At 69.9% G+C, this 87,355-nt stretch carries 77 protein-coding genes and 1 pseudogene; 36 read left to right on the plus strand and 42 right to left on the minus strand.

Annotated features, from left to right (window positions below; translation table 11 throughout):
• The first annotated feature begins 105 nt into the window (after positions 1-105).
• Positions 106-735, plus strand: a complete 630-nt coding sequence (locus Q0568_RS15925; protein WP_298868256.1) for a nucleoside/nucleotide kinase family protein — start codon at positions 106-108, stop codon at positions 733-735.
• Between the two features lie 116 nt (positions 736-851).
• Here the strand turns inward: Q0568_RS15925 and Q0568_RS15930 are convergent, their stop codons facing one another.
• A complete protein-coding gene (locus Q0568_RS15930) occupies positions 852-1,994 on the minus strand; it encodes a substrate-binding domain-containing protein (protein WP_298868258.1) in 1,143 nt (380 codons plus the stop codon).
• A gap of 117 nt (positions 1,995-2,111) precedes the next feature.
• On the opposite strand from Q0568_RS15930, the gene Q0568_RS15935 reads away from it, so the two are divergent.
• Together Q0568_RS15935 and Q0568_RS15940 are read left to right on the plus strand one after the other, a co-directional pair.
• Complete coding sequence (locus tag Q0568_RS15935) at positions 2,112-3,614, plus strand: GMC family oxidoreductase (protein ID WP_298868260.1); 1,503 nt, start codon at positions 2,112-2,114, stop codon at positions 3,612-3,614.
• A 37-nt stretch (positions 3,615-3,651) separates the two neighbouring features.
• Positions 3,652-4,527, plus strand: a complete 876-nt coding sequence (locus tag Q0568_RS15940; RefSeq protein WP_298868262.1) for a shikimate dehydrogenase — start codon at positions 3,652-3,654, stop codon at positions 4,525-4,527.
• 51 nt (positions 4,528-4,578) lie between these two features.
• Here Q0568_RS15940 and Q0568_RS15945 read toward each other — a convergent pair whose 3' ends face one another.
• Positions 4,579-5,598 (minus strand): LacI family DNA-binding transcriptional regulator, encoded by a 1,020-nt coding sequence (locus Q0568_RS15945; RefSeq protein ID WP_366941420.1) that lies wholly within the window; start codon positions 5,596-5,598, stop codon positions 4,579-4,581.
• A gap of 196 nt (positions 5,599-5,794) precedes the next feature.
• Between Q0568_RS15945 and Q0568_RS15950 the strand changes: the two genes are divergently transcribed.
• The 5 genes from Q0568_RS15950 to Q0568_RS15970 all read left to right on the plus strand — a co-directional run bounded on the left by Q0568_RS15950 (position 5,795) and on the right by Q0568_RS15970 (position 10,047).
• Positions 5,795-6,898: a substrate-binding domain-containing protein gene (locus Q0568_RS15950; RefSeq protein ID WP_298868264.1), complete on the plus strand. Its 1,104-nt coding sequence runs from the start codon at positions 5,795-5,797 to the stop codon at positions 6,896-6,898.
• 62 nt (positions 6,899-6,960) lie between these two features.
• A complete protein-coding gene (locus Q0568_RS15955; RefSeq protein ID WP_298868266.1) occupies positions 6,961-8,013 on the plus strand; it encodes an ABC transporter permease in 1,053 nt (350 codons plus the stop codon).
• Complete coding sequence (locus tag Q0568_RS15960; RefSeq protein ID WP_298868269.1) at positions 8,010-8,789, plus strand: ATP-binding cassette domain-containing protein; 780 nt, start codon at positions 8,010-8,012, stop codon at positions 8,787-8,789. The genes Q0568_RS15955 and Q0568_RS15960 overlap by 4 nt, the downstream gene beginning before the upstream one ends.
• Positions 8,786-9,121 carry a putative quinol monooxygenase gene (locus Q0568_RS15965; RefSeq protein ID WP_298868271.1) on the plus strand — a complete coding sequence of 112 codons (336 nt, stop codon included), beginning with the start codon at positions 8,786-8,788 and terminating at the stop codon, positions 9,119-9,121. Before Q0568_RS15960 ends, Q0568_RS15965 begins: the two co-directional genes overlap by 4 nt.
• A complete protein-coding gene (locus Q0568_RS15970; protein ID WP_298868273.1) occupies positions 9,118-10,047 on the plus strand; it encodes a carbohydrate kinase in 930 nt (309 codons plus the stop codon). Before Q0568_RS15965 ends, Q0568_RS15970 begins: the two co-directional genes overlap by 4 nt.
• 142 nt (positions 10,048-10,189) lie before the next feature.
• Here Q0568_RS15970 and pheA read toward each other — a convergent pair whose 3' ends face one another.
• Complete coding sequence (gene pheA, locus Q0568_RS15975; RefSeq protein ID WP_298868275.1) at positions 10,190-11,134, minus strand: prephenate dehydratase; 945 nt, start codon at positions 11,132-11,134, stop codon at positions 10,190-10,192.
• A gap of 197 nt (positions 11,135-11,331) precedes the next feature.
• On the opposite strand from pheA, the gene pgm reads away from it, so the two are divergent.
• Positions 11,332-12,981 carry a phosphoglucomutase (alpha-D-glucose-1,6-bisphosphate-dependent) gene (gene pgm / locus Q0568_RS15980; protein WP_298868277.1) on the plus strand — a complete coding sequence of 550 codons (1,650 nt, stop codon included), beginning with the start codon at positions 11,332-11,334 and terminating at the stop codon, positions 12,979-12,981.
• A gap of 109 nt (positions 12,982-13,090) precedes the next feature.
• On the opposite strand, the gene Q0568_RS15985 is transcribed toward pgm, so the two are convergent.
• Positions 13,091-13,630: a DUF4242 domain-containing protein gene (locus Q0568_RS15985; protein ID WP_298868279.1), complete on the minus strand. Its 540-nt coding sequence runs from the start codon at positions 13,628-13,630 to the stop codon at positions 13,091-13,093.
• Between the two features lie 87 nt (positions 13,631-13,717).
• Here Q0568_RS15985 and Q0568_RS15990 point away from each other — a divergent pair, with 87 nt between their 5' ends.
• The 4 genes from Q0568_RS15990 (at position 13,718) to Q0568_RS16005 (ending at position 18,280) form a co-directional block, all read left to right on the plus strand.
• Entirely contained in the window at positions 13,718-14,272 is a 555-nt protein-coding gene (locus Q0568_RS15990; RefSeq protein ID WP_298868281.1) for a TetR/AcrR family transcriptional regulator, read from the plus strand.
• A gap of 116 nt (positions 14,273-14,388) precedes the next feature.
• Positions 14,389-16,371 carry an ABC transporter substrate-binding protein gene (locus Q0568_RS15995; RefSeq protein ID WP_298868283.1) on the plus strand — a complete coding sequence of 661 codons (1,983 nt, stop codon included), beginning with the start codon at positions 14,389-14,391 and terminating at the stop codon, positions 16,369-16,371.
• The gene (locus Q0568_RS16000; protein WP_298868285.1) at positions 16,368-17,204 is read left to right on the plus strand and encodes an ABC transporter permease; all 837 of its coding nucleotides are present in this window, start codon (positions 16,368-16,370) and stop codon (positions 17,202-17,204) included. The genes Q0568_RS15995 and Q0568_RS16000 overlap by 4 nt, the downstream gene beginning before the upstream one ends.
• A complete protein-coding gene (locus tag Q0568_RS16005) occupies positions 17,201-18,280 on the plus strand; it encodes an acyl-CoA dehydrogenase family protein (RefSeq protein ID WP_298868287.1) in 1,080 nt (359 codons plus the stop codon). Before Q0568_RS16000 ends, Q0568_RS16005 begins: the two co-directional genes overlap by 4 nt.
• Before the next feature lie 34 nt (positions 18,281-18,314).
• Here Q0568_RS16005 and Q0568_RS16010 read toward each other — a convergent pair whose 3' ends face one another.
• The 13 genes from Q0568_RS16010 to Q0568_RS16070 form a co-directional block, all read right to left on the minus strand.
• Complete coding sequence (locus tag Q0568_RS16010) at positions 18,315-19,094, minus strand: ABC transporter ATP-binding protein (RefSeq protein ID WP_298868289.1); 780 nt, start codon at positions 19,092-19,094, stop codon at positions 18,315-18,317.
• A 53-nt stretch (positions 19,095-19,147) separates the two neighbouring features.
• The gene (locus tag Q0568_RS16015) at positions 19,148-20,188 is read right to left on the minus strand and encodes an ABC transporter substrate-binding protein (RefSeq protein ID WP_298868291.1); all 1,041 of its coding nucleotides are present in this window, start codon (positions 20,186-20,188) and stop codon (positions 19,148-19,150) included.
• 58 nt (positions 20,189-20,246) lie between these two features.
• Positions 20,247-21,098 (minus strand): ABC transporter permease, encoded by an 852-nt coding sequence (locus Q0568_RS16020; protein ID WP_298868294.1) that lies wholly within the window; start codon positions 21,096-21,098, stop codon positions 20,247-20,249.
• Between the two features lie 112 nt (positions 21,099-21,210).
• Complete coding sequence (locus tag Q0568_RS16025) at positions 21,211-22,311, minus strand: glycerate kinase (protein WP_298868295.1); 1,101 nt, start codon at positions 22,309-22,311, stop codon at positions 21,211-21,213.
• Between the two features lie 27 nt (positions 22,312-22,338).
• A complete protein-coding gene (locus Q0568_RS16030; RefSeq protein WP_298868297.1) occupies positions 22,339-23,319 on the minus strand; it encodes a D-glycerate dehydrogenase in 981 nt (326 codons plus the stop codon).
• Positions 23,316-24,008, minus strand: coding sequence for an RraA family protein (locus tag Q0568_RS16035; protein ID WP_298868299.1), 693 nt, complete (start codon positions 24,006-24,008; stop codon positions 23,316-23,318). The genes Q0568_RS16030 and Q0568_RS16035 overlap by 4 nt, the downstream gene beginning before the upstream one ends.
• A 2-nt stretch (positions 24,009-24,010) precedes the next feature.
• Positions 24,011-25,075, minus strand: a complete 1,065-nt coding sequence (locus tag Q0568_RS16040) for an Ldh family oxidoreductase (RefSeq protein WP_298868301.1) — start codon at positions 25,073-25,075, stop codon at positions 24,011-24,013.
• Positions 25,072-26,235: an iron-containing alcohol dehydrogenase gene (locus Q0568_RS16045; protein ID WP_298868303.1), complete on the minus strand. Its 1,164-nt coding sequence runs from the start codon at positions 26,233-26,235 to the stop codon at positions 25,072-25,074. Before Q0568_RS16045 ends, Q0568_RS16040 begins: the two co-directional genes overlap by 4 nt.
• 9 nt (positions 26,236-26,244) lie before the next feature.
• Entirely contained in the window at positions 26,245-27,690 is a 1,446-nt protein-coding gene (locus tag Q0568_RS16050; protein WP_298868305.1) for an aldehyde dehydrogenase family protein, read from the minus strand.
• A gap of 39 nt (positions 27,691-27,729) precedes the next feature.
• Complete coding sequence (locus tag Q0568_RS16055; RefSeq protein ID WP_298868308.1) at positions 27,730-29,025, minus strand: TRAP transporter large permease; 1,296 nt, start codon at positions 29,023-29,025, stop codon at positions 27,730-27,732.
• Entirely contained in the window at positions 29,022-29,588 is a 567-nt protein-coding gene (locus Q0568_RS16060; RefSeq protein ID WP_298868310.1) for a TRAP transporter small permease subunit, read from the minus strand. Before Q0568_RS16060 ends, Q0568_RS16055 begins: the two co-directional genes overlap by 4 nt.
• A 30-nt stretch (positions 29,589-29,618) precedes the next feature.
• Complete coding sequence (locus Q0568_RS16065; protein WP_298868311.1) at positions 29,619-30,635, minus strand: DctP family TRAP transporter solute-binding subunit; 1,017 nt, start codon at positions 30,633-30,635, stop codon at positions 29,619-29,621.
• A gap of 94 nt (positions 30,636-30,729) precedes the next feature.
• Positions 30,730-31,419 carry a GntR family transcriptional regulator gene (locus Q0568_RS16070; RefSeq protein WP_298868313.1) on the minus strand — a complete coding sequence of 230 codons (690 nt, stop codon included), beginning with the start codon at positions 31,417-31,419 and terminating at the stop codon, positions 30,730-30,732.
• 187 nt (positions 31,420-31,606) lie between these two features.
• Between Q0568_RS16070 and Q0568_RS16075 the strand changes: the two genes are divergently transcribed.
• From Q0568_RS16075 to Q0568_RS16090, 4 genes are read left to right on the plus strand one after another with little or no spacing between them, the layout of a single operon-like run.
• On the plus strand, positions 31,607-32,416 hold the full coding sequence (locus tag Q0568_RS16075; protein WP_298868315.1) for a DeoR/GlpR family DNA-binding transcription regulator: 810 nt from the start codon (positions 31,607-31,609) through the stop codon (positions 32,414-32,416).
• A 52-nt stretch (positions 32,417-32,468) separates the two neighbouring features.
• Positions 32,469-33,500, plus strand: coding sequence for an alcohol dehydrogenase catalytic domain-containing protein (locus Q0568_RS16080; protein ID WP_298868317.1), 1,032 nt, complete (start codon positions 32,469-32,471; stop codon positions 33,498-33,500).
• A gap of 41 nt (positions 33,501-33,541) precedes the next feature.
• Positions 33,542-34,375: a hypothetical protein gene (locus tag Q0568_RS16085; protein WP_298868319.1), complete on the plus strand. Its 834-nt coding sequence runs from the start codon at positions 33,542-33,544 to the stop codon at positions 34,373-34,375.
• 12 nt (positions 34,376-34,387) lie between these two features.
• On the plus strand, positions 34,388-35,842 hold the full coding sequence (locus Q0568_RS16090; protein WP_298868321.1) for an FGGY-family carbohydrate kinase: 1,455 nt from the start codon (positions 34,388-34,390) through the stop codon (positions 35,840-35,842).
• 163 nt (positions 35,843-36,005) lie between these two features.
• Here Q0568_RS16090 and Q0568_RS16095 read toward each other — a convergent pair whose 3' ends face one another.
• The 7 genes from Q0568_RS16095 to Q0568_RS16125 all read right to left on the minus strand — a co-directional run bounded on the left by Q0568_RS16095 (position 36,006) and on the right by Q0568_RS16125 (position 43,491).
• Positions 36,006-37,016, minus strand: a complete 1,011-nt coding sequence (locus Q0568_RS16095) for a LacI family DNA-binding transcriptional regulator (RefSeq protein ID WP_298868323.1) — start codon at positions 37,014-37,016, stop codon at positions 36,006-36,008.
• Between the two features lie 9 nt (positions 37,017-37,025).
• Complete coding sequence (locus Q0568_RS16100) at positions 37,026-37,784, minus strand: TIM barrel protein (RefSeq protein WP_298868325.1); 759 nt, start codon at positions 37,782-37,784, stop codon at positions 37,026-37,028.
• A 30-nt stretch (positions 37,785-37,814) separates the two neighbouring features.
• Positions 37,815-38,675, minus strand: a complete 861-nt coding sequence (locus Q0568_RS16105) for a sugar phosphate isomerase/epimerase (protein WP_298868327.1) — start codon at positions 38,673-38,675, stop codon at positions 37,815-37,817.
• Positions 38,672-39,937: a dihydrodipicolinate synthase family protein gene (locus Q0568_RS16110; RefSeq protein ID WP_298868329.1), complete on the minus strand. Its 1,266-nt coding sequence runs from the start codon at positions 39,935-39,937 to the stop codon at positions 38,672-38,674. Before Q0568_RS16110 ends, Q0568_RS16105 begins: the two co-directional genes overlap by 4 nt.
• Positions 39,934-41,088, minus strand: coding sequence for a Gfo/Idh/MocA family oxidoreductase (locus tag Q0568_RS16115; RefSeq protein WP_298868331.1), 1,155 nt, complete (start codon positions 41,086-41,088; stop codon positions 39,934-39,936). The genes Q0568_RS16110 and Q0568_RS16115 overlap by 4 nt, the downstream gene beginning before the upstream one ends.
• A gap of 251 nt (positions 41,089-41,339) precedes the next feature.
• Positions 41,340-41,780, minus strand: coding sequence for a MarR family transcriptional regulator (locus Q0568_RS16120; RefSeq protein WP_298868333.1), 441 nt, complete (start codon positions 41,778-41,780; stop codon positions 41,340-41,342).
• A gap of 1 nt (position 41,781) precedes the next feature.
• Positions 41,782-43,491 (minus strand): MDR family MFS transporter, encoded by a 1,710-nt coding sequence (locus Q0568_RS16125; RefSeq protein WP_298868407.1) that lies wholly within the window; start codon positions 43,489-43,491, stop codon positions 41,782-41,784.
• A gap of 160 nt (positions 43,492-43,651) precedes the next feature.
• Here Q0568_RS16125 and Q0568_RS16130 point away from each other — a divergent pair, with 160 nt between their 5' ends.
• Complete coding sequence (locus tag Q0568_RS16130) at positions 43,652-44,650, plus strand: hydroxyacid dehydrogenase (protein WP_298868335.1); 999 nt, start codon at positions 43,652-43,654, stop codon at positions 44,648-44,650.
• Positions 44,651-44,717: 67 nt separating this feature from the next.
• Positions 44,718-45,740, plus strand: coding sequence for a zinc-dependent alcohol dehydrogenase family protein (locus Q0568_RS16135; RefSeq protein WP_298868337.1), 1,023 nt, complete (start codon positions 44,718-44,720; stop codon positions 45,738-45,740).
• 13 nt (positions 45,741-45,753) lie between these two features.
• Here Q0568_RS16135 and Q0568_RS16140 read toward each other — a convergent pair whose 3' ends face one another.
• Complete coding sequence (locus tag Q0568_RS16140) at positions 45,754-46,722, minus strand: LacI family DNA-binding transcriptional regulator (RefSeq protein WP_298868340.1); 969 nt, start codon at positions 46,720-46,722, stop codon at positions 45,754-45,756.
• A 79-nt stretch (positions 46,723-46,801) separates the two neighbouring features.
• Between Q0568_RS16140 and galT the strand changes: the two genes are divergently transcribed.
• From galT to Q0568_RS16165, 5 genes are all read left to right on the plus strand, one after another.
• The gene (gene galT / locus Q0568_RS16145) at positions 46,802-47,974 is read left to right on the plus strand and encodes a galactose-1-phosphate uridylyltransferase (RefSeq protein ID WP_298868409.1); all 1,173 of its coding nucleotides are present in this window, start codon (positions 46,802-46,804) and stop codon (positions 47,972-47,974) included.
• A 24-nt stretch (positions 47,975-47,998) separates the two neighbouring features.
• Positions 47,999-49,198 (plus strand): galactokinase, encoded by a 1,200-nt coding sequence (gene galK / locus Q0568_RS16150; RefSeq protein WP_298868344.1) that lies wholly within the window; start codon positions 47,999-48,001, stop codon positions 49,196-49,198.
• A gap of 172 nt (positions 49,199-49,370) precedes the next feature.
• Positions 49,371-50,348 carry a UDP-glucose 4-epimerase GalE gene (gene galE, locus Q0568_RS16155; RefSeq protein ID WP_298868346.1) on the plus strand — a complete coding sequence of 326 codons (978 nt, stop codon included), beginning with the start codon at positions 49,371-49,373 and terminating at the stop codon, positions 50,346-50,348.
• Positions 50,348-50,869, plus strand: a complete 522-nt coding sequence (locus tag Q0568_RS16160) for a GNAT family N-acetyltransferase (protein ID WP_298868348.1) — start codon at positions 50,348-50,350, stop codon at positions 50,867-50,869. The genes galE and Q0568_RS16160 overlap by 1 nt, the downstream gene beginning before the upstream one ends.
• Before the next feature lie 188 nt (positions 50,870-51,057).
• Positions 51,058-52,491, plus strand: a complete 1,434-nt coding sequence (locus tag Q0568_RS16165; protein ID WP_298868351.1) for a carboxylesterase family protein — start codon at positions 51,058-51,060, stop codon at positions 52,489-52,491.
• 268 nt (positions 52,492-52,759) lie between these two features.
• On the opposite strand, the gene Q0568_RS16170 is transcribed toward Q0568_RS16165, so the two are convergent.
• Entirely contained in the window at positions 52,760-56,212 is a 3,453-nt protein-coding gene (locus tag Q0568_RS16170) for a bifunctional proline dehydrogenase/L-glutamate gamma-semialdehyde dehydrogenase (protein WP_298868353.1), read from the minus strand.
• Positions 56,213-56,303: 91 nt separating this feature from the next.
• Between Q0568_RS16170 and Q0568_RS16175 the strand changes: the two genes are divergently transcribed.
• On the plus strand, positions 56,304-57,197 hold the full coding sequence (locus Q0568_RS16175) for a LysR family transcriptional regulator (protein WP_298868355.1): 894 nt from the start codon (positions 56,304-56,306) through the stop codon (positions 57,195-57,197).
• Positions 57,198-57,276: 79 nt separating this feature from the next.
• On the opposite strand, the gene Q0568_RS16180 is transcribed toward Q0568_RS16175, so the two are convergent.
• The 5 genes from Q0568_RS16180 to Q0568_RS16200 all read right to left on the minus strand — a co-directional run bounded on the left by Q0568_RS16180 (position 57,277) and on the right by Q0568_RS16200 (position 61,585).
• Positions 57,277-58,245, minus strand: a complete 969-nt coding sequence (locus Q0568_RS16180) for a site-specific DNA-methyltransferase (RefSeq protein ID WP_298868357.1) — start codon at positions 58,243-58,245, stop codon at positions 57,277-57,279.
• Positions 58,224-59,273, minus strand: coding sequence for a biotin/lipoate A/B protein ligase family protein (locus tag Q0568_RS16185; RefSeq protein ID WP_298868359.1), 1,050 nt, complete (start codon positions 59,271-59,273; stop codon positions 58,224-58,226). The genes Q0568_RS16180 and Q0568_RS16185 overlap by 22 nt, the downstream gene beginning before the upstream one ends.
• Positions 59,274-59,320: 47 nt before the next feature.
• A complete protein-coding gene (locus tag Q0568_RS16190; RefSeq protein ID WP_298868361.1) occupies positions 59,321-60,199 on the minus strand; it encodes an alpha/beta hydrolase in 879 nt (292 codons plus the stop codon).
• Positions 60,200-60,314: 115 nt separating this feature from the next.
• Complete coding sequence (locus tag Q0568_RS16195; RefSeq protein ID WP_298868363.1) at positions 60,315-60,728, minus strand: PRC-barrel domain-containing protein; 414 nt, start codon at positions 60,726-60,728, stop codon at positions 60,315-60,317.
• A gap of 92 nt (positions 60,729-60,820) precedes the next feature.
• Positions 60,821-61,585 (minus strand): copper homeostasis protein CutC, encoded by a 765-nt coding sequence (locus tag Q0568_RS16200; protein WP_298868365.1) that lies wholly within the window; start codon positions 61,583-61,585, stop codon positions 60,821-60,823.
• A gap of 87 nt (positions 61,586-61,672) precedes the next feature.
• On the opposite strand from Q0568_RS16200, the gene Q0568_RS16205 reads away from it, so the two are divergent.
• The 4 genes from Q0568_RS16205 to Q0568_RS16220 are packed head-to-tail and all read left to right on the plus strand — an operon-like array spanning position 61,673 to position 66,246.
• Positions 61,673-62,104 carry a MarR family transcriptional regulator gene (locus Q0568_RS16205; RefSeq protein ID WP_298868367.1) on the plus strand — a complete coding sequence of 144 codons (432 nt, stop codon included), beginning with the start codon at positions 61,673-61,675 and terminating at the stop codon, positions 62,102-62,104.
• A gap of 29 nt (positions 62,105-62,133) precedes the next feature.
• Positions 62,134-63,474, plus strand: a complete 1,341-nt coding sequence (locus tag Q0568_RS16210) for an MFS transporter (RefSeq protein ID WP_298868411.1) — start codon at positions 62,134-62,136, stop codon at positions 63,472-63,474.
• Between the two features lie 3 nt (positions 63,475-63,477).
• Positions 63,478-64,668, plus strand: coding sequence for a multidrug effflux MFS transporter (locus Q0568_RS16215; RefSeq protein WP_298868369.1), 1,191 nt, complete (start codon positions 63,478-63,480; stop codon positions 64,666-64,668).
• A 9-nt stretch (positions 64,669-64,677) separates the two neighbouring features.
• A complete protein-coding gene (locus Q0568_RS16220) occupies positions 64,678-66,246 on the plus strand; it encodes a molybdopterin-dependent oxidoreductase (RefSeq protein ID WP_298868371.1) in 1,569 nt (522 codons plus the stop codon).
• Positions 66,247-66,297: 51 nt separating this feature from the next.
• On the opposite strand, the gene Q0568_RS16225 is transcribed toward Q0568_RS16220, so the two are convergent.
• Entirely contained in the window at positions 66,298-67,017 is a 720-nt protein-coding gene (locus Q0568_RS16225) for a type II CAAX endopeptidase family protein (protein ID WP_298868373.1), read from the minus strand.
• Between the two features lie 179 nt (positions 67,018-67,196).
• Between Q0568_RS16225 and Q0568_RS16230 the strand changes: the two genes are divergently transcribed.
• Both Q0568_RS16230 and Q0568_RS16235 read left to right on the plus strand, forming a co-directional pair.
• Positions 67,197-67,469 carry a hypothetical protein gene (locus tag Q0568_RS16230; protein ID WP_298868375.1) on the plus strand — a complete coding sequence of 91 codons (273 nt, stop codon included), beginning with the start codon at positions 67,197-67,199 and terminating at the stop codon, positions 67,467-67,469.
• Positions 67,470-68,248: 779 nt separating this feature from the next.
• Positions 68,249-68,791: pseudogene (locus Q0568_RS16235) on the plus strand (molybdopterin-dependent oxidoreductase); the annotation flags it as partial.
• On the opposite strand, the gene Q0568_RS16240 reads toward Q0568_RS16235, so the two are convergent.
• Positions 68,788-69,336, minus strand: a complete 549-nt coding sequence (locus Q0568_RS16240) for a hypothetical protein (protein ID WP_298868377.1) — start codon at positions 69,334-69,336, stop codon at positions 68,788-68,790. The pseudogene Q0568_RS16235 and the gene Q0568_RS16240 overlap by 4 nt on opposite strands.
• Positions 69,337-69,446: 110 nt before the next feature.
• On the opposite strand from Q0568_RS16240, the gene Q0568_RS16245 reads away from it, so the two are divergent.
• Genes Q0568_RS16245 through Q0568_RS16260 form a run of 4 tightly spaced genes read left to right on the plus strand, consistent with a single transcriptional unit; the run spans position 69,447 to position 74,489 of the window.
• Positions 69,447-70,445 (plus strand): ABC transporter ATP-binding protein, encoded by a 999-nt coding sequence (locus Q0568_RS16245; RefSeq protein WP_298868379.1) that lies wholly within the window; start codon positions 69,447-69,449, stop codon positions 70,443-70,445.
• Entirely contained in the window at positions 70,442-72,052 is a 1,611-nt protein-coding gene (locus tag Q0568_RS16250) for an ABC transporter permease subunit (protein WP_298868381.1), read from the plus strand. The genes Q0568_RS16245 and Q0568_RS16250 overlap by 4 nt, the downstream gene beginning before the upstream one ends.
• A gap of 24 nt (positions 72,053-72,076) precedes the next feature.
• Positions 72,077-72,553, plus strand: coding sequence for a helix-turn-helix domain-containing protein (locus Q0568_RS16255; RefSeq protein ID WP_298868383.1), 477 nt, complete (start codon positions 72,077-72,079; stop codon positions 72,551-72,553).
• A gap of 55 nt (positions 72,554-72,608) precedes the next feature.
• Positions 72,609-74,489, plus strand: coding sequence for a BCCT family transporter (locus tag Q0568_RS16260; protein WP_298868385.1), 1,881 nt, complete (start codon positions 72,609-72,611; stop codon positions 74,487-74,489).
• 24 nt (positions 74,490-74,513) lie between these two features.
• Here Q0568_RS16260 and ddaH read toward each other — a convergent pair whose 3' ends face one another.
• The 8 genes from ddaH to Q0568_RS16300 form a co-directional block, all read right to left on the minus strand.
• The gene (gene ddaH / locus Q0568_RS16265) at positions 74,514-75,377 is read right to left on the minus strand and encodes a dimethylargininase (protein ID WP_298868387.1); all 864 of its coding nucleotides are present in this window, start codon (positions 75,375-75,377) and stop codon (positions 74,514-74,516) included.
• 159 nt (positions 75,378-75,536) lie between these two features.
• Positions 75,537-76,028, minus strand: a complete 492-nt coding sequence (locus Q0568_RS16270; protein WP_366941421.1) for a type II toxin-antitoxin system VapC family toxin — start codon at positions 76,026-76,028, stop codon at positions 75,537-75,539.
• Entirely contained in the window at positions 75,971-76,246 is a 276-nt protein-coding gene (locus Q0568_RS16275; protein ID WP_298868389.1) for a hypothetical protein, read from the minus strand. Before Q0568_RS16275 ends, Q0568_RS16270 begins: the two co-directional genes overlap by 58 nt.
• A gap of 85 nt (positions 76,247-76,331) precedes the next feature.
• The gene (locus tag Q0568_RS16280; RefSeq protein ID WP_298868391.1) at positions 76,332-77,357 is read right to left on the minus strand and encodes a LacI family DNA-binding transcriptional regulator; all 1,026 of its coding nucleotides are present in this window, start codon (positions 77,355-77,357) and stop codon (positions 76,332-76,334) included.
• 42 nt (positions 77,358-77,399) lie between these two features.
• Positions 77,400-79,307 carry a cellulase family glycosylhydrolase gene (locus Q0568_RS16285; protein ID WP_298868393.1) on the minus strand — a complete coding sequence of 636 codons (1,908 nt, stop codon included), beginning with the start codon at positions 79,305-79,307 and terminating at the stop codon, positions 77,400-77,402.
• The gene (locus Q0568_RS16290) at positions 79,304-80,143 is read right to left on the minus strand and encodes a carbohydrate ABC transporter permease (RefSeq protein ID WP_298868394.1); all 840 of its coding nucleotides are present in this window, start codon (positions 80,141-80,143) and stop codon (positions 79,304-79,306) included. The genes Q0568_RS16285 and Q0568_RS16290 overlap by 4 nt, the downstream gene beginning before the upstream one ends.
• Positions 80,136-81,113: a carbohydrate ABC transporter permease gene (locus Q0568_RS16295; protein ID WP_298868396.1), complete on the minus strand. Its 978-nt coding sequence runs from the start codon at positions 81,111-81,113 to the stop codon at positions 80,136-80,138. Before Q0568_RS16295 ends, Q0568_RS16290 begins: the two co-directional genes overlap by 8 nt.
• A gap of 77 nt (positions 81,114-81,190) precedes the next feature.
• Positions 81,191-82,507 carry a sugar ABC transporter substrate-binding protein gene (locus Q0568_RS16300; protein WP_298868398.1) on the minus strand — a complete coding sequence of 439 codons (1,317 nt, stop codon included), beginning with the start codon at positions 82,505-82,507 and terminating at the stop codon, positions 81,191-81,193.
• 198 nt (positions 82,508-82,705) lie between these two features.
• Here Q0568_RS16300 and Q0568_RS16305 point away from each other — a divergent pair, with 198 nt between their 5' ends.
• Complete coding sequence (locus Q0568_RS16305) at positions 82,706-84,136, plus strand: GH1 family beta-glucosidase (protein ID WP_298868400.1); 1,431 nt, start codon at positions 82,706-82,708, stop codon at positions 84,134-84,136.
• Between the two features lie 6 nt (positions 84,137-84,142).
• On the opposite strand, the gene Q0568_RS16310 is transcribed toward Q0568_RS16305, so the two are convergent.
• The coding region (locus Q0568_RS16310) for a bifunctional proline dehydrogenase/L-glutamate gamma-semialdehyde dehydrogenase (protein ID WP_298868402.1) at positions 84,143-87,355 on the minus strand (3,213 nt) is incomplete at its 5' end.

Below are 87,355 nucleotides of genomic sequence, written 5' to 3' on the forward strand. Positions count from 1 at the left end.
GCACGGGAGCACGGGAGCACGGGAGCACGGGAGCACGGGAGCACGGGAGCACGGGGCGCGAAGGGCGCGGGGGCGCGGAGCACGGGGGCGCAGTAGAGTGCCAGCGTGCATGACCTGAGGACCGAACTCGTCGACCGCGCCATTGCGCTCGCCTCCCGCGCGGAGCGCGTCGTGCTTGGGATCGTGGGTGAGCCCGGTGCGGGCAAGACGACCCTCGCGACCGCACTGATCACTGCGCTGCAGGCACGCGGCGTGCCCGTCGCCTGGTTGCCCATGGACGGGTTCCACCTCGGCGACAGCTCCCTCGACGCAATGGGGCTGCGCGCGCGCAAGGGCGCCATCGAGACCTTCGACGGCTGGGGGTATCTCACCGCGCTGCGCCGCGTGCACGCGGAGGTCGACCATGCGGTCTACGTGCCCGGGTTCGAGCGCACGCTCGAGCAGCCGATCGCCGCCGACCGCGTCATCCCGGCGGGACCCGCGCTGATCGTCTCGGAGGGCAACTACCTGCTCGATGCCGACGAGCCCTGGTCACTGGCCCGCGCCGCGACGGCCGAGGTCTGGTACGCCGATGTCGATCCCGAGATCCGCATCGAGCGCCTCGTCGCACGGCACGTCGCCTTCGGCAAGTCCCGTGCCGAGGCTGAGGCCTGGGTCGCCGCCGTCGACGAACCCAACGCGCAACGGATCCGCGCGCGGCGCGACATGGCCGACCTGATCGTCCCGGTCGACTGACTCCCACTTCCCGACACCCGCCGACCTCACCTCCCGCTGCCCGCACGAGCCCCGTCTCACCTCCCGCGGCCCGCACGAGCCCCGGCTGACCTCCCGCTACCCGCGCGAGTCCCGGCTCACCCCCCGACCGGCACCGGCCCGGTCGACCTGCGCACGTGCAGCGTGGTGGGCAGCACCGTGGCCTGGGTCGGACCAGGACGGACTCCCGCCAGCCGCTCGTCGATGCGCGCCATGAGGATCCGTCCCGCCACGGCCCCTTTGGCCTGCAGCGGCTGCTCGACGGTCGTCAACCCCGCCGGCGCTGCGCGCTCGATGTCATCGACTCCGACGATACTCACCCTTCCCGGTACGTCCATGCCGAGCTCCTCGGCCCTGGTCAGCGCACCGAGGGCCAGTTCGTCCGACAGGCAGAACACGGCCGTCAGCTCCGGATGCCGCATCATGAGCGCCTCGAAGCCCTCCGCACCCGCGCGTTCGCTGGAGATCGTGCGCTCCTCGACGGCCAGATCGACGGCACCCTGCCCGGCCGCGCTCTCCAGACCCTCCCGCAGCCCGTCGATGCGTGCGCGCAGCACGGCGTAGCCGGAGACGACGCCCGGCAGCACCGGACCGTTGCGTCGGATGCTGCTCAGGCGAGGCGCCACCACGCCCACCCGCCGATGCCCCAGCCTCGCGAGATGCTCGCCGACGGCGAAGCCCACCGCCGCATCGTCGATGCCGACCCAGCCCCACCCCGCATCCGGATGCGGCTGATCCACCACTACGATCGGCAGGCGGCGTGCGCGCGCTGCATCCAGCAACGGCTCGTGATCGCCGACGGAGTACACGATCACGCCGTCGATCGCGACCGTGCCGAGTCCCGGCGCGGAGCCCGAAGCGGCATCCGCGGCAGTGCGGAGGGCACCCCCGAGCACCGAACTGCGCCCGGATCCCGACGGCAGCATCACCAGGCTCCGCCCGGTCTCCTCGCACGCCTGCGCGAGCCCCGCGAGGAAGCCCACGGCTGCGTGGTCCTCGAACGCGAAAGGCAGCTCATCGGTGAGGACCAGGCCGACGGCATCCGCTCGTCCGCGACGCAGCTGCCGCGCTGCCGGATCCGGCCCGCCGTAACCGATCCGCTCGGCCTCCGCGCGGATGCGCGCGAGCGTGGCTGCGGCCACGCGATCCGGCCGGTTGAAGGCGTTCGACACCGTCGCGGTCGACAGGTCGAGCGCTTTCGCGAGGGAGCGCAGCGACGCGTCCGCAGGCGGTCGACCCATGGCGGAACTCTCCGATCGTGTGAACCATTCACTTCGTGAAAACACTGTAAACCATTGTCATTCAACGCATCCCTGGATCAGCATTCATTCGTTACACTTCAGGAGAGGTTCACGAGAATGAACATCACAGCCGACTTCGTCGTGATCGGATCGGGCATGGGCGGTGGCATGACCGCGCTCGCACTGGCCCGCAGGGGGCTGGACGTGCTGTTGGTGGAGCGCGGCGAGCGCATTCCCCGCGAGCCCGAGAACTGGTCTCCCGATGCGGTGTTCCGCAGAAGCCGTTACAAGGCCGCGGAGACCTGGCTCGACGACCGCGGGCGCGAGTACCGACCCGGCGTGCACTACAACGTCGGCGGCAGCACAAAGGTGTACGGCGCCAGCCTGCCGCGATTCCGGGAGCGCGACTTCACCGCCACCGAGCACGAGGACGGCGTCTCGCCGGCCTGGCCGTTTCCGTACGCCGACCTGGAGCCGTACTACGCGGCGGCGGAGACGCAGCTGGGCGTGCACGGCACCACCGGCGAGGACCCGACCGAGCCGTGGCGCAGCAGCGACTACCCGTTCCCCGCCGTGCAGCACGAGCCCTACATCGCCGAGCTCGCCGACCGCCTCCGCGCGCAGGGCGTCTCACCGGCATCCAACGCCATGGGCATCGATCTGCGCCCGGGCGGTCTCTGCATCCGCTGCCACACATGCGATGGATTCCCCTGCCTGTTGGGTGCCAAGAGCGACGCGGAGACGCGCGCCGTGAATCCGGCCCTGGAGACCGGGCACGTGCGCCTGCTGACCGGCGTGCGGGTGGACCGCCTGGTGACGGATCCGTCGGGTGAGCGCGTCGTCGCCGCCGAGGGCGTCGGCCACGACGGCGCCGTGCGCATCGTCGGGGCGAAGTTCGTGGTCTCGGCCGGTGCGGTCAACTCCGCAGCGCTGCTGCTGCGGTCCGCGAGTTCCCGGCATCCTGACGGCCTGGCCAACTCCTCGGGACAGCTGGGGCGCAACTACATGATGCACAACAACGCGCACATCGCCGCGTTCGACGCGACGCGGCGCAACGACGCCGTGTTCCAGAAGACGCTGTCCGTGAACGACTGGTATCACGACGGCGGCGACGGCAGGCCGGGCGGCGTGATGCAGCTGGTGGGCAAGGTGCAGGGCTCGATGATGAAGCTCGAGGCCCCCTATGCACCGCAGTTCGCCCTGGACGAGTTCGCCAAGCGCAGCGTGGAGTGGCTGGTCATGAGCGAGGACCTGCCCTCGCCCGAGAACCGGGTGACTCTCGACGCGAGCGGACGCATCGTCACCCGCCGAGTCGCGCTGGGCACGGCCAATCACCGCCGGATGATGAAGAGGGCCAAGCGGCTGCTGCACCGCGTCGGCTACCAGGTCATCGGCACGCAGTGGTTCGGCATCGCGATGAACAGCCACATGTGCGGCACGGTCGTCGCGGGCGACGACCCCTCGGCATCCGTCCTGGACGGGTACTGCCGCACCCACGACGTCGACAACCTGTGGGTGATCGACGGCGGGTTCTTCCCGTCCAGCGCCGCAATGAATCCGGCGCTCACGATCGCCGCGCAGGCGCTGCGCGTGGTCGCCGAATCCGACCTCGCCGCGTGAGACCACCGCATCCGAGACCCCTGACACAGGAGCAGACATGACAGATCCCACCCCCCTTCGACCGGCCCTGACCGGATCCTTCTCCTCGCCCGCCGGCGGCAATCCGACCGGTGCCATGGTCGAGGCCGCATACCGCCATCACGGAGTGCTCGCGCGATTCGTGAACTGCGACGTACCCCCGGAGCGGCTGCCGGATGCCGTGCGCGGCGCCGTCGCGATGGGGTGGATCGGCTTCAACCTGTCGCTGCCGAACAAGCAGATCGTGATCGGGATGCTGGATGAGCTGGCTCCATCGGCGGCGCTGATCGGAGCCGTCAACTGCGTGCAGATCACCGGCCGCGGACTGATCGGCAACAACACCGACGGCCAGGGGTTCGTGCAGGCGCTGCGCGAGAAGCGCGACCCTCACGGCCTGCACGTGGTGCTGTTCGGCGCCGGCGGCGCGGCACGGGCCATCGCGGTGGAACTCGCGCTGGCGGGTGCTGCGCGGCTGACGATCGTCAACCGGCACGTGGAGCGGGCCGAGGAGATCGTCACCATCGTGAGCGAGCACACGGCCACCGCCGCCGCGGCCGTGGGGTGGGCGGAGTCGTTCCCGGTGCCCGCAGACACGGACGTGGTGGTGAACGCGACGTCCATCGGGCTCGCACCCGATACCGAGGCGCGCGTCGATCTGGTCGCAGACACCCTGCGCCCCGGGATGCTGGTCTGCGACGTGATCCCGAACCCGCCGGACACCGTGCTGCTGCGCGAGGCGCGTGCGCACGGCGCCGACACGCTGGACGGCCGCGCGATGCTGACCAACCAGGCCGCCGTCAACCTCGGCCTGTGGATGGGCCTGGAGCCGAACCGCGAGGTGATGAGCAGCGCCCTGGACGAGGCCATCGGCGACTGGCGGCACCCCACGTCCTGAGTCCGCCCGTCGGTGCGAGCCCGCCCGGCGCCGCTCAGCGGCTGCGCCCACTCAGCGGCCGTGCCTCCGCGGCGGCCTGATCTCGCCCGATCCGCGCGGGATCAGGTCGACCGGCACGACGACTCCCTCGGGCGCGAGCCGGCGCCCGGAGTCGAGCGACGCGAACAGCCGCTCCGCGGCGATGCGCCCCAGCTCGGCCGGTCGCTGCGCGACCACGCTGATCCCCGGCTCCATGAGATCGGCCAGCTCCACGTCGTCGAAGCCGATCAGCGCCACGTCATGGTGCCGGTCCAGCTTGCGCAGACCATGCACGGCGCCGACCGTGATGAGGTTCTGGCCGCTCACGATCGCGGTCGGGGCGTCGGGCGATCCCAGCATCGTCATCACGGCGCGCTCGGCGGCATCCTGATCCGACAGGCCGTCGATGACCGTCGCCGACTCCAGGGGGACCCCGAACTCCTCGAGCGCCAGGTGGAATCCGCGCTCGCGCTCGCGCGCCGTCCACAGCCCCCGGCGATCGATGAGCAGCGCGAGGCGGCGGTGCCCGAAACCCAGCACGTGCCGCGTCGCGAGCCGCGCGCCCTCGACGTTCGCGGAGTGCACCGAGTCCGCCGCGTACCCGGTGGGCTCCCGGTCGATGAAGACCACCGGCATCTCCGGTGGCACGAGGTCGGCGAGGTACGCCTGACTGTCGGCCACGCAGGTGAGGATGAGTCCGTCGACCTTGCGGCGCACGAAAGCCTCGACGGCGGCCACCTCGCGCTCGGGGTCGTCATCCAGGCTGGAGGCGAACACCGCCACGTCGCGGTGCACGGCGACGTCCTCGATGGCACGGTGCATCGTCGCCGAGAACGGGTTGCCCACGCTTCCCAGCAGCAGGCCCACCGATCGCGTGCGGGTCGTCGCGCGGCGCAGGTTCGCGGCATAGGCATCCGGTTCCCAGGCCAGGGCCTCGATCGACGCCCGCACTCTCGCGGCCGTCGCGGGCGCGACATTGGGCTCGTTGTTGACGACCCGCGAGACGGTCTTCGTCCCCACGCCGGCATGCTCGGCGACCTCGCGGATGGTCACCCGCTGCCGCTTCTTCCGCGCTCCGGCGGATACCGGGCTTGATAACGGTGTCATTAATCTTCCGTCCGACCGAATCTGACACTTGCGCACTTCACATCCGTGAGCTAAACATATCTCTGACACCGTTGTCAGGTCGTGAACGACCGAGAGTGTCTTCCACCGAAGTGACCGCCTGATCCCCGTTAGGACAGCAAAGATGCCTTTCACTCTGAACCGCCGCTCCAAGCTCCTCGCCGCAGCATCCCTGGCCGCCGTCGCCGTCACGGCGCTGGCCGGATGCAGCGCGGCCGATGGCCCGGGCTCCACCGTCGGCCCGAACGACAAGGTCGGCGTGACCCTGATCGTGAAGACCACCACCAACCCCTACTTCGTCTCGATGGAGGAGGCCGCGAAGGCCGACGCCGCCAAGGCCAACGTCTCGCTCACCCTCGCCGCAGGCAAGAAGGATGGCGACACCGACAGCCAGATCCAGGCCATCGAGAACGCCATCTCCCGCGGCGACAAGGGCATCCTGATCACCCCCAACGGCACCGCCGTCAACAACGAGATCGCGAAGGCACGCAAGGCCGGTCTGTACGTGATCGCGCTCGATACGGTGCCGGATCCCGCCAAGACCGTCGACATCACTTTCGCCACCGACAACTTCGCCGCCGGCGAGCTGATCGGCAAGTGGACCGCGGCCAAGCTCGACGGCAAGAAGGCGACCATCGCGATGCTCGATCTGTTCAGCGACCAGATCGTCTCGGTCGACACCAACCGCGACCAGGGCTTCCTCAAGGGCATGGGCATCACGGTGCCCGACAAGAGCAAGAACGGCACCGAGGCGAAGAACGGCACCTACACCGGCGGCAAGGGCGGCGAGTACACGGTCGTCGGCCACCAGCCCACGCAGGGCGCCGAGGACGGCGGCCGTGCCGCCATGGAGACCCTGCTCTCGAAGAACTCCGACATCAACGTCGTCTACACGATCAACGAGCCGGCCGCCTACGGCGCGTACCAGGCGCTGAAGGCCGCGGGCAAGGAGAAGGACGTCCTGATCGTGTCCATCGACGGCGGGTGCGCCGGCGTCGGCTACGTGAAGGACGGCATCATCGCCGCCACCTCGCAGCAGTTCCCCTCGAAGATGGCATCCCTCGGCATGGAGGCCATCGCCAAGATCGCACGCGGCGGCGAAGCGCCCAAGCCCAGCGACGGCCTGGACTTCTTCAGCACCGGTCAGACCCTGGTCACCGACCAGGCCCAGCCCGGCGTCGACAGCGTCAGCTCCTCCGAAGCCGCCGGCACCTGCTGGGGCAAGTGATCTCCCGGGCGCCGGCCGCGTCGCCGGCGCCCACACCCTTCCCTCCGACTTCAGGAGAACCCATGTCAGAATCCACCTCCACCGTCGACCCCGCGGGTCCGCCGACCTCGGCGCTGCATCTCGCGGACGAGTTCATCGCCCGGCAGACGCCCGCGCAGCGGGTGCGGTCGGTGCTCTACCGCTACCCCGCCCTGAGCCCGGCCCTCGTGCTGCTGGTCGCCGTCATCATCTTCGGCGTGATCAACCCGCGGTTCCTCGCACCGAACAACCTGTCCCTGATCACGCAGCAGGTCGCCGTGATCGGCATCCTGAGCCTCGCGCAGACGCTGGTCATCCTCACCGCCGGCATCGACCTCGCCGTCGGCGCGGCCATGGTGCTCAGCTCGATCGTGATCGGCAACGCCGCCGCGGGGATGGGCATGCCCGGCATCGTCGCCCTGCTCATCGGCCTGCTCGCCGGCATCCTCACCGGCGTGATCAACGGCTTCCTCGTCACGCGGCTGAACCTGCCGCCGTTCATCGTCACCCTCGGCACGCTGAGCATCTTCACCGCGCTCATGCTGCTGCTCTCCAACGGCGCGACCGTGCAGGGGCTGAACCTGCCCGACATCATCACCTGGACGGGGACGACGTTCCATCTCGGCGTCGACATCACCTACGGCGTGCTGCTGATGCTCCTGCTGTACATCATCACCGCCTTCGCGCTGGGCCGCACCGCGTGGGGACGTCACGTCTACGCGGTCGGCGACGATCCCGAGGCCGCGCGCCTGAGCGGCATCCGCGTCAACCGCGTGCTGCTGAGCGTGTACATCGTGGCGGGCGCGATCGTCGCGGTGGCCGCGTGGGTGCAGATCGGCCGCGACTTCGGGTCGAGCCCGAACGCCGCCGTCGACGCCAACCTGAACGCCATCACCGCCGTCGTCATCGGCGGCACCAGCCTCTTCGGCGGCCGCGGCAACGTGTGGGGCACCCTGCTCGGCGCCCTCATCGTCGGCGTGTTCCGCAACGGCCTCGCCCTCGCCGGCCTGGACGTGCTCTACCAGACCCTCGCCGTCGGCATCCTGGTCATCGTCGCGGTCTCCATCGATCAGTGGATTCGGAAGGTACGCAAGTGAACGCTGCAGCGCTCGACACCCGCACGCCGGTTCTCTCGGCCACGCGGCTCGTCAAGACCTACGGACACGTCGTCGGACTCGACGGAGTCAGCCTCGACCTGTACGCCGGCGAGGTGCTCGCCATCATCGGCGACAACGGCGCCGGCAAGACCACGCTCATCAAGTGCCTCACCGGCGCGGAGATCCCCGACGGGGGCGAGCTGAAGCTCGACGGCAGGCCCGTCCACTTCCGTCGTCCGCAGGATGCCCGGGATGCCGGTATCGAGACCGTCTACCAGTCGCTCGCGGTCTCCCCCGCGCTCGACGTCGCCGCCAACATGTACCTCGGTCGCGAGATGCGTCGCCCGGGCATCCTCGGCTCGACCTTCCGGATGCTGGACACCAAGGCCATGCGCAAGAACGCCAGGGACGAGCTCACCCGGCTGGGGATCTCCACGCTGCAGGACGTGACGGTGCCGATCGAGAACCTCTCGGGCGGGCAGCGGCAGGCCGTCGCCGTGGCACGGGCAGCGGCCTTCGGATCCAAGGTGGTCGTGCTCGACGAGCCGACCGCGGCCCTGGGCGTGCGCGAGGGCAACCAGGTGCTGGAGCTGATCAAGCGGCTGCGCGATACCGGCGTCCCGGTGATCCTGATCAGCCACAACATGCCGCACGTGTTCGAGGTCGCCGACCGCATCCACATCCAGCGCCTGGGCAAGCGCGCGGGCACCATCACGCCGCAGTCGCACACCATGAGCGAGGCCGTCGCCATCATGACGGGCGCGCAGACGCTGTGAACGGCAGGCACCTGTACGCCGAGTTCCAGGCGGTTCCCGGGGCGGGGGACGCCGTCGCGTCCCTCGTCGCCGGGTACCGGCGGGAGGTGCGGGCCGAACCGGGCAATGTGCGGTTCGACGCGCACCGGCTGCACGACGAGCAGGAGCGCTTCTTCGTCTACGAGGAGTACGCGGACGACGAGGCGTTCGCCAGCCATCTGAGCAGCGCGGCGAACGCCGCCTTCAACGCGGCGCTGAGTCCGCTGGTCGTGGGCGGCGGCTCGACACTGACCTGGCTGGACGGCATCGAGGATGCCGCGGCGAACGCCGGGTCGGCCGGATCCGCGGCATGACCGCGCTCCCCGGACGAGTCCTGGTGATCGGCGAGGCCCTCATCGACGTCGTCGACCACGGCGACGGCGTGACCAGGCACGTCGGCGGAAGCCCGCTGAACGTCGCCTTCGGCCTGGGGCGCCTCGGCACGGCGACGACGTTCGCCTCCGAGTTCGGCGACGACCCGGACGGCCTCGCGATCCGCGATCACCTGGCCTCGGGCGGGGTCTCGGTCGTGACCGTCGGTGACGGAAGTCTGCCCACGTCGACGGCCACGGCGTGGATCGGCGCGGACGGATCGGCCACCTACGACTTCGATCTGACCTGGAACTTCCGCACACCGCCCCAGGTCAACGGGGTCTCCGTGGTGCACGTCGGCTCCATCGGCGCCCTGCACCTGCCGGGCGGCAACCGCGTGCTGTCCTTCGTGGAGTCGCTGCCCCAGGATGTGCTGGTCGCCTTCGACCCGAACGTGCGCCCGACGCTCATGCCCTCGCGGGAGGTCGCCGTCGTCGCCGTGGAGAGGTACGCCTCCCGCGCGGCGGTCGTGAAGCTCAGCGACGAGGACGCCGACTGGTTGTACCCGGACGCGGCGGCGAGCGCGCCGCAGCGACTGCTGGATGCCGGTGCGAAGCTGGTCGCCGTCAGCCGCGGGTCCGCCGGAAGCGTGCTGCACACCGCCGATCTGCGCGTCGAGGTCCCGGTGCTGCAGGTGGACATCGTCGACACGATCGGCGCCGGGGACGCGTACATGTCCGGCCTGATCGCCGCGATCGCGGAGAAGGTCGGCATCGAGGGTGCACTCGCCGGCAGCTACTCGAACGCGCAGCTGACGGAGATCGGCCGCATGGCGGCGGTGTCCGCCGGACTCACCGTGGCGCGGGCCGGCGCGATGCCCCCGACCGCGGCAGAACTGCAGCGGGCGCTGCGCGAGCTGGAGCAATAGCGCCGCTCCCCCAGCATCCGCCCGAATCGGGCTGGATCGAAAACGCATCGGAAACACGCTCCGCGGATGCACAAGTGATCCAGACCGCGGACTGGATCGAAAACGCATCGGGGAACCACGAGCGCGGAAGTGGTGCGCGGGGCTACGCCTCGTCGGGCTCGCCGGCGATCAGGCCGCGCAGCCAGTCGCGGGCCTCGACGAACACATCGTCGGCGTAGCGGTCGGGGTACTGCACGATGCGGCGGTCGGCACGGGGGTACGAGCCGAGGAACACCACGCGGGGGCTGAACCGGCGGATGCCGAGCAGCGCGTCGGCCATGCGCTCGTCGTGGATGTGGCCGTCGGCATCCAGCACGAAGCGGTACCGACCCAGCTCGTCGCCGACGGGCCGCGACTCGATCAGCGACAGGTTGATGCCGCGAGTGGAGAACTGCTCCAGAAGATCCAGCAGCCCGCCGGGTCGGTCGTCGGGCAGCTCGACGATGAGCGAGGTCTTGTCGGCGCCGGTCGGCTCGCCGGCGGCCGTCGTGCGCGAGACCAGCACGAAGCGCGTCACGGCGTTGGCGTTGTCGCCGATCTGCTCGGCCAGCACCTCGACATCCTGGTGCGCCACGATTCCGGGCGCCGCGATGGCGGCCTGGGCGGGCAGCGACCCGTCGAGCACGCCGAGGATGGATGCCACGTTGCTGGCCGCCGGCACGTGCGCGTGCTCGGGAAGGTTCTTCCCCAGCCAGGCATGGCACTGCGCGTACGCCACCGGATGCGCAGCGACGACCTTCACGTCCTCCAGCTTGGTTCCGGGAGGCGCGACCAGCACGAAGTTCACCTTGACCAGGTACTCGCCGATGATCCGCAGGCCGGGGTTGGTGGCCAGCGCATCCTGCGTGGTGGAGACGCCGCCCTCGATGGAGTTCTCGATGGCGATCATCGCGGCATCCGACACGCCCGACAGCACGTCGGAGAGCGCCTCGCCCACGTTGTGCACCGGCCGCCATTCGTGGCCGCGGGCCTCGGGAACCTGATCCAGTGCCGCCTCGGTGAAGGTTCCGGCGGGGCCCAGGTAGCTGTACGTGCGGCGTTCGGTCACCCGGCAAGCCTAGCCCCGGGCATCCGCCGGTTCGGCCCGGCATCCGACTGCGGTACGGATGTCGGCGCGATTCACGGATGTCGGCAGAAAACCGGCATCCGGTCCGACAACCGTGGTCTGAGCCGACATGTGTACCGACAGACCCGAAGGATGACGCCGAAGATGCGCGACGGTCGCACGCGGGGCAGACTATGCACATGACGAGCCGTGCAGGCCTCCCCGCGGAGGAAAAGGATCTCATCGACGTCGACGAGCTGATCGCCGCGTACTACGACCGGCATCCGGATCCGGCGATCGCGACGCAGCGGGTGGTGTTCGGGACCAGTGGCCACCGCGGCTCCGCCCTGACCGGCAGCTTCAACGAGGACCACATCCTCGCCACCACGCAGGCCATCGTCGACTACCGCAACGGGCAGGGCATCTCCGGTCCGCTGTTCCTGGGGCGCGACACGCATGCGCTGTCCCGTCCCGCCGAGCGCAGCGCCGTCGAGGTGCTGCTGGCCAACGGCGTGGACGTGCGCGTCGACTCCCGCAACGCCTGGGTCCCGACGCCCGCGCTCAGCCACGCCATCCTCACCTACAACAAGGGGCGTGCGCTGGAGGACGCCGGCCGCTCCGACGGCATCGTCGTCACCCCCAGCCACAACCCGCCCCGCGACGGCGGCTTCAAGTACAACCCGCCGAACGGCGGTCCCGCCGACACGGATGCCACGGGCTGGATCGCGAAGCGCGCCAACGAGCTCATCGAGGCGAAGCTGGAGGGCGTGAAGCGCCTCAGCCCCGCCGACATCGACTGGGATGCGCTGGCCGCGAAGGGCTACGACTTCCGCGATGCGTACGTGCGCGACCTGCCCACGATCATCGACCTGGAGGCCATCAAGAACTCCGGCGTGCGCATCGGCGCCGACCCGCTGGGCGGGGCGTCGGTGGAGTACTGGCAGCTGATCGCCGAGATGCACGGCCTGAACCTCACCGTCGTCAACCCCGAGGTCGACCCGACCTGGCGCTTCATGACGCTGGACTGGGACGAGAAGATCCGCATGGATCCGTCCTCGCCGAACGCCATGGCCTCGCTGGTCGCCAAGCGCGGCGACTACGACGTGCTCACGGGCAACGACGCCGACTCCGACCGGCACGGCATCGTCACCCCGGATGCCGGACTGATGAACCCCAACCACTACCTGGCTGTCGCCATCGACTACCTGTTCTCGCACCGCGAGGGTTGGCCGGCGGATGCCGCGATCGGCAAGACCCTGGTGTCGTCGATGATCATCGACCGCGTGGCCGAGTCGCTGGGCCGCCGCCTGCTGGAGGTGCCCGTCGGATTCAAGTGGTTCGTGCCCGGCCTGCTGGACGGCTCGGTCGCGTTCGGCGGCGAGGAGTCCGCCGGCGCGTCGTTCCTGCGCAAGGACGGCTCGGTCTGGTCCACCGACAAGGACGGGATCATCCTGTGCCTGCTGGCCGCGGAGATCATCGCCGTGACCGGCAAGACCCCCTCGCAGCGGTACCGCGAGCTGGAGGCCGAGTTCGGGGCATCCGCGTACCAGCGCGTGGACGCCCCGGCCACTCCCGAGCAGAAGGCCACACTCGGCAAGCTGTCGCCGGATGCCGTGAGCGCGACGATCCTGGCCGGCGAGGAGATCACGGGCAAGCTCTCGCACGCCCCCGGCAACGGTGCGGCCATCGGCGGGCTGAAGGTGCAGACCGAGCACGCCTGGTTCGCCGCCCGACCGTCCGGCACGGAGGACGTCTACAAGCTGTACGCCGAGAGCCTGCTCGGGCCCGAGCACCTCGCGAAGGTGCAGGAGGAGGCGCGCGCCGTCGTCAGCGCCGCGCTCGCGGCCTGATCGCGGCATCCACAGGCGATTCACGGGGCCCGTCTATCTGCGCCAAACGCACGCGACACGCCGTCCCGGCGCTGCGTTTGACGCGAATAGACGGGCTTTAGCGGACGGGTCAGGAGGCGGTGACGGGCAGGGCGTCCAGCGCGTGCAGGCGGCTGATCGGGGTGGTGACGACCTCGCGGGCGTGGCGCACGGCCTCCTCGCTGTCGGCGTCGTAGAAGCACAGGCACTTCTGGGTGTCCTCGCGCACGTACGTGCGCAGGAACGCCACGTCGTCGAGCGTGTCGTACAGCGGCGTCTTGGCCTTCTTGGCCGCGAGGTACTTCTCCATGGTGATCTCGGCGGGGATGTCCCACTCCACCAGGTACCCGGCAGTGCCGCGCGCGCGGACCTCGTCGACCGTGGCGCCGATCAGGCGCACCGGCACGATGTCGGTGACGGATGCCGCGCCCAGGGTCTGCGCGTCGAGCACGACGCCCGCGCAGTCGTCGCCCTCGAGGATCAGGTACACGCGCTCGTGCCCGGCGGGCACCTGCGCCTCGACAAGCTCTCCCCCGGTGGCGGCGAACGCGGCGGCCACGCGGTCGATCACGGCGGATGCGGCCTCGCGGGTGGGATCGGACAGTTCGACCTCGACCAGGAACAGTGCCATCGGATTTCCTCTCGCTCAACGACAGACAGACCTGTCTGTATGCGACAGGATAGCCGACGCCGGACCGGGCATCCGTAACATGGAGTCATGCCCACGCTCACGCCCGCCGCCGACAGGCTGCTGCAGACCGCCAGCCGCCTGTTCTGCCAGGAGGGCATCCGGCCGGTGGGCATCGACCGGATCATCGCCGAGGCCGACGTCGCCAAGGCGACCCTGTACCAGGCGTTCGGCTCGAAGGAGTCGCTGGTGGTCGCTCATCTGGAGCGGACGGATGCCGGCGACCGGCAGGCCTATCGCGCGGCGATCAGCGGCATGCCGACTGGCCCGGAGCGCGTGCTGGCCTCGTTCGAGCTGGCCGCCAGGCGCAACGCATCAGACGGGTACACCGGATGCGTGTTCCTGAACGCGCTCGTCGAGTTCCCCGACCCCGCCGAGCCCATCGCCCGCGCCGTGCGCGAGCACCGCGCCTGGGTGCGCACGCAGTGGCTGGACGCACTGTCGGGCATCGCGGATGCCGAGCGCATCGCCTCCGAGGCGCAACTGGCCTACGACGGCGGGCTGCTGGGCGCGAAGGTCGCGCATGACGTGGCCCCGATCCACCTGGCGGCCGACATGGTCCGCGCCCGCATCGCGGCCGCCTGACCCGCACGCACCGGACCGCGTGCCGGCGCCGTGCGTGAAATGTGTCGACACACACCTACAGACAAGTCTGTCTGCTTGTTACGCTCGCCCCACATCCCCCGGCGTCTGGAGCACGCATGACCGAGCCTGAAACCGACCTCCCCGTCGTCGACGTGCGGGCCGCCGGCGTCGTGCGCGGCGGCAACCGCGTGCTGGACGACATCGACCTCACGTTGAACCGCGGCGAACTGCTGACCGTGGTCGGCCCGTCGGGTGCCGGCAAGTCCACGCTGCTCTCGCTGCTCTCGGGACTCATCGAGCCGGCATCCGGATCGGTGCGCAGGCCGGAGGATGCCGGCGGCTCCACCCGCACGGTGTTCCAGCAGCCGCACCTGCTGCCCTGGCGCACGGCCGCCGAGAACGTGCGGCTCGGGCTGGAGTACCGCGCGAACCGCAGATCGGATGCCGGCAACGCCGCCGCCGGCGCCGCGGGCGCCGACGAGAGCGTCGCCGCGCTGCTGCGGGATCTCGGCATCGGGGCCCTGGCCGAGCGCTACCCCGACCAGCTCTCCGGCGGCCAGGCGCAGCGCGTGGCCATCGCCCGGGCCGTGGCCGCGCATCCGACTCTGCTGCTGCTGGACGAGCCTTTCTCAGCACTGGATCCGCTGACCCGCGCCGACGCGCAGACCTGGCTGCGCCGCGTGCACGAGCATCGCGGGCTGACCACGGTGCTGGTCACGCACGACCTGGCCGAGGCCGCCCTGCTGGGCGACCGTGTGGCGGTGCTGCGCGCCGGGCGGCCGGGGCTGCAGATCCTCGATGCCGCGGGCGACCGCGTGGAGCTCGAGTCCGAGCTGCTGGCGCGCTTCGCCGACGACATCGATGACGCGCCCGAGCAGGCCGGGACTCCGGCATCCACTCGTCGTGACCGCACGCGACGCGAGTTCCTCACCCTCGCCGGCGCCGGCGCACTCGTGGCGCTGCCCGTCGTGGCGGGCGCGCTGAACCGTCCCGCCGACGCCACCGCCGCGCCCGATCAGGACGAGACGAAGAAGCAGAAGAAGTCCGACACGCTGCGCATCGGCTACCTGCCCATCACCGATGCCGCTCCGCTGCTGCTCGCACACGACGGCGGGGAGTTCGCGCAGCGCGGCATCCAGACGCCGAAGCCCACGCTGTTCCGCGGCTGGGCCCCGCTGGTGGAGGCGCTGCAGTCCGGCAGCGTCGACATCGTGCACCTGCTGATGCCGGCCGCCATGCAGCTGCGGTACGAGGCGAAGGTGCCCGTGAAGGTGCTGGCCTGGAACCACGTGAACGGCTCGGCGATCACCGTCGCACCGCATATCACCGAGGTCGCGCAGCTGGCGGGAACCACGGTCGCCGTGCCGGGCTGGTACTCGATCCACAACGTCGTTCTGCAGCAGCTGCTGCGCGACGCGGGCCTGACGGCCGTGATCAACCAGAAGCCGGATGCCGCAGCCGGCACCGTGCAGCTGGTGGTGCTGGCTCCCGCCGACATGCCCACGGCGCTGGGCGCGGGATCGGTGTCGGGCTACATCGTCGCCGAGCCGTTCTGCGCGGTGGCCGAGGTGCAGGGCATCGGACGCATCCTGCGGTTCACGGGCGATGTCTGGCGCGAGCACGCCTGCTGCGTGACGGTCGTGCGCGAGGATCTGGTGGAGAAGAATCCGGAACTCGCGCAGCGAGCGGCGGATGCCGTGGTGGCCGCGCAGCTGCGGATCCGCAAGGACCGGAAGGCGGCGGCCGAGCGGCTCTCCGCCGGCGGCTACCTGCCCCAGGCGCCCGCGGCCATCGCGAAGGTGCTCGTCGAGCACGACGACCACGAGTACGTCGACGACGGCGCCGTGCAGCATCCGGGCTGGGATCAGCCCCGGATCGGATTCCAGCCCTACGCCTACCCCAGTTACACCGAGGAGCTGGTGCGGCAGATGCGGCTGACCGCCATCGACGCCGACACCGCATGGCTCGGCCGCATCGAGCCCGCCGAGGTGCACGCCGACCTCGTCGCCACGCGCATCAACAGCAGAGCCATCGACGCCTCGGGCGGCCTCGCCGCCTTCGGTGCCACGGCGACCAGGAAGGAGCAGGTGCAGCCATGACCGTCATCGCAAAAGCGCCCGAGATCAGTGTGGCGGCACCGCCGCCGGCATCCGCTCCCCGCCCGACGCAGAACGCGGCCCGCCGAATTCTGCTGCGCCTGGCGGTGCTGGGCGTGACCGTCGTGCTGTGGTGGCTGCTGGCCGACGTCGTGCTGGCCGCCAACCCCGTCGTGTCGAAGATGGGACCGGTCGACACGCTGCGCGCGCTGGCAGGCCTGGTCGGCGACCCGTCGTTCCTCGACGCGATCACCGTGTCGCTGTGGCGGCTGCTGGCGGGGCTCGGCATCGCCGTCGTGATCGGCGTGCCGCTGGGCGTCCTGTTCGGCTCGCGTCGCACCGTGGAGGATGCCGTGAACCCCGTGGTGCAGTTCCTGCGGATGACCTCTCCGCTGGCGTGGGCGCCGTTGGCCATCGTGCTGCTGGGCGCCGGCACCGGAGCAGTCATCGCTCTGGTGGCGCTGGCGGCGGTGTGGCCGATCGTGCTGGGCGTGGCCGCCGGCGTGCGAGCACTGGATCCGGGTCTGCGCAAGGTGGCGCGTTCGCTGGGCGCCACGCGGTGGGAGGCGTTCCGCTCCACGGCGCTGCCGGCGCTGACCTCCCCCATCGTCGGCTCCAGCCGGGTGGCGCTGGGCATCTCGTGGGTGGTGCTGGTGCCGGCCGAGATGCTCGGCGTGCCGAACGGGCTGGGCTACGCCATCCTCAACGCACGCGACAACATCGACTACTCGGGACTGGCCGCGACCATGTTCGCGATCGGGGTGCTGGGCTTCCTGCTCGACCGCATCCTGCGCGGGCTGCACCGGCTGGTGGACGCGAGGGAGGCACAGGCATGAGCGGTTCCGTGATCGAGGCCGGTTCCGTGATCGAGGCCGCGTCGCGGCGGGCGGCGGATGCTGCCGCCGACGTCGACGGCGGCACCGCGCCGCCGCTGGCCGAGACCCTCGCCGGGTACGGTTCGCTGGGCGCCCTGGGGCTGGGCGTGCAGCGCGCGGACGACGATGTGTCGGATGCCGCCGAGCTGCTCGCCGCGGTTGCCGGGGAGTGCATGAGCACGGCGTTCTCGCTGTGGGCGCAGCGCATGGTGACCGAGTACGTGCGGGCGTCGTCCCTTCCCGGTCGCGACGAGCTGCTCGCCGAGCTGGTCTCCGGCCGGCTGGCGGGTTCGATCGCGATGGCCACCGCGCTGCAGGAGTCGGCCGGGCTCGGCACGGTGCCGACGGTCGCCGTGCCCGACGGCGAGGGCGGGTACCGGGTGTCCGGCCGCATCGCCTGGGCGTCGAACATCGCGCCGGGGACGCTGGTGATCCTGCCCGCGCGGGTGGACGACGAGCGGGTGCTGGTGGCCGTGCGGGTCGGCGCCGAGGGCTTCACCACTCGCCCGGTCGAGGGCCTGCTGGCGCTGGACGCCACGCGCTCGGCCATGCTGATGCTGGACGACGTGCACGTCGAATCGGATGCCGTTCTCGCGACCTCGCTGCAGGCCGCCGCCGACCAGCGCGCCACCCACTACCTGCTGCAGACCGCGCTGTGCCTGGGCCTCGCGCGGCGAGCGCTGGCCGAGGCGGCCGCACGGCTGGAGGGAGGCAACAGCGTGCTGGCGGGCTTCCAGCGCCGGCTGGAGGACGAGCACCGGCAGCTGTCCGGTGAGCTGCGCCTGGCGGCATCCGCTGTCTCCGCGACCGACGCGCATGCCGTCACGCGCCTGCGATTCGACGCCGCGCGGCTGGCGCAGGCGGCCACGGGTCAGGAGGCAGCGCTCACCGGCGGGCGCGGGTATCTCACGGCATCCGCCACCAACCGCCGTCTGCGCGAGGCCGCCTTCCTGCCGGTGCAGACGCCCAGCGAGGTGCAGCTGCTGCGCGAGCTCGAGCAGTTCGGCGATCACCCGGCCGACTACTACTCGATCTGAGCACCGCGGTGCGGCTCAGTCACCGCAGCGCGGCTCAGTCCCCGCCCGGCGAGCCCAGCAGCTCGCGCACGCGGGTGGAGATCCGGGTGAACTCCGGCGTCGCCAGCACCTCCGCGTAACCCCGCTCGGCGGGCAGGTCGACGGTGTGCTCCTCGAGGATGCGGCCCGGCCGCGGGCTCATCACGACCACCCGGCTGGCGAGGTACACGGCCTCGGCCACCGAGTGCGTGACCAGCAGCACTGTCGTGCCGGTCTGCGACCAGATGCGGTTGAGCTCGACGTTCATCTTCTCGCGGGTCAGTGCGTCCAGCGCGCCGAACGGCTCATCCATCAGCAGCACGCGCGGCTCGTGCAGCAGCGCGCGGCACAGCGACACGCGCTGCTGCATGCCGCCGGAGAGCTCGTGCGGCAGCGCCTTCTCGAAGCCGGTCAGGCCGGTCATCTCGATCAGTTCGTCGGCCCGCGCGTTGGCCTTCTTCATGTCCATGCCGCGCATCTCGGCCTGCAGCAGGATGTTGCCGCGCACACTGCGCCACTCCAGCAGCGCTGCGCGCTGGAAGACGTAGCCGATGTCCTGGCGGGGACCCGTCACATCCTCGCCGTTCAGCCTCACCCTGCCGGAGCTCGGCAGGGTGAGGCCGGCGACGGCCTTGAGCAGGGTCGACTTGCCGCAGCCCGAAGGCCCCGCGATCGTGATGAACTCACCTGCCTGCACGTTCAGGTCGACGCCGTCCAGTGCCGTCACCGTGCCGCGCTTGGAGGCGAAGGTGATCGAGACGTCGGTGATCTCCAGCGCCGCGCTCGTCTGCGTCATGTGCGTGTTCTCCTGCTCGTGCGGTCGGTTCGGTTCAGCTGCCGGGAGTGGGGTCACTTGCCGGGTGCGAAGGACGCGTCGTAGTACGTGTCCACGGTGCCGTCACCGGAGATCAGGCCGGCCTTGCCCAGCACGTCCAGGGTGGCCTGCCAGTCCGAGGTGGCGTTCACGCCCGGGGCCTCGCCCTCGGTGGCCTTGGTGCTCAGCAGCTTGATGGTCTCGGTCCACTGGTCCAGCAGCACATCCTTCGCCGGCATCTGCGGGTCCTTGCCGGTCATGGACGCGACGGCGGCCTCGGGGTCCTCCGCGGCGGCGGCGAACGCCTCGGACGTGGCGGCGACGAGCTCCTTCACCAGCTCGGGCTTCTGCTCGATGGTGTCGGTGGGGGCGATCAGGCCGTTGCTGTAGAAGTTCAGCCCGGCGTCGGAGTAGCGCAGGTAGCGCATCTTCTTGCCGCTCTTGGCCGCGATGGTCGGGCCCTGGTCGTGCGCGAAGCCGATCAGTCCGTCCACCTGGCCGGAGAGCACGGCGGCGATCTTGCCCGCCGGGTCGAGGTTCTGCTGCTTGACGTCGGACTCCTTGAGCCCGACCGCCTCGAGGTACATCGGGAACGTCGTGGTCGGAGCGTCGCCGGCAGAGACCGCGATGGTCTTGCCCTTCAGATCCTTGGGCTCCTCGATGCCGGAGTCGGCGAACACCTGCACGGCCGAGGGCGTGGTCTGCAGGAAGACGCCGACGCTCTTGATCGCGACACCCTTGTCGATGTTGGCGAGCACGGCGGGGGTGTCGGCCCAGCCGAAGTCGACCTGCTTCTGGCCGACGGCCTGCGCGGTCTTGGTGGAGCCCTGGCCGGCCTTGATGGTCAGGTTGATGCCGTGGTCCTTGAAGATGCCCTTCTCGACCCCGTAGTAGAACGGCGCGTGCTCGCCGTAGGGGTACCAGTTGAGCATGAGCGTCACGTCGGTGACCTGCTTCTCGCCCTTCGCGGGGGCGCTGCTGTCGCTCGACGGCGCGGAGGATCCGCATCCGACGAGGGCGAGAGCTGATGCCGTGACGACGGCGAGTGCGCCGAGGATGGATGCTGACTTCTTCATCAGTAGTTCTCCTAGTGGGTTCGGGTGATGCTGGGGAGTGGTCTTGGGAGGGACGGGATCAGAGGCGGACGGTGGCCGCGCCGACATCGCGCTTGGAGGCGTGCCAGGGGATGAGGAACTTCTCGGCGATCTGGATGATCGCGAACAGCAGCACGCCCATCAGCGACATGATGATCAGCGCGGCGAACAGCATGGCGGTGTCGAGGTTGCCGTTGGCCTGCAGGATCACGTAGCCGAGACCCTCGTTGGCACCGACGAACTCGCCGACCACCGCGCCGGTGACGGCCAGCGTGGCGGCCACCTTCAGGCCGGACAGCAGCTCGGGGAGCGCCGCGGGCAGCCGGACCTTGGTGAAGGTGCGCCAGCGACCGGCGCCCATCGTCGAGGTCAGCTGCAGGATCTCGGGGTCGACCGTGCGGAGCCCTGCCAGCCCCGAGATCACGACCGGGAAGAACGCCATCAGCACGGCGACCAGGATCTTCGGCTCCATCCCGAACCCGAGCCAGACGATGAACAGCGGGGCGATCGCGATCTTCGGGATCACCTGCGCGAACAGGATGACCGGGTAGAGGGTCTGCTCGAGGCCCCGCGAGTAGACCATGACGACGGCCACGAACAGGCCGACGATCACGGCGATCACGAAGCCGACCAGCGTCTCATAGGTGGTCACCCACGTCTGCTGCATCAGGTACGGGACGTTGTCGGCGAACGCCTTCCAGGTGTCGCCCGGCGAGGGGATGATGAACGGCTTGACGAGCTTGAGTGCGGTGACGAGCCACCAGACGGCGAGCACCACGATCCCGAAGACGATCGGATGCCAGCTGCGAGCCCACCAGCGCACGACGGGATGCTGTTCGCGCGGCGCCTGGGCGAGTGCCATCGCCATGGTGGCGTTCTGGGATGACGTCATGCGACTCCTCGACTCCTTCGTCAGCGGGTAAATGGGAAAGCGTATTCCCATGTGATAGTGCGAGTCTATGTCGCGGTCGGAGAGGTGTCAATCCGGGCAGTGCGAGACGCGTTCAGGCGCGCTCGGCGAGCATCCGTCCGGCCACACGAAGCCAGCGGGCGGGGTCGGAGAGAGCGGATGCCGCGGAGCCGGCCACCTCGGTCAGTGAGACGGCCGCCGTGAACAGCGAGGTGTCGGAGTCGGCGGTGATCCGGCCGGCGACCAGCGCCGCGCGGGCACCGGCATCCGCGGCGACGGCGGCGACGAACGAGGGCACCTTGCCGTCTCCGGACTGGCCGTCGTAGGAGCCCTCGCCGGTCACGACCACATCGGCCCCGGCGATCGCATCGGTCAGGCCGATGAGCCGCGCGACCTCGCCGGCTCCCGGTAGCAGCCGGGCTCCCCAGGCCACGAGAGCCCCGCCGACGCCTCCAGCCGCGCCGGCACCAGGAGTCCCGGCATCCAGGCCGAGCAGGTCGGCCAGGTTCGTCAGAGCGGCGTCCACGGACGCGCGATCAGCGGCATCCGTGAGCCCCTTCTGCGGGCCGAACACCTCCGCCGCACCGCGTGGGCCGGTGAGCGGGTTGGTGACGTCGCTGAGCACGAGGGTCTCGGGGGCGGTGCGCAGGCCGCGGAGGTCGATGCGCGCGATCTCGGTGAGGCCGCGTGCACCGGGACCGGCCTCAGCGCCGGCGGCGGTCACGAACCGCGCACCCAGCGCACACAGCATCCCGGTGCCGCCGTCGGTGGAGGCGCTGGAGCCGATGCCCAGCACCAGTCGCGAGACGTCGTGGTCGAGGGCTGCGGCGATGGCCTGCCCGAAGCCGGACGAATCGGCGCCCCACGGGCGCAACTCGTCGAGCAGTTCGATGCCGGAGGTCGAGGCGAGGTCGATCACGGCCGTGCCGTGCGGCGCCTCCTCGGATGCCGGAAGCAGCAGCCATGACGTGTCGACAGGCCTTCCCGCGGGGCCGTCGACGGTGACCGGCATCCGCTGTGCGCCGGGAACCGCCGCCTCGAAGGCCGCGACCGTTCCCTCTCCGCCGTCGGCCATGGGCCGCAGCACGAGCTCGGCATCCGGGTCCTTCTCACGCCACCCGTCGGCCAGCGCCCGCGCGGCATCCGCCGCCGTGATGGTGCCCTTGAAGCTGTCCGGCGCGAAGACGACGATCATTGATTCACCTCAGCGCGATCCTATGACTCATCCGACGGGAGCGGTTCCCACAGGGGTGAGAGCGGCCCCACCGCTGAGCGCCGAGATCACGTTACGCACGGCCAGCAGGCACATCTCATCCCGCGTCCAGGCTCCGGCGCTGCCGATGTGCGGCAGCAGCACGGTGCGCCGGTCCGCGCGCAGGCGATCGTTCAGCCGCGGCTCGTGCTGATGCACGTCGAGCCCGACGCCGGCAAGATGCCCGCTCTCGAGCGCATCGGCAAGGGCCTCCTCATCGACCAGGGGTCCTCGTGCGGTGTTGATGAGGTACGAGCCGGGTCGCATGGACCGGATTCGGGCGTCGTCGACCATGCCGCGAGTGGCAGGCATGAGCGGGCAATGCAGCGACACGACATCCGCGCGCCGGAAGATCTCGTCGATACTCGCGTACTGCACACCCATCGCCTCCGCTTCGGCAGTCGCGGCACCGCGACCGCTCGCGATCACGGTCATGCCGAAGGCCCGGGCGCGTCGGGCAACGGCCGAGCCGATGCGCCCGAGGCCGATGATCCCGAGGGTCGCTCCGGCACTCACATCCAGTCCGATCCAGTCCCTCGGACCCCAGATCCACTCCTCGCCTCTGCGGACGAAGGCATCCGCCTCGACCACCCGCCGGGTCGTCGCCAGCATCAGCGCCATGGTGAGATCCGCCGTTGACTCGTCCAGCACGCCGGGAGTGTTCGTGACGATGACGCCATGCCGTGCGGCCGCCTCGGTGTCGACGTTGTCGAAGCCGACCGCGACGTTGGCGACAATCTTCAGTCCCGGTCCGGCGGCGGCGAAGAACTCCTCATCGACCTGCTCGGTGAGCATCGTGACGGCCCCGACCGCACCCGCGACTGCCGCCAGCAGTCGTTCCCGTTCGGGGGGCACGTCCCCGAGCACGAAGACGGGATCGACCCGATCCGACAGCTCCTGCTGCGCCCGGTCGGTCAGGCGCCGCGAGACGACAACCTTTCCGGCGATCACTCCTCACCCACCTCCAAGACGACCGCGGTGCGGTCGATCCAGGTGCGGTCCCATTCGTGCGCGTCAATCTGCGCGCGCTGCACGATCTCACTCTGCACGATCGCCTCCGCGCGCTCGGCCACCTCATCCGCGTCCGCCGCGGGGATCACGGCGATCCCATCCGCATCGCCGACGATCAGGTCGCCGTCGTTGACCGCGATGCCACCGATGGATGCCGGCACATGCACCTCGCCGGGACCGCTCTTGTAGGGCCCCAAGTGAGAGAGGCCGCGCGCGTAGACCGGCATCGAGCCGGCGGAGATCTCATCGTGATCTCGGACGGCCCCGTCCACGATGATTCCGGAGAACCCGCGCGACTGTGCATAGGCAGTCATCAGCTCGCCCAGGATCGCGTTGGTGACATCGCCTCGTGCGTCGACGACGAGGATGTCGTCGACGCGGCCACGGTCCAGCGCGACGTGCACGGCGAGATTGTCGCCGGGCCGAGTGCGGACGGTCAGGGCGGTGCCGACCATCGAGGGGTGCTCGCCGTGCCGCAGCGAGTTGCCAATGATATTCAGGCCGATGACCCCCGGCGTACGGCGCATGCTGTCGGAGATCGCCGCGGTGGGCAGCTTCCGGTACCGGGCGATGAGATCCGGACCAACAGCGGATGCCGCGGGCCGGACGACGATGACGTTCATGTCCATGATCAGACTCGTTCCTTCTGTCCTGCTTGTGCTGCGGGGAAGGGAATGCCGCTGAGGTCATGCAGGGCGGTCAAAACTTCGACCGGCAGGGGGATGCCCTGATCGCGCCGTCCAGCCGCCATGCGCTCCTCGATCTCGCCGGGCACCAAGACCTCGCCGCCCTCCACGGCGGTGGCCTTGATCCTCGATACGAGCGAACCCGCCCGGCTCTGGAAGGCGTCGCCGCCGGCGAACGCACCGGGATCGACTAGGTGCAGGAACGCCCCCACGCCCTGCGGGCGGTCGAGGTCGTCGTACAGGTCGCCGACGTCGGGGCCGGAGTTCGCCCCCGAGAGGATGGCCGACATGATCTCCACCATCATCGCGATGCCGTAGCCCTTGGGACCGCCGAACGGGAGCACGCTGCCGTCGAGCGCAGCCTGCGTGTCGGTCGTCGGGTTGCCGTCGGGGTCGACCGCCCAGCCCTCGGGGATGTCGTGGCCGAGCTGGTCGGCGAGGATGATCTTCCCCCGGGCGACCACGCTGGTCGCCATGTCGAGCAGGATCGGATCCCGGTCCTGCGCGGGGACCGCGAACGTGAAGGGGTTGGTGCCGAGGTACCGCTCCCGTCCGCCCCAGGCGACCATCGTCGAGGGAGCGTTGCCCAGCAGCAGCGCGGCCGCCCCGGCGAGCGCCGCCCTGCGGGCGAAGAAGGCACCCGCCCCGTAGTGGTTGGAGTTGCGGACCGACACGGTCACGGCGCCGGTCTCGCGCATGCGCTCCAGGCCTAGCTCCAGGGCCCGGGCGAGGACCACCTGGCCTAGTCCGTTGTCGCCGTCGACGTGCATCACGGCCGGTCGATCGGCGATGACCTCGACCGTCGGGTGGACGTTCACGAGCCCGCGGCGGATCCGCTCCACGTAGATGGGGATCCGACTCACTCCGTGCGAGTCGACGCCGCGCAGATTGGCGTCCACGAGGGATTCCGCGACCAGGGCGGCGTCGGCGTCGGGCACCCCCTCGCGGGCGAGGATCTCGGTGGCGTACGAGAGGAGGTCGGCGGACCGCACCTCGCGTGGCGCGCTCACAGGCACTTCCGCAGCAGGTCGACGAAGTCGTCCGCCGTCGCCGGGCGCGGGTTGACCACCACGTTGCCCGACAGCATGCTGTCTTCGGCGATGGCCCGCAGATCGCTCTCCACGATGCCGTAGTCCGACAGTCGGGTCGGCGATCCGATGTCGCTGATGAGCCGCTCGACCTCGCGCACGCCGGCGTCGGCGGCATCCCGCAGCGTCATCTCGCGACGATCCACGCCGAAGATCCGGGCGATGTCGGCGAACTTCTCCGCCGCGGCGGCGACGTTGTACCGCATCACCCCGGGCAGCGTCACGGCGATCGCCTCGCCGTGCGGGATCTTCGCGACCGCACCGAGCGGCATCGCCATGGCGTGCGAGAGGCCCAGTCGCGTCGGCGCGAAGGCGCAGGCGGCCATGGTCGCGGCGATCGACATGTCGGCGCGCGCGGTGAGGTCGGCGCCGTCGAACACCGCGCGACGGAGCGACCCGGCGATCAGCTCCATCGACTTGGCCGCCAGCGCCTCGCTGATCGGCTGCGTCGCCTTGTTGACGTACGACTCCAGCGCGTGCGCGAGCGCGTCGACGCCGCTGGCGATGGTCGTGCGGATCGGCACCGAGACGGTCAGCTCGGGGTCGACCAGCGCCAGCGACGCCGTCAGGTTGCGGCCGCCGACGCCGTACTTCGTGTTGGTGTCCTTCTCGGAGATGACCGACCAGATCGCGCACTCGCTGCCGGTGCCGGCCGTCGTCGGGATGGCGATCACCGGCATCCCCGGCGAGCTGGGCACGCTCAGTCCCGCGTAGTCGCGGATGTGCCCGGGGTTGGCGACCATCAGCGCGCCGGCCTTGGCCGTGTCGAGGGCGCTGCCGCCGCCGAGGCCCACGATGACCTCGACGCCGGAGTCGCGGGCGATCTCGGCGGTGCGCATCACGCCGCGTGCATCGGGCTCGGGCTCGACGTCGGTGAAGGTCTCGAACGACACGCCTGCGTCGGCGAGGATGCCCTCGACGCGGGCGACGGCGCCGGCCTTGACCAGGCCGGGATCCGAGACGAGCAGCACCCGTCCCCCCGAGCCCAGCGCCCGCACCTCTTCGGGGAGCGCCGACACCTCACCCGCGCCGAAGCGGATACGCGTGGCAAGTTCGAATGCGAAAGAACGTCGTGAGTCCATATCGAAGACCTAACTGTTGACCGTGTAGATGACTTTGCGCGTCGTGAAGAAGTCGAGCGACGTGTCGCCGATACCGAAGGCGCCCTGGCCGGAGGCGCCCACGCCGCCGAACGGCACGTGCCCCTCGCTCGTCGTGCCGTGGTTGACGTGCACCATGCCCGTGCGCAGGGAGCTCGTCGCCCGGTGGATCACTCCGGTGTCATCGCTGAACACCGAGGCGGTCAGACCGTAGGGGGTCTCGTTCGCGACGATCAGTGCCTCGTCGACGTCGCGCACCGGCACGATGGCGAGCACGGGAGCGAACACCTCCTCCACCGCGAGGGGGCTTCCGGCGGCCACATCGGTGACGAGCGTCGGCGCCATGAAGTTGCCGACGCGATCGTCGACGTCGCCGCCCAGGATCACGCGGGCGCCGTCCTTGACGGCATCCGCGACGAAGGCCCGTGCGTTCTCCAGCGCCGGCCGGTCCACGACCGGCCCCATGGTCGAGCCCTGCTCGAGACCGGGACCCACCACGATCGACGACGCCTGGTCGACCAGGGCCGCCTCGAGCTCGTCGCGTACGTCAGGGGTGACGATCACACGGCTGATCGCCGTGCATCGCTGACCGGATGCCGTGAATGCCGCCCCGACGATCTCGCGGGCCGCACGGCTCACGTCCTTCACGCCCGCGACGATCGCCGCGTTCTTGCCGCCCATCTCCAGCTGGGTACGCGCGTTCCTGCGGGCGGCCCGCTCGCCGATGGCCAGACCGACCGCGGTCGATCCCGTGAAGGTGATGCCCTTCACCTCGGGTGCGTCCACGAGCAGGTTGCCGACCTCGCTGCCCGCCCCGAGGATCAGCCCGAACACGCCGGCCGGCAGCCCGAGCTCGTGCATGAGCTCGGCGATGATGACGCTCGCCCCGGGCGCCTGCATGGCCGGTTTGAGGATCACCGGGCATCCCGCCACGAGCGCCGGGATAACCTTGCGCACGGGTGTGAGGATCGGGAAGTTCCAGGGGGCGATCGCGACGACCGGGCCGATCGGCTCGCGCACGGCCCGGATGTCGGTCTCTGTGCGCGTACTCGGGTACGTGCGCTCGCCCATGCGCAGCGCCTCGCCCGCCCAGAAGCGGGACTCGGAGATGACGCGCGCGGTCTCACCGTACGACTCGGCCCGCACCTTGCCCATCTCCCTCGTGGCGATGTCGGCCAGGTCGTCCTGCCTTCCCTCCCACAGGCGCAGGAAGTCGTGCACCAGATCCGAGCGCTCCGAGGCGGTCGTGCGGGCCCATCCGCCCGCGGCCCGCGCTGCGGCCTCCACGGCCCGCCGCACGTCGCCCGCGTCGGCGAGGGCGTACGACGCGACCGACTCGCCCGAGGCCGGGTCGGAGGTCACGCGGGTCGCCCGGCCCTGCGACGGCGCCCAGGCGCCGTCGATGTAGCTGGTGAGCACGTCACCGTTGTCAGACATCTCTCTCCTTCATCGAGGAATCCATCGCCAGGCCGCAGGTCACGGGGCGGCAGCAGGTATGTACCCGGTCAGCCACTGGGCCGGCCAGATGATCAGATCGGGGAACAGCGCCAGCACGAGGATCGCGAGCACGAGCACCACGTAGTGCGGGATCGCCGCCTTGACGATCCTCTCCACGGGCAGCCGGCTCACGAACGAGGTCGCGAACAGCGCCACGCCGACCGGCGGCGTCACCAGTCCCATGGCCAGCGCCGCCACCAGGAAGACGACGAAGTGGATCGGATCCACCCCGGCCGCGACCGCGGTGGGCATCAGCACGGGCGCGGTCAGCAGCAGTGCCGCGGTGATGTCCATCAGGGCGCCGATGATCAGCAGGATGACCGCCATCAGCAGCAGGATGAGCCGAGGGTCATCCGTGATGCCGAGCATCCACGCGCTCACCTTCGCGGGGAGGCCGTCGATCACGAAGATGTACGACGACGTGCTGGCCACCATGGCGATGAACAGGATGGTGCCGGTCATGATGCCCGAATCGATCAGCATCCGCGGGAACTCCCTCGGACGCATGTCGCGGTAGAGCAGCACACCCACGAGCAGGGAGTACAGCACGGCGACGCCGGCCGCCTCGGTGGGCGTGAAGAGCCCTCCGAAGAGGCCGAACAGGATCACCAGCGGGCCGCCCATCGCGGGCATCCCGACGATCACGACCCGCAGGGCCTTCTTGAACGGGGTCCGGGTGATGTCGCCGTAGGAGTTCTTCTTCGAGATCACGTAGTTCATGATCATGAGGGCCGCGATGAACACCACCGACGGGCCGAAGCCGCCGGCGAGTGCGCCGCCCACCGACACCCCGGCCGCCGAGGCGCCGATGATCATGAGGATGCTCGGCGGGATCACGGACGACAGGATCGAGGTCACCATGGTCATCGCCGCGCCGTAGGGGCGCGGATAGCCGTGATCGACCATGGCCTTGATCTCGATCTTGCCGAGGCTGACCACGTCTGCGACCGACGATCCCGAGATCCCGCCAAAGATCGCGCTGCCGACCACGTTGACCTGGCCGAGGCCGCCGCGGAAGCGGCCGAAGAGCACCGAGGCCCCGTTGAAGATCCGGTCGGAGATGCCTCCGCCCGACATCACGTTCCCCGCGAGGACGAACAACGGCACCGCGACGAGCAGGAAGCTGTTCATCGAGCTCATCATCGTCTGCGCGAGGACGTCGAGCGGTATGCCGTAGATGAGGATCGTCGTGACGAGACCGACCGCCAGCGCGAGCGCCAGCGGCACGCCGAGGAGCATGAGCACGAAGAAGATCAGGATGAGCGTGAGGCTCATGCGATCACCTCGCCCTCGAGCACGCGCCGGCGCAGGTTCTTGTCGAAGTACAGCCCCTGCACGGTGCCCACGATCGCGAGCAGCGCGCTGAGGATGAACGGGACCGTGACGATCCACATGCTGAGCCCCAGCGCAGGGCTGGTCTCGTTGGTGCGCATCTGCTGGATCATCAGGTCCACGCCCTTCCAGGCCAGCACGCCGAAGACGAACACGGCCGAGAGCATCGTCAGGTGGATGCTGAGCTTGCCGAGCCAGGCGGGACCCTTGGCGACGAGGTACGACATGCGAGGGTGCGCCGCGATGCGGAATCCCGCCGCCATGCCGAGGAACACGCCGTCCATGAAGAGGAACCGTGCCAGCTCCTCCGACCACACCGGCGGGGATCCCGCGACGCGCCCGACGATCTGCACGACGATCGCGACCAGCATCCCGAAGACCCCGAGAGCCAGCAGCGCGTCGACGACATGCCACATCCTCTCGCGCTTGAGCGTGGTGTGGATCTCGGACAGCACCTCGAACGTGTCGTCCTCGGGCTGCGCCTGGATCGGCGTCTCATCCGTCATCGGAGGTCACCCCCTTCGCCTGTCCCGCTCTCACTGGGTGAGTGCCTCGGTGTACTTCATGAACTTCTCGCCCACCAGCGGCGTGAATCCGGCGTACAGCTCGTGCGCGATGGCGGCGAACTCCTCGGTGGCCTCCGGCGTCAGCTCGTTGACCTTGACACCGCGGTCCTTGATGTCGGCGAGCTGCTTCTCGATCGCCTTGTCGTCTTCGGTGCGCTTCCACGTCGCCGTGTCGATGGCCGCGTCCTGCAGGACCTTCTGCACGTCGGCGGGGTAGCCGTCAAACTTCTTCTGGCCGAAGCCGAGCACGTAGCCGTCGTAGATGTGGTTGGTGAGCGACAGGTGGTCCTGGACCTCGAAGAACTTGTTGGCCACGGGGACCTCGAGCGGGTTCTCCTGCGCATCGATCGTGCCCAGTTGCAGCGCCGTGTACACCTCCGAGAAGTTCATCGGCGTGGGCACCGCGCCCAGGGCGCTGAAGAACTTCACCCAGAGCTCGTTCTGAGGCACCCGGATCTTGACGCCCTTGAAGTCGGCGGGCTTCTCGATCGCCTTGTCGTTCAGCGTGGTGACGCGGGGCGTGCGGGTCAGCATCGCCAGTCCCTCGATGTTCTGGGCCTTGAGCGACTCCAGCAGCGCGTCTCCGGCCTCGCCCGCGAGGAACTCGGCGTACGCGTCGCCGTCCTCGAACAGGTAGGGAAGGCTGATGACGTTCATGCCGGGCTCGAACGACGCGTACACGGAGGTGGAGATGATGGTCGCGTCGAGGGTGCCGTTGCCGAGCAGATTGACCGCGGCGTTCTGATCGCCGTTGAAGAGGGTGCCGTCGGGGAACACCTCGACCTTGACCTTGCCCTTGCTGAGCTCGTCGACTTTCTCGGCGAAGTGGGTCGCCGCCAGGCCGACCGAAGACCCGGCCGGGTCGCCGACGGCGATGCGGATGCTGGTCGTGGCGGCTCCGCCTCCGTCGCCGGATCCGGAACATCCGCTCAGGACGAGTGCGGTGACCGCCGCGACGGAAATGCCCACGAGGGTGCGCTTGAACATCGTGATTCTCCTTTGAATACAGGTGTGGTGCAGGTTGCGGGCACGGATGCGCCCGATGGTTTACAGCGGGTATCTGATCTGAAGGTGGGCTCGTTCAGGCGGATGGCGGAACGAGTTCGGGAAGTGTGTGACGGATGTAGTCGCGAAGCGCCTCGTGCGCCTGCTCCAGGTGACTGCGCATCGCACGGCTCGCTGCGCGCAGGTCGCGTCTGCCGAGTTCCTGGCAGACGATGCGGTGCTCATCGAGACTGCGGTCCCGGCGCGCCTCGGAGCGGTACGAGACGAATCGCTTGAACCGCGCGAGCTGACGATCGACGACGTGGTAGGCGCGGACGAGATGCTCGTTCCCGCTCGCGTCGATCAGCAGCCTGTGGAACCGGTCATCGCGCTCCAGGTAGCGCTCCACGTCGCTCTGCGGCATCGGCGCCTCGAAGTCATCGAACATCGAAACGACCTCGTGAAGCCGCTCGTCGTCCCACTCCACGATGCGGCGCAGGCCCGCCGGCTCCATGAGCGAACGGAGCTCGGCGAGATCGTCGACGTCCTGAAGGCGGATCGGCGTGACGACCCAGCCCGTGGACGCTCTCCGTTCCACCAGCCCGGAGGCCTCGAGAAGATGGAGGGTGTCGCGAACAGGCGTCCGGCTGACACCGAACTCGGCTGCGAGCTCGTCGTGGTTGAGCTGCGTGCCCGGTGCGATCGTGCAGTCCACGATCGCACGCTCCAGCTGAGCGTACATCTGCAGGCTGAGCTTGCGCACCCCGACCGGCCTGATCATCTCCATGGCATGAGTATCCCGTATACGGGATACGAAGGCAACTCTTTTCTTGATCGCTCTCAGCATCCACCGTTCCATGGCCAGGACTATATGCCCATTCCAATCATCTCCGCTACCCGAAGCGGAAAATAATATGCGCAGTTTGCGCATATTGCACTTGCCTTCGAGCTGTCTCTTCCTGTAGACCAGTCCTATGGCACAGTCCTCCACCCCTCGCATCCGCCGCGATCTCAAGGGCGACGCGCGACGCGCTCGCATCGTCGATCTGCTGCAGGAGCGCGCCGGAGAGGATCTCGGCGTCGACGAGCTGTCCACCGTCCTCGGCGTGTCGGCCGCCACCGTCCGTCGCGATCTGGGGCGGATGCGCGAACTCGGCGTCATCGCCCGCACGTACGGAGGCGGGACGCTCATCCCGCAGCGGGAGGTCCCCGTGCGGGACAGGTTCTCGTCGCATCAGGCCGCGAAGGACGCGATCGGGCGTCTGGCGGCCGGCTTCGTCACGAAGGACGAGCTCATCGTGGTCGACGCCGGCTCCACCACCGCGCGCTTCGCCGCCCATCTGGGCGGTCGGGACGACGTCACGGTCATCACGAACGGCATCGGCGTGATCAACAGCCTGCTCGACGCCCCGGGGCCGGAGGTCATCGTGCTGGGCGGCCGGCTCCGCGGCATCAACGAGACCATCGTCGGCGACACCGCGCACGAGATGCTCTCCCGCATCCGCGCCTCCCACGCCTTCATCGGCGTCGACTCGATCGACCCGCAACGCGGCATCGCGTCGCAGACCCTGGCGCAGAGCCTGCTGAAGAGCCGGATGATCGCGTGCGCGGAGGACGTCGTGATCCTCGCCGACTCGTCCAAGCTCGAGAGCGACGACTTCCGCTACTGGAGTCCGATGCAGCGCCCCTGGAGGCTGGTCACCGATTCCGGCATCGACGAGCGGATGAAGGACCGCGCCCGCCTGGCCGGCGCGACCGACATCCTCGTCGCCCCACTCCCCTGACCCTCACCCGCACACCCCTGAAGAAACCCGCACCCTGATGAAAAGAGACGAAATGCGCCATGCCCGCCTGTACGCGCCAGGAGATCTGAGAGTCGAGGAGGTCGCCGTTCCGGAGCTCCTCCCCGGCGACGTCCTCATCAAGGTGGACGCGGCCCTGCTCTGCGGTACGGACGTCAGGATCTCGACCGGGGCGAAGACCCGCAACGTCACCTTCCCGACGGTGCTCGGCCACGAGTTCGCCGGACATGTGGTCGATCACAATGGTCCGCTGCCGGACGGCATCCGTCTCGATCAGCAGGTGTGCATCTATCCGCTGGTCACTTGCGGCACCTGCGCGGCCTGCCGGCGCGGCCGAGAGAACGTCTGCCGCGCGCGCACAGCCTTCGGCTATCAGCTGACCGGCGGCCTGTCGCAGTACGTGCGCGTGCCCGCCGAGGCACGGCAGAACATCGTGCCCCTCGAGGGCGTCTCGGCCGCCGAGGCCGCCATCGTCGAGCCGACCGCGTGCGCCTACAACGGGCAGCGCCTCGTGCGCTCCGAGACCGCGCAGGTGCTTCTCGTCGTCGGATGCGGGCCGCTGGGCCTGCTGCACATCCGACTCGCCAAAGCGCTCGGCGTCCCGCACGTCGCGGCCATCGACCCAATCGCCGCACGGCGCGAGGTCGCCGCGGCATCGGGCGCCGAGCTCGTCCTGGCACCCGGTGACGACACCGCCGACCGCATCCTCGAGTGGAGCGAGGGGGGCGTGGACGTGCTGATCATGGCGATCGGGCGCACCGACGCCCTCACGCCCTATTTCGGAGCACTGGCCCCGGGGGCGCGCGTCTCGGTGTTCGCGGGCTTCCCGGCATCCGCGATGCTCGAGATCGCCGCCAACGACATCCACTACAACGAATGGGAGTTCGTCGGCGCCTCGTCGTGCCACCTCGACGGCTTCCACGCCGTCGCCGAGCTGATCTCGAGCGGCACGGTGCGCGTCGACGATCTGATCGGCTCCGTGCTCCCCCTCGACCGCGCGCAGGATGCGCTCGATCTCGCCGCGTCCGGCGGCGACATGCGCGTCGGCGTCAACCCCTGGGCATGATGCCCGCACCATTCACCCACGATCCTCAAGGAGCACGAACCATGTCCAGCGAAGTCCTCGCCATCAACCCCACCGGAACCACGTCCGCCCTCGGGCGCGAACTGCGCCTGCGCCGCATCCTCGGCGCCGACGGACGCACGGTCACCGTCGCCCTCGACCAGGCGGTGCCTCGCGGCGTCGCCCCGGGGCTCGCCACCATCAAGCCCACGTACGAGCGCATCGCGTCGGGGATGCCCGACGCCGTGACTGTGACCAAGGGCATCGCCGGGCACCTCTTCTCGGGACACCGTGTCGAGCACCCGTGGATTCTGAAGGCCTCCACGTTCTCGGTCGACTTCCACCCGACCTACGACGCCGCCATCGGAACCGTGCAGGATGCCGTCCGGCTGGGCGCGGATGCGGTGGCCGTGGGCATCTCCGCCGGCTCGTCGAACCAGGTCGCCATGCTCGAGATGCTCAACCGCATCGTCGAGGAGGCGCACGGATGGGGCCTGCCCGTCGTCTGCCACGCCTACCCCAGCGGCGAGCTGTGGGGCGACCGGAAGGGGTCGACCGAATCAGTGCTGTACGCCTCGCGCGCGGCCGCCGAGCTGGGCACCGACATCGTCAAGACCTGGTACACCGGGAGCACCGCCGAGTTCCAGCGCATCGTTGAGGGCACACCCGCCATCGTCGTCGCCGCCGGCGGCGCCCCCGCCAAGGCGCCGATCGACGTGCTGGAACAGGCAGCATCCGTCGTCGACGCCGGCGGGTACGGCGTGACCGCCGGCCGCAACGTGTGGATGGCCGACGACCCCGGTGCTATGGTCCGCGCGCTGAAGGCCGTCGTGCACGACGGCGTCGCGCCGTCGGTCGCGATCGACCTGCTCGGCTGACGCGAGCCCGGCGTGACGTCCTACCTCGGAGTCGACCTCGGTACGACCGCCGTCAAGGCGGTCGTGCTCGCCCCGGACGGCACCGTCCTGGCGCGCTCACGCGCCCCGCACCCGCACGCGCGCGCCGTCGGACGGGGGCGAGTGAACCCGACGGCCTGGATCTCGAGCATCGAGGCCGCCTGCCGGGCGCTCGGACCTGCGGCCTCGACCGTCTCCGGTGTCGGCCTCTCGGTGCACAGCCCCAGCGCGTTGCTCTACGACCGCGCGGGCGTCGCGCTCGCCGACGGCATCACCTGGGACCACCCGGGTCTCCCCGCGGTCGTCGCCGAGCTGGCGGCGCTGCGCACGGACGACGAGGCCGTGCTCGCCGGCAACCGCCCGTTCCCGGCCACCATGATGGCCGCCGCCTACCGGCTCTTCGTCGAGCACGAGCCCGCCGCGCTCGACGCGGCGTTCGAGTTCGGGATGGTCGGCAGCTGGCTGGGCCGATGGCTCACAGGGGAGTCGGCGCTCGATCCGACCCAGGCGAGTTTCACGGGCATCTTCGCCGCGGACGGCAGCATGCGCTGGCTCGACGAGCTGGCGCGGCGGGCCGGCATTCGCACGAGCCTGCTCCCCCGTCTGCTGCCGTCGCTGAGCCGGTGTGGCGAGGTACTCACCGCGCCGGCTCAGAGGCTCGGAATCCCGGCGGGCATCCCGCTCGTGACCGGCTCAGCCGACACCCCGGCGGCGGCCTTCGCACTCGGCATCGGCCCGCAGGGCCCGCCGCTGCTCACGATCGGCACGACGCACGTGCTGACGAGCTGCTCCACGTCCAGGTCGTTGAGCAGCCCCGCGCTGCAGCGCGCCGACGTGCGCACCGGCCGGTGGCTGATCAACGGCGTCACCAACGGCGGAGACGCACTCGCCGCGGCGACGCGCATCCTCGGATTCGAGTCGGTCGACGCGCTGATCGCTGAGGCGATGCAGGTGACGCCCGAACTCGCCGAAGACGCGCCGATCTTCCTGCCGCACCTGATGCCGGAGCGCGGGCCGCTCTGGCTCGCAGAGCCGTGCGGCTCGCTGCAGGGGCTGACCGTGAAGACCACGCGCGCCGCGACCGCGTGGAGCGTGCTCGAAGGTGTGGCGTTCGCCGACCGGCTCGTCGCCGAGGCGTGTGTTCCGCGGGCGCGGACCGAGCTCTACCTGGCCGGCGTCTTCCGGGGGCACGAGGCGGTTCCGCAGCTGCTGGCGGACGCACTGGGATGCACGATCCGCCTCGTCGATGATGGGGATCTGTCGGCCATCGGCGCCGCGGCCATGGCGGCCGAGACCATCGCGGGAGCGCCGATCAGCGCCCCGCCGGCACGGACGATCCCGCCGCGCCCGGAGTGGGCGGGTCTGCTCGAGCGGCGCTGGGAATCGTTCCGCCGGCACTGGGAGCGCAGCACTGGCCAGCGCGTGTCGGTGCTGGGCAGCCGGCCCTGACGCTCCTGTGATGCGAACCCGCCGCATGGTGTGGCAGCCCCGGCGGCGCAGCGCGGGGTCATCGTCGGGCCCGAATTCCAGCAGCGCATCGCCAGGCCGGCTGTCGTTCGAGCCCTTGAAGCTGTCCGGTGCGAAGACCACCCGCATCAGGGACCCACCCGCATCAGGAACCCACCCGCGGAGTGCTGTCGCGCACCAGCACCTCGAGCACCGGCGACGGCTGCACCCACTGCGCGTCGACGGTGGCACGGAAGGCCTGGTAGCCGAGGTCGCTCAGCGGCACGCGCACGGTCGTCAGTTGCGGTGTGACGTCGCGGCTCACGGGCACGTCGTCGAACCCGCACACGGCGATGTCGGCGCCGACCGAGCGTCCGGCGTCCCTGATCGCGGTCATCGCGCCGACGCCGACCACGTCGCTGAGCGCGAAGACCAGCGTTCCGGCATCCACGCCCGCGGCCAGCGCATCCGTCATCGACGCGGCTCCCGACTCGCGGTGGAAGGTGCCGCGGTGCACGCGCTCGAAGTCGCTGCCGAAGCCGGCGGTGAAGCCGGCCAGGCGGTCATCGCTGGTCTTCACGCCCTGGGCCGCGCCGATGGCGATCGCGCGCCGGTAGCCGAGCCCGGCCATGGCTCGGCCCAGCGCTTCGGCACCCGCGCGGTTGTCGACCACGATGCTGCGGTCGCCGCCGGGGCCGAACGTGACCGTGCGGCTGCCCAGGTCGCGGAAGGCGCCGAGCTCTGCGAGCGATTCCGCGTCGCGCTCTCCCGCCCGGGAAGCCGCGAGGATCACGCCCCGTGGGCGCTGCCCCCGCAGGGCGTGCAGGATGCGGGTCTCGCGGGCGGGCTCGCGCTCGGTGATGGCGACGGTGACGATCAGCCCGTCCTCGTCGGCGCCGCGCGCGACGCCCGAGGCGATCAGCCCGAAGTACGGGTCGGCGATGTCGGCGACCAGCAGCGCGATCACCTGCGAGGTGCCGCGCGCGATGGCCTGGGCGGAGACGTTGGGGATGTAACCCAGCTCGTCGGCCGCCCTCGCGACGCGCTCCCGGAACGACTCGGCGACCTTGCGCTCCGACCCATTCAGCACCCGCGACGCCGTCGCCAGCGACACGCCTGCGACCCGTGCGACGTCGTGCAGGGTGGGAGCGGCGTTGCGTGTGGCGTCAGCGGTCATGCGTTGAGCCTATCGAGCAGTCTCGACCAGCCACCGGCGCAGTGTGGCCGCCTCGGCCGCCAGCAAGGCGGGGTCGTCGTCAGGGACGAACTCCAGCAGGGCGTCGCGCGGCGGAGTGGGCAGAGCGGATGCCGCTGAGCACAGCCTGCGCCACAGCGTTTCGCGCTCGTGCAGGCGCAGCCGTTCGCCGGCTGGCCACCACGAGAACACGTGCACGGCACTGGTGCGTGCGGCCACGGCGTCGAACTCCGCGAGCGCCTCCGCATCCTCGGCGCCGACCGAGGGCTGCCAGTACGTCGACAGCGCCGGCACGTCGGCCAGCAGCCGCAGCACGGCATCCGGGGTGTCGGCGATCGTGCCGCGGTGGTACTCCAGAGCCAGGCGGATGCCGCGCTCGGAGGCCTCCTCCGCAGCATCCTGCAGGCGTACGGTGATCTGCGCGTACTGCGCGGGGGTCGCATCGGCGGAATCGACGCGGCCCGCCCAGACGCGCACCCGGTCGGCGCCGAGCGCCTGCGCGGAATCCAGGATCGGGGTGAGCGGCTCGTCGGCGCCGGCGCGGAAGTACGAGCCGTACGAGCAGACCGCGAGCCCGGCATCCGTCGTCGCCTGCGCGACGCGCGCTGCGCGCTCCGGATCGCCCGGCGGCACGTGCACGTCGCCGCCCCACTCGATGGCCTCGAGCTCCGCTTCGGCGGCGAGCGCCACGATCTTCTCGGGCGCGAGCTCGCGGAACGTCACCGAGCACAGCCCCGGTCGCATGATCATGTCCTCATCCTGCCGTCCTATCCGTTCGAATCAGAGGTGGGGGGCGACGGACTCGGCGAACGACGAGACCGTGCGGGCCGCGACGTCGGCGTAGGGGGCGGCCCAGATGTCGGCGTTGAACAGCTCCACCTCCACGTCGCCGGTGTAGCCGGCATCCTTCACCGCCTGCGTCAGCGAGGCGAAGTCGATCACGCCCTCGCCGGGGTAGTGCCGCGCGAGCAGCACGTCGGCCGGCAGCGGCGTCTGCCAGTCGCACACCTGGTAGCTGGCGATGCGGCCCTCGCGCCCGGCCCGGGCGATCTGCTCGAGCACCTGCGGGTCCCACCAGATGTGGAACGTGTCGACCACGGCGCCCACCACCGCGGGGTCGAAGTCGGCGGCGATGTCGAGTGCCTGGCCGAGCGTGGACACCACGGCCCGATCGGACGCGTACATCGGATGCAGCGGCTCGACCGCGAGGGTCACCTCGGCCTGCTCGGCATCGTCGGCGAGCAGGCCGAGAGCATCGCGCACGCGCTCGCGGGCGCCGACGAGGTCGCGCGACCCCTCCGGCAGCCCGCCCGCGACCAGCACCAGCACGGCGGCGGAGCCCTCGGCGCCCGCGGCGGCCAGCGTCGCGGTCTCCTCGATGGCGCGGCGGTTGTCGTCCAGCGCGGCGATGCGCTCGGGCCCCTCGGGCAGCGTGAAGAACCCGCCGCGGCAGTGGCTGGAGAAGCGCAGGCCGGAGTCGGCCAGCATCCGCGCTGCCGTCTGGAGGCCGACCTCGTTCACCGGCTCGCGCCACAGCCCGATCGAGCGGATGCCGGCATCCGCCGTCACCCGCAGCGCGGTCGCGAGATCCGCGTGCTTGATGGTGGCCTGGTTCAGGGACAGCCGGGGGTCGGCGGTCATGCGTCCACTCCGTTCAGGTCGATGCCGTTCAGACGCAGCATCCCGTGCCAGCGCTCGGCCGCGAGCTCGGGGTTCTCCAGTGCCAGCGAGGCGTTGGCCAGCTCGACGATCCGCGACAGGTGCGGCAGGCTGCGCGCGGAGTGCAGGCCGCCGACCATCTGGAACGCGGGCTGGTGGCCGTTCAGCCAGGCCAGGAACGCCACACCGGTCTTGTAGTAGAACGTGGGCGCGGCGAACACCTGGCGGCTGAGCTCCTCGGTGGGGCCGAGGATGCGCTGGTACGCGGCCGCGTCGCCGGCATCCAGAGCCTGGATCGCGGCCGACGCGACCGGCGTGATGGCGGCGAACGCGCCCAGCAGGGCGTCGGAGTGGGTGCGGCTGGTGTCAAGTGCACGGGACCTCGCCGAGGGGACGGCTTCTTCGCGTGAAAAACTCGTACTATCGGCGACGTCCCGTGCTGTCGACGGGGAGGAGTCCGCGATCAGCGAGACGTAGTTGAAGTCGTCGCCGGTGAACATGCGGACGCCCTCGGGCAGACGCTCGCGCACCGAGATCTCGCTCTCCGCATTCAGCAGGCTCATCTTCACGCCTGCGACCTTCCCGGGGTTCTCGGCGATGATGTCCAGCAGCACGCTCGACGCGGTCTGCCAGTCCTCGGCGCCGAAGTACCCGGCAAGCGCAGGGTCGAATGCGGTGCCCAGCCAGTGCAGCACGACCGGCGTGGTCGCGCGCGACAGCACCGCCCGGTACACGCGGCGGTAGTCGTCGGCGGATGCCGCCGCTCGAGCCAGATGGCGGGATGCCATCAGCACGGGGCCCGCCCCCTGCTCCTCGGTGAACTCCAGCTGCGAGACGTACGCGTCGATGACCTGATCGAGCGAGATGACGTCCTCGTCGACGTGGTCGGTGTTCACGCCGACCACCACCGAGCCGCCCTCCTCGCGCGCGACCTGCGCGCTGCGGGAGATCAGCTCGCGGGTGGCCGCGGCGTCGAGGCCCATGTTGCGCTGGGCGGTGTCCATGGCATCCGCCACGCCCAGCCCCCACGAGTAGACATTGCGGCGGAACGCCAGGGTGGAGTCCCAGTCGATGTCGGCGGGCCGCCCCGGTGTGTTGTCGCCCCAGACCACGGGCACGACGTGGGCGGCCGCGTAGGCGACCCGGCTGCGCAGCGGCGCCACGGGTCGGGCGAAGACGCCGGAGTCGTTCAGCTCGGCATCCGATACCTCACCGGATGCCGACAGCAGACGCAGCGTGCTCACAGCGAGAGCCTGTCGATGGCGATCTTGCGGCCCTCGGCGCTGGAGGCCAGACCCGCCTCGGCGAACTGCACGCCGCGGGCGCCCGCCAGCAGATCGAAGGCGTATTCCGTTCCGAGCACATACGAGGTCAGGTACTCCTCCCACTGCTGACGGAAGCCGTTCAGGAACACGTCGTTCGTGGGCACCTCCTGCCAGTCGGCGTCGTAGTCGTGGGTGTCCTCGAGGTCGGGGTTCCACACCGGCTTCGGCGTGGCGTTGCGCGGCTGGATCCGGCAGCCGAACAGGCCGACGACGGCCGAGCCGTGCGTGCCGTCCACCTGGAACTCCACGAGCTCGTCGCGGTTCACGCGCACGGTCCAGGAGGAGTTGATCTCGGCGATGATGCCTCCTTCCAGCTCGAAGATGCCGTAGGCGGCATCCTCGGCGGTGGCGTCGTAGTGCTCGCCCTTCTCGTCCCAGCGGTCGGCGATGTGCACGGCGGCCTGCGCATAGACGCTCTTCACCTCGCCGAACAGGTTCTCCAGCACGTAGTTCCAGTGCGGGAACATGTCGGTGATGATGCCGCCGCCGTCCTCGGTGCGGTAGTTCCAGCTGGGGCGCTGCGCGGGCTGCCAGTCGCCCTCGAACACCCAGTAGCCGAACTCGCCGCGCACGGACAGGATGCGGCCGAAGAACCCGGAGTCGATCAGGCGCTTGAGCTTCTGCAGGCCCGGCAAGTAGAGCTTGTCGTGCACGACGCCGGTCTTCACGCCCGCCGCCTTCGCCAGGCGGGCCAGCTCCATCGCCTCCTCGAGCGACTCGGCGGTGGGCTTCTCGGTGTAGATGGCCTTGCCCGCGGCGATGGCCTTGCGGATGGCGGTCGCGCGCGCCTTCGTCACCAGGAAGTCCGCGTAGATCTCCCACTGCGGATCGGCCAGCGCGGCATCGAGATCGGTGGTGAAGTCCTGGATGCTGTGCTTCGCCGCGATCTCGGCGAGCTTCTCCTCGTTGCGGCCGACCAGCAGCGGCTTGACGGTCGCCTTCGAGCCGTCGGGCAGCTCGATGCCGCCCTGATCGCGGATCGCGAGGATCGAGCGCACCAGGTGCTGCCGGTAGCCCATGCGCCCGGAGACGCCGTTCATGATGATGCCGATCTCGCGCACGTTCGCCATTGTGATTCCGTTCTGTTGAAGACTGCCGCGCCACCCGTTGGGTAAGCGCTTTCCCATAGTGAATCAGGTTGCCGCGCGGAGCGCAAGAGGCGGATGCCGGAGACGAGAACGAACGCCGCCCCTGCTGAACGCCGCCGCCCCTGCTCAGTCGCGCAGCTGAGCAGGGGCGGGGACGGTGGGCAGGGGCGGGAACACCAGCCGGCGGATGCCGGGCGGATGCCGGACGCCGGACGCCGGAAGGATGCCGGCGATCAGGCCTCGGCGAGCAGGTGGAACACCTTCGAGGCCGCGTGCACCTCTTCGGGGGTGAGCTCGGCGAGCACCGAGCGCATCCGGTCGGCGTTCTCGGCGCGCAGCTCGGCCAGCACCTCGCGGGCCTGCGGCGTGGCGGCCAGCACGCGCAGGCGCCCGTCGCGCTCGTCGGGGCGGGAGCTCAGCAGGCCGAGCTCTTCCAGCATCCGCGTCTGCCTGCTGATCACCGACTTGTCCATCTCGAACAGCTCGGCGAGCTGATGCGCGTGGGTGTCGCCGTTGCGGCCGATGTACGCCAGCAGCTTGTAGCCGGCAGGCTGCAGATCAGGGTGGATCCGCGCCGCCGACTCCTTCCAGAGCGCCTTGGCACGCGCGAAGATCAGGTTCAGGTGAGCCTGGAAGTCCGCGAGCATGTCGTCGGCGGTCTGCGTGTCGACCATGTCAGCGCACCGGGTCCTCATCATCCGCGCGGTCGTCGTCGCGCTCCAGCAGCATCACCGACGACGAGCCCGTCTCGGCACCCTCGGAGTCTACGATGCGGATGCTGCCGGTCGCGGCGCCCACCTCGGCCTCGGCGACCTCGATGGCCGATTCCTCGGCGTTGGCGCGCAGCTGCTCGGCGGAGTTCTTCGTCGACAGCGGCTTGTTGGCGATGAATGCGATGGCCAGGATGCCGATCGCCGCCAGCGGGATGGCGATGAAGAACGCGTCCGCGATGCCGTGCCCGTACGCCGCCTCGACGATGTTGCGGATCGCCTCGGGCAGATCCGACATCTTCGGGACGTTGCCGGAGTTCAGCGCCTTCAGCGCGGCCAGGTCCTTCGGCGAGGCGGGCTTGAAGCCCGCGAACCCGTCGATGATGTACTTCTTGACGTTGGTCGCCAGGATCGAGCCCATGATCGTCACGCCGATGGTGCCGGCGATGGTGCGGAAGAAGTTCACGCCCGAGGACGCGGCGCCCAGCTGCTGCGGCGGGGTGTCGTTCTGCACGATCAGGGTGAGGTTCTGCATCACCATGCCCAGGCCCGCGCCGAGGATGAACATGTAGATCGCGACGAGGATGAACGGGGTGTCGAAGCGCAGCGTGGCCATCATGGTGACGCCGACGAGCGCGAGCACCGAGCCCAGCATCATCCAGCCCTTCCACTTGCCGTAGCGGCTGACCAGCTGGCCGATGATGATCGACGCGCCCATCTGACCCACGATCATCGGGATCGTCATCAGACCCGACTCGGTCGGTGTGGCGCCACGGGCCAGCTGGAAGTACTGCGCGAGGAAGACCGAGGTCGCGAACATCGAGACGCCGATGGCGATCGAGGCGACGACCGACAGCGTGAAGGTGCGGTTGCGGAACAGCGACATCGGGATGAGGGGCTCCTTGACGAACACCTCGACCAGTACGAAGGCCAGCAGCAGGACGCCGGAGCCGATGGCCAGCACGTAGCTGGTGACGGAGTCCCACTCGAACTGGTCGCCGCCCATGGACACCCAGATCAGCAGGCCCGAGACGCCGACCGACAGCAGCACGATGCCGAGGTAGTCGATGGACACCTTGACGTCCTGCGGCTTGGGCAGGTGCAGCGTGACCTGCAGGAGCACCAGCGCGACGACCGCGAACGGCACGCCGACCCAGAAGTTGGAGCGCCATCCGAACGCGTCGGTGAGGAAGCCGCCCAGCAGCGGGCCGCCGATGGTGGCGAGGGCCATGATGCCGCCGACGACGCCCATGTACTTGCCGCGCTCGCGCGGGGAGATGATGAGCGCGACGGCCACCATGACCAGCGACATGAGGCCGCCGACGCCGAGGCCCTGCAGCACGCGCATGGCGATGAGGGTGTTGATGTCCTGCGAGAAGCCGGCGATCACGGTGCCCACCGTGTACAGCACCAGCGAGAGCTGCACGAGGATCTTGCGGTCGACCAGGTCTGCCAGCTTGCCCCAGATCGGAGTGGTCACCGCGGTGGCCAGCAGGCTCGCGGTGATGACCCAGGTGTACTGGGCCTGCGTGCCGCCGAGATCGGCGACGATGACGGGAAGGGAGGTCGAGACCACCGTGCCGGACAGCACGGCGACGAACATGCCGACGATGAGGCCGGAGATCGCGGTGAAGACCTCGCGAGCCGAGCGCGTGGCGCCGGCGGAGGATGTCATGGAGCTCAAGAGCGGAGTTTCTCCTGTACGAATAGTTGATCTGCATCAACGATACATTATTAGTTGATGTTTCTCAACTGTTGGGTACGGTCAACTATTCCGGATGCCGTGCGCCTCGCCGCGGCGCGCGCGGGATAGTGTGATCGCTGGAGCCCCGAACATGACCAGACCCCGTGCGCACGCCGTGATGGACGAGGACGCCTTCGCGCTGCTGTTCGACGACACCCGCCGCGCGCGTTTCGCCGAGCTCGCCGACACCGCCGACCGGATGCTGATCACCGACCTCGACGACCCTTCCGTTGCTGCGCTGCTGGCCGAGGCCGAAGTGCTCATCACATCGTGGGGAGCGCCGCGGCTGGACGCGGAGCGGCTGAACCGGATGCCGCGACTGCGCGCGGTCCTGCATGCCGCCGGCAGCGTGCAGACGCTGGTCTCCGACGAGCTCTGGGCCCGCGGCATCCGACTCACCTCCGCCGCGGACGCCAATGCCGTGCCCGTCGCGGAGTTCACCCTCGGGGCGATCCTGCTGACCGGCAAGCGCGCATTCACCCGGCTGCGAAGTACGGACTCCGACTGGAACGCGTGGCAGGACCGGCGGATCGGCAACGTCGACCGCACCGTGGGCATCGTCGGATTCTCCCGCATCGGCCGTCGAGTGGCCGAGCTGCTGCGACCATTCGACGGCATCCGCGTGCTGGTGTCCGACCCCTACGCCGATGCGGATGCCGTGGCAGCCGCCGGCGCGACGCTGCTGCCGCTCGAGGAGATGCTTCCCCGAGCGGACGTGCTGTCGCTGCACGCCCCATCCCTGCCGGCCACCCGCCACATGATCGCGGCGGATCAGCTGGCCGCGCTCCCCGACGGCGCAACGCTCATCAACACCGCTCGCGGAGCACTGCTCGACCACGACGCGCTGCTGGCGGAATGCCGCACCGGACGGCTGGACGCGCTGCTGGACGTCACCGACCCCGAGCCTCTTCCGGACGACCACCCCCTGCGCGCGCTGCCGAACGTCGCGATCACCCCGCATCTGGCCGGTTCACTGGGCACGGAGGCACGCCGGCTCGCGGACTCCGCCCTGGACGAACTGGCCGCCTATGCCGCAGGGGATGCCGCACGGCATCCGATCACGCGAGAGGAACTGGCGATCAGCGCATGACCACCTCTCCGTGAGCTCCGTGACGGAACGGGTCGCGCGAGGTCCGCAGGAGTGGTGGAGTAGGACCATGCGCGCTGTCATCATGCACGGCCCCGGCGATGTCCGGGTCGAGGACGTTCCGAAGCCCGAGCTCGTCGAGCCCACCGACGCGATCATCCGGGTGGATGCTGCCTGCATCTGCGGGTCGGATCTGTGGCCGTACCGCGGCATCGACAACCCGGACTGGCCGCGGCAGATGGGCCACGAGTACATCGGCACGGTGGAGCAGGTCGGCGCCGACGTGCACGACCTCGCCGTGGGCGACTACGTGGTGGGCTCGTTCATGGCATCCGACGGCGTCTGCGAGATCTGCCGGGCCGGCTACCAGTCCCGGTGCATCCACGTCGTGGGCATGGGGTCGATCGGCACGCAGGCCGAGTACGCGCGCATTCCGTGGGCCGACGGCACGCTGGTGAAGGTGGAGGGCGACCTCACCCCGCAGCGCCGACGCGGCCTGCTGGCGGCATCCGATGTGCTGGGCACGGGCTGGTTCGGCGCCGTCGCCGCCGAGGCAGGACCGGGCAAGACGGTCGCCGTCGTCGGCGACGGCGCGGTCGGGCTGTCGGCGGTCCTCGCCGCCGCTCGCCTGGGCGCTGACCGCGTGATCGCGATGTCCCGGCACGCCGACCGACAGGCGCTCGCGCGCAGCTTCGGCGCCACCGACATCGTCGAGGAGCGCGGGGATGCCGGGATTGCCGCCATCAAGGAGCTCACCGGCGGCTACGGCGCGCACTCCGTGGTCGAGGCCGTCGGCACGCAGGAGTCCATGGCGCAGGCCGTGCGCTCCACCCGCGCCGGCGGGCATCTGGGCATCGTCGGCGTCTCCCACGACGTGACGCTGAACGGCACCGAGCTGTTCTTCTCCGGCATCCACCTGCACGGCGGACCCGCGCCCGTGCGGCGCTTCCTGCCGGAACTGATCGATCTGATCATGAACGACGACATCGACGCCGGCGCCGTCTTCAACCTCACGCTCCCCTTCGACCAGGCAGCCGACGGCTACCGGGCCATGGACGAGCGCCATGCGATCAAGGTGATGCTGGAGTTCTGAGCGCGCTCAGGCGCTACGGTGCGCTTCGGCGCGTGACCAGCGCGGGAGACAGGAGCAGATCGTCAGGGCGCGCGCCGTCTATCCAGTCCACCAGGCGGCGGACGGCCTGCTCGCCGAGCGCGTCGAAATCCTGTCGCACGGTGGTCAGCGGGGGCTGGAACTCGGCGGCATCCGCGATGTCGTCGAAGCCGATCACGGCCACGTCCTCGGGCACGCGGCGGCCGGCGTCGGCCAGGGCTCGCAGCGCGCCGAGTGCCATCTGGTCGTTGGCGACGAACAGCGCCGTCGCGTCGGCCAGCTCGCCGATCCGCGCGTACCCGGATGCCGCGCTCCAATCGCCGCGCACGAGCTCGGGCTCCGGGGCGCCCGCGTCACCCAGCGCCTCGCGCCAGCCCCGCTCGCGCTCGGCGGCGGCGTAGGAATCCGCGGGGCCCGCCAGGTGGTGCACGGTGCGATGACCGGCCGCCAGCAGGTGCTCGGTCGCGGTGCGCGCGCCTGCGGCGTGATCGGTGCCGATGACCGTGAAGCGCTGATCGGGCAGGGAGTCGACCACGACCAGGCGCAGACCCGCGGATGCCGCATGCCGGGCCAGCGCGGTGGCCTCGTTGAGCACGATCGCGCCGTCCACGCCCTGGTCGCGCAGCCGGTCGAAGGCGTCGTCGATGCCGCCGTCGGCGCCGAGCGTGACGACGGTCACGGCGTAGCCCCGGGACGCCGCGGACTCCGCCACCGCCTGCAGCATGCGCGAGTTGCCGATGGTGGCGAGGGTCTGCGCCACCAGGCCGATGGTGTGCGAGCGGCCGGTGCGCAGGGCGCGGGCCGCGCGGTTGGGCCGGTAGCCCAACTCGGCCATGGCCTGCTCCACGCGGGCACGGGTCGCCGGATCCACGCGAGGGCTGTCGTTGGCCACGCGCGAGACGGTCTGCCCCGACACGCCGGCCCGTTGGGCGACCATAGCCATCGAGACGCGCTTCTGCGGCATCCGCTCTCCTTCTCCCGACGTTCACAACTCCGGATTGTTGACGCTACCACGCAGGTCGGGGTACCGTGTTTACGTGAACATGAGCGAATCTCCGGAATTGCAGACCACCGAGCTCGGTGCGGGCGTGCTCAAGCGCGCCACCACGCTCGCCGATGGCCGCGAACTGTTCTACTTCGACGACCCGGACACCTCCCTGGGCGCCGAGCGCGCGGTCGACACCCGCGAGCTGGATGCCCGCCCCGAGACCGCCACAATGCGGCAGGACATCCTCTCCGGCGACTGGATCACGTTCGCCACCAAGCGGCAGAACCGGGTCATGATGCCCTCGTCCGACGCCGACCCGCTGGCTCCGCAGACCCCGACGAACCCCTCCGAGGTGCCCGCCCGCTACGACGTCGCGGTGTTCGAGAACCGCTCCCCGTCGTTCGGTCCCGCACTGAACGAGGCCACCGGAGGCGTGCCGGCGGCCGTCAATCCCACGCACGGCCTGGACGACCTGGCCGAGCTCGGCATCGGGCGCACCCGCACCAGCGTCGGCCGGTGCGAGGTGGTGTGCTTCAGCCCCGACAATGCCGGCTCCTTCGGCACGCAGAGCGTCACCCGCGCCCGCACCGTCATCGAGGCCTGGGCAGACCGCACCGCGGCTCTCTCGGCGCTGCCGGGCATCGAGCAGGTGTTCCCGTTCGAGAACCGAGGCGAGGCCATCGGCGTCACCCTGCCGCATCCGCACGGCCAGATCTACGCCTACCCGTACGTGACCCCGCGCACGCAGCGCCTGCTGGACAGCATCCGCCGCACGGTGCCCGATCTGATGGATCGTGTGCTCACCTCCGAGCGCTCCTCCGAGCGGGTCGTCCTGCAGGGCGAGCACTGGACGGCGTTCGTGCCGTTCGCCGCGCGCTGGCCGCTGGACGTGCAGCTCATGCCGCACCGTCACGTTCCCGACTTCGCCGCGCTGAACGACGCCGAGCGCGACGAGCTGGCCCCGCTCTACCTGCGTCTGCTGCGCGGAGTGGATGCCCTGTACTCGACGCCCACGCCGTACATCGCCGCCTGGCACCAGGCACCCGTGCACACCGGTCGCGAGACCGTGCGCATGCGCCTGGAGCTGACGAGCCCGCGCCGCGCCGAGGACAAGCTGAAGTTCCTCGCCGGCTCCGAGGCCGCGATGAGCGCCTGGACAGCCGAGATCCTCCCCGAGGTGGCGGCGCAGCGCCTGCGCGACGCCATCGCCACCGTCCCCGAGTTCTGACCCCACCCCACTCCCAGGAGCACCATGACCGCTGCTGATGCAGCCCGCGACCTGTTCGTCGCCACCCACGACCGCCGACCCGACGGCATCTGGTCCGCGCCGGGGCGTGTGAACCTGATCGGCGAGCACACCGACTACAACGAGGGCTTCGTGCTGCCGTTCGCCATCCAGCACCGCACGTATGCGGCCGTGGCGCTCAACGGCACCGACGAGATCCGCGTGCGGTCGACGTTCGCCGAGGGGCAGGTCACGGTGCGCGTCTCGGATCTCGACGACCTCTTCCCGACCCCAGCCGGCACGGCGCCGGCCGTTCCGGAGTGGTCGGCGTACGCACTCGGCGTCGCGTGGGCCCTGCGCACTTCGACACGCTCAGCGACCCAGAATCCGGCGACCCGATCGAAGGGCGTCGACATCGCGATCGCCTCCGACGTGCCGGTGGGTGCGGGGCTGTCCTCGTCTGCCGCGATCGAGGGGGCCGTGGCATCCGCTCTCAACGACCTGTGGGAGCTGGGCCTGGACCCGGTGACGCTCGCGCAGGTGGGCCGGCGTGCCGAGAACGAGGCGGTCGGCGCACCCACGGGCATCATGGATCAGATGTCGTCGATGCTCGGGCAGCCCGACGCGGCGACCTTCATCGACTGCCGTTCGCTGGAGGCGACGTCCATCCCGACGGGATTCCACGATGCCGGGCTCGAGGTGCTGGTGATCGACACGCAGGTCAAGCACGCGCACGCCACCGGCGGCTACGGCGAGCGCCGCGCCTCGTGCGAGCTCGGGGCGAAGCTGCTCGGCATCCGCTCGCTGCGCGACGCGTCGGTCGCCGACCTGCCCCGCGCGGCCGAGATCCTGGATGATGTGACCTTCCGCCGCGTGCGGCACATCGTCACCGAGAACCAGCGCGTGCTGGACACCGTCGAGGCGCTCACCGAACGGGGCCCGCGGGCGATCGGCGACCTGCTGGTGGCCTCGCACGTCTCCATGCGCGACGACTTCGAGATCTCGGCCGTCGAGCTCGACGTGGCCGTCGACACGGCGCTGGCGAACGGCGCGATCGGAGCTCGGATGACCGGCGGCGGTTTCGGTGGGGCGGCCATCGCGCTGGTCGCGCACGCCGATCTGCAGCGGGTGTCGGATGCCGTGATCGCGGCGTTCGCCCAGGCCGGCTTCGCCGCTCCGCACCTGTTCACGGTCGAGCCCTCCGAGGGCCCGCGCCGCGACGCCTGACCCCGTCGATGCCCACCCCTGCGACGCTCGACGCCGCCGCCCCTGCTGAGAGTCCTCGCCCCTGCTGAACTGAGCCGCTGAACAGGGGCGGCGGCGCTGAACGGGGGCGAGGATGCCCGACCCCGTCTGGAACAATGGAGGCGTGCGCGCACGCGCACCCGGAAGGAGACCCATGTCCTGGCTTGTCACCGGCGGCGCCGGCTACATCGGATCGCACGTCGTGCGGGCACTGGCATCCGCCGGTCTCACCCCGGTCGTGCTGGACGACCTCTCCAGCGGGCAGCCCGCGTTCGTGCCCGAGGGCATCACGCTGGTCGAGGGCAGCATCCTGGATCGCGATCTGGTCGAGCGCACCCTGCGCGAGCACGACGTCGAGGGCGTCATCCACGTCGCCGGGTTCAAGTACGCCGGCGTCTCGGTGAACCGCCCGCTGCACACCTACGCGCAGAACGTCGAGGGCACCCGGGTGATCCTCGAGGCCATGGCGGCCGCCGGCGTGACGAACATCGTGTTCTCGTCCAGCGCGGCCGTGTTCGGCACCCCCGACGTGGAGCTGGTGGTCGAGGACACCGCCAAGAAGCCGGCCAGCCCGTACGGTGAGTCCAAGCTCATCGGCGAGTGGCTGCTGCGCGACCAGGGTGTCGCGACAGCGGCATCCGAGGCGCCCCTGCGACACACCTCGCTGCGCTACTTCAACGTGGTCGGGTCCGCCGATCCGACCGTCTACGACGTGAGCCCGCACAACCTGTTCCCGATCGTGTTCGAGGCGCTGCTCGAGGGCCGCACCCCGGCGATCTTCGGCGATGACTACGACACCCCCGACGGCACCAACGTGCGCGACTACGTGCACGTCGGCGACATCGCCGCCGCCCACGTGGTGGCCGCGCAGCGCCTGGCGAACGGCGACCCCATCGAGCCGGCCTACAACCTCGGCTCCGGTGACGGCCTCAGCGTGAAGCAGATCATGGATGCCATGGTGCGCGTCACCGGCATCGACTTCGTCCCCGTGATCGGCCCCCGCCGCCCCGGCGACCCCGACCGCATCGTCGCCACCGGCGAGCTGGCCGCGCGCGACCTGGACTGGCAGATGCGGCACACCGTCGACGAGATGGTGCGCTCCGGCTGGGAGGCCCGGCGCAACGCCGGCTGATGCTTCTCCGGCCTGCCACCGTCGCTGATGCCGACGGCATCGCCGAGGTGCACGTGCTCTCGTGGCAGGCCGCCTACCGCGGTCTGGTGCCGCAGGACGTGCTGGACTCCCTGTCGATCGCCGAGCGCGCGGCGAGCTGGGCGCGCATCCTGGCCGAGACTCCGCGCCGCACGCTGGTCGCCGTCGACGGCGAGCGTGTGGTGGGCTGGGCGAGTTTCGGCGATGCCAGAGACGCGGACGCCGGCGAGCCGGACTCCCATGGCGGCACCGGCGAGCTGTGGGGCATCTACGCGCATCCGGATGCCTGGTCCACCGGCGTCGGTCACCTGCTGCTGACAGCCGTGGAGCAGGAGCTGACGGATGCCGGTCACGAGACCGCGTACCTCTGGGTGCTCTCCGGCAACTCGCGCGCGGCGGAGTTCTACGAGCGCCACGGCTGGTATGCCGACGGCGGCATGAAGACCGACAGGCGCCCGCGGATGGTGCTGCACGAGCTGCGGCATGTGAAGCGCCTGGCCTGACGCGACGGCCGGATCTCCGGCATCCGGGCCGCCCTGCCTGGATGGAAACGCAGGTTCCCGACGCTTCTACCGTGCGTTTCCGTCCAGCCCGCGGATGCCGGGATGGAAAGCGCACGGTCCGACACCGCCCCACCGACGAGAACCATCCGAACCGGAAGCGGCAGGGCCGTCGCGGTAGCGTGAGTGGCGTGAACGAGCTCGTGCAGACCGCGGAGGGGCCGGTGCGCGGCATCCTCCGTGACGACGGAACGCTGGCGTTCCTCGGCATCCCGTACGCCGCGCCGCCAACCGGAGAGCGGAGGTTCCTGCCGCCGCAGCCGGTGAAGCCGTGGACCGAGCCGCTGGACGCGACCGCCTACGGCCCGACGCCGCAGCGCCGCCCGGAGGACAACGCGATCATCCCGGAGCCCAGCGTGCCCGGGAAGGCGACGCTGAATCTCAACGTGTTCACGCCGTCGGCGGACGGCAGCGCACCGGTGCTGGTGTGGATCCACGGTGGCGGGTATTCGGCGGGTTCGGCGGCGGGCCCGTGGTATGACGGCCGCGCCTTCACCCGCGACGGCGTCGTGCTGGTGAGCATCTCGTACCGGCTGGGCTTCGACGGCTTCGGCGTGATCGACGGCGCGCCCGACAACCGCGGCGTGCGCGACTGGCTCGCCGCCCTGGAATGGGTGCAGCTCAACATCTCCGCCTTCGGCGGCGACCCCTCCCGCGTCACGATCGCCGGGCAGTCCGCCGGCGGCGGCGCGGTGCTCACCCTCCTGGGGATGCCGGCCGCGCAGCACCTGTTCCACGCCGGGATCTCGATCAGCGGCGCACTGGGCGATCTGCCCCGCTCGACCGTGGAGAGGCGCAGCGCCCTGCTGGCGGAGACCGTGGGCTGCGAGCCGACGCTGGAGGGCTTCCGCGGCGTGAGGGAGCGCCTGCTCACGCAGCGGCAGTTCCAGGCATCCCTGCTGGGCAAGAAGGGCCTCGCCGCGACCACCGCCACGCTGACCGACGGGCTGCCCTGGGGCCCGGTGATCGACGGCGACCTCATCACGCGGCCGACCGTGGACTCGTTCGCCGCCGGCGTCGGGGCGGACAAGCCGCTGATGCTGGGCGCGACCGATGACGAGTTCACGATGGCGTTCGACTCCGCCCCCCGCATCCTGAACTGGATCCCCCTGTGGATCGCGCTGCGTGCGGTGGAGAAGGTCGGCGCCCTGCGCCGACGCTGGCGGAGGGCCAATCGCGGGCGCCGGGCGGGTGCGGCGCTGGGCCGCTTCGTCACCGATCGGGTGTTCCGCTCGCTGGTCATCCGCACCGCCGAGGCCAGGCGGGATGCCGGCACCTGGGCGTACCGGTTCGCCTGGCGCTCCCCCGTCAACGGCTGGTCGCACCACTGCCTGGACGTGCCGTTCTGGTTCGACTGCCTGGGCGAGGAGCACGTCGCGAAGATGGCAGGCGAGCATCCGCCGCAGGCGCTGGCATCCGAGATGCACGCTGCTGCCGTCGCCTTCGTGCGCGATTCCGACCCCGGTTGGCCGGCCTGGCACACCGACCCCGGGATCACGCGCGTGTTCGGCGACCAGCCCGCGGTCTCGCGCAGCGCCTACGACGACGCCCTGCCGCTGGTGTGACGCACCGCGCGCCGCTCGGGCATGTCGCGGGTCCCGAATGGTGGGCTCACACGCCACGAGGCAGCCATTCAAGACCCGCGAGATCACACCCATGTGCACTCGGGCGTGTCGCGGGTCCCGAATGGCGGGCTCACGCGCCGCGAGGCAGCCATTCAGGACCCGTGAAGGCGCAGTGCGGCGCGCACGGTGGCGGGGGGCGAAGACGACGACGCCCTGCCGCGGGACCCAGAGCACCAGGGGCCGGCGGCAGGGCGACGAGTATCGCGGCTCAGCGCACCGGGCCCAGAAGCGGGATCTCATGGCGGTGCGGCGTGCCGAAGCGGTGCGCGGTGACCGAGACGGCCTGCTCGCGCAGGAACGTCAGCAGCTCCACGCGCCCGGCGGAGACCACCGGGTTCGCGTAGATGGCCAGGCTCGGCGAGCCCTTCACAGCCTGGGCGGTGGCCAGCGCGGTCGTGCCGATCACGCGCACGCGGCCGGCCGTGGCGGCCAGGCGCTGGGCGTGGGCGGCCCAGGCCGCGGCATCCTCGGTCACGACGGTCACGTCGTGCGCACCCAGCCAGGTGACGACGGTGGTGGGAAGAGCGGATGCCGTGCTCACGGTGACATGCGAACCGGCGCGCACGCCGGCGGCGGCCACGCGCACGACCTCCGCCACGCGCTCGCCCTCGTAGCGGATGGTGACGGGCAGGGCCTGGTAGCGCAGCGCGTTCTGCTCGGTGACCAGGCCGGTCGCGTCGCGGACCACGCCGAACTCGGAGTTCCAGGCGTCGATGTCGGTCGCCAGCGCGCCGCGCAGCCAGGCCTCGTCTTCGCCCTCGACCAGCGTCAGAGCCGAGGTGCCGAGAGCGTCCAGAGCCGTGGTCGTCTCGACCGGGGCGTCCGTCCACTCGCTCAGCCCGACCAGGTAGTTCGGCCCGCCCGCCTTGGAGCCGGCGCCGACGGCGGCCTTCTTCCAGCCGCCGAACGGCTGACGCTGCACGATGGCGCCGGTGGTACCGCGGTTGACGTACACGTTGCCGGCCTGGATCCCGGCCAGCCACTGCTGGATCTCGTCCTCGTCCAGCGAGTGGATGCCGCTGGTGAGGCCGTAGTCGATGTCGTTGACGATGTCGATGGCCTCGGCCAGGGTGTCGGCGGTCATGACGCCCAGCACCGGGCCGAAGTACTCCACCTTGTGGAACTCGCTGCCGCGCTTCACGCCGTCGCGGATGCCGGGGGTCCACAGCTGGCCGGCGTCGTCGAGCTTGTGCGGCTCGAGCATCCAGGACTGGCCGGGGTGCAGCTCGGTGAGGGCGCTGAGCAGCTTGCCCTCCGCGGGTCCGATCAGCGGGCCGATGCGGTTGGAGCCGTTCTCCGGGGCGCCGACCTCGTACGAGCCGACAGCGTCGATGAGCTGGCGGCGGAACCGCTCGGACTTCGCGGCGGAGCCGACCAGCACGACCAGCGACGCGGCCGAGCACTTCTGGCCTGCGTGGCCGAACGCCGAGTAGGCGACGTCCTTCGCGGCCAGGTCCAGGTCGGCCGACGGGGTGACGATGATGGCGTTCTTGCCGCTGGTCTCGGCCAGCAGCGGCAGATCGGCGCGGAAGCCGCGGAACAGCTCGGCGGTCTCGTAGCCGCCGGTGAGGATGACGCGGCCGACGGCCGGGTCGCTGACGAGCTTCTGGCCGAGGGAGCGGCCGTCCAGCTGCACGTACTGCAGCACGTCGCGCGGAACGCCGGCCTCCCACAGCGCCTCGACCATGACCGCACCGGAACGGCGGGCCTGCCGGGCGGGCTTGATGATGACGGGCGAGCCGCTGGCCAGCGCCGACAGGGTGGAGCCGGCGGGGATGGCGACCGGGAAGTTCCACGGCGGGGTGACCACGGTCAGGCCCACGGCGTGCTGCTCGGCGCCATCGACGTGGGCGAGTTTGCGGGCGGACTCGGCGTAGTAGTGCGCGAAGTCGATGGCCTCGGAGACCTCGGGGTCGCCCTGCTCGATGACCTTGCCGGCCTCGGAGCCCATGACCTCGAGCAGCTCGGCGCGGTGCGCCTCGAGCACGTCGCCCGCGCGGTGCAGGATCTCGGCGCGGCCGTCGGCGCCCAGCGCACGCCACGCCTCACCGGCGGCCACACCGGCGGCGATGCGCTCGGCGACCTGGTCGTCGGTGGTCAGCGTGTTGGCGGCGACGGTGTCATCGCCCAGCTTCGAGGCGACCATGCGCGAGCGGATGGCATCCGCCCAGTCGCGGTTGGCCTTCAGCGACGGGTCGGTGTCGGGGGTGTTCACGAAGCCGTCGCGCAGCGCGGGTGCCGCGGGCAGCTGGCGGTTCTGGGTGCGGTTCGGGCCGGGCACCTGGGTGGGGATGCCGGCGACGGATGCCAGGAAGCGCTCCTTCTCGCGCTCGAACAGCGTGGGGTCGGCATCCAGATCGAACACGGCCGACATGAAGTTCTCCTGCGACGCGCCCTCCTCCAGGCGGCGGATCAGATAGGCGATCGCGACGTCGAACTCGTCGGGGTGCACGACCGGCGTGTACAGCAGCAGCGAGCCGACGGTGCGCTTGACGACCTGCGCCTGTGCGGAGGCCATGCCCAGCAGCATCTCGAAATCGATGCCCTCCGTGACGCCGCGCCGGGAGGCCAGCAGCCAGGCCAGGGCGATGTCGAACAGGTTGTGGCCGGCGATGCCGATGCGCACGTTGCCGATGTGCCCGGGCTGCAGCGCGTAGTTCAGCACGCCCTTGTACGAGGAGTCGGACTCCTGCTTGGACGACCAGGTGGCCAGCGGCCAGCCGTGCGACTCGGCGTCGACGGTCTCCATGGGCAGGTTGGCGCCCTTGACGATCCGCACCTTGATGGGCGCGCCGCCGTCAGCCACGCGCTTCGCGGCCCACTCCTGCAGGTGCATCATGGCGGCCAGGGAGTCGGGCAGGTAGGCCTGCAGCACGATGCCGGCCTCGAGGCTCTTGAACTCGGGACGGTCCAGGATGCCGGTGAAGACCGCGATCGTGAGGTCGAGGTCCTTGTACTCCTCCATGTCGAGGTTGATGAACTTCTTGGGTCCGCGCGCGGGGTTCACCGCGATCTCGTACAGCGGGTGCAGCGCTTTGATGGCGTGCGCGACGGCCTCGTCGAACGCCCACGGGCTGTGCGGGGCGACGGTGGAGGAGACCTTGATCGAGACGTAGTCGACGTCGTCGCGCAGCAGCAGGCGGCGGGTGCCCTCCAGGCGACGGACGGCCTCGTCCTGGCCGAGGATGGCCTCGCCGAGCAGGTTGACGTTCAGGTCGACGCCTTGGGTCTCGCGGATGTGCTTGATGGCGGCGCCGAGCTTCTCGTCGCGGGCGTCGACGATCAGGTGGCGCACCATCTGGCGCAGCACGGCCCGGGCGGAGGGGACGACCACGCCGGGGAGCATGCCGGCGGTGGCGCCGCCCAGTCCGATGGCGCCGCGCATGATGGCGGGCAGGAAGGCGGGTGTGAGCGGCACCAGCTCCTTGAGCTTGGCGGCGGCGACCTTCAGGTCCTCGGGGCGCACGACGCCGTCGACGAACCCGACGGTGAAGTCCAGGCCGTTGGGGTCGCGCAGCACGCCGGCGAGGCGCTGCCCGGCGGCATCCACCGGCACGGCGCGGCTCTCGACGAGCCACTTCTTGACGAGGGCGACGGCGTCGTCGGCCAGTTCTGCGAGGTCGGAGACGGATGCTTCGGAAGCGGACACAGGGGTGCTCATGCTCCCAGGATGCCGTGCTCAACCGTCTATGAAAAGCGATGCTTTCCGATGGATAATGTTCACTGCCATCGAATGATTGTGGAGGACTCGCATGTTCGAGCTGAGACGGCTGCGCCTGCTGCACGAGCTGGCGCTGCGCGGCACGATCGCCGAGGTCGCGGCATCCCTCTCCTACTCCCCTTCCACGGTGTCGCAGCAGCTGAATCTGCTGGAGCGCGAGGCCGGGGTCGCCCTGCTGGAGCCCGACGGGCGCAGGGTGCGGCTCACGCCACAGGGGCGGATGCTGGCGCAGCACGCCGCCCGCGCATTGGAGCTCGATGAGGCCGCCCGCGCGGCGCTGGCCACGCACGCCGGCTGGGAGACCGTGCGGCTGTCGGCCATGCCCACCGCGGCGGAGACCATCGTGCCGGCGGCGCTCACCGCCCTCGCCGACCGTGCGCCGCAGCTGCGCGTGGAGCTGGCCGAGCTGCCACCCGAGGAGAGCCTGTTCGAGCTGTGGGCGCGGCGATTCGACCTGGTGATCGCCGAGCAGTACCCCGGCCACACGCGCGAGCTGCGCGACGGCGTGGAGCACGACCTGCTGGGCGAGGACCCGATCCGCATCGTGCTGCCCCCGTCGGAGCATCCGACCCCGCTGCACGAGCTGCGCGACCGGGCCTGGATCATGGAGCCCGAAGGCACGGCGGCGCGGCAGTGGGCCGTGCAGCAGTGCCGGGCGGCGGGCTTCGAGCCCGACATCCGCTACGAGGCCGCCGACCTCACCGCGCACGTGCGGCTGGTGGTGGCGGGGCTAGCCGTCGGCATGCTGCCGGACCTGATCTGGGGCGACGAGCCCAGCCCGCTGACCGTGGCCGATCTGCCCGGCTCCCCCGTGCGCGAGGTGTTCACGGCCGTGCGGTCCTCCTCCCGTGCCGACGAATCGGTCTCCCTCGTGCGCACGGCGCTGCGCGAGGCGTTCACCGCCCACCACCGCGTCGCGCCGTAGAGCCCGTCTATATGCGTCGAATGCGGCGAAACGGGCGTGAAATCCTGCATTCGCCGCACATAGACGGGCTGTCGAGCGGTCAGAGCACGCGGGCTGTCGCGTGCGGGATGCGGGCCTGCATCACGCGGACGGCCTCGGGGTTGTCGTCGACCAGCACGGCATCCCGGCCCAGCGCCGAGGCGACGGCGCCGGTCGTGCCGGAGCCGGCGAACAGGTCCAGCACGCGATCTCCGGGCCGCGACGACGCCTGCACGATGCGGCGCAGGATGCCCTCCGGCTTCTGCGTCGGATAGCCGGTCTTCTCGTGCCCGGTGGTCGGCACGATCGTGTGCCACCACACGTCGGTGGGCAGCTTGCCGCGAGCGGCCTTCTCGGGCGTCACGAGCCCCGGCGCCATGTACGGCTCGCGATCGATTTCGTCGGAGTTGAACACGTACTCGCGCGGGTTCTTGACGTACACCAGGATCGTGTCGTGCTTGGTGGGCCAGCGCCGCCGCGACTTGGCGCCGTAGTCGTACGCCCAGATCAGCTCGTTCAGGAACGAATCCCGGCCGAACACCGCATCCAGCATCACCTTGGCGTAGTGCGCCTCGCGGTAGTCCAGGTGCAGGTACAGCGTGCCGTCGTCGGCCAGCAGGCGCCACGCCTCCTGCAGCCGCGGCATGAGGAACTCGCCGTAGTCGTCGAACCGGTCGTCGTACGCCCGCAGCATGCCGCGCACCCGCTCGTACGCCAGCCCGTGGAACCCGTGCCGGATCTCCTTCTCGACCGTCAGCGGTTCATTACTCCGGAGATCCGCAGCGGGATCACGCGATTCAGCCGGTTCCACGCCCGAGTCCACCCGGTTCTCCGGAGTTGTGAACGCGCGCCGCGCGGTGACCACCTGCCGCTCCTGCGTGCGGCCGGTGTTGAACGGCGGGTCCAGATAGACCAGGGTGAAGGATCCGGATGCCAGCGTCGCGGCCACCTCGAGATTGTCGCCCTCGATGATCTCGACGGCGCCCTGCACCGCGGGCTCCTCGCGCGTCACGGAACGCGGTGCAGCCACGCGTCGGTCGCGAACTTGGACTCCACCAGCGCCTCGGCATCCGCGTACTCGTCGGGCGTGACGTGCCCGTCCTCCGCGCCGGTGAGCGCCCGGAAGGTCTGCTTGAACCGGTCGATGATCTCAGACCTCTCCATGCCGGTCTGCGTCCGCAGCGGATCCACGCGCTTGGCGGCCGAGGTGGTGCCCTTGTCGCTGAGCTTCTCGCGGCCGATGCGCAGCACCTCGGTCATCATCTGTCCGTCGATGTCGTACGAGATGGTGGCGTGGTGCAGCACCCCGCCGTTGGCCAGCCGCTTCTGCGCGGCGCCGCCGATCTTGCCCGTGGGCGATGCGATATCGTTCAGCGGCTGGTAGGTGGCGTCGATCCCGATCGAGCGCAGCGCCTGCAGCACCCAGTCGTCGAGGAAGGCGTAGGAGTCGGCGAAGGTCATGCCCTGAACCAGGGATGCCGGAACATACAGCGAGTAGGTGATGATCTGGCCCGCGGCCATCATCATCGCGCCACCGCCGGAGATGCGGCGGACGACGTCGAACCCGTGCCGGACTGCGCCCTCGGGGTCGATCTCGTTGCGGTACGACTGGAACGATCCGATCACCACGGCAGACTCGTTCCACTCCCAGATGCGCAGCGTGGGGCGGCGCAGCCCGCGACCCACCCGGTCGGTGAGCACCTCGTCCAGCGCCAGGTTCATGCGCGGTGAGACGGCCGGATCGTGCACGATCTCCCAGTCGAAGTCCCGCCATCCGGGTGCCGTCACCAGCGCGCGGCGCACGACCGTGCCCACGGCCTCGGGCGAGAAGCCCAGCAGCTGAGCGCCGGAGGGCAACGCCGCACGGACGGCCGCGGCGATCGTGGCGACGTCGGCCTCGATGGGCATCCCCTCGACGGCGGCGTTGATGGACTCGAGCGCCGTGTCCGGCTCGAGGAAGAAGTCACCGGCCAGTCGGAAGTCGCGGATCAGTCCGTCCACGACCTCCAGGTCGACGACGACGAGCTTGCCACCAGGAACCTTGTACTCACCATGCACGGCTCCAGCTTAGGCCGGGCTGGATCGGGCCCGGATGCCCGGTCGCCTCACGCGCGTGCGGGGAAGCGCTGATCCAGCCAGGCCAGCACGTCGGCGCGCACCTGCTCCTGCTGCAGCTCGTTGAAGATCTCGTGCCTGGCGTCCGGGTACACCAGCGTGGTCACGTCGGTCAGGCCCGCCCGGGTGCGGTACGCATCGGCGAGCTTGTGCACGCTGCGCGGCCCGCCCACCGGGTCGTCGCGGCCCACCATCAGCAGCACCGGCACGTCGACCCCGATGTCCTTGCGCGGCCGCCCGTACATGCGCGCGGCCTCGATGGGCCCGAACAGCTTCAGCAGCGGCACCTCGGTGGTCAGCGGATCCTCGTGGAAGTCCTGCCATACCGCGGGATCGCGGGACAGCCACTCCAGCCCGTCGGCATCCGGCCCGTCCCACCTCTTGTTCAGCGGCAGCGCGTTCATGTCGGTCGGGGTGCGGTAGGCGGATCCGGACAGGATGACGGCGTCGTAGGCGTCGGGATGCCGGTCCAGCAGCATCTGCGCGAGGAACGATCCCCACGAGTGCCCCAGCAGCACCAGCGGCAGCCCGGGATGCTCGTCGTGGATGATCCCGGTGAGCTGCCAGCACGCCTCGACGGTCGCCCGCATGCCGCCCTTGCCGAGATGGCCCAGCTTCGCGGGCCCGTTCCACTGCCGGATGCCGGTGCGACCGTGTCCGCGGTGGTCGTCGGCGTAGACGTGGAATCCCGCACCCATGAGGGCCTCGGCGAGCGCACCGTAGCGACCGGCGTGCTCGCCGACGCCGTGAAGCAGCTGCACCACGCCGCGCGCCGGCCCCTGCGCCTCGTAGACGTCATAGACGATGGCGATCCCGTAGGCGTCGGTGAACTCCGCTGTTCTCTTCGCGACGCCGCTCTCAGAAGACATGCCCCGAGTCTACGGATGCGGCCGGCGACGCGTCCGCGTGCGACGCGGTGCCCGCCACGGCATCCGTGTCTTCCACGGCATCCGTGTCTTCCACGGCATCCGCCCGCTCGGGGCGTCAGCGGTAGTAGGGGTAGCTCGGGTAGGCGTACCCGGCGGCCCAGAACGGCGCCAGCCCGTAGAACCCGTAGACGTCCTCGTTGTAGGCGGGGTCGTTGATCAGCTCGGGGTCGTACGCAGGGGCCTTCCGCAGCTGCTTGCTGCTCTGGTCGATGTGCACGTCGTCGGCCGAGACCCCCGAGACGGAGTCCACCGGGATGTAGGACTTCTGCTCGCCCAGTCCCAGGAAGCCGCCGGAGGCGACGACCAGGAAGCGCACCTTCCCCTCGATCGAGTCGATGAGCAGCTCGTCGACCTTTCCGATCTCCTCGCCGCCGGCATCCTTGACGATGCGGCCGCGGATGTCGTCGTCCTGTGCGATGGTCTGATCGCTGTGGGTGAGGGCGACAAGTTCGTGCTCCATGGCATTCATGACAGTCTCCTTCCGACTTCGCCACGGTCGCAGACCGGGCGCAGCAGCAGAAGGGGCTGGTCTGCACGATACGGGCCGGGTATCCTCGGCGGTCACGCCGCGGTCACGGCTCCGTGCAGCGCAGCGATGATGGCCAGCGCCGTGTCGCGGTCGGTGACCTCGTAGCCGCCGACGCCGTCGCCGGCGGATCCCATCCGCACCGATGCGCCCATCGCGCTTGCGAGCACGATGCGCTTGGCGGAGAAGTGCACGGCGTCCACGCCGGATGCCGCGATGGCGGCCACGCTGTGCTCGTCGATGCCGCTGCCGGCCATGACCTCGATGCCGCCGGCCGCCTCTTCGACCAGCACGCGCAGCACGGCGACGCCGTCGATCGCGCGCGACGCCCCGCCCGAGGTGAGCACGCGGCGAAGGCCCAGTTCCCGGGCCGTGCGCAGCGAGGCGACCGGGTCGGGGGTCGTGTCGATCACGCGATGCAGGGTGACGGATGCCCCGTTCGCGGCATCCACGAGCCGCGCCAGGCCGTCGCGATCCAGGGTGCCGTCCGCCTGCTGGCATCCGACCACCACGCCGTGCGCGCCCGCCGAGAGGGCATCGCGCACGTCCCGCACCATCACCTCGAGGGCGTCGGATCCGTAATGGAACCCGCCCGCGCGGGGACGGACGAGCACGTGCACCTCGGGGCCGGCATCCCCCGCCGCCTCCAGCACGCTCTCCAGCATGCCGCGCGAGGGCGTCAGCCCGCCGAGCGTGAGCGCCTGCGCCAGCTCGACGCGCGCGGCGCCGACCTCACGGGCGATGCGCACGCCGGCGATGTTCTGGACGGCGAGCTCGAACGGAAGGCGCACGATAACCATTTTCGCACTCCAGCCGTCATTTCCAGGTTGATGAACATCATTTTCAGAGTGGCATCCGGCAAGGAACTTAGTTAGGCTATCTAAGTAATGACTGAGGACTTCGCCGCCACCGCCTCCGAGCTCCGCTACGCCATGTTCCGCACCACCCGCCGGCTGCGCCGCGTGCGCTCCGTCGACGCGATGAGCGACGCGCAGCTCGCCGTCCTCGGCGCGCTCCGCGCGCACGGCCGCCGCACGATCTCCGGCCTCGCCGAGCACGAGCGGGTGACAGCGCCCACCATGAGCGCCACCGTCAACGGGCTGGCAGAGCTCGGGCTGGTGGTGCGCGTGCCCGATGAGGACGACCGCCGCCGCGTGTACGTCGAGCTCACCGAGCAGGGCGGCACCGTGATGGCCGACACCGTGCGCCGCCGCGATGAGGCGATGGCCGAGATGATCACCGAGATCGGCCTGACGGACCGCGAGCTGAGCGTGCTGCGCGAGGCCGCCGCCGTGCTGCGGAAGGTGGCCGAGGCATGAGCGCCGCGTCCGCCGAGCGCGGCGGCGCGATGTTCCGCTCGTTCCGCTCGTTCAACTACCGCACCTGGTTCTTCGGCGCCATCATCTCCAACATCGGCGGCTGGATGCAGGCCACCGCCCAGGACTGGGTGGTGCTGACCGAGCTGACCAACAACGACGCCACCGCGATGGGCGCCACGATGGCACTGCAGTTCGGCCCGCCGCTGGTGCTGGTGAGCATCACCGGCTGGGTGGCGGACAGGTTCGACCGCCGCAGGATCCTGATGATCACGCAGTCCACGCTGATGGTGCTGGCCGTCGCCGTCGCCGTCATGCTGCTGACCGACGTGCTGACGCTGCCGATGATGTTCGGCTTCGCGGCGGCGTTCGGCGTGACCAACGCCTTCGACTCCCCCGCCCGGCAGGCGTTCGTCTCGGACATGGTCAGCATCGACGACACTCCGAACGCGGTGGCGCTGAACTCGGCGTCCTTCAACATGGCCCGTCTGATCGGTCCGGCCGTCGGCGGCGTGGCCATCGTGGCCATGGGGCCCGGTTGGGTGTTCGTCGCCAACGCCGCCACGTTCCTGGCGATGCTGGTGGCGCTGCTGGTGATCCGCCCCGCCCTGCTCATGCCGCGACCCCGTGGGCACAAGGGCAGCGCGGGCCTGGCTGCCGGGTTCCGCTACGTGCTGAGCCGCCCCGACCTGGTGGTCGTGTTCGTAATGGTGTTCATCATCGGCGCGTTCGGCATGAACTTCCCGATCTTCGCGTCGACCATGGCCCTGGAGTTCGGCAGAGGCGCCGACGGCTACGGACTGCTCAGCTCTGTACTGGCGATCGGCTCGCTCACCGGCGCGCTGCTGGTGGCCCGGCGGGATCGCGCCCGCGTGCGGGTGATCGTCTTCTCTGCGGCGGGGTTCGGCGCAGCATCCATCGTCTCGGCGGTCATGCCGGTGTACTGGAGCTACGCGGTGGTGCTGATCCTGGTGGGCTTCACCACCGTGAGCATGCTGACCACCGCCAACGGCTACGTGCAGACCACGACCGAGGCCGCGCTGCGCGGCCGTGTGCTGGCGCTGTACATGGCGGTGCTGATGGGCTCCACCCCGATCGGCGCGCCGATCGCCGGGTGGATCGCCGACGCGTTCGGCCCGCGGGCCGCCATCGTCGTCGGCGGTGTGGCGGGACTGCTGGCCAGTGCGATCGGCGTGGGCTGGATGCTGTGGTCCGGCCGCCTGCACCGCCAGGAGCGCACCCGGTTCCTGCTCACCCTCGACGAGACGCGGCCGTTGAACGTGATCCAGGCGATGGCCCCGGAATCGTTCGACGAGAAGACGACGGCCACGACAACCATGCCCCTGCCCCCGCGACGGAAGAAGACGGACTGACGCATGGGCCGGCATCCGCGTTCGCTCATGCTGGCGCTCGGCGCGCTGACCGCCTTCGGGCCCATCTCGCTCGACGTCTACCTGCCATCGCTCCCGCAGCTGGGCGCCGAGTTCGCGGCGTCCGAATCCCTCACCCAGCTGACCATGAGCGCCTGCATGATCGGGCTGGCGCTGGGCCAGCTGCTGTGGGGCCCGATCAGCGACAGGTACGGCAGGCGGATGCCGCTGATGATCGGCGTCGCGGGCTTCGCGGCGACCTCGGTGCTGTGCGCCTTCGCGCCGACCATTGAGGTGCTGATCGGCATCCGCGTGGTGCAGGGCCTGTGCGGTGCGGCGGGGATGGTCATCGCGAGAGCCGTGGTGCACGACCTGTTCAGCGGGGTGGAGGCCGTGGCCGCGTTCTCCACGCTGGCCGCGGTGATGGGCGTGGCGCCCGTGCTGGCGCCGCTGATCGGCGGTGCGATCGTGACGTTCTCGGACTGGCGGGGCGTGTTCATCGCGCTGGCCGTGATCGGACTGCTCATGCTGGCGGTGGCGATCCTCGGCGTGCCGGAGACACTGGACGGCGACCATCGCACCACCGGCGGCATGACGAACGATCTGCGCGGCATCGGCTCGGCACTGCGCAACGGACGGTTCATGATGGCGGCGATCACCCTGGGCATCGCCTCGATCGCGCTGTTCTCTTACCTGCAGCTGTCGCCCTTCGTGCTGCAGGTGCAGTACGGGCTGAACGCGCAGGGATTCGCGATCGTGTTCGCCGTGAACGCGGTCGGCATCACGGCCGCCGCGAACCTCAACCGTCGGCTCGCGCAGCGGCGGATGCCCGGCGCCGTGATCGTGCGCTGGTCGCTGACCGTCGGCACGGCCGGCGCACTGGCGCTCACCCTCGCGGGGATGCTGCACTCCCCACTGCCCTGGCTGCTGGTGCCGCTGTTCATCGGCATCTGCACGCACGGCCTGAACAACCCGTCGCTGACCGCCATGGCGCTGGGGTACATCACGCACAGCGCGGGTTCGGCATCCGCCGTGCTCGGCACACTGTCGATGCTGCTGGGCGCGTTCGTGCCGCCGATCGTGTCGCTGTTCGGCGTCTCGGCGACGGTGCTGGGCGCGGTGATGCTCGCCTCGTTCGCGCTGGGCCTGGTGCTGGTACTGGTCGCGCACCGCCCGGCGTCCGCCCGCGAGACGTAGCCTGAGAGCATGGGCACGCCCCGGCGGAGCATCGCGGCGGGCGCGGCGGGTGTCGCGTCGGCGCTGCTGGGTGCGGGCGCGGGTGAGCTGGCCGCCGCCCTGGTGGCGCCGGCGTCGGGCCCGTTCGCCGTCGTCGGCGGTGCGCTCATCGATGCGGCGCCCGCGTGGGCGAAGGACACCGCCATCGCGTGGTTCGGCACCTCAGACAAGACTGCATTGCTGGTGGGCATCGGCATCGTGCTGCTGGTCGTGGCCGCGCTGGCCGGTCTCGCCGAGGCGCGGTGGCGCCGCGCCGGAGTGGTCGCGTTCGCCGCGATCGGACTGATCGTCGGCATCCTGTCGCTCACACGATCGGATGCCGGGCTGCTGGCCTGGCTGCCGTCGCTGCTGGCCGGCGTGATCGCCGCCATCGCGCTCCGCTCCCTGCTGAGCCTGGCGGGGATGCCGTCCCCTGCTGCAGGACCGGCATCCGCACCGGTTCAGGAAGGACGAGCGGATGCCGTGGACGGGCCGACCCGGCGCCGCTTCCTCAGCTGGACGATCGGCACGGCCGCGATCGGGGTGGCGCTCGCGGCCGCGGGCACCCTGGCCCGCGCGGGGTCGACCGCGGTGACCGCCGTGCGCGAGGCCATCCGGCTGCCGAAACCCGCGACTCCCGCGCCGGCGATCCCGGCATCCGCTTCTCTGGACGTCAAGGGAATCGCCCCGCTGATCACGCCGGCCGCGGACTTCTACCGCATCGACACCGCGCTCGTCGTGCCCTCCGTCGATCCCCGCAGCTGGCGGCTGCGCATCCACGGCATGGTCGCGCACGAGGTGACGCTCACCTGGGACGAGCTGCTCGCGCTGCCGTTGGTGGAGAGTGCGGCGACGCTGTCGTGCGTGTCGAACGAGGTGGGCGGCGACCTGGTCGGCAACGCCATGTGGCTGGGGTATCCGATCCGCGAGCTGCTGAAGCGGGCGGCGCCGGATGCGGATGCCGACATGGTGCTGTCCACCTCGGCCGACGGCTTCACGGCGGGGACGCCGCTCGAGGCGCTCACCGACGACCGCGCGACGCTGCTGGCGGTCGGGATGAACGGCGCTCCGCTGCCCCTGGAGCACGGCTTCCCGGTGCGCATGGTCGTGCCGGGCCTGTACGGCTACGTCTCGGCGACGAAGTGGGTGACCGACCTGGAGGTCACGCGGTTCGATCGCGCGCGGGCGTACTGGACGGATCGCGGCTGGTCCGAGCGCGGACCCATCAAGCTGCAGTCCCGCATCGACGTGCCCCGCGCCGGTCGCGATGTCCCAGCGGGCGACGCTGTGATCGCCGGGGTCGCCTGGCAGCCCGGCACCGGGATCTCGGGCGTCGAGGTGCAGGTCGACGACGGCGACTGGCAGCGCGCCGAGCTGGCGACGGCCATCTCGAGCGACACCTGGGTGCAGTGGCGGCTGCCCTGGCGCGCGAAGGCCGGCGAGCACAGCATCCGCTGCCGTGCGATCGGCGGCGACGGCACGACGCAGACGGATGCGGTGGCGCCTCCGGCGCCGGACGGCGCCAGCGGCTGGCACACGATCAGCGTGCGGGTGTCCTAGGCGTACTTCCCGTGACGTTCAAGGCATCGCGATTCATCCCTGAATATCGAATCAACCTACGTACCATCTGGCAAAAACTACAAATGGTGCGACGGAAACGAAAATAATCAAATCCGCGACAAAATGTGCAAAAATTGAATACAGTAGGCCCCATCTTCGATGCATCCACAAGAAGACGAGAGACGCCATCGCGGTCAGCACACACCCTAGAAGACCTCCGGGAAGCCCAAACCAGTGTGCAATCCCGAATGAGACCGCTTGCAACGCGTACAACAGCCACGTGGGGCTCCGACCGATTTCACGCAATAGCAATCCTCGCCACAGTAACTCTTCCCCAACGGCGTTGGCAAAAGCGAAAAATGCAATTGCGCTCCATACAATCCACCACGGCGGTTCAACAACGTCGAATTGTAATGGATGCGCATTCATCTGATCACGCGAAGGAAGCACAGCGATCCCCCCCGCAACAGTCCCAAGGACGAGTGCGATCGCAATGCCTCCGCGCACATGTCGAGTGCGAGAACGCGGCTGGCTCTGGCGCACGCTCGTTCTGTTCTCTATGACGAGCCAGAGCACGCCGGTAATCAGCGGCAAAGCGATCCAGGGCACCGCCGCGAACATTAAGAGTCCGAACGCGCCCAACGCCACACGTGATGGCAAACGCGTGGCGACAAGCACGCTCACCACAGCCAGGGCCAAAGTCAACCAGGCCGACACTGGCCGCGCAACGATCTGCGCACCAATAGACAATGCCAAGACTACGGCGCGCATGGCTGCTTGACGCGACTGCCCCTCTATGTCGACGATGACACTGAAACGAGCGGAACCGTCTGAAGCCGTCCTAGAGGAACCCTGATGTCTTGTCCTCTCCATACGAGATCTCCGTCTTCAAGAGCAGGAGTCATCAAGCAAAGAAAACGTCCGTCTACATCCGCCAACTCCGGCCATCCGTGCCCGACCTCGTCCATCACCCAGTCGCACACTGCATCCACCAGCTCCACGAAAGCCGGTTCGCTCCCGACGCGCTCAAGGACTTGGGCCCGGCCCGGAAGGACGAGCACAAGTTCATCCTCGCTGAACCCTTGGGGCTCGGGAATTCCTTCGCCACCGACAACCCAACGCTCCCGAGCAACATCGAACACGCCTGCATCCAAGTGCAGCCCAGCTGTGGCAACATCAAAGGCGACCGCCTCAAGGAGCGCTGCAAGACGATTCTCGATTGATGACATGTCTACATAATCCTGCACACCATCTCATAGTGCAAGAGCAGATCCTTGCCCTTCGTGACGTTTCCGGCGATCTTGAGCAGCTTCCCCGAGTATTTCGTAGCACGGGCAGCACTTATACTTGCGTGGGGTGCATAGTTCTGGCTCTTACCATCGATCTTCACTCCATTCGCGTACACCGAAGCCGTGTAGTAGGTTCCCGAATACGTGGCATTCGGGTATGCGCCCCAAGAAATAGATGCACCCTTTCGCGCCTGCTGGATTATGAATCGACCATAGCCTGAATTTACTACGTAATTATGGCAACTACTGATCGGGGGAGAAACCTCTACAGATGCGCAACCAGTTCCAACAGTCAGCAACACGATCATCGCTGCGACAGCGGAAAGAATACGGCGCAAAATGCCCGCAATACCTCCAGTCACTCAGATCGACGCGATCGGTCGCCCCCCTGAGTAGTCTCCTATTCGGTTGATATTCGGTGAACATACTCGCACCGGATCGGACGGTCAAGAACCTTTTGGTGGTCAGAATGGTCGGGGTGCCGCCCCTGGAGCGTCGCGCAGTGGAGGGCGCCGCAAGCGGCCAGTAGCCCCAAAGTCGTGAAACAGGTCGCCAAATGACCGGCTTCGTGAGTACGTCCAAGAACGCCGGGACGGGCCGGCGACCGTCCCGGCAGAACCTCCGCCTCTGATCCGGGGACTCAGGCGTGGAAGGGCGGAACAAACCGCTTCGGCAGGACCGCCGGTGGGCGACGGGATGGAGTCCCGAGCAGATCGCTCACCGACGAGCGCGCGGCACTGCTGGCCATCGGCATGAACGGCGCCCCGCTGCCCCTGCAGCACGGATTCCCGGTGCGCATGGTCGTGCCGGGGCTGTACGGCTACGTCTCGGCGACGAAGTGGGTGGTCGAGCTGGAGGTCACGCGGTTCGACCGGGCGCGCGCGTACTGGACCGACCGCGGCTGGTCCGAGCGGGGTCCCATCAAGCTGCAGTCCCGCATCGATGTGCCCCGCGCCGGGCGCGACGTGCCGGCAGGCGATTCCGTGATCGCCGGGGTCGCGTGGCAACCCGGCACCGGCATCTCAGGCGTGGAGGTGCAGGTCGACGACGGCGACTGGCAGCGCGCCGAACTGGCGACGGCCATCTCGAGCGACACCTGGGTGCAGTGGCGGCTGCCCTGGCGCGCGAAGGCCGGCGAGCACAGCATCCGCTGCCGTGCGATCGGCGGCGACGGCACGACGCAGACGGATGCGGTGGCGCCTCCGGCGCCGGACGGCGCCAGCGGCTGGCACACGATCAGCGTGCGGGTGTCCTAGGCGCCCGCGGTCCGGCCGCGCTTCGTGGTGATCACGGGGCCCATGCCGCCGTCCGACGGTGCGGACATGCGCGAGTTCGCGTGCGGCCGGTCGCCGAGCGTGGCGGTGACGATGTCGCGCACGGCCGGGAACCGGCGCGACCACACCAGCAGGTCGGTGAGCGTCATCGGGATCTCGCCGCGGCGCACCTGCGCGATGCGATCGAAAGTGATCTCCGGTGAGCTGGGATCCAGGGTCGGCAGCACGGATGCCAGGTTGGAGAGCTCCATGGCGATCTCCTCGCGGATGGCGTTGGCGACCCAGTGCTGTGCGTTGGCCGCGATGAACGCGGCGTCGGCGGGATCGACTCCCGCTGCGGCCCGCATGGGCTTGCCCCACAGCCCGAACATGTCGGGCCGGTCGACGAGATCGCGCGGACGGCGTCCGGATGCCGCCCCGGCGGGCTCGTCCTGGGAGCGCTCATCCGTGGTGAACTGCTCGCGGTGGTTGAACGCCCCGTCCGCCGCTTCAGGGCTCTCCCGCCGAGGGTTGAACGCTGCCAACATCGGTCCCTCCCCGCTTCGTCAAGCAACTCGTCTCAATCGTATTCGAGCCTCGGCGGGCGAGCATTGCACGTTCTTCACGAATTCATGAAATGGGTGTACTGTCGCCTCCCATGAACACGATCATCAGCACGCGCGGTCTGACCAAGACCTACGGTCGCGTGCACGCCCTCGCCGGTCTGGATCTCGAGGTGGAAGCCGGGCAGGTGCACGGCTTCCTGGGCCCGAACGGCGCCGGCAAGTCCACCACCATCCGCATCCTGCTGGGCCTCGCGCGCCGCAGCGGCGGCGACGCGAGCGTCTTCGGGATGGAGCCCTGGGGCGATGCCGTGCAGATCCACCAGCGCACGGCGTACGTGCCGGGCGACGTGAGCGTGTGGCCCAACCTGTCCGGCGGCGAGGCCATCGACTTCCTGGCCCGGCTGCGCGGGGCTCGGACGAAGGATGCCGCGTACCGCGCCGAGCGGGAGCGCCTGATGACGGCGTTCCAGTTCGACCCGCGCAAGAAGGGCCGCGCGTATTCGAAGGGCAATCGGCAGAAGGTCGCGCTGATCGCGGCGTTCGCGGTGCCCGCCGAGCTGTACATCCTCGACGAGCCCACCAGCGGCCTGGACCCGCTGATGGAGGTCGTCTTCCGCGACGAGGTGCAGCGCCTGCGCGATCGCGGCGCGACCGTGCTGCTCTCCAGCCACATCCTCTCCGAGGTCGAGCTGCTGTGCGACCGTGTCTCGATCATCCGGGCGGGGAGGATCGTCGAGTCCGGCACCCTGTCCGAGCTACGGCACCTCACCCGCACGGAGGTCTCGTTCGAGGCGTCCTCTGACGACGCCCCCGCCGGCATCCCGCAGGCGCACGACGGCACGATCGAGGAGGGCCGCGCACGGTTCACCGTCGATTCGGATGCCGTTACCGCCGTGCTCCCGGTGCTCGCGCAGCGCGCGGTGACCGGGCTGCGCATCGAGCCGCCGTCTCTGGAGGAGCTGTTCCTGCGTCACTACGGGGACGACCTGGCGGCACTGGAGGGCGACGTTTCGACGGGCTCAGCGCCCCAGGGCGGAGGCACAGCGCCCCAGACACGGAGGTCCCGGAAGCAGCAGGAGGCGGACCGATGACCGCCCTCCTCCGGCAGCGCCTGCGCCGTGACTGGCTGCAGCTGACGCTGTGGATCCTCGCGACGGTGCTCATGACATACTCCGGCTTCGCGGGCGTCACGCAGTCCTACGCGACGCTCAAGGACCGCATCGAGGTGCTGGCCGCCGTGATGGCGAACCCCGTGATCATGATGTTCCGCGGGCTCCCGTCCGGGGCATCCGAGGGACAGTTCCTGTCTTTCGAGATCCTGCCCTGGCTGACCATGCTGGCGGCGCTCATGAGCACGTTCCTGGCCGTGCGGCACACCCGCGGCGACGAGGAGGCCGGTCGCACCGAGCTGCTGGCGGCGACCCCCGCCGGACGCGCCCTGCCGACCATCGCGACCGTCATCCACGGCGTCGCGGCCAACATCGTCCTCGGCGTGCTGGTCGCGCTGGTGCTGATCGGCTCGAAGCTGGATCCTGCGGGCTCCTGGCTGACGGGCATCGCCTCGGCGACCACCGGTATCGCGTTCCTCGGCATCGGTCTCATCGCCGCACAGCTCATGCGCACCTCCCGCGGAGCCAACTCGCTCTCGGTATGGATACTGGTCGGCACGTTCCTGATCAACGGGATCGGCAATGTCGCGGGGACGCCGAGCAATGACCTCACCCGGATCTCGAGCTCCGGACTCGTCTGGCTCTCGCCGTTCGGCTGGGCCGAGCAGGCCCGCCCGTACGACACGGACAACGCCGCTCCCGCGCTGATCGGCCTCGTCTTCGGCCTCGTGCTCGCGGTCGCGTCCGTGGCACTGCAGTCGGTGCGCGACATCGGCGAGGGGTTCATCCCCGCGCGCCCGGGCCGCGTGCACGCCCGCCCCGCACTGGCCGGCCCGCATGCGCTGGTGTGGCGGCTCACGAACGGTGCGCTCGTCGGCTGGGCGGTGGGCGGCGTGCTGACCGGGATGCTGGCGACCAGGCTCTCGGGCCTGGCGGGTCAGGTCGCCGGACAGAACCCTGCCGTGGCGCAGATCCTCGACAAGATCGGCAAGGCCGGGAGCCTGGAGCAGACCGTCGTCTCGGTGTTCTTCACGATGATGGGCATCCTCGCCGCCTGCGCGGCCGTGCAGATCCTCGCGCGCGCACGACAGGAGGAGGCGCACGGCACGGCCGAGATCGTGCTCGCGCAGCCCGTCGGGCGGGTGCGCTGGCTGCTCGACTATCTGCTGGTGGCGACGATCGCGATCGCGATCATCGTGGCCGCGACCATGCTGGCGGCCTTCGCCGGGCTCGCCGGGAACGACCACGCCGACTCGCTCGCCCAGGTGGTCACGGTCGTCGGCCTCGGCCAGGGATTGGCGGCCTGCGTGTTCACGGTGCTCACCGCGCTGGTGTTCGTGCTGATCCCCCGCGGCACCATCGCCATCGCCTGGGCGCTGGTGATGCTGGCGACCGTGTTCGGCCTGTTCGGCCCCCTGTTCGGGCTGCCGCAGTGGACCACGCGGTTCTCGCCGTTCGCGGTCACGCCCGTCGTGGCCGGCAGCACGACCGATCTCCGGGGCACCTGGTGGCTGGTGCTGATCGTGGCCGTCGGCGCCGCGGCATCCCTGGCGCTGATGCGCCGCCGGGAGCTCCACCCGGCCGGATAGCCGTGCAGGTGAAAGGATGAGCGCATGAGCGACGAGCACCTGGGGGTGGATGCCGCGGAGAGCGCGGCAGCCGCCATCACGGCCGTGGGGTTCCCGCGGATGCCGGCGCGGGTGATGATGGCGCTCATCGCCGCTCCGTCGGACGGGTACACGGCATCCGAGATCGGCGATCGGCTGGGCGTGAGCGCAGCCGCCGTCTCCGGCGCCGTGCGCTACCTGCAGACGCTGCACGTGATCCGCAAGGTGTCGCGCCCCGACCAGCGCCTGGCGCACTACGAGATCATCTCCGACGCCTGGTACGGGATGATGACCAGCAACTCCCCCGTGTACGACCGGCTGGCCGGCTACATCGACGAGATCGGCGCCGCGCACACGGTGGATGCCGCCTCGCGCGTGCGCGCCGAGGAGATGGCCGAGTTCTTCCGGTTCATGTCGTTGCGGATGCCGCAGTTGATCGATGAGTGGGAGACGCTGCGCGCAGAACGGCGGCTCGGCGACTGATCCGTCGCCCGGGTGGCTCTGTCGGGCCGTGCACCCGGTGGTTACCGTGGAACGCATGAGCGGAAACAGGAACGGGTCGAATCCGAGCACCACCGCACAGCACGCGCCTGCGAGCGGGCAGCGGCGCGAGCCCCAGGTGCTGAGGTGGGTGTTCTGGCCGGCGGCCGCGATCGTGGTGGCCTTCGCGCTGTTCGCCCTGCTGGCCCCGCGCATCGCCGAGGCGCTGTTCCAGAGCATCCAGACGAGCATCGTGAACGCCTTCAACTGGTACTACGTGCTGATCGCGGCCTTCTTCGTCGCGTTCTGCCTGTTCCTCGGGTTCTCCCGGTTCGGCGACATCAAACTGGGCCGCGACGACGAGGAGCCCGAGTTCTCGCTGATGAGCTGGTTCTCGCTGCTGTTCGCGGCGGGCATGGGCATCGGCCTCGTCTTCTACGGCGTCAGCGAGCCGCTCTCGCACTTCACCTCACCGCGACCGGGCGTCACCGGCACTCCGGAGCAGCTGGCGCAGGCGGCGCTCGGACAGACCTACCTGCACTGGGGCGTGCACGCCTGGTCGATCTACGTCGTCATCGGCCTGGCCCTGGCATACGCCATCCACCGGCGTCACCGCCCGGTGTCGATCCGGTGGACCCTGGAGCCGCTGCTCGGCAAGCGCGTGGAGGGCGGCTGGGGGCACGCCATCGACGTCATCGCACTGGTCGGCACGCTGTTCGGCGTGGCCACCTCGCTCGGGCTCGGCGTGCTGCAGATGAGCGCGGGACTGCACTCCGCTGGCATCGCCGACCCCGACGAGACGACGCAGGTGGTGCTCATCCTCATCATCTCGGTGTTCGTGCTGCTGTCGGTGCTCTCCGGCGTCACCAAGGGCATGAAATGGCTCTCCACCACCAACCTCGTGCTGGCAGGGCTCCTCGTGATCTTCCTGCTGGCGGTCGGTCCGACCGAGTTCCTGCTGCGCGAGTTCGTGCAGTCCATCGGCTACTACATCCAGAACTTCGTGGGCCTCTCGTTCAACGTCAGCGCATTCCAGGGCGCGGCCGGCGAGCAGTGGCAGGCGTCGTGGACCTCGTTCTACTGGGGCTGGTGGATCTCGTGGGCCCCGTTCGTGGGCATCTTCATCGCCCGCGTGTCGAAGGGGCGCTCGGTGCGCGAGTTCGTGATCGGCGTGATCCTCGTGCCGACCCTGCTGGGCGTGCTGTGGTTCTCCGTGCTGGGCGGCTCGGCACTGGGTATGGAACTCGCGAACCCCGGATCGCTCACCGGCCCGGACGGATCCGTCGACCTGCAGGGCGCCCTGTTCGCCCTGCTGGTGCACGTGCCGGGGGCGACCGTGGTCAGCATCGGAGCCATCCTGCTGCTGGCGATCTTCTTCATCACCTCCGCCGACTCCGGCGCCCTGGTGATGGGCATGATCGCCACGGGCGGCAAGCCGGAGCCGAAGCGCTGGATCCGCACCTTCTTCGTCGTCATCACCGCGCTGCTCGCCATCGCACTGCTGCTGTCCGGCGGGCTGACCGCCCTGCAGACCGCCGCGATCACCATCGCGCTGCCGTTCAGCATCGTGATGCTGCTGATCTGCTGGTCCACCGTGGTCGCCTTCACCCGCGAGCGTCGCGCGTATGCGCGAGCCGAACGGGCGCAGTTCATCGACCGGATCGGCGAGTACTACGGACTCGAGGTCGAGTCCCTCGACGAGAAGGGGCTGCTGGGCGCGCAGCCGCGCTGGATGCGCCGGCTGCAGCGGCGCTTCGGTCTGCCCGTGGCTCCCACCGAGCCGATCCGCATCACGCCCGGCGCGCTCTCCGTGGAGAGTCACGTGGATGCCTCGCCGTCGACTCTCGACGTCGACCAGCTGGTGACCGGCGACGATCTCGCGGGCCTCGACGATCCGGATGTTCACGAGCAGGATGCCGGCCCGTTCTTGAAGGAATGACGGCCGGCATCCTGCGCGACAGGCTCAGGCCTGGCGCAGCTCCAGCGTGCAGCACTTGATGCCGCCGCCGCCGAGCAGCAGCTCGGACAGGTCGACCATGATCGGGTTGTAGCCGCGCTCGCGCAGCTGCTTCTCGAAGCCGGTCGCGCGCGGCGAGATGATCACGTTCAGCCCGTCGCTGGCGGAGTTCAGGCCGAACACCGCACCGTCCTCGTCGGCGACGAGGATCGCGTCGGGGAAGCGCTCGGCGAGGATGCGCTGCGAGGCCTCATCGAAGGCGTGCGGCAGGTAGGCGATGCCGGCGGTGGCACCCTCCTCGACCACGGGATCCAGCACGGTCAGTGCGGTGTCGAGGTGGTAGAAGCGCGGGTCGACGAGCGTGAGCGTGACGACCTCGCGGCCGAACACCTCCTGCACCTCGCGGTGGCTGTCGCCCACGGAGCGGAAGCCGGTGCCGGCCAGGATCACGTCGCCGGCGAGCAGGAAGTCGCCCTCGCCCTCGTTGATCTCCTGGGGCATCACGGTGTCGTAGCCGTGGCTGCGGAACCACTCCGCGAACGCGGGCGACTCGCCCTGCCGCTGCTCGTAGTAGAAGGCCGGCACGTATGCGCGGCCGCCGATGGTGAACCCGCCATTGGCCGTGTAGACCATGTCGGGGTAGCCGGCCAGCGGCTCGATGAGCTCGACCTCGTGGCCGAGCTCCACGTACAGGTCGTACAGGTCCTGCCACTGCGCGACGGCCTTGGCCGTGTCGGTGGGGGTGGCGGGATCCATCCACGGGTTGATCTTGTAGTCGACCGTGAAGTGGGTCGGCTTGCACATCAGGTAGTGGCGGTGCTGGGCGACGCGGGCCGGGGCGTCGATCGTGGCGGTCTCGGGCGTGGACATGGTTGCTCCTCGGATGAAGGCAGAGGCGGACGCTGTCCAGGGGCCCGGCGGAAGTTCGACCCACTCGCCTCGGGCGAGGAGGGGAAGATGCGACTCGGGCACGCCTGAGACATCTTCGCATCCCGGATGCCCCGAGCGCCAGCCCTTTCTCAACGCGCGTCAGGCTGTCAGCGGATCGAAACGGATCAGCCCCGGGATGCCGTCGAACGCGGCATCCGACGAGGCGATGGTCTGGATGCCATGGGCCAGCGCCGTCGCCGCATGCACGGCATCCCGCCCACGGATCTGCGTCGTCTCGATGAGTTCCAGTGATCGCTCGAGGATGTCATGATCGAAATTCAGCAGGATCAGCAGCTTGGACATGTCCTTGGCGTCCTGCACAGCATCCGCCCGGTCTCCGCGACGCAGCCGATGGTGGACGACCTCCTGAACCATCTCCACGCTCGCATAGCCTCGCCCACTCCCCGACCACAGGTCCTGCAGATACGCGCGGCATCGAGACCGCTCAGGCTCCGCGTCCCCCAGCGCGTAGATCACGATGTTCGCGTCTACGAGTACGGCATGTTCATCCACAGGACTCGACCGCTCGTCCGTCACGATGCGTCCCTCATGAACGACCTCTCCATGAACTCGTCCTTCTCCGCCTCCCACTCGTCGGGGGTCGGCGTGTGCATCGGGTTCCGGTCAGCTCGTTCGAACAGTCGCTCGAGTGCGTCACGCGCGTCCAATCGTTTGCGTTCCATCCGTCCGTCCACCGCCGCGCGAACGTACGCCCCTACACTCATCTGCTCCGCCCGCGCTTCAGCCTCGAGCCGCGCATACTGCTCGGCCGAGAAGAGCACCTGAACCCGCTTCTCGAGTGTCGCCATACGCCCATGCTACCCACCACATGTGCATGTGTGCACAAACATGCACAACTCGCAATCTGGACCACGAGCCGGCAGCGCGGCGCCCTCAGCGTGCGCGGATGCTGGTCTCGCGCACCACCAGCTCGCTGGGGATGGCCGCCTCCGGCCTGTCCTCATCGCCGGCGATGGCTCTCAGCAGGATCCGCGCGCTGCGCATGCCCTGCTCGTCGGTCCGCCGGGCCAGCGACGTGATCGATGGCGCGGAGATCTCGCAGAGCAGCGAGTCGTCCCAGCTGACCAGCGCCATGCCGGTGCGTCCGGCTGCGCGCAGCGCGCTGATGATGCCCAGCGCCATCACGTCGTTGGAGCTGACGATGGCGGTGGCCTGCGGCCACGCGGCGAGGTGCTCGGCGAGCAGCTGCCCGGCGCCCTCGCGCGTGTAGTCCCCCTCGACCACCGTCACCCGCATGCCGCGCTCCGCGGCCCGCGCGGTGATGGCGTCGCGGCGCTCCACCTCGTGCACCAGGGTCAACGGCCCGGTCACATCCACGACATCCGTGTGCCCCAGCTCCGCCAGGTGGTCCACGATGCGGCAGGCGTCGGTGACCAGGTCCTCCACGACCTGCCTGCCGGTCTCCGGCTCGATGCGCAGGCCGTGCATGACGAACGGCATGCGCAGCGCGTGGAGCAGCTGCGGCCGCGGGTCGTCGATGAGCTGGTCCATGACGATCACGCCGTCCACCCGTCGTTCAGCGCTCCAGCTGCGGTACACCTCCAGATCCCGCCCTGGCTCCCGGCCGACCATCCGCAGCATGAGCGACTGGCCCTCTTCGGACAGCACCGACTCCACGCCGCTGAGCAGGCTCATGTAGAACGGCTCCTGTCCGAGCAGCTCGGGATCGCGGCGCAGCACCATCCCCACGGTGTCGGTGCGCGCGCGGGAGAGCGCCCGTGCCGAGGAGCTGGGGCGCCATTCCAGCTCGCGCGCCAGCGCCAGCACCCGCTCGCGCGTCGCATCGCCCACTCCCGGCTGGCCGTTGAGCGCGTACGACACCGAGGCCACCGACACCCCGAGCCGCTGCGCCATCTCGCGGATGGTCACCCGGCCGCGGGCGTTCTTCTTCCCGTCCATCGCCATCACTCTGGCACGACGACGGCGACCATGCGGAATCCGTCAGCGGATCTCGCGCACGGCCACGCCATAGGGAGCCAGGTCGATCGTCGCCGACGCCGAACCATCCAGCGCCTGCAGCGTGCCGGATGCCACTCCCGGCGCGACCGTGCATGCCTGGGCGTGCTGGCTGGCGAAGATCGCGAATCTGCGCCCGTCGGCGTGCTCCAGCATCTGCGCGAACACCGCCGGATCGTCCAGCACGACCGGGCGGCGGATGCCGGCAGCATCCGCCAGCGCGTCGTAGAGCCGCCAGGTGTCCTCGGGGTTCACCCGGCCCAGCTGCGATGCCAGGTACTCCAGCGGATACGTGCACAGCACCGCCAGGCCGCGGCCGTGCCGACGCGCCACCAGCACGGGTCTGCCATGCGAGTCCGTCGCCAGCACCTCGCCGCTCGTCACGGTCACCGGCAGGAAGGCCCGGGCGTTGTCCGCACCCGCGGCGCGCACGTGCAGCCGGTCGCCGGCGCGCAGCGCGCCCAGGTCTCCGGCCATCTTCACGGTGACGGTCTGCTCCTGGATGGGCTCCACCAGTCCGTACGACGCGGCCGTCACCACGCCGAACAGCTCCTCGGTGAGCGCCCACCACGGGCCGCGCTGCGCATCGGTCTCGCCCGCGCAGTACGACGCGTACACCACGGCACCGCCCTCGGCCAGCGACAGCAGCTGCCGCCAGCTCGGTCCGCACAGCTGCTTGACCGACGGCACCAGGTACAGGTCGTAGCCCGCAGCGATGCCGCCGTCGGCGAGCTCGCGCACGACGTCCACCGGCAGATGCGCCTCCTGCGCGGCGATGTGCGCCTGCTCTCCGACGGCGACGATGTGCTCGCGCTCCGGCTCCCGGCTGAACGGGTAGCCCTCGGCCAGGTGCGAGGGCAGCACCAGGGCCGTCTGCGCGGCGGGGCGGTGCAGACCGGCGGCATCCATCGCCGCGAGATCGGCGGAGAACCCCTGCAGCTCCCGCAGTGCGGGCTTGGGCGCTCCGGTGCTGTCCGTGATGCCGAAGCGCATCTCGAACGGGTGGTGCGAGTACGGCCGCTCGGCGACCAGGTCGTCGTAGTCGGTGTTGTTCCAGGCGATCCAGCCCGCCGCCCCCGCCGCCAGCGTGCCGTACAGCTGCTGCCGGTAGTACGAGGCGGCGCCCTGCGGCGAGACGTAGGCGTCGGTCACCCCGAACTCCTCCAGGACGATCGGCAGTCCGGCCACCTCGCACAGCCTGGCGACCCACGCCGTCTTGAGATGCTGACGGATCTGATCGCTCTCCATTCGGTACACGTGCGGGCCGACGAAGTCCGACACCTCCGCCAGCTCCCGCAGCCGGAACCCGTTGTCGTGCCCGGTGGTCTCGATCCCCCACGCGCCGTCGCCGGTGGAGACCGGCTGCGTGGCGCCACCGGCGCGGATGGCGTCGACCAGCAGCTGCGCCCACGCGGCCACAGCCTCGTGCGGCGCCTCGCCGCCGTAGATCGGCACCTCGTTGCTCAGCAGCCAGCCGGAGACGGCCGGATGCCGATGGAAGCGGGCGGTCAGTTCGCGCACGTACCAGGCCTGCCTGCCGACGAACCACACGTCGCGGTACAGGTCGCGCCCGCCGCGCCACGCGGGATCCCAGTTCTCGCCCGACATGTGCCCGACGATGAAGGTCGGGATCGTCGTCATGCCGGCCTCCTGATGCGCATCCAGGAAGTCCGCGAACCGCGCGATGCAGTCCTCGTCCAGCCGATCGGGTTCCGGCTGGAAGTCGGGCCAGAAGAAGAACGAGCGCGTCATGTTCAGCCCGTGCTCGGCCAGCACCGCCAGCTCCTCGCGCACGACGACCGGGTCGTACCGGTCGGTCCACATGCGGGGACCACCGGCCCGCGACCAGAAGTTCGCGCCCAGCCACAGCCGCTCGCGCACAGCATCCGTCATTTCACCGCTCCCGCCGTAAGGCCCGCCACGAAGCTGCGCTGCAGCAGCAGGAAGGCCACCACCACCGGCACGCTCACCACGAGAGACGCCGCCATGATCTGGTTCCAGTACACGTTCACCTGCGTGGAGTACTGCTGCAGGCCGATCGCGAGGGTCTGGGTGGGCCCGTTGGTGAGCACGGAGGCGAACAGCAGCTCGCCCCAGCTGGTCATGAAGCTGTAGATGCCCACCGCCACCAGGCCCGGCCGCGCGGCCGGCAGCAGCACGTGCCACAGGGCTCCCATCGCACCCGTGCCGTCGACCTTCGCTGCTTCGTCGAGGTCGCGCGGGATGGCGTCGAAGTAGCCCGCCAGCATCCAGATCGAGAACGGCAGCGAGAAGGTCAGGTAGGTGATGACCAGGCCCAGCCGGGTGCCGATCAGCGGGATGCCGGTGGCCTGCGTCACGTTGATGAAGATGAGGAACAGCGGCAGCAGGAACAGGATGCCGGGGAACATCTGCGTGGACAGCACCGTCGTGGTGAACACGCTGCGCCCGCGGAAGCGCCAGCGGGAGACCGCGAAGGCGGCGAACACGGCCACGACCAGGCTGACAGCCGTGGCGGCCGTGCACACGATGAGGCTGTTGACGAAGTACTCGGCCAGCGGAACCGTCTTCCAGATGTCGATGTACGGCTGGAAGGTGATGTGCTCCGGCCACCAGGTGAAGCTGTCCAGCACCTCGCCGAGCGGTTTGACCGACGAGGTGATCATCACCCAGATCGGCAGCAGCGTGAACGCCGTCAGCACGGCGATCGTCACGACGCGGAAGATCCGCGTTCCCGTTGTCTCACGCACGCTGGGACCTCCGATTCACGAACAGCAGATAGACGATGGTCACGAGCAGCAGGAAGATCAGCAGCAGCACCGACATGGCCGACCCGTAGCCGAAGTTGAACGTCAGGAACGACGCGTTGTAGATGTGGAACGAGATCAGGTCGCCGGCCGGCGGCTGGGCGGTCTTGCCGAACAGCACGAACGGCGTGTTGAAGTCGTTGAACGTCCACAGGAACATCACGAGCACGAGCACCACGTTGACCGGGCGCAGCATCGGAAGCGTGATCGAGCGCCACTGCCGGAACGGCTTGGCGCCGTCGACGGCGGATGCCTCGTACAGCTCCTCGGGGACGGACTGGAGCCCCGCCATCAGCATGAGGAACGCGAACGGCCACAGTCGCCAGATGGCGACGATGACCAGCGACCAGAACGCGTTGCCGCCGATGAGCCAGAACGGCTTGTCGCCGGGAAGCCCGAGGTTGTCGAAGAGCAGATGGTTGACCGCGCCGGTGTCCTTCTGCAGCATGAACTTCCACGCGATGATCCCCGCGTACACCGGAATGGCGTACGGGATGAGGAACACGGTGCGGAAGATGCCGCGCCCGGGGAAGCGCCGCTGCAGCGCGACGGCCGCGGCCATCCCGACCACCCAGGCGATGCCGACCACGAGCAGCGTGAAGCCGCAGGTGAGCAGGAACGAGTCGCGCAGCGACCGCCCGACGGCGCCGTTGAAGTCCATCGACACCCGGTAGTTGCCCAGGCCCAGGAACGGCGCCTCGCTCCAGTTGCGCAGATACTGCTGCGTGAGCTTGATGAAGCTGATCCAGATGCCGGTCACCATGGGCACGATGTGCACGAGCAGCTCGAACACGACGGCCGGGATCAGCAGCACGTAGGGCAGCCAGTCGCGGCGACGCCGTCGCGGCCGGATCTCCCCCGGCTTGTCTGCCACGGCATCCTTCGAGATGCGCGGCGAGGCGGTTGCGGACATGTCCGTCACTCCTTCTCTCTGCTGCCCGCGGGCGGGTCCGGAGAGGCCGGGCCCGCCCGCAGGTGGCGTCTGCGATCTCAGCCGGCGGCTTCGACCTGCTGCTGAGCGGTGTCGAGCATCGCCGAGATGTCGGCCTCGGTGACCTTCTTGCCCGTCGCGATCTGTGCGAACAGCCCGCTGATCCCCTTGCCGATGGTGCTCTCGAAGTCGCCCTCGCTGGCGACCTGCGGCAGCGGCTTGGACCGGTTCTGGTAGGCGTCCATGAAGATCTTCGCCTCGTCGGCGTCGGTCGTGAACTTCGCCTCCGCGCCGCTGAGCACCGGCAGCACCGAGAACGGCACGGCCAGCTGCGACTGCACCTCAGGGCTCGTCATGTACTTGACGAACTTCAGCGACTCCGGCAGATGCTTGGTGTAGTCGAACACCGAGATGTTGATGCCGGCGGGGAAGGTCGAGATCTGCTCCTTGGCGTCGGACGGCGCAGGCAGCGGGACGACTCCCCAGTCTCCGGGCTTCATGCCGTCGGCCTTGAGGGTGGAGTCGGCGTTGTTCTGGCTGAGGAACATCGCCGCCTTGCCGGAGGCCAGGTCAGCAGCAGCAGACGACGCGTTGTCGTACTGCGCGTCGGCGGGGTTGGCCACCTTCTCCACCTGCATGAGATCGAGGTAGCGCTTGATGCCCGCGACGTTCTCCGGGGTGTCGAAGGTGGGCTTGCCGCTCTTGTCGTAGAACTCGCCGCCGTTCTGCGCCGAGGTGAGGAACGCGAAGTGGATGTTCTCCGTGTAGCTGCCCGCCGCCAGCGTCATGCCCCACTGGTCGCCGGTGGTGAGGGCCTTCGCGTCGGAGACCAGCTCCTCCCACGTGGTCGGCGGCTGGAGACCCGCCTTCTCGAACATGGCCTTGTTGTAGTACAGCCCGTACGCCAGACCGTACAGCGGCACGGACGTCGGCGTCTTCCCCGGTGCTCCGCCCGCGTCGAGCGCGGTCTTCACGTACTTGTCGAGGCCGCCGATCTGGGCGGCGTTGTCGGAGTCGAACTCCGCGAACGCACCCGTGGCCTGGAATGCCGCGCCCCAGGTGTTGCCGATGTTCACCACGTCGGGGCCCTGACCGCTCGTGATGGCGGTCTGGATCCTGGTCTGCAGCTCGTTCCAGCCGATCACCTCGAGATCTACCTTGACGCCGGTCTGCTTGGTGAACTCCTTGAGGATCGGGGTGAGCACCTCCTTGTCGTTGTCGAGGCTGGTGCCCTGGTTGCTCGCCCAGTACGTGATCGTCGCCGACCCGCCGTCCGCACCGCTGTCGGACGAACCACCGCCCGAGCATCCGGCCAGCGCCATCGATACGACTGCCATCGCCGCGGCCGCCGCGACGACCTTCCGCTTCGTTTCCACCTATGACTCCTTCGTCTCAGACGGCCGTCAGTCGGCTCGTCGGCCTCCTCGCTGAGGCACCCGGTGGGCTGCTCTTCTCTGAGGGGGATCCGAGCGGTAGCATAACTTAACCGGTTAGGTTCCATACATCACGATCAGGTCACGGACTCGACTGCCGCAGCGCGGCGACCGCATCCCGACGGAAAGACGACGACACCAATGACGGCTTCATCGCACGACACCCGACCCGCAGCATCCGCCGCGGCGTTCCCCGATCACTTCCTGTTCGGCTCGGCCACCGCCGCCTACCAGATCGAGGGCGCGGCGCACGAGGACGGCCGGGGCCCGTCCATCTGGGACACGTTCAGCCACACGCCGGGCAGGGTGCTGCACGGCGACACCGGCGATGTCGCCTGCGATCACTACCACCGGCTGGACGCAGACCTCGACCTGATGGCGCGGCTCGGCCTGGACGCCTACCGGTTCTCGATCTCGTGGCCGCGCATCCTGCCCACCGGCCGCGGCGCCGTGAACCAGCGGGGGCTGGACTTCTACCGGCGCCTCGCCGACGGGCTGCGCGATCGCGGCATCACGCCCCTGGCGACGCTGTACCACTGGGATCTCCCGCAGGCGCTCCAGGATGCCGGCGGCTGGGGCTCACGGGACACCTCGGCCGCCTTCGCCGACTACGCGGGCATCGTCGGCGACGCGCTCGGCGACCGGATCGGCATGTGGACGACGCTGAACGAGCCGTGGTGCTCCGCCTTCCTCGGGCACGCGTCGGGGGTGCACGCCCCGGGCATCACCGACCCCGTCATCGCGCTGCGCGCCGCGCACCACCTCAACCTCGCGCACGGGCTCGCCCTGCAGGCGCTGCGCGAGCGTGTGCCGTCGACCTCCGAGTTCTCGGTGTCGCTGAACCTGCAGGCCGTGCGTCCGGATCGCCCGGAGGATGCCGACGCGGTGCGGCGCATCGACGCCCTCGCCAACCGGGTGTTCACCGGGCCGATGCTCGCGGGGGCTTACCCCGAGGACCTGCTGGCAGACACGGCGTCGGTGACGGACTGGTCCTTCGTGCAGGACGGCGACCTGGCGGCGATCCACCAGCCTCTCGACGCGATCGGCATCAACTTCTACTCCACGAGCCGCGTGCGCGAATGGGACGGCGTCGGCGCCAGCAACCACTCCGCCGGCCACAACGACTCGAGCGCATCGCCGTGGCCGGGCGCTGACAGCGTGCAGTTCCTCCCGCAGCCCGGCCCCTACACGGACATGGGCTGGAACATCGACCCGAGTGGCCTGTACGAGCTGATCATGCGGATGCACCGCGAGAACCCCGGGACGGCGCTGATGATCACCGAGAACGGCGCGGCGTTCCCCGACATCGTGTCCGCCGACGGCCGCATCCACGACCCCGAGCGCATCGACTATCTGCGCCGGCATCTGGCGGTCGTGCTGCAGACCATCGCCGAGGGCGCCGACGTGCGCGGCTACTACGCGTGGTCGCTCATGGACAACTTCGAGTGGGCGTACGGCTACGACAAGCGCTTCGGCCTGGTGCACATCGACTTCGACACCCTCGAGCGCACGCCGAAGGACAGCGCGCTCTGGTACTCGCGTCTGGCGCGCACCCGGATGCTGGAGGGCTGAGCCCGCTCAGATGACCGATGCGCTCCACGGGTCGGGGTTGCCGAATCGGTGGGCGGTGATCGCGATGGCCTGCTCATGCAGGAACGGCAGCAGCTCCAGGCGACCGGCGGAGGTCACCTCGTTGTCGTAGACGGCCACGTCGGGATCGCCGCCCACGGCGTCCGACAGCGTCCGGTGCAGTGAGGACACGGCATCCCGCCCGCCGATCAGCCGCACGCGCCCCGCCTTGGCTGCCTCCGACGAGCGCAGCTGCACGCGCTGGATCCACTCCGCCTCGGTCTCCACGGCCACCGGCACCTCCAGCGCACCCAGTTCAGCGCGCACCGCCGCCGGTACGCCCTCGGGCACCGACACGAAGAACGATGCGCCCGAGCGGATGCCGGCCAGCACCACCCGCAGCAGTGCGGCGAGCGGAGCATCCGCCGCCGTCCGCACCATCACGGGCACGGGGCGGTACCGGAACAGGTTGCGCTCCACGCCCAGCTGCGACACGTCGCGCACCTGGCCGAACTCGCGGTCCCAGGCCACGGCATCCGACAGCGCTGCCTGCCGCAGCCACTCGAAGGAGTCGAAGTCCAGTGACGGCTGCGCGGATTCTATGAGCCCGGAGATGCGGACGTCCAGCCCTCGCAGGTGCAGCGTGCTGGAGGACTTGCCGCGCGGCTGCGAGCGCCACGACCCCAGCCCGATCAGGTAGTTGGGCCCGCCGGCCTTGGCCCCCGGCCCCACCGAGGAGCGCTTCCACCCGCCGAACGGCTGCCGCTGCACGATGGCGCCCGTGATGCCGCGGTTCACGTACAGGTTGCCTGCCTGCACCTGATCCAGCCACAGCGCCAGGTCAGTGGGATCCTGCGTGTGCAGACCTGCCGTCAGGCCGTAGGCGACGGCGTTCTGCAGCCGGATGGCCTCGGACAGCGTCGAGGCGTGCATGATGCCGAGCATCGGGCCGAAGAACTCCTCGAGGTGCGTGCGGGACCCGGGCTGCACGCCCACCCGGATGCCCGGGCTCCACAGCCGCCCCGTGTCGTCCAGCGAATGCGGCCGGATGAGCCACTTCTCCTCGCCCTCCAGGTGAGTGAGCGCCCAGGCCAGCTTGCCCTGCGGCTTCTCGACGACCGGCCCGACCTCGGCCTGCGGGTCGCCCGGCCAGGCCACGCGGAGCGAGCGGACCGCATCCGCCAGTTGCCGGGCGAACCGCTTGGAGCGCCCGACAGGACCGACCAGAATGGCCAGGGATGCTGCGGAGCACTTCTGCCCGGCGTGCCCGAACGCGCTGTGCACCAGGTCGGCGACGGCCAGGTCCAGGTCGGCCGTGGCAGTGATGATCATGGCGTTCTTGCCGCTGGTCTCGGCCAGCAGCGGCAGGTCCGGCCGCCAGGAGCGGAAGAGGGCTGCGGTGTCCCACGAACCGGTGAGGATGACGCGGTCGACGTCCGGATGCGTGATGAGCTGCTGCCCGAGCGCGCCCTCCTCCACGTCGGCCAGCACCAGCACGTCGCGCGGGATGCCCGCCTGCCAGAGCGCCTCGGCGATGACGGCCGCGCAGCGGCGGGCCTGCGGCGCGGGCTTGAACACCACGCCCGAGCCTGCGGCGAGCGCGGCCAGCACGCCGCCGGCGGGGATGGAGATCGGGAAGTTCCACGGCGGGGCGACCACCGTCACGCGCGCCGGCTCGAACCGGGCGCCGGCGACACCGTCGAGCTCGCGGCAGGTGGCGGCGTAGTAGCGGGCGAAGTCGACGGCCTCACTGACCTCCACGTCGCCCTCCGCGAACGTCTTGCCGGTCTCGATGGCGGCGACCTCGATGAGATCGGCTCGCCTGCCGGCCAGGGCGACGGCTGCCCGCTGCAGCACCTCGGACCGCTCGGATGCCGGCCTTGCGCCCCAGGCCGCGGCGGCGTCGTGCACACGGGTGACGGTCTGCGCCAGCATCCGCTCGTCGTCGACGCGCGCGTCGCGCAGGGACATGACCCCCAGATCGGATGAGGCCGGTACGGCCACCCGCGCGAAGATCCTCCGCGCCCACTCCCGGTTCGCCGCCAGTGCGGGGTCGCTGTCGGGGGTGTTGACGAAGCCGGGCGCACCCGCGCTGACGCCTGCGAGCTCCTGCTTGGAGTACACCGCCGTCTGCAGGAACGGATCGGCGTCCGCCGCCTCGTCCTCGGAGGATCCGCGTGCGATGCCCAGCACGAGCCCGGTCAGGTCCTCGGTCTCCGCCTTCGGGCGGGGCCTGGTGCGCGCGGACTCGTGCACGGGAGCCGCGCGGTTCTGCGTGCGCCGCGGCCCTGTGTGCAGGGAGCGGTCGCGCGCGCGGCTGACGGAGTCGACGAACCGCAGCCGCTCGCGCTCGAACAGCGAGGGGTCGGTGCCCAGGTCGAACGCCGCGGAGAGGAAGTTCGACGACGACGCGTTCTCCTCCAGGCGCCGCACCAGGTAGCTGATGGCCACGTCGAACTCGCCGGGATGCACCACCGGCACGTACAGCAGCACGTGCCCCACCGTGCGCGAGACCGCGGCGACCTGCCCCTGCGCCATGCCCAGCAGCATCTCGAACTCGATGCTGTCCTGCACGCCGCGCTCGTTCGCCAGCAGCCAGGCGTAGGCGATGTCGAACAGGTTGTGGCCTGCCACGCCGATCCGCACGGCGGCGACGCTGCGGGGCTGGAACGCCTCGTCCAGCAGGCGCAGGTAGTTGGCGTCGGTGTCGAGCTTGGAGCTGTACGGCGCCTGCGTCCAGCCGTGCATGATCGCGTCGACCTTCTCCATCGCCAGGTTCGCGCCCTTCACGAGCCGCACCTTGATGGGCGCTCCGCCGTGCTCCACGCGGTCGCGCGCCCAGGCCGTCAGCTCGCGCAGCGCGGGGAGTGCATCCGGCAGGTACGTCTGCAGCACGATGCCGGCCTCCAGGGCCTTCAGTCGCGGGTCCTCCAGGATGCGCGTGAAGACCGCGATGGTCAGGTCGAGGTCCTTGTACTCCTCCATGTCGAGGTTGATGAACGTGCCATCGGCCGCGGCGGTCAGATACAGCGGCGTCAGGCGCTTCACGACGTCGTCCACCACGTCGTCGAACGCCCACATCGAGATACGGCTCATGACCGCCGACACCTTGACCGAGACGTAGTCCACGTCGTCGCGCCGGATCAGATCGTGGATGCCGTCCAGCCGGCGCTTGGCCTCGGTTTCGCCCAGCACGGCCTCGCCCAGCAGGTTGAGATTCAG

The organism is uncultured Microbacterium sp. (assembly GCF_937927635.1).
Lineage (GTDB): Bacteria > Actinomycetota > Actinomycetes > Actinomycetales > Microbacteriaceae > Microbacterium.

Coding starts and splice junctions, on each gene's coding strand:
- Q0568_RS16220 (WP_298868371.1), top strand. CDS start 64,678: ATGGGCACGCCCCGGCGGAGCATCGCGGCGGGCGCGGCGGGTGTCGCG.
- Q0568_RS16190 (WP_298868361.1), bottom strand. CDS start 60,199: ATGTCTTCTGAGAGCGGCGTCGCGAAGAGAACAGCGGAGTTCACCGAC.
- Q0568_RS16245 (WP_298868379.1), top strand. CDS start 69,447: ATGAACACGATCATCAGCACGCGCGGTCTGACCAAGACCTACGGTCGC.
- Q0568_RS15990 (WP_298868281.1), top strand. CDS start 13,718: ATGCCCACGCTCACGCCCGCCGCCGACAGGCTGCTGCAGACCGCCAGC.
- Q0568_RS16135 (WP_298868337.1), top strand. CDS start 44,718: ATGCGCGCTGTCATCATGCACGGCCCCGGCGATGTCCGGGTCGAGGAC.
- Q0568_RS16125 (WP_298868407.1), bottom strand. CDS start 43,491: ATGACATCCTCCGCCGGCGCCACGCGCTCGGCTCGCGAGGTCTTCACC.
- Q0568_RS16130 (WP_298868335.1), top strand. CDS start 43,652: ATGACCAGACCCCGTGCGCACGCCGTGATGGACGAGGACGCCTTCGCG.
- Q0568_RS16080 (WP_298868317.1), top strand. CDS start 32,469: ATGCGCCATGCCCGCCTGTACGCGCCAGGAGATCTGAGAGTCGAGGAG.
- Q0568_RS16250 (WP_298868381.1), top strand. CDS start 70,442: ATGACCGCCCTCCTCCGGCAGCGCCTGCGCCGTGACTGGCTGCAGCTG.
- galE (WP_298868346.1), top strand. CDS start 49,371: ATGTCCTGGCTTGTCACCGGCGGCGCCGGCTACATCGGATCGCACGTC.
- Q0568_RS16295 (WP_298868396.1), bottom strand. CDS start 81,113: ATGTCCGCAACCGCCTCGCCGCGCATCTCGAAGGATGCCGTGGCAGAC.
- Q0568_RS15985 (WP_298868279.1), bottom strand. CDS start 13,630: ATGGCACTGTTCCTGGTCGAGGTCGAACTGTCCGATCCCACCCGCGAG.
- Q0568_RS16200 (WP_298868365.1), bottom strand. CDS start 61,585: ATGGTTATCGTGCGCCTTCCGTTCGAGCTCGCCGTCCAGAACATCGCC.
- Q0568_RS15970 (WP_298868273.1), top strand. CDS start 9,118: ATGACCGCGCTCCCCGGACGAGTCCTGGTGATCGGCGAGGCCCTCATC.
- Q0568_RS16010 (WP_298868289.1), bottom strand. CDS start 19,094: ATGACGCAGACGAGCGCGGCGCTGGAGATCACCGACGTCTCGATCACC.
- Q0568_RS16005 (WP_298868287.1), top strand. CDS start 17,201: ATGAGCGGTTCCGTGATCGAGGCCGGTTCCGTGATCGAGGCCGCGTCG.
- ddaH (WP_298868387.1), bottom strand. CDS start 75,377: ATGTCCACGCCCGAGACCGCCACGATCGACGCCCCGGCCCGCGTCGCC.
- Q0568_RS16260 (WP_298868385.1), top strand. CDS start 72,609: ATGAGCGGAAACAGGAACGGGTCGAATCCGAGCACCACCGCACAGCAC.
- Q0568_RS16170 (WP_298868353.1), bottom strand. CDS start 56,212: ATGAGCACCCCTGTGTCCGCTTCCGAAGCATCCGTCTCCGACCTCGCA.
- Q0568_RS16055 (WP_298868308.1), bottom strand. CDS start 29,025: ATGAGCCTCACGCTCATCCTGATCTTCTTCGTGCTCATGCTCCTCGGC.
- Q0568_RS16255 (WP_298868383.1), top strand. CDS start 72,077: ATGAGCGACGAGCACCTGGGGGTGGATGCCGCGGAGAGCGCGGCAGCC.
- Q0568_RS15935 (WP_298868260.1), top strand. CDS start 2,112: ATGAACATCACAGCCGACTTCGTCGTGATCGGATCGGGCATGGGCGGT.
- Q0568_RS16160 (WP_298868348.1), top strand. CDS start 50,348: ATGCTTCTCCGGCCTGCCACCGTCGCTGATGCCGACGGCATCGCCGAG.
- Q0568_RS16105 (WP_298868327.1), bottom strand. CDS start 38,675: ATGACCGCCGACCCCCGGCTGTCCCTGAACCAGGCCACCATCAAGCAC.
- Q0568_RS16100 (WP_298868325.1), bottom strand. CDS start 37,784: ATGATCATGCGACCGGGGCTGTGCTCGGTGACGTTCCGCGAGCTCGCG.
- Q0568_RS16285 (WP_298868393.1), bottom strand. CDS start 79,307: ATGACGGATGCTGTGCGCGAGCGGCTGTGGCTGGGCGCGAACTTCTGG.
- Q0568_RS16015 (WP_298868291.1), bottom strand. CDS start 20,188: ATGAAGAAGTCAGCATCCATCCTCGGCGCACTCGCCGTCGTCACGGCA.
- Q0568_RS15995 (WP_298868283.1), top strand. CDS start 14,389: ATGACCGAGCCTGAAACCGACCTCCCCGTCGTCGACGTGCGGGCCGCC.
- galT (WP_298868409.1), top strand. CDS start 46,802: ATGAGCGAATCTCCGGAATTGCAGACCACCGAGCTCGGTGCGGGCGTG.
- Q0568_RS16280 (WP_298868391.1), bottom strand. CDS start 77,357: ATGGACGGGAAGAAGAACGCCCGCGGCCGGGTGACCATCCGCGAGATG.
- Q0568_RS16095 (WP_298868323.1), bottom strand. CDS start 37,016: ATGACCGCTGACGCCACACGCAACGCCGCTCCCACCCTGCACGACGTC.
- Q0568_RS16120 (WP_298868333.1), bottom strand. CDS start 41,780: ATGGTCGACACGCAGACCGCCGACGACATGCTCGCGGACTTCCAGGCT.
- Q0568_RS16025 (WP_298868295.1), bottom strand. CDS start 22,311: ATGATCGTCGTCTTCGCGCCGGACAGCTTCAAGGGCACCATCACGGCG.
- Q0568_RS16140 (WP_298868340.1), bottom strand. CDS start 46,722: ATGCCGCAGAAGCGCGTCTCGATGGCTATGGTCGCCCAACGGGCCGGC.
- Q0568_RS16195 (WP_298868363.1), bottom strand. CDS start 60,728: ATGAATGCCATGGAGCACGAACTTGTCGCCCTCACCCACAGCGATCAG.
- Q0568_RS16075 (WP_298868315.1), top strand. CDS start 31,607: ATGGCACAGTCCTCCACCCCTCGCATCCGCCGCGATCTCAAGGGCGAC.
- Q0568_RS16060 (WP_298868310.1), bottom strand. CDS start 29,588: ATGACGGATGAGACGCCGATCCAGGCGCAGCCCGAGGACGACACGTTC.
- Q0568_RS16305 (WP_298868400.1), top strand. CDS start 82,706: ATGACGGCTTCATCGCACGACACCCGACCCGCAGCATCCGCCGCGGCG.
- Q0568_RS16065 (WP_298868311.1), bottom strand. CDS start 30,635: ATGTTCAAGCGCACCCTCGTGGGCATTTCCGTCGCGGCGGTCACCGCA.
- Q0568_RS15940 (WP_298868262.1), top strand. CDS start 3,652: ATGACAGATCCCACCCCCCTTCGACCGGCCCTGACCGGATCCTTCTCC.
- Q0568_RS16210 (WP_298868411.1), top strand. CDS start 62,134: ATGTTCCGCTCGTTCCGCTCGTTCAACTACCGCACCTGGTTCTTCGGC.
- Q0568_RS15950 (WP_298868264.1), top strand. CDS start 5,795: ATGCCTTTCACTCTGAACCGCCGCTCCAAGCTCCTCGCCGCAGCATCC.
- Q0568_RS16275 (WP_298868389.1), bottom strand. CDS start 76,246: ATGGCGACACTCGAGAAGCGGGTTCAGGTGCTCTTCTCGGCCGAGCAG.
- Q0568_RS15955 (WP_298868266.1), top strand. CDS start 6,961: ATGTCAGAATCCACCTCCACCGTCGACCCCGCGGGTCCGCCGACCTCG.
- Q0568_RS16215 (WP_298868369.1), top strand. CDS start 63,478: ATGGGCCGGCATCCGCGTTCGCTCATGCTGGCGCTCGGCGCGCTGACC.
- Q0568_RS16000 (WP_298868285.1), top strand. CDS start 16,368: ATGACCGTCATCGCAAAAGCGCCCGAGATCAGTGTGGCGGCACCGCCG.
- Q0568_RS16035 (WP_298868299.1), bottom strand. CDS start 24,008: ATGGACATGAACGTCATCGTCGTCCGGCCCGCGGCATCCGCTGTTGGT.
- Q0568_RS15930 (WP_298868258.1), bottom strand. CDS start 1,994: ATGGGTCGACCGCCTGCGGACGCGTCGCTGCGCTCCCTCGCGAAAGCG.
- Q0568_RS16050 (WP_298868305.1), bottom strand. CDS start 27,690: ATGTCTGACAACGGTGACGTGCTCACCAGCTACATCGACGGCGCCTGG.
- Q0568_RS16225 (WP_298868373.1), bottom strand. CDS start 67,017: ATGCGCGCCGTAGTCTTGGCATTGTCTATTGGTGCGCAGATCGTTGCG.
- Q0568_RS16175 (WP_298868355.1), top strand. CDS start 56,304: ATGTTCGAGCTGAGACGGCTGCGCCTGCTGCACGAGCTGGCGCTGCGC.
- Q0568_RS16240 (WP_298868377.1), bottom strand. CDS start 69,336: ATGTTGGCAGCGTTCAACCCTCGGCGGGAGAGCCCTGAAGCGGCGGAC.
- pgm (WP_298868277.1), top strand. CDS start 11,332: ATGACGAGCCGTGCAGGCCTCCCCGCGGAGGAAAAGGATCTCATCGAC.
- Q0568_RS16115 (WP_298868331.1), bottom strand. CDS start 41,088: ATGGCGAACGTGCGCGAGATCGGCATCATCATGAACGGCGTCTCCGGG.
- Q0568_RS16020 (WP_298868294.1), bottom strand. CDS start 21,098: ATGACGTCATCCCAGAACGCCACCATGGCGATGGCACTCGCCCAGGCG.
- Q0568_RS16045 (WP_298868303.1), bottom strand. CDS start 26,235: ATGGACTCACGACGTTCTTTCGCATTCGAACTTGCCACGCGTATCCGC.
- Q0568_RS16205 (WP_298868367.1), top strand. CDS start 61,673: ATGACTGAGGACTTCGCCGCCACCGCCTCCGAGCTCCGCTACGCCATG.
- Q0568_RS16070 (WP_298868313.1), bottom strand. CDS start 31,419: ATGGAGATGATCAGGCCGGTCGGGGTGCGCAAGCTCAGCCTGCAGATG.
- Q0568_RS16085 (WP_298868319.1), top strand. CDS start 33,542: ATGTCCAGCGAAGTCCTCGCCATCAACCCCACCGGAACCACGTCCGCC.
- galK (WP_298868344.1), top strand. CDS start 47,999: ATGACCGCTGCTGATGCAGCCCGCGACCTGTTCGTCGCCACCCACGAC.